The organism is Pseudidiomarina donghaiensis, from assembly GCF_900116895.1.
In the GTDB taxonomy this organism is placed as follows: Bacteria; Pseudomonadota; Gammaproteobacteria; order Enterobacterales; family Alteromonadaceae; genus Pseudidiomarina; species Pseudidiomarina donghaiensis.
Genome location: NZ_FPCF01000002.1, coordinates 113,236 through 228,578 on the forward strand (window position 1 = coordinate 113,236; position 115,343 = coordinate 228,578).

109 protein-coding genes (2 of these 109 only partly in view) are annotated in these 115,343 nt (G+C 48.1%); 61 read left to right on the forward strand and 48 right to left on the reverse strand.

Translation table 11 applies throughout. From position 1 onward, the window contains the following. The 6 genes from flhA to BM334_RS06525 form a co-directional block, all read left to right on the forward strand. Nucleotides 1-1,333 carry the 3' portion of a flagellar biosynthesis protein FlhA gene (gene flhA / locus BM334_RS06500; RefSeq protein WP_092839690.1) on the forward strand. Its footprint begins 752 nt before the window's first position, so the window shows 1,333 of its 2,085 coding nt (coding positions 753-2,085); its start codon lies beyond the left edge, outside the window; the stop codon is at nt 1,331-1,333. Beyond that, on the forward strand, nt 1,330-3,426 hold the full coding sequence (flhF, locus tag BM334_RS06505) for a flagellar biosynthesis GTPase FlhF (RefSeq protein WP_092839693.1): 2,097 nt from the start codon (nt 1,330-1,332) through the stop codon (nt 3,424-3,426). Before flhA ends, flhF begins: the two co-directional genes overlap by 4 nt. A 7-nt stretch (nt 3,427-3,433) precedes the next feature. Then, nucleotides 3,434-3,925: a hypothetical protein gene (locus tag BM334_RS06510; RefSeq protein WP_092839696.1), complete on the forward strand. Its 492-nt coding sequence runs from the start codon at nt 3,434-3,436 to the stop codon at nt 3,923-3,925. A gap of 5 nt (nt 3,926-3,930) precedes the next feature. After that, entirely contained in the window at nt 3,931-4,629 is a 699-nt protein-coding gene (locus BM334_RS06515; protein WP_092839699.1) for an RNA polymerase sigma factor FliA, read from the forward strand. A 49-nt stretch (nt 4,630-4,678) separates the two neighbouring features. After that, entirely contained in the window at nt 4,679-5,158 is a 480-nt protein-coding gene (locus BM334_RS06520; protein WP_092839702.1) for a DUF4199 domain-containing protein, read from the forward strand. A 91-nt stretch (nt 5,159-5,249) separates the two neighbouring features. Further along, entirely contained in the window at nt 5,250-5,879 is a 630-nt protein-coding gene (locus BM334_RS06525; protein ID WP_092839705.1) for a YiaD family glycine zipper/OmpA-like lipoprotein, read from the forward strand. Between the two features lie 135 nt (nt 5,880-6,014). On the opposite strand, the gene BM334_RS06530 is transcribed toward BM334_RS06525, so the two are convergent. The 6 genes from BM334_RS06530 to rpmH are packed head-to-tail and all read right to left on the reverse strand — an operon-like array spanning nt 6,015 to nt 11,006. After that, nucleotides 6,015-7,163, reverse strand: coding sequence for a dicarboxylate/amino acid:cation symporter (locus BM334_RS06530; RefSeq protein ID WP_092839708.1), 1,149 nt, complete (start codon nt 7,161-7,163; stop codon nt 6,015-6,017). 30 nt (nt 7,164-7,193) lie between these two features. After that, on the reverse strand, nt 7,194-8,567 hold the full coding sequence (gene mnmE / locus BM334_RS06535) for a tRNA uridine-5-carboxymethylaminomethyl(34) synthesis GTPase MnmE (RefSeq protein ID WP_092839711.1): 1,374 nt from the start codon (nt 8,565-8,567) through the stop codon (nt 7,194-7,196). Nucleotides 8,568-8,582: 15 nt separating this feature from the next. After that, nucleotides 8,583-10,253 carry a membrane protein insertase YidC gene (gene yidC, locus BM334_RS06540; protein WP_092839714.1) on the reverse strand — a complete coding sequence of 557 codons (1,671 nt, stop codon included), beginning with the start codon at nt 10,251-10,253 and terminating at the stop codon, nt 8,583-8,585. After that, nucleotides 10,250-10,540 carry a membrane protein insertion efficiency factor YidD gene (gene yidD / locus BM334_RS06545; RefSeq protein ID WP_092839717.1) on the reverse strand — a complete coding sequence of 97 codons (291 nt, stop codon included), beginning with the start codon at nt 10,538-10,540 and terminating at the stop codon, nt 10,250-10,252. The genes yidC and yidD overlap by 4 nt, the downstream gene beginning before the upstream one ends. Then, nucleotides 10,477-10,869 carry a ribonuclease P protein component gene (gene rnpA / locus BM334_RS06550; protein WP_092839720.1) on the reverse strand — a complete coding sequence of 131 codons (393 nt, stop codon included), beginning with the start codon at nt 10,867-10,869 and terminating at the stop codon, nt 10,477-10,479. The genes yidD and rnpA overlap by 64 nt, the downstream gene beginning before the upstream one ends. A 2-nt stretch (nt 10,870-10,871) precedes the next feature. Continuing rightward, on the reverse strand, nt 10,872-11,006 hold the full coding sequence (gene rpmH / locus BM334_RS06555; RefSeq protein ID WP_055439485.1) for a 50S ribosomal protein L34: 135 nt from the start codon (nt 11,004-11,006) through the stop codon (nt 10,872-10,874). A gap of 289 nt (nt 11,007-11,295) precedes the next feature. Here rpmH and dnaA point away from each other — a divergent pair, with 289 nt between their 5' ends. The 4 genes from dnaA to gyrB are packed head-to-tail and all read left to right on the forward strand — an operon-like array spanning nt 11,296 to nt 17,396. Next, nucleotides 11,296-12,711 (forward strand): chromosomal replication initiator protein DnaA, encoded by a 1,416-nt coding sequence (gene dnaA / locus BM334_RS06560; protein WP_218155336.1) that lies wholly within the window; start codon nt 11,296-11,298, stop codon nt 12,709-12,711. A gap of 48 nt (nt 12,712-12,759) precedes the next feature. Continuing rightward, nucleotides 12,760-13,860, forward strand: coding sequence for a DNA polymerase III subunit beta (gene dnaN / locus BM334_RS06565; protein WP_092839726.1), 1,101 nt, complete (start codon nt 12,760-12,762; stop codon nt 13,858-13,860). Nucleotides 13,861-13,881: 21 nt separating this feature from the next. After that, on the forward strand, nt 13,882-14,964 hold the full coding sequence (recF, locus tag BM334_RS06570; RefSeq protein ID WP_092839729.1) for a DNA replication/repair protein RecF: 1,083 nt from the start codon (nt 13,882-13,884) through the stop codon (nt 14,962-14,964). Between the two features lie 11 nt (nt 14,965-14,975). Continuing rightward, nucleotides 14,976-17,396 carry a DNA topoisomerase (ATP-hydrolyzing) subunit B gene (gyrB, locus tag BM334_RS06575; RefSeq protein WP_092839732.1) on the forward strand — a complete coding sequence of 807 codons (2,421 nt, stop codon included), beginning with the start codon at nt 14,976-14,978 and terminating at the stop codon, nt 17,394-17,396. Nucleotides 17,397-17,507: 111 nt separating this feature from the next. Here the strand turns inward: gyrB and glyS are convergent, their stop codons facing one another. Together glyS and glyQ are read right to left on the reverse strand one after the other, a co-directional pair. After that, nucleotides 17,508-19,577 (reverse strand): glycine--tRNA ligase subunit beta, encoded by a 2,070-nt coding sequence (gene glyS / locus BM334_RS06580; protein ID WP_092839735.1) that lies wholly within the window; start codon nt 19,575-19,577, stop codon nt 17,508-17,510. Nucleotides 19,578-19,579: 2 nt separating this feature from the next. Beyond that, entirely contained in the window at nt 19,580-20,503 is a 924-nt protein-coding gene (glyQ, locus tag BM334_RS06585; protein ID WP_092839738.1) for a glycine--tRNA ligase subunit alpha, read from the reverse strand. Nucleotides 20,504-20,585: 82 nt separating this feature from the next. Between glyQ and BM334_RS06590 the strand changes: the two genes are divergently transcribed. From BM334_RS06590 to tusA, 3 genes are read left to right on the forward strand one after another with little or no spacing between them, the layout of a single operon-like run. Further along, nucleotides 20,586-21,179 (forward strand): DNA-3-methyladenine glycosylase I, encoded by a 594-nt coding sequence (locus tag BM334_RS06590; protein WP_055439478.1) that lies wholly within the window; start codon nt 20,586-20,588, stop codon nt 21,177-21,179. 11 nt (nt 21,180-21,190) lie between these two features. Then, nucleotides 21,191-21,670 carry a GNAT family N-acetyltransferase gene (locus tag BM334_RS06595; protein WP_092839741.1) on the forward strand — a complete coding sequence of 160 codons (480 nt, stop codon included), beginning with the start codon at nt 21,191-21,193 and terminating at the stop codon, nt 21,668-21,670. 39 nt (nt 21,671-21,709) lie between these two features. Further along, on the forward strand, nt 21,710-21,943 hold the full coding sequence (gene tusA / locus BM334_RS06600; RefSeq protein WP_092839744.1) for a sulfurtransferase TusA: 234 nt from the start codon (nt 21,710-21,712) through the stop codon (nt 21,941-21,943). A 144-nt stretch (nt 21,944-22,087) separates the two neighbouring features. Here tusA and fadA read toward each other — a convergent pair whose 3' ends face one another. Both fadA and fadB read right to left on the reverse strand, forming a co-directional pair. Then, nucleotides 22,088-23,251: an acetyl-CoA C-acyltransferase FadA gene (fadA, locus tag BM334_RS06605; protein WP_092839747.1), complete on the reverse strand. Its 1,164-nt coding sequence runs from the start codon at nt 23,249-23,251 to the stop codon at nt 22,088-22,090. 29 nt (nt 23,252-23,280) lie between these two features. After that, entirely contained in the window at nt 23,281-25,422 is a 2,142-nt protein-coding gene (fadB, locus tag BM334_RS06610) for a fatty acid oxidation complex subunit alpha FadB (protein ID WP_092839750.1), read from the reverse strand. Nucleotides 25,423-25,548: 126 nt separating this feature from the next. Here fadB and BM334_RS06615 point away from each other — a divergent pair, with 126 nt between their 5' ends. Genes BM334_RS06615 through BM334_RS06625 form a run of 3 tightly spaced genes read left to right on the forward strand, consistent with a single transcriptional unit; the run spans nt 25,549 to nt 29,616 of the window. Next, nucleotides 25,549-27,528 (forward strand): transglycosylase SLT domain-containing protein, encoded by a 1,980-nt coding sequence (locus BM334_RS06615; RefSeq protein ID WP_092839753.1) that lies wholly within the window; start codon nt 25,549-25,551, stop codon nt 27,526-27,528. Between the two features lie 16 nt (nt 27,529-27,544). Beyond that, complete coding sequence (locus tag BM334_RS06620; RefSeq protein ID WP_092839756.1) at nt 27,545-28,165, forward strand: YigZ family protein; 621 nt, start codon at nt 27,545-27,547, stop codon at nt 28,163-28,165. Further along, nucleotides 28,165-29,616, forward strand: coding sequence for a TrkH family potassium uptake protein (locus tag BM334_RS06625; RefSeq protein ID WP_092839759.1), 1,452 nt, complete (start codon nt 28,165-28,167; stop codon nt 29,614-29,616). Before BM334_RS06620 ends, BM334_RS06625 begins: the two co-directional genes overlap by 1 nt. Before the next feature lie 26 nt (nt 29,617-29,642). On the opposite strand, the gene trkA is transcribed toward BM334_RS06625, so the two are convergent. From trkA to def, 4 genes are read right to left on the reverse strand one after another with little or no spacing between them, the layout of a single operon-like run. Beyond that, a complete protein-coding gene (gene trkA / locus BM334_RS06630) occupies nt 29,643-31,019 on the reverse strand; it encodes a Trk system potassium transporter TrkA (protein WP_092839762.1) in 1,377 nt (458 codons plus the stop codon). Then, nucleotides 31,016-32,332: a 16S rRNA (cytosine(967)-C(5))-methyltransferase RsmB gene (gene rsmB / locus BM334_RS06635; RefSeq protein ID WP_241970936.1), complete on the reverse strand. Its 1,317-nt coding sequence runs from the start codon at nt 32,330-32,332 to the stop codon at nt 31,016-31,018. Before rsmB ends, trkA begins: the two co-directional genes overlap by 4 nt. Beyond that, nucleotides 32,329-33,297, reverse strand: a complete 969-nt coding sequence (gene fmt / locus BM334_RS06640; protein ID WP_092839768.1) for a methionyl-tRNA formyltransferase — start codon at nt 33,295-33,297, stop codon at nt 32,329-32,331. Before fmt ends, rsmB begins: the two co-directional genes overlap by 4 nt. Nucleotides 33,298-33,316: 19 nt before the next feature. Continuing rightward, complete coding sequence (gene def, locus BM334_RS06645; RefSeq protein ID WP_092839771.1) at nt 33,317-33,820, reverse strand: peptide deformylase; 504 nt, start codon at nt 33,818-33,820, stop codon at nt 33,317-33,319. Nucleotides 33,821-33,901: 81 nt separating this feature from the next. Between def and BM334_RS06650 the strand changes: the two genes are divergently transcribed. Genes BM334_RS06650 through hemF form a run of 6 tightly spaced genes read left to right on the forward strand, consistent with a single transcriptional unit; the run spans nt 33,902 to nt 38,474 of the window. Continuing rightward, a complete protein-coding gene (locus BM334_RS06650; protein WP_092839774.1) occupies nt 33,902-34,987 on the forward strand; it encodes a LysM peptidoglycan-binding domain-containing protein in 1,086 nt (361 codons plus the stop codon). Between the two features lie 31 nt (nt 34,988-35,018). Further along, complete coding sequence (gene dprA, locus BM334_RS06655; RefSeq protein WP_092839777.1) at nt 35,019-36,074, forward strand: DNA-processing protein DprA; 1,056 nt, start codon at nt 35,019-35,021, stop codon at nt 36,072-36,074. A gap of 2 nt (nt 36,075-36,076) precedes the next feature. Further along, nucleotides 36,077-36,550 (forward strand): DUF494 family protein, encoded by a 474-nt coding sequence (locus BM334_RS06660; protein ID WP_055439464.1) that lies wholly within the window; start codon nt 36,077-36,079, stop codon nt 36,548-36,550. Beyond that, on the forward strand, nt 36,551-36,946 hold the full coding sequence (locus BM334_RS06665) for a DNA topoisomerase family protein (protein ID WP_092839779.1): 396 nt from the start codon (nt 36,551-36,553) through the stop codon (nt 36,944-36,946). A gap of 41 nt (nt 36,947-36,987) precedes the next feature. Continuing rightward, nucleotides 36,988-37,554, forward strand: a complete 567-nt coding sequence (gene tsaC / locus BM334_RS06670) for an L-threonylcarbamoyladenylate synthase type 1 TsaC (protein WP_092839782.1) — start codon at nt 36,988-36,990, stop codon at nt 37,552-37,554. A gap of 2 nt (nt 37,555-37,556) precedes the next feature. Continuing rightward, nucleotides 37,557-38,474 (forward strand): oxygen-dependent coproporphyrinogen oxidase, encoded by a 918-nt coding sequence (gene hemF, locus BM334_RS06675; protein WP_092839784.1) that lies wholly within the window; start codon nt 37,557-37,559, stop codon nt 38,472-38,474. On the opposite strand, the gene BM334_RS06680 is transcribed toward hemF, so the two are convergent. Continuing rightward, entirely contained in the window at nt 38,471-38,887 is a 417-nt protein-coding gene (locus tag BM334_RS06680; protein ID WP_092839787.1) for a group II truncated hemoglobin, read from the reverse strand. The two genes, hemF and BM334_RS06680, sit on opposite strands and share 4 nt — an antisense overlap. Between BM334_RS06680 and aroE the strand changes: the two genes are divergently transcribed. After that, entirely contained in the window at nt 38,886-39,725 is an 840-nt protein-coding gene (gene aroE, locus BM334_RS06685) for a shikimate dehydrogenase (RefSeq protein WP_092839790.1), read from the forward strand. The two genes, BM334_RS06680 and aroE, sit on opposite strands and share 2 nt — an antisense overlap. An 11-nt stretch (nt 39,726-39,736) precedes the next feature. Here the strand turns inward: aroE and BM334_RS06690 are convergent, their stop codons facing one another. Then, nucleotides 39,737-40,015, reverse strand: coding sequence for a hypothetical protein (locus tag BM334_RS06690; protein ID WP_126801842.1), 279 nt, complete (start codon nt 40,013-40,015; stop codon nt 39,737-39,739). Between the two features lie 541 nt (nt 40,016-40,556). Between BM334_RS06690 and polA the strand changes: the two genes are divergently transcribed. Further along, a complete protein-coding gene (gene polA / locus BM334_RS06695; protein ID WP_092840043.1) occupies nt 40,557-43,346 on the forward strand; it encodes a DNA polymerase I in 2,790 nt (929 codons plus the stop codon). Between the two features lie 147 nt (nt 43,347-43,493). On the opposite strand, the gene BM334_RS06700 is transcribed toward polA, so the two are convergent. Further along, nucleotides 43,494-44,402: a DMT family transporter gene (locus BM334_RS06700; RefSeq protein WP_092839797.1), complete on the reverse strand. Its 909-nt coding sequence runs from the start codon at nt 44,400-44,402 to the stop codon at nt 43,494-43,496. Next, a complete protein-coding gene (gene yihA, locus BM334_RS06705) occupies nt 44,389-45,027 on the reverse strand; it encodes a ribosome biogenesis GTP-binding protein YihA/YsxC (protein WP_092840046.1) in 639 nt (212 codons plus the stop codon). The genes BM334_RS06700 and yihA overlap by 14 nt, the downstream gene beginning before the upstream one ends. Before the next feature lie 114 nt (nt 45,028-45,141). On the opposite strand from yihA, the gene BM334_RS06710 reads away from it, so the two are divergent. The 3 genes from BM334_RS06710 (at nt 45,142) to BM334_RS06720 (ending at nt 47,239) form a co-directional block, all read left to right on the forward strand. After that, nucleotides 45,142-45,768 carry a c-type cytochrome gene (locus tag BM334_RS06710; protein WP_092839801.1) on the forward strand — a complete coding sequence of 209 codons (627 nt, stop codon included), beginning with the start codon at nt 45,142-45,144 and terminating at the stop codon, nt 45,766-45,768. Between the two features lie 501 nt (nt 45,769-46,269). Beyond that, entirely contained in the window at nt 46,270-46,785 is a 516-nt protein-coding gene (gene yihI, locus BM334_RS06715) for a Der GTPase-activating protein YihI (RefSeq protein WP_092839804.1), read from the forward strand. Continuing rightward, nucleotides 46,775-47,239: a DUF2489 domain-containing protein gene (locus tag BM334_RS06720; RefSeq protein WP_092839807.1), complete on the forward strand. Its 465-nt coding sequence runs from the start codon at nt 46,775-46,777 to the stop codon at nt 47,237-47,239. Before yihI ends, BM334_RS06720 begins: the two co-directional genes overlap by 11 nt. Nucleotide 47,240: 1 nt before the next feature. On the opposite strand, the gene BM334_RS06725 is transcribed toward BM334_RS06720, so the two are convergent. Further along, nucleotides 47,241-48,515 carry a metal-dependent hydrolase family protein gene (locus tag BM334_RS06725; RefSeq protein WP_092839810.1) on the reverse strand — a complete coding sequence of 425 codons (1,275 nt, stop codon included), beginning with the start codon at nt 48,513-48,515 and terminating at the stop codon, nt 47,241-47,243. 176 nt (nt 48,516-48,691) lie between these two features. Between BM334_RS06725 and cysE the strand changes: the two genes are divergently transcribed. Then, on the forward strand, nt 48,692-49,516 hold the full coding sequence (gene cysE / locus BM334_RS06730; RefSeq protein WP_092839813.1) for a serine O-acetyltransferase: 825 nt from the start codon (nt 48,692-48,694) through the stop codon (nt 49,514-49,516). A gap of 53 nt (nt 49,517-49,569) precedes the next feature. Here the strand turns inward: cysE and BM334_RS06735 are convergent, their stop codons facing one another. Next, entirely contained in the window at nt 49,570-49,776 is a 207-nt protein-coding gene (locus BM334_RS06735) for a cold-shock protein (RefSeq protein WP_055439451.1), read from the reverse strand. A gap of 203 nt (nt 49,777-49,979) precedes the next feature. After that, nucleotides 49,980-50,528, reverse strand: coding sequence for a hydrolase (locus BM334_RS06740; RefSeq protein ID WP_092839816.1), 549 nt, complete (start codon nt 50,526-50,528; stop codon nt 49,980-49,982). 167 nt (nt 50,529-50,695) lie between these two features. Between BM334_RS06740 and BM334_RS06745 the strand changes: the two genes are divergently transcribed. From BM334_RS06745 to BM334_RS06760, 4 genes are all read left to right on the forward strand, one after another. Further along, nucleotides 50,696-51,706 (forward strand): GGDEF domain-containing protein, encoded by a 1,011-nt coding sequence (locus tag BM334_RS06745; RefSeq protein WP_157981876.1) that lies wholly within the window; start codon nt 50,696-50,698, stop codon nt 51,704-51,706. A gap of 2 nt (nt 51,707-51,708) precedes the next feature. Then, the gene (locus BM334_RS06750; protein ID WP_092839822.1) at nt 51,709-52,722 is read left to right on the forward strand and encodes a GGDEF domain-containing protein; all 1,014 of its coding nucleotides are present in this window, start codon (nt 51,709-51,711) and stop codon (nt 52,720-52,722) included. A gap of 107 nt (nt 52,723-52,829) precedes the next feature. Further along, a complete protein-coding gene (gene purE / locus BM334_RS06755) occupies nt 52,830-53,324 on the forward strand; it encodes a 5-(carboxyamino)imidazole ribonucleotide mutase (protein WP_092839825.1) in 495 nt (164 codons plus the stop codon). Beyond that, nucleotides 53,321-54,409: a 5-(carboxyamino)imidazole ribonucleotide synthase gene (locus BM334_RS06760; RefSeq protein ID WP_092839828.1), complete on the forward strand. Its 1,089-nt coding sequence runs from the start codon at nt 53,321-53,323 to the stop codon at nt 54,407-54,409. Before purE ends, BM334_RS06760 begins: the two co-directional genes overlap by 4 nt. On the opposite strand, the gene BM334_RS06765 is transcribed toward BM334_RS06760, so the two are convergent. Together BM334_RS06765 and BM334_RS06770 are read right to left on the reverse strand one after the other, a co-directional pair. Then, nucleotides 54,406-55,059, reverse strand: coding sequence for an alpha/beta hydrolase (locus BM334_RS06765; RefSeq protein WP_092839831.1), 654 nt, complete (start codon nt 55,057-55,059; stop codon nt 54,406-54,408). The genes BM334_RS06760 and BM334_RS06765 overlap by 4 nt on opposite strands. A gap of 13 nt (nt 55,060-55,072) precedes the next feature. Further along, nucleotides 55,073-55,678, reverse strand: coding sequence for a DUF502 domain-containing protein (locus tag BM334_RS06770; RefSeq protein ID WP_092839834.1), 606 nt, complete (start codon nt 55,676-55,678; stop codon nt 55,073-55,075). Between the two features lie 54 nt (nt 55,679-55,732). On the opposite strand from BM334_RS06770, the gene BM334_RS06775 reads away from it, so the two are divergent. Beyond that, nucleotides 55,733-56,293, forward strand: a complete 561-nt coding sequence (locus BM334_RS06775; protein ID WP_092839837.1) for a glutathione S-transferase family protein — start codon at nt 55,733-55,735, stop codon at nt 56,291-56,293. A 28-nt stretch (nt 56,294-56,321) separates the two neighbouring features. Further along, a complete protein-coding gene (locus tag BM334_RS06780; protein WP_092839840.1) occupies nt 56,322-58,457 on the forward strand; it encodes a prolyl oligopeptidase family serine peptidase in 2,136 nt (711 codons plus the stop codon). Between the two features lie 71 nt (nt 58,458-58,528). Here the strand turns inward: BM334_RS06780 and BM334_RS06785 are convergent, their stop codons facing one another. Further along, complete coding sequence (locus BM334_RS06785; protein WP_092839842.1) at nt 58,529-60,565, reverse strand: tetratricopeptide repeat-containing diguanylate cyclase; 2,037 nt, start codon at nt 60,563-60,565, stop codon at nt 58,529-58,531. 241 nt (nt 60,566-60,806) lie between these two features. Between BM334_RS06785 and BM334_RS06790 the strand changes: the two genes are divergently transcribed. After that, nucleotides 60,807-62,942: a S9 family peptidase gene (locus tag BM334_RS06790; protein WP_092839845.1), complete on the forward strand. Its 2,136-nt coding sequence runs from the start codon at nt 60,807-60,809 to the stop codon at nt 62,940-62,942. Between the two features lie 104 nt (nt 62,943-63,046). On the opposite strand, the gene BM334_RS06795 is transcribed toward BM334_RS06790, so the two are convergent. Beyond that, nucleotides 63,047-63,766, reverse strand: coding sequence for a YebC/PmpR family DNA-binding transcriptional regulator (locus BM334_RS06795; RefSeq protein ID WP_092839848.1), 720 nt, complete (start codon nt 63,764-63,766; stop codon nt 63,047-63,049). A gap of 55 nt (nt 63,767-63,821) precedes the next feature. Next, entirely contained in the window at nt 63,822-65,789 is a 1,968-nt protein-coding gene (locus tag BM334_RS06800) for a TonB-dependent copper receptor (protein WP_157981877.1), read from the reverse strand. A gap of 148 nt (nt 65,790-65,937) precedes the next feature. On the opposite strand from BM334_RS06800, the gene BM334_RS06805 reads away from it, so the two are divergent. Genes BM334_RS06805 through BM334_RS06825 form a run of 5 tightly spaced genes read left to right on the forward strand, consistent with a single transcriptional unit; the run spans nt 65,938 to nt 69,912 of the window. Further along, nucleotides 65,938-66,969: a sensor histidine kinase gene (locus tag BM334_RS06805; protein WP_092839854.1), complete on the forward strand. Its 1,032-nt coding sequence runs from the start codon at nt 65,938-65,940 to the stop codon at nt 66,967-66,969. Continuing rightward, entirely contained in the window at nt 66,962-67,489 is a 528-nt protein-coding gene (locus BM334_RS06810; RefSeq protein WP_092839857.1) for a response regulator transcription factor, read from the forward strand. The genes BM334_RS06805 and BM334_RS06810 overlap by 8 nt, the downstream gene beginning before the upstream one ends. A 17-nt stretch (nt 67,490-67,506) precedes the next feature. Next, nucleotides 67,507-68,049 (forward strand): Tll0287-like domain-containing protein, encoded by a 543-nt coding sequence (locus tag BM334_RS06815; RefSeq protein ID WP_092839860.1) that lies wholly within the window; start codon nt 67,507-67,509, stop codon nt 68,047-68,049. A gap of 46 nt (nt 68,050-68,095) precedes the next feature. Beyond that, nucleotides 68,096-68,968 carry an MBL fold metallo-hydrolase gene (locus tag BM334_RS06820; RefSeq protein WP_177215046.1) on the forward strand — a complete coding sequence of 291 codons (873 nt, stop codon included), beginning with the start codon at nt 68,096-68,098 and terminating at the stop codon, nt 68,966-68,968. 11 nt (nt 68,969-68,979) lie between these two features. Continuing rightward, entirely contained in the window at nt 68,980-69,912 is a 933-nt protein-coding gene (locus tag BM334_RS06825; protein WP_092840055.1) for a YeiH family protein, read from the forward strand. Here the strand turns inward: BM334_RS06825 and BM334_RS06830 are convergent. Beyond that, nucleotides 69,893-70,642 (reverse strand): sulfite exporter TauE/SafE family protein, encoded by a 750-nt coding sequence (locus BM334_RS06830; protein ID WP_177215049.1) that lies wholly within the window; start codon nt 70,640-70,642, stop codon nt 69,893-69,895. The two genes, BM334_RS06825 and BM334_RS06830, sit on opposite strands and share 20 nt — an antisense overlap. Before the next feature lie 103 nt (nt 70,643-70,745). Between BM334_RS06830 and BM334_RS06835 the strand changes: the two genes are divergently transcribed. The 8 genes from BM334_RS06835 (at nt 70,746) to BM334_RS06870 (ending at nt 76,151) form a co-directional block, all read left to right on the forward strand. Continuing rightward, nucleotides 70,746-71,642: an MBL fold metallo-hydrolase gene (locus BM334_RS06835; RefSeq protein ID WP_092839863.1), complete on the forward strand. Its 897-nt coding sequence runs from the start codon at nt 70,746-70,748 to the stop codon at nt 71,640-71,642. A gap of 21 nt (nt 71,643-71,663) precedes the next feature. Further along, nucleotides 71,664-72,296, forward strand: coding sequence for a peroxiredoxin (locus BM334_RS06840; RefSeq protein WP_092839866.1), 633 nt, complete (start codon nt 71,664-71,666; stop codon nt 72,294-72,296). Nucleotides 72,297-72,310: 14 nt separating this feature from the next. Beyond that, nucleotides 72,311-72,910 carry a 4'-phosphopantetheinyl transferase family protein gene (locus BM334_RS06845; protein WP_092839869.1) on the forward strand — a complete coding sequence of 200 codons (600 nt, stop codon included), beginning with the start codon at nt 72,311-72,313 and terminating at the stop codon, nt 72,908-72,910. Nucleotides 72,911-73,000: 90 nt separating this feature from the next. Continuing rightward, the gene (locus BM334_RS06850; RefSeq protein ID WP_092839872.1) at nt 73,001-73,975 is read left to right on the forward strand and encodes a CsgG/HfaB family protein; all 975 of its coding nucleotides are present in this window, start codon (nt 73,001-73,003) and stop codon (nt 73,973-73,975) included. Further along, nucleotides 73,972-74,298: a hypothetical protein gene (locus BM334_RS06855; protein ID WP_092839876.1), complete on the forward strand. Its 327-nt coding sequence runs from the start codon at nt 73,972-73,974 to the stop codon at nt 74,296-74,298. The genes BM334_RS06850 and BM334_RS06855 overlap by 4 nt, the downstream gene beginning before the upstream one ends. Then, nucleotides 74,295-74,669, forward strand: coding sequence for a DUF4810 domain-containing protein (locus BM334_RS06860; RefSeq protein ID WP_092839879.1), 375 nt, complete (start codon nt 74,295-74,297; stop codon nt 74,667-74,669). Before BM334_RS06855 ends, BM334_RS06860 begins: the two co-directional genes overlap by 4 nt. Then, the gene (locus BM334_RS06865) at nt 74,666-75,358 is read left to right on the forward strand and encodes a DUF799 domain-containing protein (protein ID WP_092839883.1); all 693 of its coding nucleotides are present in this window, start codon (nt 74,666-74,668) and stop codon (nt 75,356-75,358) included. Before BM334_RS06860 ends, BM334_RS06865 begins: the two co-directional genes overlap by 4 nt. A gap of 103 nt (nt 75,359-75,461) precedes the next feature. Then, on the forward strand, nt 75,462-76,151 hold the full coding sequence (locus tag BM334_RS06870) for a dUTPase (RefSeq protein WP_092839886.1): 690 nt from the start codon (nt 75,462-75,464) through the stop codon (nt 76,149-76,151). Nucleotides 76,152-76,166: 15 nt separating this feature from the next. Here the strand turns inward: BM334_RS06870 and BM334_RS06875 are convergent, their stop codons facing one another. Further along, nucleotides 76,167-77,069: an META domain-containing protein gene (locus BM334_RS06875; RefSeq protein WP_092839889.1), complete on the reverse strand. Its 903-nt coding sequence runs from the start codon at nt 77,067-77,069 to the stop codon at nt 76,167-76,169. A 64-nt stretch (nt 77,070-77,133) separates the two neighbouring features. Then, nucleotides 77,134-77,937: a GNAT family N-acetyltransferase gene (locus BM334_RS06880; RefSeq protein ID WP_198677363.1), complete on the reverse strand. Its 804-nt coding sequence runs from the start codon at nt 77,935-77,937 to the stop codon at nt 77,134-77,136. 111 nt (nt 77,938-78,048) lie between these two features. Between BM334_RS06880 and BM334_RS06885 the strand changes: the two genes are divergently transcribed. Continuing rightward, complete coding sequence (locus BM334_RS06885; RefSeq protein WP_092839892.1) at nt 78,049-79,920, forward strand: NAD-binding protein; 1,872 nt, start codon at nt 78,049-78,051, stop codon at nt 79,918-79,920. Here the strand turns inward: BM334_RS06885 and BM334_RS06890 are convergent. From BM334_RS06890 to BM334_RS06900, 3 genes are all read right to left on the reverse strand, one after another. Next, complete coding sequence (locus BM334_RS06890) at nt 79,917-80,561, reverse strand: glutathione peroxidase (protein ID WP_198677364.1); 645 nt, start codon at nt 80,559-80,561, stop codon at nt 79,917-79,919. The genes BM334_RS06885 and BM334_RS06890 overlap by 4 nt on opposite strands. A gap of 84 nt (nt 80,562-80,645) precedes the next feature. Continuing rightward, on the reverse strand, nt 80,646-81,686 hold the full coding sequence (locus BM334_RS06895) for a bifunctional glycosyltransferase family 2/GtrA family protein (RefSeq protein ID WP_092839895.1): 1,041 nt from the start codon (nt 81,684-81,686) through the stop codon (nt 80,646-80,648). Nucleotides 81,687-81,691: 5 nt separating this feature from the next. Further along, nucleotides 81,692-82,828 carry a DSD1 family PLP-dependent enzyme gene (locus BM334_RS06900; RefSeq protein WP_092839898.1) on the reverse strand — a complete coding sequence of 379 codons (1,137 nt, stop codon included), beginning with the start codon at nt 82,826-82,828 and terminating at the stop codon, nt 81,692-81,694. 83 nt (nt 82,829-82,911) lie between these two features. On the opposite strand from BM334_RS06900, the gene BM334_RS06905 reads away from it, so the two are divergent. Continuing rightward, nucleotides 82,912-83,577 (forward strand): cupin domain-containing protein, encoded by a 666-nt coding sequence (locus tag BM334_RS06905; protein WP_092839902.1) that lies wholly within the window; start codon nt 82,912-82,914, stop codon nt 83,575-83,577. 45 nt (nt 83,578-83,622) lie between these two features. On the opposite strand, the gene katG is transcribed toward BM334_RS06905, so the two are convergent. Next, nucleotides 83,623-85,776, reverse strand: coding sequence for a catalase/peroxidase HPI (gene katG, locus BM334_RS06910; RefSeq protein ID WP_092839906.1), 2,154 nt, complete (start codon nt 85,774-85,776; stop codon nt 83,623-83,625). A gap of 125 nt (nt 85,777-85,901) precedes the next feature. Between katG and BM334_RS06915 the strand changes: the two genes are divergently transcribed. Then, nucleotides 85,902-86,996, forward strand: coding sequence for a threonine aldolase family protein (locus BM334_RS06915; RefSeq protein ID WP_241970937.1), 1,095 nt, complete (start codon nt 85,902-85,904; stop codon nt 86,994-86,996). Nucleotides 86,997-87,018: 22 nt separating this feature from the next. On the opposite strand, the gene BM334_RS06920 is transcribed toward BM334_RS06915, so the two are convergent. Continuing rightward, entirely contained in the window at nt 87,019-88,860 is a 1,842-nt protein-coding gene (locus BM334_RS06920) for an Lnb N-terminal periplasmic domain-containing protein (RefSeq protein WP_092839913.1), read from the reverse strand. A gap of 16 nt (nt 88,861-88,876) precedes the next feature. Beyond that, nucleotides 88,877-89,317, reverse strand: coding sequence for a DUF3015 family protein (locus BM334_RS06925; protein WP_092839917.1), 441 nt, complete (start codon nt 89,315-89,317; stop codon nt 88,877-88,879). Between the two features lie 195 nt (nt 89,318-89,512). Here BM334_RS06925 and BM334_RS06930 point away from each other — a divergent pair, with 195 nt between their 5' ends. Next, on the forward strand, nt 89,513-91,105 hold the full coding sequence (locus BM334_RS06930; RefSeq protein WP_092839920.1) for an ABC-F family ATPase: 1,593 nt from the start codon (nt 89,513-89,515) through the stop codon (nt 91,103-91,105). Between the two features lie 35 nt (nt 91,106-91,140). Here BM334_RS06930 and BM334_RS06935 read toward each other — a convergent pair whose 3' ends face one another. Further along, on the reverse strand, nt 91,141-93,570 hold the full coding sequence (locus tag BM334_RS06935; RefSeq protein ID WP_241970938.1) for a S9 family peptidase: 2,430 nt from the start codon (nt 93,568-93,570) through the stop codon (nt 91,141-91,143). Between the two features lie 233 nt (nt 93,571-93,803). Here BM334_RS06935 and BM334_RS06940 point away from each other — a divergent pair, with 233 nt between their 5' ends. Beyond that, the gene (locus tag BM334_RS06940; RefSeq protein WP_092839923.1) at nt 93,804-94,475 is read left to right on the forward strand and encodes a hypothetical protein; all 672 of its coding nucleotides are present in this window, start codon (nt 93,804-93,806) and stop codon (nt 94,473-94,475) included. A 4-nt stretch (nt 94,476-94,479) separates the two neighbouring features. Here the strand turns inward: BM334_RS06940 and BM334_RS06945 are convergent, their stop codons facing one another. Beyond that, the gene (locus BM334_RS06945; protein WP_092839927.1) at nt 94,480-95,355 is read right to left on the reverse strand and encodes a LysR family transcriptional regulator; all 876 of its coding nucleotides are present in this window, start codon (nt 95,353-95,355) and stop codon (nt 94,480-94,482) included. 117 nt (nt 95,356-95,472) lie between these two features. On the opposite strand from BM334_RS06945, the gene BM334_RS06950 reads away from it, so the two are divergent. Then, nucleotides 95,473-96,408, forward strand: coding sequence for a sodium-dependent bicarbonate transport family permease (locus tag BM334_RS06950; RefSeq protein ID WP_092839930.1), 936 nt, complete (start codon nt 95,473-95,475; stop codon nt 96,406-96,408). A 106-nt stretch (nt 96,409-96,514) separates the two neighbouring features. Further along, nucleotides 96,515-97,564 (forward strand): isopenicillin N synthase family dioxygenase, encoded by a 1,050-nt coding sequence (locus BM334_RS06955; protein WP_092839933.1) that lies wholly within the window; start codon nt 96,515-96,517, stop codon nt 97,562-97,564. Nucleotides 97,565-97,604: 40 nt separating this feature from the next. Here the strand turns inward: BM334_RS06955 and BM334_RS06960 are convergent, their stop codons facing one another. The 6 genes from BM334_RS06960 to BM334_RS06980 form a co-directional block, all read right to left on the reverse strand. Continuing rightward, a complete protein-coding gene (locus BM334_RS06960; RefSeq protein ID WP_092839936.1) occupies nt 97,605-98,342 on the reverse strand; it encodes an endonuclease/exonuclease/phosphatase family protein in 738 nt (245 codons plus the stop codon). A gap of 329 nt (nt 98,343-98,671) precedes the next feature. After that, nucleotides 98,672-99,070 carry a HipA domain-containing protein gene (locus BM334_RS12950; RefSeq protein WP_338052156.1) on the reverse strand — a complete coding sequence of 133 codons (399 nt, stop codon included), beginning with the start codon at nt 99,068-99,070 and terminating at the stop codon, nt 98,672-98,674. Continuing rightward, entirely contained in the window at nt 98,985-99,524 is a 540-nt protein-coding gene (locus BM334_RS12955) for a HipA N-terminal domain-containing protein (protein WP_338052157.1), read from the reverse strand. The genes BM334_RS12950 and BM334_RS12955 overlap by 86 nt, the downstream gene beginning before the upstream one ends. Before the next feature lie 3 nt (nt 99,525-99,527). Next, nucleotides 99,528-99,782, reverse strand: a complete 255-nt coding sequence (locus BM334_RS06970; protein WP_092839940.1) for a helix-turn-helix domain-containing protein — start codon at nt 99,780-99,782, stop codon at nt 99,528-99,530. Between the two features lie 668 nt (nt 99,783-100,450). Further along, complete coding sequence (locus BM334_RS06975) at nt 100,451-100,954, reverse strand: hypothetical protein (RefSeq protein ID WP_241970939.1); 504 nt, start codon at nt 100,952-100,954, stop codon at nt 100,451-100,453. 64 nt (nt 100,955-101,018) lie between these two features. Next, nucleotides 101,019-101,792 (reverse strand): type IV toxin-antitoxin system AbiEi family antitoxin, encoded by a 774-nt coding sequence (locus BM334_RS06980; protein WP_092839943.1) that lies wholly within the window; start codon nt 101,790-101,792, stop codon nt 101,019-101,021. Nucleotides 101,793-102,095: 303 nt separating this feature from the next. On the opposite strand from BM334_RS06980, the gene BM334_RS06985 reads away from it, so the two are divergent. Further along, a complete protein-coding gene (locus tag BM334_RS06985) occupies nt 102,096-103,481 on the forward strand; it encodes a diguanylate cyclase (protein ID WP_092839946.1) in 1,386 nt (461 codons plus the stop codon). Between the two features lie 364 nt (nt 103,482-103,845). Here BM334_RS06985 and BM334_RS06990 read toward each other — a convergent pair whose 3' ends face one another. After that, complete coding sequence (locus BM334_RS06990) at nt 103,846-104,970, reverse strand: type 1 glutamine amidotransferase domain-containing protein (protein WP_092839949.1); 1,125 nt, start codon at nt 104,968-104,970, stop codon at nt 103,846-103,848. A 136-nt stretch (nt 104,971-105,106) separates the two neighbouring features. Here BM334_RS06990 and BM334_RS06995 point away from each other — a divergent pair, with 136 nt between their 5' ends. From BM334_RS06995 to BM334_RS07015, 5 genes are all read left to right on the forward strand, one after another. After that, nucleotides 105,107-106,492: a S41 family peptidase gene (locus BM334_RS06995; RefSeq protein ID WP_092839952.1), complete on the forward strand. Its 1,386-nt coding sequence runs from the start codon at nt 105,107-105,109 to the stop codon at nt 106,490-106,492. Then, complete coding sequence (locus BM334_RS07000; protein ID WP_092839955.1) at nt 106,489-107,178, forward strand: response regulator transcription factor; 690 nt, start codon at nt 106,489-106,491, stop codon at nt 107,176-107,178. Before BM334_RS06995 ends, BM334_RS07000 begins: the two co-directional genes overlap by 4 nt. Nucleotides 107,179-107,188: 10 nt before the next feature. Continuing rightward, nucleotides 107,189-108,433 (forward strand): sensor histidine kinase, encoded by a 1,245-nt coding sequence (locus BM334_RS07005; RefSeq protein ID WP_198677365.1) that lies wholly within the window; start codon nt 107,189-107,191, stop codon nt 108,431-108,433. Between the two features lie 127 nt (nt 108,434-108,560). Next, nucleotides 108,561-108,869, forward strand: coding sequence for a hypothetical protein (locus BM334_RS07010; RefSeq protein WP_092839960.1), 309 nt, complete (start codon nt 108,561-108,563; stop codon nt 108,867-108,869). Further along, nucleotides 108,859-110,178: a type II toxin-antitoxin system HipA family toxin gene (locus tag BM334_RS07015; RefSeq protein ID WP_092839963.1), complete on the forward strand. Its 1,320-nt coding sequence runs from the start codon at nt 108,859-108,861 to the stop codon at nt 110,176-110,178. Before BM334_RS07010 ends, BM334_RS07015 begins: the two co-directional genes overlap by 11 nt. 184 nt (nt 110,179-110,362) lie before the next feature. Here the strand turns inward: BM334_RS07015 and BM334_RS07020 are convergent, their stop codons facing one another. The 4 genes from BM334_RS07020 to BM334_RS07035 all read right to left on the reverse strand — a co-directional run. Then, on the reverse strand, nt 110,363-111,370 hold the full coding sequence (locus BM334_RS07020; protein WP_092839966.1) for an alpha/beta hydrolase family protein: 1,008 nt from the start codon (nt 111,368-111,370) through the stop codon (nt 110,363-110,365). After that, on the reverse strand, nt 111,370-112,251 hold the full coding sequence (locus tag BM334_RS07025) for a S1 family peptidase (RefSeq protein ID WP_092839970.1): 882 nt from the start codon (nt 112,249-112,251) through the stop codon (nt 111,370-111,372). Before BM334_RS07025 ends, BM334_RS07020 begins: the two co-directional genes overlap by 1 nt. Then, entirely contained in the window at nt 112,248-114,113 is a 1,866-nt protein-coding gene (locus BM334_RS07030; RefSeq protein ID WP_157981879.1) for an amidohydrolase family protein, read from the reverse strand. Before BM334_RS07030 ends, BM334_RS07025 begins: the two co-directional genes overlap by 4 nt. A 92-nt stretch (nt 114,114-114,205) precedes the next feature. After that, on the reverse strand, nt 114,206-115,343 hold the 3' portion of the coding sequence (locus BM334_RS07035) for a winged helix-turn-helix domain-containing protein (RefSeq protein WP_092839978.1). 374 nt of this gene lie beyond the right edge of the window; only the last 1,138 of its 1,512 coding nucleotides appear in the window; its start codon lies beyond the right edge, outside the window; it ends in the stop codon at nt 114,206-114,208.

A 115,343-nucleotide genomic window follows, 5' to 3' on the forward strand; every position in this document is an offset into this window, starting at 1 on the left:
GCAGATTCCAGCGCTAATCATTTCAACCGCCGCTGGTGTGACCGTCTCGCGCGTGAACACCGAGCAAGATGTTGGTCAGCAACTTATTAAACAGCTATTCGTAAGCCCGAAAGTGCTCATGCTCGCGGCCGGGGTTATTGGTTTGCTTGGTTTAGTGCCGGGCATGCCTAACTTTATCTTTTTGCTCTTTACCGCCATGTTGGGTGGCTTTGCGTGGTATTTGCACAAGCAACAAACCGCGCAAAAAGCGGCTGCTGCGCAGTCTGAGCAAGCTGCACCGGCGCCTTCGTTTAGTGCCCCAGAGGCCAGTTGGAATGACGTACAGCTGGTGGATACCTTAGGCATGGAAGTGGGCCATCGCTTGATTGCCTTGGTCGACGACAATCAGCAGGGCGAGTTGCTTGGCCGCATTAAGAGTGTGCGTAAGAAGTTTGCGCAAGAAGTGGGATTCTTGCCACCGGTAGTGCATATTCGTGACAACTTAGAACTGAAACCTAATACCTATACAATTACATTAAAAGGCGGCGAAATTGGTCGTGCAGAAATTTACCCCGAGCGTTGGATGGCGATTAATCCTGGCCAAGTAACGGGAGACGTAGAGGGTATTGACACGACAGACCCAGCCTTTGGGCTTCCGGCTAAGTGGATAAATCAAGATCAGCGCGAGCATGCGCAAATTTACGGGTATACGGTTGTAGATGCCAGTACCGTGGTTGCGACGCACCTCAATCATTTGTTGCAACGTTACGCGTCAGACTTGCTAGGTCGTCAAGAAGTGCAACAGTTGGTTGATAAATTAGCGGAAGAAAACAAGGCCTTAGTTGAAGATGTCGTGCCGAAATGTGTTACCGTGACGACGTTGCAGCGAGTTCTGCAGAACCTGCTTGAAGAAGACGTGTCAATTCGCGATCTACGCACTATTTTTGATACCCTAGCAGAATTTGAAGGCCAGCAAGCTGATGCACATGAGCTAACCGCGCGTGTGCGCTTGGCGTTGGGTCGCAATATTACTCAGAAGTGGTTCGGTGGCGAGCGAGAATTACAGGTTATTGGCCTTGATGTGTCACTCGAAAACATGTTGTCACAAGCGATGCAACAAAACAGTTCATTAGAGCCGGGCTTAGCCATGACGTTAAGCGAGCAAACCCAAAAGGCGTTGCACCATGCCGAAACCATGGGGCTGCCGCCAGTATTAGTGGTGCCCCATCAATTACGGCCGCTGTTGTCGCACTTCTTGCGACGCCAGCTACGTGATTTAGTGGTATTATCACAAGCTGAAATTCCAGATGATAGAACCATTAAAGTTGTGAGTGTTATTGGAGGGTCACAATGACCATAAGGCGCTTTCGAGCAGCCAGTCATAAAGATGCGATGCGCAAAGTGCGTGATGCACTAGGCGATGACGCCGTGATTGTGTCTTCGCGTAAAACGTCGCAAGGCGCTGAGATTTTTGCAATTGGCGAGGCCGAACTCGCGCTGTTGCATGAAACCGAAGACGCGCCCACCTCCCCTGATTTTTCAGGTTTAGCACAACAACTATTGAGTGACGTGCAAGATATGCGCGCTATGTTGCATCAGCAGCAGGGCGAGAAAGTACCTGACGACAATCGTAAGCGCTTGTACCGCCAACTTCGTGCTGGTGGGTATAGCGACCCATTAAGTCGCCAGTTGGTGGCTATGTTGCCGTCGCAGCTTAATCATTCAAATAAAACCTACCCGGAAGCACTGAAGTGGTTGCAACAGCAGTTAGTGGCTCGGGTGTCACATCAGTCGAACATGCAAGCCAACGACTGGGAGCTACTGCAGCACCAAGGCGTGATGGCGCTCGTTGGGCCAACAGGAGTGGGCAAAACCACCACAACCGCGAAATTAGCGGCAAACTATGTCATGCAGCATGGTAACGACAGCTTGTTGCTGGTCACCACAGACAGTTATCGAATTGGCGCCCAACAGCAGCTTGCCATTTATGCAGAGTTGCTCGATGTAGAAATGCATGCGCTTGCCGATGGCGATACGCTGGATGCGTTAGCGCAAAAAATGCAGGGTAAACGGTTAGTCTTGGTTGATACGGTTGGTATGAGCCAACGCGATCAGCGCCTAGCGCAGAAAATTGCGGCATTGAACAGCGAGCAACATGCACATACAACACGTATTGTGTTGTTGCTCAATGCTGCGGCCCAGCAAGAAACATTAGACGAAGTAGCGCGCATTTATCAGCGCATTGCTGGGGAAAGTGAGTTAACCATTAGTGATGCTATTCTCACTAAACTAGACGAAACCGCACGTTTGGGTGGGGTGTTGGACACGTTGATTCGTCACAAGCTGACGGTGCAGGCGGTATCCTCTGGGCAGCGCGTGCCGGAAGATATTCAGGTGCCTGACATTGAACAATTGGTGGCAGACTCGTTAGCCGCCGAAGTGAGTGACTCCATGCTTGCCGCCAGCGAATGGGAGCAGTCAAGTGAGAAGCTTGAGCCTTCACACGTATTCACGCACGGGCATTTAATTCAATCGAGCATGCAGGCGCTACGCAACCATGTCCCGCATTTTAGCGAGCTGGTACAGGCGCTCAAACAAAAAGAACTGCCTGAAAGCTGGCAGAACACAGCGTTTCCAGACGAGTTGAACATGATTCGTTGGGCGGCGCCACAGCCTTTGCAAGGCTGGAGCCATTTAACCCCGCATTTGGGGCTTAATAAACATGGCTTACCGTTACTGCCACCGGTAATACACGATAACGACGACTCAGTATTACCAGATATGGCGTTGGCGCCGGTACAGTTATTTGATTATTTACCAGAAACGGCGTTATTGGATATTTTTTCAGAACACCAAACCGGTTGGCTAGCCACCTTGAATGTGAACCACAAAGTACACAGCCAAGGGCACACCGTGGTAGTTAGCGAGCTGGTCAAAAAACACGGTATTCCATTAAGTAAACATACCATTGTGTATCGCGGAGAGCGACGTCGACTTGAGCTTACGGTGGCGGCAGCCGAGTCTGAGCAAAGTCAGCAGTTGTACCAAGTGGTGTATGGCGAGTTGCATGGTGGGCCGAGCAAAAACCCCGTACAGCGTCGATATTGGATGGTAGACGGGCACTGCACCGCAGAACAAGTTGTCGAGCGGGCGCGAAGCATGATGCAGCTTGAGGAGTACGCGCGATTAACGCGTTTTGCATGGCGCGCAATAGATAAGCAAAAACTGACATCATCAACCCAATTAGCCGTTGCCGGAGCGCTTGCGGCAGTTGCCATGCATGTGGAGTACCACAGCGCGGCGCAATTTGCTGGATTGCGTGGCGAGCTACTTAGTTTAAGCGGCAAACGTGGGCGGGTTCAGGGTGATAAGCTAGTACCAGCAATTTTACACGTTATTCAAGCCTATGAGTCGTTAGTGGCTGCAGGCCGAGAAGTAGAGGCATAAGTTAAGCATGAGCGATCAGGCAGCGAGTTTGCGACAATGGGCGGCTAAGCGCAACGAAGGCGAGCCGGCCAATGAGATCATTTCGCAACCAGCGTCCGCGGAAACGCCACAAAAAAATGTTGAGCAAGTGGTGGTGTTGGGCTTGCCAAAACTAGACCAAGAGCAAGCAGCGAAAGCTGCAAATGTATTTCATCGCTGGGCAGAACATGGTAAGAAATGGGTCGGAGATGCCGAGCGTTGGCGGGTTATTCCGGTAAGCCGAGAATACCCAGATTTAGCTAAGTTAGTGGGCACTTACCCACGCTGGGCGGTTTGGGTTGATGATGACCTTGATAGTTTTATGCGTGTGTATCGCGCATTAAAGACCATTCAATCGGTGGGGGGGCCTAAGCGAGTCATTGCGCTGCATCCCCCCATGGCGCGTCAAGGTTTATTAGCGAATATTCAGTACGTAGCACGGCATTATTTTAACATTGAAGTTTTGGTATTTTCGGGCTGAAAACTATGTATACAGCTGAAGGTAAGTTCAACAAAAACAGCATTATCGAACAGTATTATCCACTGGTTCGACGCCAGGCTTTTAACCTCAAGGTGAAGCTGCCTGCGGGTGTTGACGTGGATGATTTAATTCAGGCTGGCGTTGAAGGGTTACTTAGCTGTGTTGACCGATTTGATCCAGACTCGGGTGTTGCTTTTTCTACCTATGCCCACCAACGTATTCGCGGCGCCATGATTGACGAACTGCGCAGTCGCGACTGGCTTCCGCGCAGCGTCCGTCGCAGTGGACGTGAGCTTGAGCAAACCATTCGGCGCTTAGAGCAACAACTTGGGCGTGTGCCTGAAGAGCGCGAAATAGCGACTGAGTTGGGCATGGAGCTCAACGAATATCATCAACTATTGCTGGATACGAATATCGGCCTAGTGTTGTCGTACGACGAAGTGGTTAGTGACACGCCTCATGCCGAAACAAATGGCGATGAAGAAGCAGAGCCAGAGGCGCAAATTGGCGCTGCGGAGCTCAAATTATTACTTGTTCAAGCCATTGACTCCCTTCCTGAGCGTGAAAAATTAGTCATGACGCTCTATTATCAAGAAGAGCTTAACCTCAAAGAGATCGGTGCCGTACTCGATGTAACCGAGTCGCGGGTGTCGCAGCTGCATAGCCAGGCCATCAAGCGTATTCGCGCACGAGTTGCCGCTTAACCGCAATCAACGTTCAACGGACGTTTTTAACAGAACTAGAAGGTGCGTGATGAATAATTATAAATTGGAAATTCGCTGGGGTGTCATTTTTAGTCTGGCCATGTTGGTTTGGCTGCTCATAGAACGTCTTGCTGGTTTGCATAGTTCATTGATTCACCTACATATGGTGTGGACGAATGTATTCGCGATAGTTGCCATTACTATTTATGTGTTGGCGCTGCGCCAAAAACGAGATCGCGAGCTGCAAGGACAAATGACTTGGAAGCAGGGCTTCATGTGTGGCGTGGGAATGACCATCGTGGTCGCTATTTTAAGCCCATTAACGCAGTGGCTTGCGCATAGCTTTGTGTCCCCCCATTTTTTCACCAACATGGTGGAGTATGCAGTGAGCAGTAGCAACATGACTGAAGCACAGGCACTGAGTTACTTTAACTTGCAAAGCTATATGATTCAGTCGGTTATTGGTGCGGTGGTGATGGGCGTTATCACATCGGCTGTGGTGGCTTTGTTTGTGCGGACGAAAAAATAGTTAAGCGTTAAATTGGTGCAAACAGCGGCGCATGTTTTCTTTACTGTGCTAAGGTTAAAAGACTATTAGGCAGGACAAGGAATTTACTGGTATGAAAAAATTAGTCTTAGCAGTTGCTGTTTCATCGTTAGTTGCAACCGGTTGTGCCAATATGACCAACGCGCAAAAAGGCGCGACTATTGGCGCTATTGCTGGCGCCGTTATCGGTAAAGGCACCGGCGACCATGACAAGAGTCGTTATGTTTGGGGCGCGGTAGCTGGCGCCATTGCTGGTGGTGCCATTGGTAACTATATGGATAAGCAGGAACAAGAGTTCCGTGATTCATTAGCTGGTAGTGGCGTAGAAGTGATTCGCGAAGGCGACAACATTCGCTTGCAGCTGCCCAGCAACGTGACTTTTGCAACCGACAGTTCAAGCATTGCCCAAGGCTTTTATCCAGTGCTTTCAGATGTGGGCCGTGTATTAAACCGCTATGAAAAAACCACCATGTTGGTGGAAGGCCATACGGATAGCGTTGGAGACGCGAACTACAATATGCAGTTGTCAGAACGCCGTGCTTTATCAGTACGTAACTACTTAGTTGGTGAGGGTGTCGACCAGCGCCGCGTAACTACTGTCGGTTACGGCGAAACTCAACCCATTGCAGACAATGGCACAGCAGGCGGGCGCCAAGAAAACCGCCGTGTTGAATTGCGCATTGTACCGAACGAGGCTCAGTAACCTGGGTTTGGTTTGAAAAAATAGCACGTTACTGAATAAAAAAGCCGCCGAGTTCGCAATGAATCGGCGGCTTTTTAGTATGTACTTTTAGTAAGCGCTTTTAGTAAGCACTTTTCGCATGTGCTAAAAGAGTAGCTATTTAGGTTTTGATGCTTCATTCACCAGTAACGCAATGGCACCGTCGCCAGTAACATTACACGCAGTACCAAAGCTATCTTGCGCCATGTACAGAGCTATCATCAAGGCAATAGCGGTTTCACCAAAGCCCAGCATTGAGCCCAGCAAACCTACCGCTGACATCACCGCGCCACCTGGCACACCCGGTGCCGCCAACATCACCACACCTAACATGAGAATAAATGGCAGGATAGTGAAAAATGATGGTATCGCTAGCGAGCTATGTAAGAACATAACCGCAATAGTGCAGCTAACAATGGTGATGGTTGAGCCGGCCAAATGAACGGTTGCACACAAAGGCACAGCGAAGTTCGCCACGTCATCGTTGACATCGTTTTCTTTAACACTGCGTAGGGTTACCGGAATAGTCGCGGCGCTCGACATGGTGCCAAGTGCTGTGAAATAGGCGGGTAGCATATTCTTAATCAGCTTTACTGGGCTTACGCCGGCTTTCACGCCCGCAATGCTGAACATGCTAATGATATAAATCCAGTGCAGCGCAACGGCTAACAGCAGAATGATACCGAAGGTTTGCAAGGTGCTAAAGACGGTGCCAGCGGCGGCCATTTGCGCAAAAACACCGGCGATGTAAAACGGCAACAATGGAATAATTACCTTGCCCAACAGTAGCTCAATGATGTCGCGACCCTGATCACTGAATTGCTTAAGTTGCTCTGCGCGAGTACTGGCAATACCAAGGCCGAAAATAAACGCCAAAACCAGCGCCGTCATCACGCCAAATACTGGTGGCATGTCAATGGTTAGGAACGGCTGTAAAGTGCTCTCTTGGGCGTTTGCGGCAGTTTTTGTGGCAGCAGTGAGCATTGGCACCACCAAACTTGCGACAACGTACGCCAAAATGCCGGCAATAATAGTAGATAGGTACGCAATGCCGAGTGTGCGCGACAGCAATTTGCCTGAGTTCTGCGGTAAGCCAGCAATACCGCTGGTAATGAAGAATAGAATTAGCAGCGGAATGGTGAAAAATAATAACTGGCCGAAAATGGCTTTGAAAGTGATCAGTAGCTGGCTAACCCAGTCTGGTAGATACAAGCCAATTAGGGTACCGGCAACAATGCCAAGTACTAGTTTGATAATTAAACCCATGGAAGTTCTCTCGTTGTTGTTGTGGTGAGGCTATTTGCCGATACAAAAACTACTAAAAATTTTGCCTAGCAAGTCGTCAGAAGTGAACTCGCCGGTAATTTCATTGAGGTGTTGTTGGGTAATACGCAGCTCTTCAGCGAGTAACTCGCCGGCCAGATTCATTTCAAGCTGTTCTTGGCCAATACTTAAGCGCTCACGGGCACGTTCAAGTGCATCAAGGTGACGCCGCCGCGCCATAAAGCTGCCTTCGCTGGTCGCGGTATAACCCACACTATGTTTTAAATGTTCACGTAATAGTTCAATGCCATGGCCGGTTTTGGCGCTTAGGTGGAGCACTGGAATGCCGCCAATGTCTTCAATAGCCACCGGCTCAGCATTGAGGTCGACCTTGTTACGAATAACGGTAAATGGCAGGTCATCGGGTAGTTGCTCGAAGAATTCTGGCCAAATATCGGCGGGGTGAACGGCATCGGTTTCGGTTGCATCGACCATAAACAATACGCGATCGGCGCCGCGAATTTCGTCCCAAGCGCGCTGAATACCAATGCGCTCAACTTCGTCGGGACTCTCTCGCAAGCCCGCTGTGTCGATAATGTGCAGTGGCATACCATCAATTTGAATGTGCTCGCGAAGTACATCGCGTGTGGTGCCGGCAATGGCGGTAACGATTGCCGATTCGCGGCCAGCCAACGCATTCAATAGGGACGATTTGCCGGCGTTAGGTCGCCCAGCAATGACCACTTTCATACCTTCACGCAGCAGGGTGCCTTGTTTGGCTTGTACCATCACTTGGTGTAGGCGATCGATAATAGCTTCTAAATCGCCGGCAACTTTGCCATCGCTAAGAAAATCAATTTCTTCGTCGGGAAAATCAATAGCGGCCTCAACGTACATACGTAAGTGGATGACTTGGTCCACTAGTTGATCGATTTCGTACGAAAAACCGCCCTGTAGGCTTTGCAGCGCTGCTTTGGCGGCTTGCTCAGAGGTGGTGTCAATTAAATCGGCAATGGCTTCAGCTTGAGTTAAATCTAGTTTGTCGTTTAAAAACGCGCGTTCGCTAAATTCGCCAGGCCGTGCAGGGCGTACATCTGGAAAATCCAGAATAGCCTTGATGATCATATCAATAAGTACAGGGCCGCCGTGACCTTGTAACTCAAGAACGTCTTCGCCAGTGAAAGAGTTTGGGCCCTGAAAGAAAAGCGCAATGCCCTCATCGAGCACTGCGCCTTTTAGGTCTTTAAATGGTAGGTATTCGGCTTTGCGCGGTGCCGGGCAGTAGCCCAACATACGCTCAGCGACAGTTTTTGCCGCTGGCCCGCTAACCCTGACGATACCGACACCGCCACGCCCCGGAGGGGTGGCTTGTGCGACGATGGTGTCGTTGGTTAGCTCAAATTCCATTGGTTACTACCTAAGTTATTTCTTTTTGCGGCGTTCCATCATGCCTTTTTTCTCAAGGCCACGATAAATCCACTGCATTTGGCCAATGGTAATTAAGTTACTGCTTAGCCAGTAAAGTACCAGACCCGAAGGGAACCACAGGAAGAACACGGTAAAGATAACCGGCATGTACTGTAGTAACTTCTGTTGCATTGGGTCTGTTGCAGGAGTTGGTTGCAACTTCTGCATCACAAACATCGACACACCCATAAGAATTGGCAGGATGTAGTATGGGTCTTTGGCCGACAAATCGTTAATCCACAGGAATAACGGTGCGTGACGCAACTCGACACTTTCTAGCAGTACCCAGTACAAAGCTAAGAAGATTGGTAATTGCAGAAGCATAGGTAAACAGCCGCCTAACGGGTTTACTTTTTCTTCTTTGTACATCTTCATCATGGCTTGCGACATTTTCTGACGGTCGTCGCCGTAGCGCTCGCGCAAAGCAGTCATCTTCGGCTGTATCATGCGCATTTTTGCCATCGATACATACTGCTTTTTAGTCAGCGGGTACAAGAATGTCTTGATGATAATTGTGACGGCGATTATCGAAAGGCCCCAGTTAATTAATAGGCTTTGTACCAACTGAAGCAATTTGAAAATTGGTTGTGCTAGCCACCACAAGAAGCCGTAATCAACGGTTAGGTTTAGGTCTTCGGCAACTAATGCCATAGCGTCTTGGTCTTTCGGGCCAACAAACAATGTCGAGCGAAGTTCAGCAGAGGCACCAGGGGCTACCGTAGCGGTAGGGTACATCATGCCCATAATGGCTTGGTCACCGCCAATAACGCGAGAAAACAACTGCTTGGTACCTTCGCCGCGCGGAATCCAAGCGGCCACAAAGTAATGCTCAAGCATTGCAACCCAACCGGTTTCGGTTGCTCGGTTTAAACGTTGGTCGCGCATGTCATCAAATGCGTATTTCTCGTAACGGTCTTCATCCCATGAATACGCACCACCTTTGTAGGTTGGCATCATCATGTTGCCTGAACCTTCAGTCATGACTTGCTTAAGCTGCGCGTAAAGTTGCATTTGTTTGTGCGTTGTTGCAGCGTTTTGAATGGTATAAACCACATCAACAGCGTAAGAGCCTTTATTGAATACGAAGGTTTTGGTAATTTTGCTACCGTCTTCTTGCGTAAAGTGCAGAGGCACTTCTAAAGTGTCGCCTTTTAACTCATAGCTGCTTTGTTCTACGTGGAACATTGGGCGGCCTTCAGCAGAGTCGGTGCCGTGTGCACCAACCAAGCCAGACTGAGCAATGTAGAGTTTATTTGGATCTGAATGAAGCAACTCAAAACGCTCTGGGCTATCTTGGGTTTGTGCGAACTGCAGCAATTGCGCGTTGACGACATCACCGCCGTGGGTGTCAATAACAACGTCTAGCACGTCAGTTTTAACACGAACTCGCTGGCTAGCGCTTGCTACGGCCGTACTAGGCATTCCAGCATCTGAGGCTTCTGGTACGGCACTGTCTGATGACGCGGGCATAGAGCTAGCGCTAGGAACACCTGTGTCATTAGTCGATGATTGTGTTTGTGCAGGTTTTTGTGTGCCCGCTGGCGCGGTATCAATTAGCCAATTTTGGTAGAGAAAAAAGCTAACTACCAAAAAAGCTATGAACAAGATAGAACGTGGCGAATTCATAAGTCCTTCGTCTCTGCTTTACTTTGAATCTTTGTTTCCGCTTCACATGGCTCGGTGCCTGGAACCGGGTCGAAGCCGCCGGGATGCCCCGGATGGCATTTCAGAATACGCTTACTGGCTAACCAGAAGCCTCGCATCATACCATGCTTTTGGATTGCTTCGATGGCGTATTGCGAGCAGGTCGGCGTAAATCTGCATCGAGGCCCTATCAGCGGACTAATAATTAGCTGGTAGAGGCGGATGAAGCCGATAGGTATTGCGCGCAACGCTTGCTTAAAGTTCGCCATAAGTAATCCAAACGTTGTTGGAGTTCTTCTTGTGAAAGATCAACAACGCCGTTTTTTCCAATCACGATAATATCGAATGCCGGTATTTTATGCTGTTTTAACCGAAAATTCTCGCGAATCTTGCGTTTTATGCGATTTCGATCAACTGCGCGTTTGGCACGCTTTTTAGATAGCGTAATGCCAATGCGTGCATGGTCGAGATTATTTGGGGTAGCGAGCATGGTGAGTTCAGCTGTGACAGCTTTCACCGGGGGATTATCGAAGACTTTTTGAAAGTGCGCGGGAGTTAAAAGACGTAACTCCCGCCCGTAAGAGAGGTTCTGCTTCAATATTATGCAGACAGAACTTTACGGCCTTTGGCACGACGGCGAGCCAACACTTGACGACCGTTTTTCGTTGCCATACGAGCACGGAAACCGTGAGTGCGCTTGCGCTTCAATACGCTTGGTTGAAATGTTCTTTTCATGACGTTACTTCCGTATTCGGGTTACCTAAAAATTTAGAGCGCGAATTCTAACGGTTAAAAGGATCAAAGTCAACGGAAAAAGCTATCCACAAACAACGAATAAGAACAGTTATTATTGTGGATAAAAGCGCTTAACTCGTTGGGTAAATTTGCCTTAAAAGCTAGCGATCCTAGGTCTCTTTTAGTACAATCAAATGAGTCCTGCAGGTACATATTATAAAGGATCGGTTACGATCGGCTCAATACTGCACATAACTAAAACAACATGCGACAAGAACGGGAGACAGGTGTGAATAAATCGCTTTGGCAATTATGCGCTGATAGACTGCAAAGCGAATTGACCGCTCAAAATTTCAATACTTGGATCCGCCCGTTGCAATCGGAAGTCGATAACGACGTTCTTACGCTATACGCCCCAAATGCTTACGTTGTGGACTGGATCAAAGACAAGTACCTCAACACCATCAATGATTATCTTACTGAGCTTGCAAAAGAACGTGGCGAGAAAAATCCGCGCGTTTCATTTCGTGTAGGCGGCGTTGAAAAGAAAGCTGTCGCTACTAATACAAGTTCAGATTCTACGCGTGAGGCCAGCAGTTCAGGTACGTCAGCAGATAAACCTGTTAGCCAGCGCAGCAAACGTGCAACCCCTTGGACGCAAACCGACGCACCGGCACCGGCGTTCGAGTCAAACATAGACGAAGAGTATACCTTTGATAACTTTGTTGAAGGGAAGTCAAACCAGCTCGCTTTAGCGGCTGCCCATCAAGTGGCTGAAAACCCAGGCGGTGTGTACAACCCGTTATTTGTTTATGGTGGTACCGGTTTAGGTAAAACGCATTTGTTACATGCCGTGGGCAACGCAATTCGTGCGCACAAAAAAGACGCCAAGGTATTTTATATGCGTGCCGAACGTTTTGTGCAAGACATGGTAAATGCACTTAAAAACGGCACCATTGATGAAATGAAGCGCTACTATCGCTCGGTTGATGCGTTATTAATTGATGATATTCACTTCTTTTCGAACAAAAAGGGCACGCAAGAAGAATTCTTCCATACTTTCAATGCCTTACTTGAGGGTAACCAGCAAATCATTCTTACCAGCGATTTGTATCCGAAAGAAATCGAAGGCCTTGAAGATCGATTGCGCTCGCGTTTCGGTTGGGGCTTGACGATAGCTATTGAGCCGCCAGAGCTAGAAACCCGCGTGGCAATTTTAATTCGCAAAGCGCAAGAGCGCGGTATAACGCTTCCGCATGAGGTTGCGTTTTTTATTGCGAAGCGGTTACGTTCGAATGTGCGCGAGCTTGAAGGGGCATTGAACCGCTTGGTGGCGAACGTGAATTTAACCGGACGCCAAATTACGATTGATTTTGTACGCGAAGCGTTGCGCGACTTAATTGCGGCGCAAGAAAAGCTTGTTACTATTGATAATATTCAGAAAACGGTGGCTGAGTATTACAACATTAAAATGTCTGACATGCTTTCCAAACGCCGCACTCGCTCAGTTGCTCGCCCGCGCCAAGTGGCAATGGCTTTGGCAAAAGAACTAACGAATCATAGCTTGCCGGAAATTGGCGATGCTTTTGGTGGCCGTGACCACACAACCGTATTACACGCTTGTCGTACAATTGCCAAGCTAAAAGATGAACAGAACGATTTAAAAGAAGATTACCGAAACTTAATCCGCACGCTTTCGGCATAAGATGTATAACAGAAAGTGGCAGGGACATAACAACAGGGGAATGTGGGCATGAAATTTTCCATCAATCGTGATGCTTTTTTGAAGCCACTTCAGGTTGTCAGTGGCGCTGTTGAGCGTCGTCATACTATTCCAATTTTGTCGAACGTTTTAATTCAGGTAGAAACCGACTCGGTACGGCTAACGGGTACTGACCTAGAGGTTGAGCTGGTGTCGTCGTGTGTTATTGAGAACGGCGAGCGAGGCTCAGTAACCGTACCCGCGAAAAAGTTGGTCGATATTGTTCGTAGTTTGCCAGACGGTGCAGTGGTGGAGTTTAGTGCTTCGGCAGACAAAGCGCTGATACGTTCTGGGCGCAGCAAATTTACTTTAGCAACCCTGCCGGCTCAAGACTTTCCGAACATTGATGATTGGGATAGTGACATTCAGTTGGTGACCAGCCAGTCGGTGTTGAAAGACCTGATGGAACGCACGCATTTCTCTATGGCGAATCAAGACGTACGCTATTACTTGAACGGCATGTTATTTGAAACGGATGCGAATATTTTGCGTACTGTGGCAACTGACGGTCATCGATTAGCAATGAGTAGTTGCGATATCGGTCAGCCTAACTTGGCGGCTCGACAGGTTATTGTGCCTCGCAAGGGTGTTATGGAATTACTGCGCTTACTTGATGATGCCGATAACGAAGTGCGTGTGCTCATTGGTAATAATCACATTCGCGTTGAAACCAACGGTATTGGTTTCACAAGTAAATTGGTTGACGGGCGCTTTCCGGATTATCGTCGTGTGCTACCTAGCGGCGGTGATAAAATTGTTGTGGCGGAACGCGATGTTCTTAAACAGGCATGCTCGCGCGCGTCAATTTTGTCGAATGAAAAGTATCGCGGTGTACGTGTTAACTTAAGTTCTGGGGAATTGTGTTTAACCGCCAATAACCCGGAGCAAGAAACGGCTGAAGAAGTGTTAGAGTGTGAATATCAGGGTGAGCCATTAGAAATCGGCTTTAACGTGAGCTACCTGATTGACGTGTTAAACACCATTCAAGGCGATAAAGTAAAACTAACCTTGTCGAGCTCAGACGCGAGTGGCTTAATTGAAGATAACGATGATGCTTCGTCGTTGTATGTTGTTATGCCAATGCGCCTGTAGTTGTGGCGTTATTAGCGTAGTATGTACATTGAGTCGTTAGCCTTAACCACGTTTCGCAATTTCTCAACAGCGAAGCTTGCGCCTGGCAAAACTATTAATATTATCTCTGGGCAAAATGGCAGCGGCAAAACAAGTTTAATTGAGGCGATTTATTGTTTGGGTTTTGGTCGATCGTTTCGGCCTGGTACATTTCGCCAGTTAATACAAAACGAACAACAACGTTTTACAGTGTTTGCGCGAGTAACCGAACAAAATGGTAGCCAACATCAAGTAGGTTACCAGCGCGACATGAACGGCGATGTTCAGTTGCGTATAGACCAAACTAAAGAAAAACGTTTTTCAGCGCTTGCGCGCTTAGTTCCGGTACAGTTGATGACGCCTGAAAGTATCGACCTTGTGTTAGGTGGACCAAAGGTCAGGCGACAATTTATTGATTGGGGTGTGTTCCACGTGGAACATTCCTTTTATGGTGATTGGGTAAACTTTTCAAAAATACTCAAACATCGTAATAGCTTGCTCAAGATGAAACGATTTCATCAGGAGCATCAGTACTGGGACGAGCAATTCGCAAACTACGGTAAGCGAGTGGAACAGCACCGAGTAAGATACTTGGAAGAGTTTATACCTGTTCTGCGAGAGCGATTAAAAGCGTTTTTGCCAATGTACTCGTTTGACTTTGCTTTAAGGTCAGGCTGGGAAAAAGGCACTGAGCTAAGCGATGCGTTAGTGAAGCATCGCGATCAAGATTTGCGCTATGGTCATTCAACGGTAGGCCCTCATAAAGCCGAGTTAAAGATTGTAGCGAATGGGGAAGATGTTCGAAATCTTCTTTCGAGAGGACAGCTGAAGTTATTGGTGGCCGCATTAAAATTAGTGCAGGGCGAATACCTTCAGCAGAAAACCGGCGTACAATGTATCTTCTTAGTTGACGATATAACGGCAGAGTTGGACTCTGTTAGCCAAGAAAAATTTTGCGGCGCATTAGTCGCATCGAATTCACAGGTGTTTGTATCGGCTATTGACGGTAGCGAGGTTCACTCATTACTCAATACAGACGATACAAAGATGTTCCACGTGGAACATGGAACCGTCAAGGAACAATAGAGAAGCTGATTATGGCAGAAAATAATTACGATTCGTCCAGTATTAAAGTCCTTAAAGGGCTTGATGCAGTGCGCAAACGCCCAGGCATGTACATCGGTGACACCGATGATGGCACTGGTTTACACCACATGGTATTTGAAGTTGTCGATAACTCAATCGACGAAGCGTTAGCGGGTCACTGTAAAGACATCTTGGTGACGATTCATTCCGACGGCTCTGTTTCAGTACGCGATGATGGACGTGGTATTCCAGTTGATATTCACGAAGAAGAGGGTGTGTCGGCAGCTCAGGTTATTATGACCGTACTGCACGCTGGCGGTAAGTTCGATGATAACTCGTATAAGGTATCTGGTGGCTTGCATGGTGTTGGTGTGTCAGTTGTTAACGCCTTGTCGGATAAGCTATTACTTACTATCCAGCGTCAAGGTCACCTTTACCAACAAACGTATAACCTAGGTGACCCGGTAGCTCCTATGGAGCAGATTGGGGATACTGAAAAAACCGGTACCGAAATTCGTTTTTGGCCAAGCCCAACTATCTTCAGCGATATTGAATTTCACTACGATATTTTAGCCAAGCGTTTGCGCGAACTGTCGTTTTTGAACTCGGGTGTTTCAATTATTTTGAAAGACGAGCGTAACGAACGACAAGATCATTTCAAATACGAAGGTGGTATTTCAGCATTTGTTGCGTATTTGAATAAATCGAAAAATCCTATTCATCAAAACGTTTTCCATTTTACCAGCGAACGTGATGACGGAATTTCTGTAGAAGTGTCAATGCAATGGAATGACTCATTCCAAGAGGGCATTTATTGCTTTACCAACAACATTCCACAGCGCGATGGTGGTACGCACTTAGCCGGCTTCCGTGCTGCGTTAACGCGTACGCTGAATACTTACATGGAAAAAGAAGGCTTGAACAAAAAGTTCAAGACCAACGCAACTGGCGATGACGCGCGTGAAGGCTTAACCGCTGTTGTTTCTGTAAAAGTACCTGACCCTAAATTCTCTTCACAAACAAAAGACAAACTTGTTTCTTCAGAAGTAAAAACAGCTGTTGAACAAGCAATGAATGAAAAGCTCAGCGACTATTTATTAGAGCAGCCAGGCGACGCCAAGATTATTGTTGGTAAAATTATCGATGCAGCGCGTGCCCGTGAAGCGGCACGTAAAGCGCGTGAAATGACCCGCCGAAAAGGCGCGTTAGACTTAGCCGGATTACCAGGTAAGCTTGCTGACTGCCAAGAGAAAGACCCGGCATTGTCTGAACTTTATATAGTGGAGGGTGACTCCGCGGGTGGTTCTGCGAAGCAGGGCCGTAACCGCAAATTCCAAGCTATTTTGCCACTAAAAGGTAAGATTCTAAACGTTGAAAAAGCACGTTTTGACAAAATGCTGTCTTCGCAAGAAGTTGCAACCCTTATTACGGCCCTTGGCTGTGGTATTGGTCGGGACGAATATGACCCAGACAAAACGCGTTACCACCGTATTATTATCATGACCGATGCCGACGTCGACGGCTCGCACATTCGTACGTTGCTGTTGACCTTCTTCTATCGTCAAATGCCAGAACTGATTGAACGCGGTTACATGTATATTGCTCAACCACCACTTTATAAAGTGAAAAAAGGTAAGCAAGAAACTTATATTAAAGACGACCCAGGTTTGATTCAGTACCTAACCAGCTTAGCTTTGGACAATGCTTCATTGCACGTGACCAAAGACGCACCAGGCATTACTGGTGAGCACCTGGAGTCACTCGTGAATGATTACCAGTTGGTGCAAAATGCGATTAAAACGCGCTTGTCACGCCGTATGCCGTTAGATTTCTTACAACGCTTGGTTTACGCACCACGTTTGACCGAAGATAAGCTTAAAAATCAATCAGCTATGAATGACTGGGCGGGCAGCTTAGAAGGCGACTTAACTTCACGTGAAGTAAATTCCGCGACCTATAAAGTTACCGTACAGCATGACGAAGAACGCGGCCTTTATTTACCTGTGGTGACTGTACGTCGTCACGGTATTGATACGCCATACCCGTTAAGCTTCGAGTTTTTGATGTCACGCGACTACGATCAGTTGGTGTCCATTGGTGAGAAGATTAATGGTTTGATTGAAGCGGGTGGCTTTGTACGTCGCGGTGACAAAGAGAAGCCGGTTGATGACTTCGTCGAGGCGGTTGAGTGGTTAATTAGCGAGTCGAAGCGTGGTATTTACATTCAGCGTTACAAAGGTTTGGGTGAAATGAACCCTGACCAGCTGTGGGAAACAACCATGGATCCTGAAACTCGCCGTATGCTGCGTGTAACCATTGAAGATGCGATTGCGGCAGACCAATTGTTTACGACATTGATGGGCGATGATGTAGAGCCACGACGTGCGTTTATTGAAACCAATGCGTTGAAAGTTGCAAACCTAGACGTGTAAACAGCGCTGAGGGAGCAATAAAAAAGGGAGCCTTTGCAGGCTCCCTTTTTCACTTTTGGAAACAAAGAAACAAGGTCAGTTATCAGTTAACCTGCATCTTATGTGTTTAGTTTAATTTAAAATCGAAATATCCGCAATTTGCAAAAACAACTCGCGAAGTTGATTCAATAAAGCTAAACGATTTTGACGAACCGCGTCGTCATCGGCGTTCACCATCACGTTCTCAAAGAATACGTCGACCGGCTGCTGCAGAGCTGCTAAGGCTTTCAATGCGTCCGCATAGTTGCCTTGCTGTAGCGCAGCCGAAGAGGCATCACGTGCCGCTATAATGGCTTTAGCGAGATCTTTCTCTGGGGCTTCAGACAACAACGAATCGGTAACAACCTGTGGTAATTGCCCTTCAACCTTGGCGAGAATATTACTTACGCGTTTATTTGCTGCCGCTAATGCTTCGGCCTCTGGAAGTTCGCGGAAGGCCGTGACAGCATGTACACGTTGATCAAAATCAACCGGCGAGGTCGGTCGACGGGCTAATACGGCCTGAATAACATCGACCGCAATGCCTTGTTCTTGATACCACGCGCGGAATCGACCTAATAAGAAGTCAACCACGTCAGCTTTAACGTTATCTGCGGTAAGCACAGCACCGAAACTATCCATCGACACAGCTACCAGTTTCTCTAAATCTAAGCTGCGGTAATTGCCTTCTACAATAATACGCAATAAACCAATAGCAGCGCGCCGCAAGGCAAAGGGGTCGCGGTCACCTTTTGGCACTTGGCCGATGCCAAAAATACCGACCAGACTATCTAGTTTGTCTGCAATGGCCACTGCAGCGCCAGCTTTAGTTGCTGGAAGGGCATCGCCTGAGAACCGCGGTAAGTAATGCTCAAAAATTGCTTCTGCAACGCCTTTGGCTTCGCCATCGTGGCGCGCATAATGCATGCCCATGACGCCTTGCGTTTCAGGGAACTCCAGCACCATTTGCGACGACAAATCGGCTTTACACAATAATCCAGCGCGCGCCGCTACCGTGGCATCAGTTTCAAGCTGCTTGGCAATTTCAGCGGCAACTTGAGCAATGCGCGCTGATTTGTCCTTGATTGAGCCGAGCTGTTTTTGGAATAGAATATTGCCTAGACCATCTACGCGAGCTGCCAGCGTTGTCTTTTTGTCGGTTTCAAAAAAGAACTGTGCATCGGCCAGGCGAGGGCGAACAACTTTTTCATTACCTGAAATTATTTGTGCTGGGTCTTTTGACTCAATATTGGTTATAAAAATAAATGCTGGCAACAAATTGCCCTTGCCATCTTCTAACGGGAAGTAACGCTGATCGTCTTTCATGGTGACAATCAGTGGCTCTTTAGGCACCGCTAAGAATTTCTTGTCGAAGCTCGCTGAGAGGGCAATCGGCCATTCAACTAATGCGGTTACTTCGTCAATAAGGTCATTGTCTTCAATAACTTGACCGTTGAGTTCGTTGGCCAACGTCGCGATGCCTTCGACAATGCGTTGACGACGTTTGTCAAAATCGCCAATCACCCAAATTTCTTCTAACGTTGTTTCGTAGTCATCTGCATGCGCCAGTGTCGCACCTTGTGGTGCGTGAAAACGATGCCCCTGAATGTAGTTACCCGCCTGTACATCGAGCACGGTGCCGGCAATAACTGCGTCGCCAAACATCATGGTGACGGTTTTGACGGGGCGAATAAACTGCGCGGTGCCATTACCCCAGCGCATTGGCTTCGGTATTGGCAGCTTTTTCAAGGCTTGGTTAACTAAGTCAGGCAACACTTCGGCTAATGGCTGGCCCTTAACTTCGGCTTTGTATAGCAGCCATTCGCCCTTGTCGGTTACTAAGCGTTCTGCGTCGGCTACGGTAATGCCATTACCGCGAGCCCAACCTTCGGCTGCTTTAGTCGCATTGCCGTTGTCATCAAAGGCAACATTGACAGCAGGGCCGCGTTTTTCTACAACTTTATCTTTTTGCTGAGCACTGAGTTCTTTTACCTGCACGGCTAAGCGGCGCGGTGACGCAAAAGATTTGACCGCAGCGAATGAAAACTCATTGTCATTCAACAAGCTGCTAAGGGCTTCGGTAAACGCTTCGCTAAGACCTTTTAGAGCTTTTGGCGGAAGTTCTTCAGTGCCAATTTCAACCAGTAACGTATTCTGTTGCACGGTTAAGCTCCTTGCTTGTTGGTTGTCGATGACTGCGCGAGCGGGAAGCCTAGTGCTTCTCGTGCGGCAAAATAGGCCTCTGCGCAGCCTTTGGCCATGGTACGGACGCGCAGAATATACCGTTGACGCTCTGTTACTGAAATTGCGTGGCGTGCGTCGAGCAAGTTAAAGGCATGAGATGCGCGCATGACTTGCTCGTACGCAGGTAACGGTAGATTGTTTGCGAGTAAGTGCTCACATTCTTTCTCGCAAGAGTCAAAACGGGCAAATAAAACGTCAACGTCCGCATGTTCAAAGTTATAAGTCGATTGCTCGACTTCGTTTTGATGAAATACATCACCGTATAAAATCTTGCCGCGCGGGCCGTCGGTCCACACCAAGTCGTAAATGCTATCAACGCCTTGAATGTACATCGCTAAGCGCTCGAGGCCGTACGTAATCTCGCCGGCTACCGGCTTACATTCTAAGCCGCCAACTTGTTGAAAGTAGGTGAACTGTGTCACTTCCATCCCATTTAGCCACACTTCCCAACCTAGCCCCCAAGCGCCCAAAGTTGGTGACTCCCAGTTGTCCTCAACGAAGCGAATGTCATGGACCAATGGGTCGAAACCGAGCATTTCAAGCGAGCCGAGATAAAGCTCTTGAATGTTTGACGGTGAAGGCTTTAACAGTACTTGAAACTGATAATAGTGCTGCAAGCGGTTAGGGTTTTCACCATAGCGGCCGTCGGTTGGCCGGCGACATGGTTGCACATAGGCAAAGCTAGCTGGTTCTGGGCCAACCGAGCGCAAAAAGGTCATGGGGTGAAAGGTACCCGCACCTACTTCCATGTCGAGAGGTTGAACAACGGCGCAGCCTTGCTGTGCCCAATAATCCTGCAGAGCAAGTATTAGCCCTTGAAACGTTTTTACATCGTAACTAGCCATGCGTTATCTCGTGCTGATTTTTAATCCAAAGTGGCGTAAATTATACCCTGTGTTGGCGCGCGGATACAGGATACCTTGTTAAATGAGCGAAACAATTCAACGCTGTACCTGGTGCGGCACCGCAGAAGACTATGTTGCGTACCACGACAATGTGTGGGGACGCCCCGTTGCCGATAGCCAAGAGCTATTTGCCAAGTTGTGCCTAGACGGGCAGCAAGCTGGCCTTAGCTGGATAACTATACTGCGTAAGCAGGCTAATTATGAAGCTGCTTTTTGCAATTTTGACCCTGAAAAAATTGTACAACTACCACCATCGTACCAAGCCGAATTAATGCACAACGCTGGAATTATTCGTAATCGACTGAAAATTGAATCGATATTTAAAAACGCGCGCGCCTACTTGCGCTTGCGTGAGCAAGGTATCGACTTTAACCAGTTTCTTTGGCAATTTAGCGATGGAAAGCCGCGAATCTTCGCCCGCAAGGGCGGCGACATACCCACATCAGACAGCGTTTCTGATAACATGGCGAAAGCCTTGAAAAAAGCCGGTTTTAATTTTGTCGGCACGACAATTTGCTATGCATTTATGCAGGCTGTCGGTATGGTCAATGATCATGTTGTTGACTGCCATTGTTACCAAAGCGTTTGCACTGAAATGCGTCAATTTTCCTTATAGATGAGTTTGATATGTTAGAAATAGTACTTGCCGATTATAGCAACCCGAAACATCGTCAAGCAGTGATCGATATGCTCGATGACTACGCGCAAGACCCAATGGGCGGTGGTGAAGCATTACCTGAAGCAACGAAAGCCACGCTGATTGACGAAATGGCAAAGCGAGACTATGTTTTTTCGCTGCTCGCATTTAATGACGAACAACCCGTTGGGCTTGCCAACTGTGTCGAAGGTTTTTCAACGTTCGCCGCGAAACCTGTGATGAATATTCACGATATTGCGGTGATCAAAGACTTTCGCGGGCAGGGTATTGCGAAACGCCTACTTGAAGAAGTAAGCACCTTGGCGCAATTTCGCGGCTGCTGCAAGTTAACGCTGGAAGTGTTACAAGGCAATGAGCCGGCCAAAATCGCCTATGAGAAGTTTGGCTTTAAGCCATATCAGCTTGATGCCGAAATGGGCAAAGCCGAATTTTGGCAGAAATATCTGTAGCACGACCGTTAATCGTTAACGGTTATTCGAGGTGAGTGAATGAGTGAAACCACCAACGAGTTAGATACACTCGGACTGCGTTGCCCAGAACCAGTCATGATGCTGCGTGTGGCAATGCGAAAATTAGCGGTGGGTGATGAGTTGACGGTGATTGCAGACGACCCAGCAACAACACGCGATATTCCGAGTTTTTGTCGGTTTATGGATCATGAGCTAGTCAGCGCACAGGTCACGGATTTGCCGTATCGCTACGTCATTCGCAAAGGCTCTTAAGAGCAAAAGCGTTATTCGTTATTCGTCCGTTCACTTCGTTCACTGTTCGTCCGTAAGCTCCGCTTACTATTCGAATCACGAACAGTGCGAAGCACGGACCAACAGCTCGCTTCAGCGAGCGCACGAACAACGCTTTTCGCTTTATTAAACGCGTTCGAAGACGGTGGCGATACCTTGGCCTAAACCAATACACATTGTTGCCACACCAAGCGTCGCGTCTTTGTTTTCCATTAAGTTAATCAACGTGGTTGAAATACGCGCGCCTGAGCAACCTAATGGATGGCCTAAGGCAATAGCACCGCCGTTCAAGTTAACTTTTTCGTCCATGACGTCCAACAGACCTAAACCTTTAAGTACCGGCAATGACTGGGCAGCGAACGCTTCGTTTAGCTCCCACAAATCGATGTCGTTAACGCTCAAGCCAGCGCGTTTCAAAGCTTTTTGGGTTGCTGGTACTGGGCCATAACCCATAATTGATGGATCACAACCCGCAACGGCCATCGCACGAATACGCACACGTGGAGTTAAGCCGAGCTCTTTGGCTTTGTCTGCAGACATGACCAAACAGGCTGCTGCGCCGTCAGACAATGCTGATGAGGTACCAGCTGTTACAGTACCGTTAGCCGGGTCAAACACTGGGCGTAAGGCACCAAGGCCCTCAACCGTGGTTTCTGGACGAATCACTTCGTCGTGCTTAACCATGTGCAAAATGCCGTCGGCATCGTGGCCTTCTATAGGCAAGATTTCTTTGGCAAAGCGGCCTTCAAGTGTGGCGGCATGTGCGCGCTGATGCGAGCGTGCTCCGAAAGCGTCTTGCGCGGCGCGGTCAATACCAAATTTACGTGCTAATAACTCTGCCGTCATACCCATGCTACCAGCCGCTCGCGCCACAGACTTGTTCATGCCTGGATGGAAGTCGATACCGTGAGTCATAGGTACGTGGCCCATGTGCTCAACACCGCCGGCAATCATGATATCACCGTCGCCGTGCATAATTGCGCGAGCAGCATCGTGAATGGCTTGCATTGACGAACCACACAAGCGGTTTACGGTAACCGCCGATACCTGATGCGGAATACCAGCAATTAACGCGGCGTTGCGCGCAATGTTAAAGCCTTGCTCTAAGGTTTGCTGAACACAGCCCCAGTAGATGTCTTCCAGTTCGTTGACATCAACTTGCGGGTTACGCTCAAGCAAGCCTTTCATGAGGTGTGCCGAGAGATCTTCGGCGCGCACGTTGCGGAACACGCCATTTTTAGAACGCCCCATAGGGGTACGAATACAATCGACAATCACTACGTCTTTCATAAATTCCTCCGTTAGCGCTGCGCTATTGATTAACCGGCCAGGTACGATTTGCCTGACTTAGCCATCTCACGCAGACCATCGGTAACTTGGTACATTTCACCGAGGTGCGCATATTTGTCTGCAAGTGCAATAAAGTTCTCTAAACCAACCGTTTCTAAATAACGGAATGGACCGCCACGGAATGGCGGGAAGCCTAGGCCGTAAAGCAGCGCCATATCGCACTCGGCCGCACTCGCCACAATACCTTCTTCAAGGCAACGAACACACTCGTTCACCATTGGCACCATGCAGCGCGCAATAATTTCGTCGGCCTCAAGTTGCTTATCTGAAATGCCAAGCATGTCATAAACTTCAGGGGCTTTTTCTTTCGCTGGGCGACCTTTTTTGTCAACGCCATAGTTGTAAAAGCCCTTGCCATTTTTCTGGCCGAAACGCTCAGCCGCCGCTAATTTGGCAATTGCACTGCTGGTATCGCGCGGCATACGGCTTGGGAAGCCATCAGCCATTACCACAGTGCAGTGATCTGCGGTATCAATACCAACCACGTCGCTCAAATAGGCAGGGCCCATCGGCCACCCGAACTGACGCTCCATAACTTTATCAATACCAGCAAAGTCGACACCTTCGTCGACCATGCCAGCAAAACCGGCAAGGTATGGGAACAACACACGGTTGACTAAGAACCCTGGACAGTCATTTACCACAATCGCTGTTTTACCCATGCGTGTGGCATAGGCGACAACCGCTGCAACGGTTTCTTCTGAGGTTTTTTCGCCACGAATAACTTCAACCAATGGCATTTTGTGCACTGGATTAAAGAAGTGCATGCCACAGAAGCGCGATGGGTCTTTTAAGTTCTTCGCCAAGCGGTCAATTGAAATGGTTGAGGTGTTTGACACGATAATAGTATCGGCATCAACAACGTCTTCCATTTGTGCCAATACTTTGCCTTTTACATCTGGGTTTTCAACCACAGCTTCAACCACAATATCAACGCCTTTTACGCCGTCATCAAGCAACGTCGGTGTAATTGACGATAATACTTGGGCCATTTTTTTATGGTCCATGCGGCCGCGTTCAAGCAACTTACCAAGAATTTTTCTGGCTTCTTTCATGCCTAAATCAAGGGCATCTTGACGAATGTCTTTCATGACCACCGGCACGCCTTTGTAGGCAGACTGGTAAGCAATGCCGCCGCCCATAATGCCGGCGCCTAGTACTGCGGCACGTTTGATTTCTTTGGTCGCTAGTTTGCCAGCTTTTTTCGCTTTGCCTTTCACTAGCTGATCAGCCATGAAAATACCAACTTGGGCACGGCAGGCGTCGGTTTGAGTTAAACCAACGAAGGCTGCGTTTTCCGCATTCAATGCTTCTTCGCGGCCAAAGCGCGCACCGTCTTCTACCGCTTTAATGGCGGCATGTGGTGCAGGGTAGTGTTTACCTGCTTGTGCAGCTGCCATCGCTTTGGCGGTGACAAAGGTCATGGTTGATTCGGTTTCATTGGCTTTTAGTGGCTCAAGTTTTGGTTGGCGCTTGGCTTTCCAGTCTAGCTCACCATTAGCTGCCGCTTTGACGATTGATAAGGCTGCGTCACGCAGTTTTTCTGGAGCAACCACGGAGTCAACTAAGCCAATTTTCAGGGCGTCATCTGGCTTGTTATTTTTGCCTGTGGTGATGAGCTCCAATGCGTTGTCTGGGCCAATAATACGCGGCAAGCGCATGGTGCCGCCGAAGCCAGGAATTAAACCAAGTTTTACTTCCGGCAAGCCAATAACAGCTGTGGTATCAACCACTCGGTAGTCACAGGCTAAAGTGGCTTCACAGCCGCCGCCGAGGGCAAAGCCGGCCACAGCAGCTACCGTGGGTACCGGTAGGTCTTCTAACTGGTCAAAAACACGCGAAGCTTTGGCCACCCAAGTCTTTGTTTGCTCAACATTAGCAAATAAAGTCAGGAATTCTGTGATATCTGCGCCTACAATGAATGTAGGTTTAGAACTGGTGACAATAACACCGCGTAAATCGGCTGTGTTGGCAAGCTTAGTTAATGCTTGGCTGAATTCTTCCAAGGTTTTCTGGTCAAATTTGTTGACTGAGCCTGCGGCTGCAAATTGAAGTTCGGCAATGCCGTCTTCAACAAATTCAACCCGAATGCTATCACCCTGATAAATCATGTTCGGTCTCCTTGAGCGGTTACTGATAATCAGATTGCTTTCGGTTAAAGTGGTTCTTATAGTCGCCCTAGAGTGTGGCCTGAATGGGCCAAATTTTCAATAATTTTTTAAACGTGCGTTTGAATTATGCTGAAGTTAGTTCAAAGTTTGCAAATTGGCTTAATTACCTGGTTGGGGTTGGTAGGGGTTAATGCGGCCGCAAATGCGCCCGTAACTGCGCTCGCAACACAGCAACTAGACCCACAACAGCAGCTTCGTGAGCGCTTTATAGCTACTGAGCAGCTGCTGCAAAGGCGTGAGCTTAAAGAATATAAGCTAATGCGGCCAACTGTTGATGGCTATATATTGGCTGCTTATTTAGACGCCCAATACTGGCAACGTTACGCGAAGTTAAGTGATGCGCCACAGGTGCGCGCTTTTATTCGCGAGCACCAACAATCGCCGCTAGGTTGGCAAACGCGCCAGGCGTGGTTAGATAAGCTTATGGAAGAGCATCATTATGAAGCGTTTATGCATGACTACCAGCTGCCGGCAACGACAGCACATCAATGTTTCTACTTGTATTCTCAATTGGCAACCGGTACGGGAGATACCACGCCAGTTCTGCAACAAGTTGATGCGATTTGGTTAACGGGCGAGTCGTTGCCGGATGCGTGTGACGCAGTTCTAGAAGCGTGGACAAATGCAGGGCGGCGAACCGACGCCATGGTGTGGCAACGTATTGCACTGGCTGCGGATGGCGGTAAACACACACTCATTCCTTACCTACAAAAAATGCTGCCGCAAGATATGCAACCGTTAGCTGAACACTTTCGCGCCGTGCGGCGAAATCCAAAGGCTGTCACCAACAAAAGCAAGTTATCAGGGCAATACCCGCAGCAAGAGACCGAAATAGTTGCGTACGGTTTGCGGCGGCTTATTTGGCAGGAACCTGATATGGCGCTGGCGTTTATTGAATCTCTGCCAACGCACATTACGTTTACAGCGGACCAATATCGCGAAATACGGCAGACCTTTGCCACGGCACTTAGTCTAAAAGGGCACGATCATGCAAGCCGTTGGTTGGCCCGAATTGAGCCCACAGAACATACCGACTCAACTTTACATTGGCAATTGGCCGAGTGGCTGCGCCGAGGGGCTTGGTCACAAATAGTTGGTTTGGTACCGCGCTTACCAGATAGTCAGCGCGAAACGGACCAATGGCAGTATTGGTTTGCACGGGCTTTGAATGAGCTTGGCCACACTCATGTGGCACAACAAGTGTGGGCGCGAGTTGCGCAGCAGCGTAGCTATTATGGCTTTTTGGCCGCCGCCAAGTTGAATCAACCGCTAAGTTTAGCGCGCGAAGCGCTTGAAATGATGCCGGAAGATATCAGCGCAGTACGGCAATTGCCGGGGGTGCAGCGTGCCAAAGAGCTACGCCAACTTGATCGTCAATTAGAAGCACGGCGTGAGTGGAATGCACTGCTTGACCATACCACCGAGCATCAGCAACGCGCGTTAGCGATTATTGCTAGCGAATGGGAATGGCATGACCAAGCTATTTACACACTCGGCCGCATTGGTGCATTTGATGCAATTAGTCAACGGTTTCCCGCTGCGTTTTTAGACGAACATTTGCGTTTTGCTAATGCCGCAAACATAGACGTGAATTGGGCTTTGGCGGTATCGCGCCGGGAAAGTGCTTTTCGCAATGATGCGCGCTCGCATGCCGGTGCTTATGGGTTAATGCAGTTATTACCGAGCACAGCAAAGCTAATTGCTCGCAAAGACGTTACTCGCCTAGAGCTTTTTAACCCGAGTTATAACATCAGCTTAGGCACGCGCTACCTGTCGGACTTGCAGCGTCGTTTGGGTAATAACTGGCTATTAGCGACCGCCGCGTATAATGCAGGTATTTATCGGGTTTACGACTGGTTACCGGCGCAGCCGGTTGAAGCAGACCGCTGGATAGAGATGATTCCCTACCATGAAACTCGCAACTACGTTAAGAATGTTTTGGCTTATCAGCAAATTTATCGTACCTTGCGAGACAACGACAGTTCGCCCGATGTGTTTAAACAGCTCGAACCAATGACAATTGGTGTTATTTCATCGCCCCCCTAGCTGTAGCGAGAGTAAAATGGCCGGTTATTTTGTGCCCGTCAAGCACACCGTCAATGAAATAATTATAAAGAACAGCCGATTTATAGCATCGGCACAGGCCGCAGACAGTATGCAGGCGCATCAACAGCATGTGCTTCAGTGTCAGCATGAATGGCCCGGCGCTAGTCATTACTGCACGGCTGCAATTGTGGCCGCACCGAATAATAGTCAGGCCTATGCCATGAGCGACGATGGTGAACCCTCGGGCACCGCAGGCAAGCCAATGTTTCATGTTTTGCAAAGCAGTGGATTGGGTGAAGTGTCGGTTGTGGTAACACGCTATTTTGGTGGGGTAAAGCTTGGCACTGGTGGTTTACAACGTGCTTATAGCCAAGCTGTAGCTGAAGTGCTTAAGCTCTTGCCAACACAAGAAAAAATATTACGCAAACTGGCGCATATCAACTACGATTACGCTGACCAGAACACCATTGAACATTTTATTAAGCGCTATGATAGTAAAATACTTGAACAAGATTTTACTGAGCAAGTCTCAATGCGCTTGGCCGTAGTTGCAGAGTCTGCACTTAGTCTGCAAAATGACTTAAAAAATGCTACGCAAGGGCGCGTAGCTCTAACCATCATAAACGGGGAAAACTAGTGCGCTTTCGCGGCATCCTTCGCATACTCGGGCTATTAATTTGTTTGTTTAGCGCCACATTAATACCGCCTGGTATTGTCGCGTTAATCTACGAAGACGGCGGTGGCGTCGCATTTTTGCTGTCGTTTATTGTCAGTATTGTTGTCGGGTTTATCGTGTGGTACCCCAATCGTAACGAGCGCTCTGACTTAAAAGTTCGCGATGGCTTTTTGCTCACCGTATTGTTTTGGACGGTATTGGGTTCGGTGGGTATTTTGCCGCTGTGGTTTACCGCCGAGGTGCCGCTATCGATAACCGACGCAGCGTTTGAGTCTTTTTCCGGTTTAACGACAACCGGTGCCACAATACTTACCGGTATTGAGCATTTGCCACATAGTATTTTGTTCTACCGCCAACAGCTGCAATGGCTAGGTGGTATGGGTATTATCGTGTTGGCTGTGGCTATTCTACCTATGCTGGGCATTGGCGGTATGCAATTATATCGTGCAGAAATTCCGGGGCCATTGAAAGACGCCAAAATGACCCCGCGCATCGCCGATACAGCGAAACACCTTTGGTATATCTACGTGGCGTTGACCCTAGTATGCGCGGTGGCCTATAAGCTGGCTGGCATGGGTTGGTTTGATGCTATTGGGCATGCGTTTTCAACGATTGCGGTGGGTGGTTTTAGTACCTACGACGCTAGCATGGGGTATTTTGATAGCAGCACTATTAATACTATTTGCGTGGTGTTTTTGATCTTATCCTCGATGAATTTCGCGGTGCATTATGCAGCCATTACAGGGCGTTCTTTATGGGGCTACTTTAAAGACCCAGAAGTAAGAGGCTTTGTGTTTATTCAAGCGGTACTCATCATTATTGTATTCATGACGGTACTGGTTCATAAGGTTTTTGATAATACTGAGTTAGCCTTCAATCAAGCCATGTTCCAAGCTGTATCCATTAGCACCACGGCTGGATTCGCCACGACAGACTTCTCGTCTTGGCCATTGTTCTTGCCAATACTACTTATTTTCGCCAGCTTCATTGGAGGTTGTGCGAGCTCGACCGCCGGCGGTTTGAAAGTGGTGCGGGTGCTACTCCTATTTCGTCAAGGAGTGCGCGAGTTAAACCGTTTGGTTCACCCCCAAGGTATGTACTCGGTGAAGTTAGGAAAGCGAATAGTGCCGCCGCGAGTTGTTGAAGCTGTGTGGGGGTTTTTCGCTGCTTACGCCTTGGTGTTTGTGGTCATTATGCTGGGCCTGTTAGCAACTGGTCTTGACGACATTACGGCGTTTTCGGCAACTGCTGCATGTTTAAACAACTTAGGGCCAGGGCTGGGGGAGGTGGCAGCCAATTATGCCGGTATTCCAGATGCTGCAAAATGGCTATTAGTTGTCGCCATGCTGTTTGGCCGACTGGAAGTGTTCACTATTTTAGTGCTGCTTACGCCGACCTTCTGGCGCAGTTAGAAGAGAGCTTCAACGCCACCAAGCGCCTAGAAGAACAGGGCGCTTGGTTGGAATAAACGTTCCACCTCACGAATATATTTCTTGTCTACTAAGAATAAAATCACGTGGTCATCGGCTTGTAAAACGGTGTCATCGTGGGCAATCAATACTTCGTTTCCGCGCACAATCGCACCGATAGTAGTGCCCGGCGGTAATTTAATTTCGTCAATGGTTTTACCAATCACTTTAGACGTTTTTTCATCACCGTGGGCAATGGCTTCAATAGCCTCTGCAGCGCCCTTGCGAAGTGAGTAAGCGTTTACTATATCGCCTTTTCGAATCAACGACAGCAAAGCCGAAACGGTGGCGCGCTGAGGCGACACCGCAATATCAATGACGTTATCTTGCACTAAATCTACATAGGCTTGACGTTGTATAAGTACCATGGTTTTCTTGGCGCCAAGACGTTTAGCCAGCATCGATGACATTATATTAGCTTCATCGTCGTTGGTTACCGCGATGAATACGTCCATATCCTCGATATGCTCTTCGGTGAGCAAGCGTTCGTCGGAAGCATCGCCCTGCAAAATAGTGGTGTTTTGCAGTTGCTCATTGAGCATTTCGGCACGATCACGATCGCGTTCAATAAGCTTAACGCGATGATTTTCTTCCAGTAACGCTGCAAGCCCGGCACCAATATTGCCACCACCAGCAATCATAATACGGCGATATTGGTTTTCCAGCTTCTGCATTTCTTCCATGACTATGCGCACATAGCGTGTGTCGGCAATAAAAAATATTTCATCACCAGCTTCAATGATGGTGGTGCCCATGGGTTTTATGGCTTGGCCTTGGCGAAATATGGCGGCCACGCGAGTTTCCACGTTAGGCATGTGGCTTTTCAAGGTTGAAATAGCATGGCCAACAAGTTTGCCACCGTAGTATGCGCGTACCGCAACAAGGCTAGCTCTGCCGCCAGCAAATTCCATCACTTGCAGTGCGCCAGGGTAATCAACAAGTCGTTTTATGTATTGCGTTACTTGTTGTTCTGGTGAGATTAAATGGTCAACAGGAATGTCGTCTTTATGAAAAAGCTTTTCTTTGTAGTCGCTATATTCTTGTGAGCGAATGCGAGCAATACGTTTCGGTGTGCGGTACAGTGTATACGCAATTTGACAAGCGAGCATGTTGGTTTCGTCGCTTGGTGTTACTGCAATCAACATGTCGGCGTCTTCACATCCGGCTTGGCGCAGCACCCGTGGGTGTGAAGCTACCCCTTCAATGGTGCGAATATCGTGTAATTCAGATAGCGCCTCTAGACGGGCTTTGCTGGTGTCTACTACGGTAATATCATTATCTTCACCGACCAGGTTTTCAGCTAAAGTGCCGCCAACTTGTCCACCACCTAGAATCACAATTTTCATGTGCGCTTTTCCAGTTTTGCGAAATAAAAACCATCCCCGTTATGTTCATTTCCGGGTAACCATTGCCACTCTACGCTGCCTTGAGGGCCTGTTGCAACCGCTATAGCGTCGCCATGGCGTTGCTTAAACGCTTCAATCTGCTGGCTATTTTCTTCAGGCAGTATAGAACAAGTCGCGTAAACTAGAGTGCCGCCGGGCTTTAGTGTTGGCCATAAGGCGTCAAGAATTCGTGCCTGCAATTCTGCAAGTTCACGAATATCGTCGTTACGGCGCAACCATTTTATGTCGGGATGGCGCCGAATGACGCCCGTTGCCGAGCACGGGGCATCCAATAAAATACGGTCAAATAATATTTCATCCCACCAGTCATTTGGTGTTGTCGCATCGGCGGTTTTCACCTGGGCGTTTAGCCGCAAACGCGCCAAGTTTTCGTGCACACGCTCTAGGCGTTTGGCATCCGCATCTATCGCTAAAACATTGGCGCTGGGTTGCTGTTCTAGAATGTGGGCCGTTTTGCCGCCAGGTGCGGCGCAGCAGTCAAGAATGTTCTCTTTTTCTTGTGCGTCAACTAACCACGCCGCGTGTTGTGCGGCAATATCTTGTACCGACACCCAACCATCGCTGAAATACGGCAAGGTGTAGACATCTACGGGCTCAGCAAGACAAATCGCTGTGGCCAGTGGCGCGTCTTCAATGACTGCAATATCAGCAGCTTTAAGCAGCTGTATATAGTCAGAACGACTGGTCTTTTGGGCGTTAATTCGCAGCCACATAGGCGCCTGCTCATTATTGGCAGTAAAAATACGTGCCGCTTGGTTCGGGTATGCTTTTTCAATGCGCTCTGCCAGCCAGCGCGGATGGCCATGGGCCAGGGCTGGTTTCTGCTCTAACTGTTTCAGTAGTTGTGGCAATTGGCGTTGAATAGTACGCAGCACGCCGTTGACTAAACCTTTCTGTTTGGCGCGTTTGAGCACTAATGCTGCGTCCACCGTTGCCGATACCGCCGCGTGTTCAGCAGAGCCCATGTAGGCCAGCTGATAAGCACCGACCAAGAGCAGAGAGTGCAACGGCTTTAATTCGCCTTTTAGTGGCTTTGCTAATTGCGAACCCACCATGAAATTCAGTTGTGGCAGGTAACGCAGGACGCCGTAAGCGAGTGCCTGCGCCATACCGCGGTCACGCGCCGTTAGTTGGCTACTTAGCGCTGGCAGGGCTTGGCTTAATGAGCGACCTTGTTCAACCACTTGAAAGATAGCTTGGGCGGCAACAGCTCTGCTTGCGGCCCCTGGGCGAAGCGATTGTTGACTCATCATGCTGTCTCTGCGGCTGGGCTTGCCAACACGCTGCCTGGGCGTAGCCAATCGGCGCGGCCATTCAGGAAGTCGGCCGCAGCCATGGGCTTTTTGCCTGGTGGTTGTAACTGTAACAGGCGCAACGCATGTTGTGCTGTTTGTACCACAATGCCGCTTTTATCTGCCTGAATAATGGTGCCAGCTTGGTATTGGCCACCCGGCACGACATCAGCCTGCCATATTTTCACGACATCGCCGGCTGCTGTTTTTAGCCAGCAAATAGGCCACGGATTAAAGGCACGAACCCAGCGCTCGAGCACCTCAGCAGACTGATTCCAGTCTAGCTGGGCTTCTTCTTTGCTAAGTTTTTTCGCATAGGTGGCAAGGGTATTGTCTTGCACGACAGCTTTGGCTTGATAGTTTTCTATATCAGAAAGCGTTGCGACTAAAGCTTGTGGCCCTAGCGCGGCGAGCTTGGTGTAAAGCGATGCAGACGTATCTGTTGCTTCTATAGCCAACCGAGCTTCTTTTAGTACGGGCCCTGTATCTAGGCCAGCTTCCATTTGCATCACGGCAACACCGGTTTCGCTATCACCAGCCCAAAGCGCGCGTTGAATGGGCGCGGCACCACGCCAGCGCGGCAATAAAGACCCGTGAACATTAATGCAGCCTAAACGAGGAATATCTAACACGGCTTGCGGCAGTAATAAGCCATAGGCCACCACAACCATCACGTCGACCGCGAAGTCAGCTAGCTGCGCCTTGGCCTCGTCACTTTTAAAGTTGACGGGTTGCATCACTGGCAAACTGTGGTTTTCGGCTAATAATTTAACAGGGCTAGCTTGCAGTTTTTTGCCGCGGCCGGCAGGACGATCGGGTTGCGTGTACACGGCAACAACGTCGAACGCTGAGTTGTTCAACAGGGCTTGCAAGTGATTAGCCGCAAACTCGGGCGTGCCGGCAAAAACAACGCGTAACTTATTCATGCTAATTGTTGGCTATCCTTTAAGCTTGAAGGCGCGCTTCTTTTTCGAGTTTTTTACGAATGCGATCACGTTTAAGCGGCGACAAGTAGTCGACGAAAAGTTTACCATTGAGGTGATCAATTTCGTGCTGAATACAGATGGCGAGCAAGCCTTCAGCGGTTAAGCTAAACGACTCACCATGGCGATCAAGGGCTTGCACAGTGACTTTACCGGCGCGTTCTACTTTTGCGTAAACGCCCGGAAACGACAAGCAGCCCTCTTCATTGGTGAAATGGCCTTCTTGTGCTGTAATCTCTGGGTTAATAAACACTAGTGGCTCGTTCTGATCTTCGCTGCAGTCAGCAATGAACAGACGCTTGTGAATATCGACCTGAGTGGCCGCCAAGCCAACGCCATTGGAGTCGTACATGGTTTCGAACATATTATCGATGTCGGCACGCAGGGCATCGTCAACCGTATTAATTGGTTGTGCGACCGTGCGTAATCGTTCGTCGGGATATTTTAAAATTGTTAATTTACTCATAACCTTTCATTCGCTAGTTTCATCTTGCGTGATTTTAACGTAATTTGAGGATGAACACACGGTTTTACAACGGAGCACGACATGACTAAATGGCAACTACCGGCGATTGCATTAATCGGTTTTCTGCTGGTTTCACCTCTGCATGTTGTTATGGCGCAGTCTGAAACACAACAAACCAAAGGCGATATTCTGCAACTTCGTGAAGGCGCACCCCAAGAATATGTGGTGAAAAAAGGCGACACGCTGTGGGGTATCTCAGAATTATACCTCAATGACCCTTGGTACTGGCCTGAGCTGTGGCGAATTAATGAAGGCGTTGCGAATCCACATTTAATTTACCCAGGAGACCGTTTATTGCTAGTTTGGGTAGATGGCAAGCCGCAGCTGACACGTAAAGCACACAAAACTTTGTTGCCTGAAGGGCAAGTGAAGAGCAAAGACAACCCAATTCCGACCTTCTCGCGCGATATGTTAGCGCCATTGTTAACCGAACATCGCGTAATCACCGCTGAAGCGTTAAAAAATACACCACAAATTTTGGGTGACAACCGCGGTGCCCCGCGGGTGAACGGTATGTTGCCGGTATTTATTAAAGGCGATGTGGAAAAGACCACCTATAGCGCTTTTACGCCGGTTGAGCCCATTGACGGTGGTGAATTGCTTCGTTACGTCGGCGATGTCACGGTGACGTACAATGCTGGCGAGCTTGCAGAAGGTGAGCTCAGTCGAATACAACGAGAAATTCGTCGCGGAGACTACTTGTTAACTTCACAGCCGTTAAATATTCCAGACGTGATTGTGCCTGAATCAGGTGGCCAGCTTGACGGTCAGATTATTGCCTCATTGAATAATCGCAAAGAACAGGGGCCATATGACGTGGTGGTGCTTAATCGTGGGCGTCAACACGGCGTTGAAGTTGGTCAGATGTATCAAGCTATACGCCCAGGTTCAACGCTATTTGTTGATGGCGAAGAAATAACCTTAGTGAACTACTACAAGCCGGCAGACCATATCTCACGGTTGTGGCGCAACACGTTGCAGCTACCTGTGTCTGCAACATCGCAAATGCTTGTGCTTGAGGTTCAGGAACAAACCAGCTTTGCCATTGTGGTTCGCTCACGCGAATGGATGAGCATTGGTGATTACTTTATTCCACTCAAACTCTAATTTTTCATAACTCACAAGAGAGGTTATCGGCATGGAAGCTGAAACCGCGAAGGCGCTACTCGCTATGGCGAGTGCGCCGAGCACCCATCGCAAATATTTACGCAGCCTAAGCTCCATTGAGCAAATTTTTATTCGAGCACCGTTGCCGGAAGTAAACATTGCGCCGGCCTACGTTGAACGGCTACAGCGCTGGGCTACGCAACCCAATTGCCATGTTATTCACTTACGTGACGAACGCTACCCAGAGCCGTTAAAACATATCAGTGACCCACCGTTGGTGCTATTCGCGCATGGCGATCTTCGCTGTTTGCAGGCCCGTATGGTCGCGATTATTGGCAGCCGCAATGCCTCGCCGGTGGGGCAACACACCGCCAATTACTTCGCTCGCGGGCTGGCGCGTTCAGGGCTTGTGGTGAGTAGCGGCTTGGCCAAAGGCATTGACGCCGAGGCGCATCGGGCAGCGTTGGCAGAGGGGAAAACATTAGCCGTATTGGGCACTGGGCCGGATATTTATTACCCAGCACATAATCGGCAATTGCAGCAGCAAATTATGCAAAGTGGTTTGGTGATTACCGAGTTTGCGCCGGGTATGCCACCAAAGAAAGATCATTTTCCCCGTCGTAACCGTATTCTTAGCGGCTTAGCCGAACTGGTGGTTGTTATTGAAGCCAAGTATCAAAGCGGAACCTTAGTCACTGCAGCCTTGGCGCGAGAACAACAAAAAACGGTGATGGCAGTGCCTGGCTCGATATGGAACGTGGCGCATAGTGGCTGCCATAAGTTGCTTAAAGAGGGCGCCGCACTGGCCACGACCGTAGACGATATACTGCAAGAATTGAATTTGCCGCCGCTGCACCCATCTTTAACAGAGGCAAATGGCGCCCAAAGGGTGCAAATAAATAGCTCGCGAAGCTTGGCAAACCGTAAATTGTTGGCTAATGTGGGTTTAGAGGTTACTTCAATAGACACTATTGTGGCACGCAGCGGACTACCGGTTGCTACCGTCACTGAACAGTTGGTGTTACTTGAGTTAGAAGGGCATGTAACCTCGGTTACAGGTGGTTATATAAAAATGGGGAGGCGCTAACGATGTTTGATATCCTCATGTACTTGTTCGAAAACTTTATTCATTCGGACATGGAGGTTGTGGTAAACCATGACGAGCTTACCGATGAACTGACGCGTGCAGGCTTTCACCGTCAGGAAATTCACAAAGCTTTAGCATGGCTAGAGCGCTTGGCTGACTTGCAAGATAGCCAAACGTTGCCATACGTGAATAAGTCGCCGAACAGCAGTACACGGGTCTTTACGGCCGAAGAAGTTGCACGTCTGGATTGTGCCAGTCGTGGGTTCTTAATGTACCTTGAAAACCTTGGTGTGCTAGACTTCGCCACACGAGAAATGGTAATTGACCGTGTTATGGAGCTAGACACTCAGCAGTTTACGCTGGACGATTTGAAATGGGTGGTGCTCATGGTGCTATTTAACGTACCAGGGCACGAAGACGCCTATGATCAAATGGAAGGCTTGCTGTTTGAAGAACCCGAGGGTTTATTGCATTAAATGACCGATAACTTCTTAGAGCCGCAGTCGCTGGGTGTGCCTTGCCCCCGGTGTGAGCGCGATCTGCAACTCAAAAAGGGCCGCTTTGGGCTTTATGTTGGCTGCAGTGGTTACCCCGACTGCGACTATATGACCGCCGCTGATTTTGACCCTGGCACCGATGCCGCCTGCCCTGCGTGTCAGCAAGGCAAGTTAGTGCAAAAAACAAGTCGCTTTGGCAATTCTTTTTATGCCTGCGACCAGTACCCCAAGTGCAAGTTCTCCGTTAATCTACCCCCAGTTCAAGAACAGTGCCCCAAATGCCAGTTTCCATTACTGCTGAAGAAAAAAACATCTGCCGGAGAGCGTTGGATTTGTGCTGATGATTCCTGCGACTACAAATCTTCGATAAAATAAGAGCTATTCACATAGCAATGACCAAGTAAGAGAATTGTCGAATGACCGAACAAAACGACACCTGGTTTGCCGCCAAGCAAGCTTTTCAGAATGGTGAATTGTTGGCATACCCAACCGAAGCCGTTTTTGGGCTAGGCTGCGATCCGCGTAACGAGTTGGCAGTGTCAAAACTGCTAGATGCAAAGCAGCGCCCGCAAGAAAAGGGTTTGATTTTATTGGCGGCTGACTACAGCCAGTTGGTTGCCTTTGTGGATGATGCCAAAATACCGCAAGACAAGCGTTTTTCGGTGTTTTCTCATTGGCCTGGGCCAGTCACCTTGTTGCTCCCGGCCGCGCCACATGAACCTGAGTGGTTGCGGGGCGCACATAATCAAATTGCTGTGCGAGTAACCGCACACGAACCGGCTCGTCAGCTCTGTCGCGCCTTAGGTAGCGCCATCGTGTCAACTAGCGCCAATATCAGTGGTCAACCGGCTTTGTGCGAAGCTGCGGCTGTTCGTGATACCTTCGGAGACAAGGTTGCTTGGGTGATGGACGCGCCGACTGGTGGCGCGAGTAAACCTTCGCGAATTATTGACCCACTCACACAACAAGTTATTCGGGATTAATCATGCATGACTCTATGCTGGCGCAAGTTAACGCGTACTTGAAAAGCCTGCAAGACCGTATTTGCACGGCATTAGAACAAGCCGACGGGCTTGGTCAATTTGTTGAAGACTCGTGGCAGCGCCCCGGTGGCGGTGGTGGCCGCTCACGCGTGATGCGCGAGGGGGCTGTGCTCGAACAAGGAGGCGTGGGCTATTCCCATGTGTTTGGCGAGCAAATGCCCGCTTCAGCAACGGCGCATCGGCCCGAGCTAGCCGGGCGGAATTTTAATGCTTGCGGGGTGTCGCTGGTCATGCACCCGCGTAATCCGTACGTGCCGACTAGCCATGCGAATGTGCGATTTTTTATTGCCGAAAAAGAAGACGCTGAACCAGTATGGTGGTTTGGTGGAGGCTTTGACTTAACGCCGTTTTACCCGTTTGACGACGACATTAAACATTGGCATCAAGTGGCCTATGACGCTTTGCAGCCATTTGGTGAAGAGCTGTACCCCAAGTTTAAACAATGGTGCGATGAGTACTTTTGGTTGAAGCATCGCGACGAAACCCGTGGTGTTGGGGGGCTGTTTTTCGATGACTTAAATCAACGCGGCTTTGAAGAAAGTTTTGCGATTATGCGGGCGGTAGGCGACGCTTATGTTGAGGCTTACTTGCCAATCATTGCGCGCCGTAAAGATACACCGTACGGCGAACGTGAGCGTGACTTTCAGTTGTATCGTCGTGGTCGTTATGTTGAATTTAACCTGGTTTGGGACCGTGGCACTTTATTTGGCTTACAAACCGGCGGCCGAACCGAGTCTATTCTCATGTCAATGCCGCCGCTGGCGCGTTGGGAATATGGCTTTGAACCAGAACCCGGTAGCGCAGAAGCTAAACTTTATAGCGACTATTTGCGCCCCCGAGACTGGCTACAAGAGCTTTAATGGGTGTTGATCATGTGGTGCGCTAAGTTGGTAAACTGAGCGCGCAACTGAATCTTTAACGGGTCGTCGTGAACCTGCTCATCAAGTACTTGATACATGCACAGCAGCCATTGATCGCGCATACGTTCATCAATTGTAAAGGGCATATGGCGAGCGCGTAGGCGAGGGTGGCCGTATTTCTCCTCAAACAAGGCGGGGCCGCCCAACCAGCCACTGAGAAATTCAAAAAACTTCTCGCGAATGGTATCAAGCGGTTGCGGATGCATCGCCAACAATTCTTTTGCGCGAGGGTCGCGCTCCATGACATCATAAAAGCCGTTAGCGATAGCACGCACGGCGCTTTCGCCGCCAAGTTGTTGGTAGAATGTTTGCGGCTCGGTGGCACGCTTGCTACTTTTGAGGAAATTAAACATGGCGTTTTTTACAGTATTTGGGAATCCGGTTGCACATAGTTTGTCACCGCAAATTCATGATGCGTTTGCCGCACAGCATGGTTTGGGCATACGTTATTTGCCCAGTTTAACATCGGCTGGCCAGTTTCGTCGCGCAGTCAGCGACTTCTTTTACTGTGGCGGTGCCGGCGCAAACGTTACTGTACCTTTCAAAGAGTCTGCTTATGAGCTAGTCACCCATCTTACTACACGGGCGGCAAAGGCGCGGGCGGTGAATACGCTCATTCCTTTGGGCTTTGGCCAACTGCTTGGTGACAATACTGACGGTATTGGCTTAATCACTGACTTACGCGTGAATTGTCACCAACAACTCAACCAACGGGCGGTCGTGCTGTTGGGCGCTGGAGGCGCCGCGCGTGGAGCGCTGCATGCGTTGTTGGAGCAGCCGGTGGCGTCAATCACGGTTGTAAATCGCACCATTGCGCGGGCTGAAGAACTTGCACAAGACAGCCAAGACAGCCGTGTCACGGCATGCGCGTTTGATGCATTAGCGATAACCTCAGGTGCTTTAGTGATCAATGCAACCAGTATTTCCTTAACAGATAAGTCAGGCACAGCGTCACTACCAATAGCAACGGCTGAACTCGCTAAGGCAACCTGTGCTTACGACATGATGTATGGTGCGGAACCGACGGTATTCATGCAGCAAGCGCGAAGCGCAGGTGTTACTAATGTGTTTGATGGATTAGGAATGTTAGTTGAGCAGGCGGCTGTTGCATTTAAGATTTGGCATGACGTACAGCAGCTAAACACGCCACAGGTCATTGCAAGTCTGCGAGAGAAACTAAAGTGTAAGTAGCTTAGCTGGCGCTAGTCGCGAAGAACAATATTCGGGCTTAAATCAACATCACCCTCATGGTTGACCGTGGCAAACTCACTGCCGCGGCGCACAACCGCTAACGGGCCGTCTTCTGTGTTGCGAATAAAGGCAAGATCAAAACCGAATTTTTGTAATTGGTACACGCCAAATTTCTGGTCCATGGATAACCGTTCCCACCATTCAGTTTGGTTTAAAGCGATGCGACGACGCTCGAAATCTTCGAGTTGGCGCAGCTCTTCTTTGGTTAGGTTCATTGTTTCTATTTCCATAACACCACATTTTGGTTGGCTGGATAGTGTTGCTCACTATGTATATACATTACCTAGTAAACATTAGTTCACATTGCTTTTGCAAGAACTATGACAAGCATTATATAGAAAAACTTAATGAATGTTGATTCCTTTTGCGCATATAGTCGTCAGATAACGCGCAAAAATTGTTCTAAAAAATTTCAATTTGCTACTGGCAATCAGCCAACAATGTGTTAGTCTTTCTGTTCGATTCAAATTGAATCAAAAAGCTCACGCAAAAACATGTTCCTCATAATGGCGAGGGCAAAAATCAGTTTCCACAGCTGATACAAAATAAGAATAAAACGCAGTTAGGGCTTCAGGATTTCTTCGAACCCCTTGTTTTTCAAGTCATTCAGACAAAATAGCACGCCAGAGATCAACGATCTTTAACTGGCAGGCTCCGTCGTTTTCAACAGACTTATCCACAATGTATCCACATATTGCCAAGCCTCGTCAGTAGCGAACACAAGCTAGCTATGGCATGCTAGCGCAATCGCAAATACCTGAGATTTACAGCATGTCGCAAACATCTTCAAAAGCACCATTGTCGGTTCCAGAAAATCCATTTGTTTTGGTAGACGGCTCGTCTTACTTATTCCGTGCATTTTACGCGCCGCCGCATTTGACCAATTCGGCCGGAGAACCCACTGGCGCAATTTATGGCGTGGTGAACATGCTGCGCAGCTTGTTGAAAAAGTATAAGCCGTCGCACATGGCGGTGGTGTTTGATGCAAAAGGAACAACCTTTCGTAACGATATATACGCCGAGTATAAAGCCCATCGCCCACCAATGCCTGATGACTTACGCAGCCAAATAGCGCCGCTACACAAAATTGTGCAGGCGTTAGGGTTGCCGTTGTTGTGCATTGATAACGTAGAGGCCGATGATGTGATTGGTACGCTTGCGCAGCAAGCAAGTGAGGAAGGGCGCTTCACGCTAATAAGTACCGGCGATAAGGACATGGCGCAGCTAGTTAATGACCATGTCATGTTAATTAATACCATGACCGACACTTTGTTGGACTACGACGGTGTGGTTGAAAAATATGGTGTGAAACCCGAGCAGATGATTGATTTGCTGTCGTTAATGGGTGATAGCTCGGACAATATTCCCGGCCTGCCGAAAGTGGGCGAAAAAACCGCCTTAGCCATGTTGCAAGGTATGGGCTCAATTGATGCGATGTTGGCCAACCCTGAGGCGATTAAAGATCTTGGTTTTCGTGGTGCGAAAACCATGCCTGAGAAGCTCGAAGAACATAAAGAAACGTTACTTATGTCACGTGAGCTGGCAACCATTAAGTTAGACGTGCCGCTCGACTTTAAGCCGGACGAGCTGACTATTCAGCCCGCTGACACAAATCAACTTGTTGAATTGTATAAACAATGTGAGTTTCGTCGATGGTTAGCAGAGGTGCTTGAAGACGGCGCTGCCAGCGACCAAGCATTGGGCCATGAACAGCCAACGCAAGCAGCACCAGAAACCGCCGTAAGTCACGACGGTTATGAAGTTGTCACAACCCAAGAGCAGCTTGATAAGTGGGTTAAAGCTCTTGAACAAGCCGAGCAGTTTGCGTTTGATACAGAAACCACCAGCTTGAACTATATGGAAGCAGAGTTAGTTGGGCTGTCGTTTGCGATTGAACCTGGCCACGCCTGCTATATTCCGGTAGCGCATGACTACCCTGGCGCACCAGATCAATTAGACCGAGCCGATGTGTTAGCTCAGCTCAAGCCGCTATTGACCGGCAGCAAGCCAAAACTCATTGGTCAAAACCTCAAGTACGACAGCCATATTTTGCGTCGTTACGACATTTCTTTAGGTGCTATTGCCAATGACACCATGCTGGCTTCGTATGTGTATAACAGCACAGGCTCACGGCATGACATGGACAGCTTGAGTTTGCAGTACCTGGGTCATAAGCCCATTGCATTTGAAGACATTGCCGGCAAGGGCGCGAAACAAATTACCTTTAACCAAATTGCGTTAGAGCAGGCGGCCCCTTATGCAGCCGAAGACGCTGACGTGACGTTGCAGCTGCATCAGAAGTTGTGGCAAACGGTTAGTGCTGAGAAGTCGTTACTGCACGTGCTTGAAACCATTGAGCTGCCATTGGTGCCCGTGTTAGTCAATATGGAGCAGCATGGCGTGCAAATAGACGCGCAATTGTTGGCGCGTCAAAGTCATGAAATAGCGATGGAGCTACAAAGTTTAGAACAGCAGGCCTATGACATTGCTGGCGAAGAATTTAATCTTAGTTCGACCAAGCAGCTGCAGCAGATTTTGTTTGAAAAACTACAGCTACCGGTGCGCAAAAAGACACCCAAGGGCGCCCCGTCAACCGCCGAAGAAGTATTGCAAGAATTGGCGCTTGACTACCCATTGCCAAACGTCATTATGAGCCACCGAGGGTTGAGCAAGCTCAAGTCGACCTATACCGACAAGTTACCTAAAATGGTGAACCCACGCACCCAGCGTATTCATACGTCGTATCATCAAGCGGTAACGGCCACCGGCCGGTTATCTTCAAGCGACCCGAACTTGCAAAATATTCCGATTCGCACTGAAGCTGGCCGACGTGTGCGAAAAGCATTCACGGCGCCGGATGGCTACAAAATTATGGCCATTGACTATAGCCAAATTGAATTGCGAATTATGGCGCACCTATCGGGCGACAAGGCGCTTGTGGATGCCTTTTCAAAGGGCCGAGATATTCACAAGGCCACCGCCGCTGAAGTGTTTGGCGTACCGTTAGAGCAAGTGACCAGTGAACAACGCCGTCGTGCGAAAGCGGTGAATTTTGGTCTTATTTATGGCATGTCAGCGTTTGGCCTAGCTCGGCAACTCGATATTCCGCGCCAAGAAGCACAAGACTATATGGACAAATACTTTGACCGCTTCCCCGGTGTGTTGAAATATATGGAAGAAACGCGGCAACAAGCCAAGCGCGATGGCTATGTTGAGACCATTTATGGCCGCCGTTTACAGTTGCCAGAAATTAAATCGCAAAATGGCATGCGCCGCAAAGCGGCAGAGCGTGCAGCAATTAACGCGCCTATGCAAGGTACCGCCGCTGATATAATTAAGCGAGCGATGATCGCGGTGCACCGTTATTTGCGTGAGCAAGTGCCTGCTGATGATGTTTGGATGATCATGCAAGTGCACGATGAATTAGTTTTTGAGGTTCGCGAAGACAAGGTGGCGGACTATCAAACTAAGCTAGTTGAAATTATGGAAAACGCCGCTGAACTTAAGGTTCCACTGATTGCCGAAGCGGGTGTGGGGGACAACTGGGACGAGGCTCATTAAAAAAATTGAATTTTTCAAAAATTTTTTTGAACTAATTTTTGAACCGCCAGTCTGAACATGTGAAAGGCGCATTAAATGAACTCGGTTCGTTTGTCATTACCTTTCTGAGATGTTCTCTCCCTGGATTGTAAGAACTTTTGCCCGGCTTTATGCCGGGCTTTTTCTTTTCTGCGCACGCCGATTTGCAATAAATACACCCGTTAAAATGGCCGCCATGCCAATGGCGTGCTCAATGAGAAACGGCTCACCGTCAATCACACCAAGTATTAGTGCCACGATTGGAATTAAGTAGGTAACCGAGCTAGTAAACGTGGTATCCGTCATTTTTACGACAGTATTAAAAATAATCAGCGCCATTGCGGTGCCAATAACACCCAGTATAAGAATGGCTGTCAGCGAGAAATATGTGCCAGATTGTGCGGCGGTAATTTGCTCTATAAAGGGTGTTGCAAAGAGTAAATAAAGCAACGCTGGTGGCGCCACTAAGAACAAGCTAACCCCAGTAATCGTCAATGCGCCGAGGTCGGGAATATGATGCTTGATAAGATTAAGATTAATACCGTAACAAATTGTCGCCAAGATAATGAGTAACGCATAGGCGTTAAATTGGAATTCGCCGCTGCCATTAGCGGTAATTAATATGACCGTACCGGCTAAGCCAATAAGTACACCAAGCCATTGTTGCAACGCCACTATTTGCTTAAAAACCAACACGCCAATAAGCAACGTAGCGAGCGGCGTAAAGGTATTCAGAACGCCGGTGACGCCACTAGGTAACTGCGTTTGCGCAAAGGCAAACAAAAACGCGGGAATAAAGCTACCCACTAAGCCAACCGAAATAAGCTTCGGCCAGTGATGGCGTTGCACCGTTTTAAAACGTTGCATTAAAAAGGGGAGCAAGACGAAGCCTGCGGAAGCAATGCGAATGGCTGCGAGTTGATCAGGGCGAAAGGCGATAAGGCCTTTTTTAATCAGGATAAATGAGCTGCCCCAAATCATTGCGAGCAGCAACAATAGTAACCAGGCTTTTAGAGGCGGTGTCTCATTCTGCTGCATCGGCGTTAACCGTTGCATCTGCTGACGTGTTCAGCCAGTTGGAGAGTATGACCTCAACTTGTGGCAGGCCGATTTTATTGAGCGAGGAAAACATTTCTACCTGCACCCCGTCGCCAAACACTAATGCGGCTTCACGAGCCTGTAGCAGCGTGCTTTTACGCTGGCTCGGCTTGAGTTTGTCGGCTTTGGTAAGCAACACCAGCACAGGAATGCCGCAGTCAGTTGCCCAATGCAGTAAATCCTGATCGGTGTCACGGTATGGGTGACGAATATCCATCAATAATACCAGGCCACGCAATGACTGACGTTTCTGTAGGTATTCGCTAAGCGCCAGGTTCCATTTTTCTTTTACCGCCAGTGGTACTTTGGCGTAACCGTAGCCTGGCAAATCGATTAAGCGTTTCCCTTCAGTAACCTCAAACACATTGATAAGTTGCGTGCGGCCAGGCGTTTTACTGGTGCGTGCTAATGCTTTTTGGCGCGTAATAGTATTTAATGCGCTTGATTTACCTGCATTGGAGCGACCAGCGAACGCAATTTCGACGCCGGCATCGTCAGGCAACTGTCGAATATTCGCAGCGCTCGTGATAAATTTTGTGGGTTGAAAGTTCAACGTGGTGTTCATAGACGTGTTTAAGACCTCAATTGAAACCACATAGTATCATGATTAGACGTTTAATCCTTACAACTTTTGTGTAAAATAGCGTCTGTTACAACATCCAGAGCAGAGATATCGATCATGAAAAAAATCGCAATGTTCGTCGGCCTGTACCTTGGCTTAACAGGTGTCGCTATGGCAGCAACCGGTGACGCTGAAGCAGGACAACAAAAAGCAGCGGTATGTAGCGCTTGTCACGGGCCCGATGGTAATGCGCCATCAGACATGTATCCGAAAATTGCCGGCCAGCATGAGGGCTACCTGTTCAAACAGTTAAAAGATTATAAGCTTGCTGCTGAAACTGGCGGCGAGCAAGGCCGTGTTAACGCCATCATGCAAGGTCAAGTCATGATGCTGAGTGAGCAAGACATGGCGGACTTGGCGGCGTATTACGCTTCACAAGAAATGGAAGGCGGTAGCGCCCCTGAAGACGTGATTGCTGCAGGCAAGAAGCTTTTTGTTGCCGGCGATGAGTCTCGCGGCATTGCGGCTTGTGCGGCTTGTCATGGTCCGCGTGGCGACGGTATGGCATTGGCCAACTTCCCAGATATTTCTGGTCAACACGCTGCTTATACCAAAGCCCAGTTAGAATTGTTCCGCAGTGGTGAGCGTGCAAACGACATGAATAACATGATGCGCGACGTGGCTAGCAAGCTAACTGACAAAGATATCGAGATTCTTTCGCAGTATATTCAAGGCTTGTACTAAGCAGAAAAAGGCAGCTTTCGCTGCCTTTTTTGTTTTTTTGTTGCAAAAAAACAGTCACAAAATCGCTCTGTTTACGCGGACTTGAGAGAAAAGTAATAAGAAACTAGTTTTTTAGAACATAATAATCATTGATAATTTGCTACGAATAAGTACATTGAATGCCATTGGATTTTAGCGAAGCCACGTAGAATAAGGCTTAGCTAAGTTACGAATTAAAATCCAGGGAATAAAAACACGGCCAGGAGGCCGCCTTTTAACCAAGCACAATAATAAGAACAGAGCTTGAGTTAATGCGCTTTAACTAATAACAATAATAATAAAAAAGCTCACGGACGTTATAATTAAAAACATGGAAGATAATGACAACCGTTCTCGAAATCGCACGTGCGCTGTGTGAAAGATTGAGAATAAATCAGGCGATGGAAACATCGCCTTTTTTATTGTCTGCAAGATCAGGTAAACTATGCGCTAGTTTCAAATTCACCTGTTCTGGAAGCACACATGACTCGCGTCAAAAAGACTCGCAAAACTGGCCCACTTGCTGCGGCCAAAAAAACTCAACCTGAATGGGAAAAGCAAAGTCGTGCCAAAGCACCGGCTAAAGCCACTCATAAAAACAAGGGCCGTAAACCGGGAAGCCGTTTTAATGTTAGCGATGGCCAGCGGCAATCGTCACGTGTTGCCAGTGGGCAAGCAACGGATGACCCAAGGTTTGGTAGCAAAAAGCCTATTCAACTTATTCGCCCCGACCAATTAGCGGAAGCTACAAAACCTGCTTTTGACCGCAAGGCCGCTTTGGCTGAACTCAATGCCATCGAAAACGATGACCGCCTACAGGCGTTGCTTGATCGTGCTGATGAAGGTGATGAACTTTCTGCCACCGAAGCACGTTATGTTGAAGAGCGCACAGAGCGCTTCGCGCAGCTTGCTGAGCAATTAGGCATTGAAATTGATGACAGTGATGATGTTGATGACCTAGAATTTGACGACGAATTTGAGGATGACGATGACAGATAGCAGCTTGCCATTGTGGGCTTGGATTGCAGCAGTAGTCGGTATTGTAATTATTTGCGCGCTGGCATTTTACGCAGGGCGCTTGCTGGGGCAGTTAAAGCAGCAAAATCAACGCCGTGACTACGCCTTAGCAAAACGCAACGAAAACCTGCATGAAAGCATTGTGACCATTGCCAAAGCGATGGATCAAGGCCAATGCCCGTTGTCTGAGGGAGCGTTACGCTTAGTCGTTCTGCTTGACCTGCGGGTTGAGTCAAATGAGGCAAAATACGCTACGCGTTATCCAGCTTTGCACGACATGTATGAGCGCATTAAACACATGCCAACGCATGAAGCGCGTAAGCAATATCCAAAACAAGAAATACGTAAAATGGATAGCGAACGGGAAGGGTATGAACAAGAGCTGGAAGACGTCATTTTGCAAGACGTCCGCCAGCTTTTGAAAGACTTCGGCTAAGTTATTGCTTATAAACTTGGCCGTCTTTAATAACCAAGTTAACGCCGCTGAGCAATTCAATATTGTTTAGCGGATTACCTTCAACCGCAACCACATCCGCACGCTTGCCGACTTCAATCGTGCCAATATCGTCTACACCAAGTAGTTTAGCCGCTTCCGCAGTTGCGCTGCGGATGGCCGTTAATGGCGGCATACCAGCTTCAACCATATAGATAAATTCACGATAGTTTTCACCGTGGTCAAACACGCCTGCGTCGGTACCAAAGGCTATTTTTACGCCGGCTTTATACGCCTCAGCGAACGTCGACTGAATTTTGGGCCCAATAGCGGCCGCTTTAGGACGAACGATATCTGGGAAGAAACCGTCAATTTTTGCGCGATCAGCCACCGAGCGACCAGCAGTGATGGTTGGCACGAAGTACACATTATTCTTTTTCATCGCAGCCATGACTTCGGCATCCATGTAGGTACCATGCTCAATAGAATTTACCCCCGCTGCTATTGCGCGCAGCATCCCTTCTTTGCCATGTGCATGAACCGTCACCTTCATGCCGTAGTCTTTAGCGGTTTGTACCACTGACTCAAGCTCGTCAGTCATGAACTGCGGATTCTGACCGCTTTTAGCAACACTTAAAACGCCCCCAGTCACCGTCAATTTAATAAGGTCGGCACCGTCTTGGTAGCGAGCGCGAACAGCTTCACGCGCTTCGTAGGGACCATTTAATACGCCGTCAGCCGGTGTTGGGCTTTCATAAAGGCCTTTGTAGGCACCGTTGGTTGGGTCGGCGTGGCCACCGGTTGTCGCCAATGATTTGCCTGCGGTATAAATACGTGGGCCGATAACTTTTCCAGCGCTCACAGCGTTACGAAGTGCAATACTTGCGTTATAAGAGTCGCCTAAGTCACGAACCGTGGTGAACCCAGCCATGAGGGTTTTATTAGCATAATTCACAGCATCTAAAGTGACGTCAGCAGCGCTGTGGGTAAATTTATGCATATAGCTGCCAGGGCCTAGTTGCGACGTTAAATGGGTGTGCATGTCGATAAAACCGGGCATGACCGTACCTTGTCGGCGATCGATCACTAAGTCGCCTTCTGTGGGGGCTTTGAAGCCTTTTTCAATGGCGGTGATTTTACCTTCATCAATAACAACGGTCATATCGGTTTTTGGGTTTGCTTGGGTGCCATCAATAAGTGTGCCGGCATATACCAGGGTATCAGCTTGGCAGACACTGGTAAGTCCAAGAGCCACGGTCAAGGTAAGTAAGCGTCGCATGGTGAATTCCTTCCTGAGCTATTTGTTATAGTTTATTTAGCTTACACCATAGCGATCGGATCACTATATGGTCAACGTATATGGGAACCATTGGGCGCTTTTTCTCGCTTTACTAACGCAGAATAGCGATAAATTGATATACTAACCGTCTAAATCATCCAAAGGTTTCTGCTTTCATGTTTAATCGTATTCGAGAAGATATCAAAAGTGTTTTTGCGCGAGATCCAGCTGCGCGCAACGCTTTTGAAGTATTGACTACTTACCCAGGGCTACACGCTATTTGGTGGCATCGTGTAGCACATCGCTTGTGGCAATGGCGTTTGCTTTGGCTAGCGCGGTTTGTATCCACCCTATCGCGGTGGTTTACTGGTATTGAAATTCATCCAGGAGCGCGCATTGGCCGGCGTTTTTTCATTGATCATGGCATGGGTGTTGTTATTGGTGAAACCGCAGAAATTGGTGATGATGTCACAATTTATCATGGTGTCACGCTTGGCGGCACAAGTTGGAGCCAAGGCAAGCGTCATCCAACGCTTAAAAACGGTGTGGTTATTGGCGCCGGTGCGAAAGTGCTTGGGCCTATTGAAGTGGGAGAGAACGCCCGTATTGGCTCTAATGCCGTGGTGGTCAAAAATGTTCCGGCTGAAGTAACTGTTGTTGGTATTCCAGCTCGCGTGGCCAGCACAACGAAAAGCAGCAGCGAAGTACAAAAACGCCGCGAACAAATTGCTAAGCAGTATGGCTTTGATGCTTACGCTATTTCTGCCGATAACCCCGATCCGGTCGCAACCGCCATTGGCCGTATGCTAGACCATGTGCATGTGTTGGACCAAAAAGTTGCTGATTTATGCTGTGCGGTCAATAAACTGGGAGGTAGTGTTTGCGAGGAAATTCCAGAAGTACAACTGGACGACATGGATTTTGTGACCGAAGAGCAGAAGGCTGCGGAACTACGTCAAAAAGCAGGTGAAAAGGCCAGTCAAAAAGAAAGCCAGGAATAAAAAAGGCCGCTCATTGAGCGGCCTTTCGGAATTCTTCACTAGAAGAAACGTAATTACATAGGAACTACGTTAGAAGCCTGTGGGCCTTTAGGACCTTGCTCGATAGTGAACTGAACAGTTTGGCCTTCAGCTAAGGTTTTGAAACCGTCTGATTGGATAGCTGAGAAATGTACGAATACGTCAGCGCCTTGCTCTTGCTCGATGAAACCGAAACCTTTAGCTTCGTTAAAGAATTTTACTTTACCAGTTACTGTAGACATGCTGTGATTCCTCGTATTGCATGTGAAAATCTAGGGTATTGCTAATAAAAATTACGTGTAGTACTTGGGGACTTACAAAACGAGGTACAGCAATAGACTTCGTAACAGGCCACAATTAGACAGCCGAATTTTTTCTAGCGACCGCCAGTATACGCTGATCTTAATTACTGTCAATTAAAGAATTATTACCGCCCACCGCAATTCTAACCGCGAATCCAGTTCTTGGTAATGTGGCGGAACTGATCTGTTCCTGAGCGATGCAGCCATTCATAAGCCGCCATCTCTGAAGAAATAATCACCACACCTTCTTGGCGCATACGTTGTAAGGCTGTTTGTTTATCACTGTCGCGGCGAGAACCTACAGCGTCTTCCACCACAAAAACCTGATAGTCGTCAGCGATTAAGTCTAACGCTGTTTGTAAAATGCAAACGTGGGTTTCCATGCCCATCAGAACCACCTGTGGCCGCGATATATCATTGATCGCGTTGACAAAGTTTGGCTCCTGCATGGCGCTAAAGTGCATTTTCTCTATTACCTGGGCATTTTCGATAACCCCCGATAAGGCATCAACACTAATCCCCAAACCTTTTGGATACTGCTCCGTGACTAGAACAGGAACATCTAACTCATTGGCAATTTCCCCAAGCCAGCGCATGCGCGCAATGAGTTGGTCACGTTGGTGAATAACCGGTGCTAACTTTTCTTGGGCATCGACGATTATGAGAACGCTTTGATCAACTTGCATTAGCATGGATTTGCTTCCTATTTAATCAGATTTGTTAAGTTTGAACGCCGGAGTTTATGCATCGATTATGCCGTAAACATATTGCTATTCCTAATGCTACGCTATAGTTTGAGGACTGTAAGTTAAACTTTGGTCCTTATTCTAAGGCTCGCTGTGTCAGAAGGATGCTGGCCATGACCGATAAATCGGCCGATACGCTACTACAAAATTTCCGCAATAAGGTCACTCGCAATATGGTTTGGGCGGGTGCGGTGACGCTGTTAGCGCTAACAGTTACACAGCTGTGGCTGGCCCATTATCTGCAGGCTGCAGTAATGTTCACCTCGGGCATCGTTTTCGCCGCTATAGCTTATACCTTTCGTGCACAACGTATTCCAAACTATTGGCGGCTACTTTTTATGGTGCTGCTCACAGCTATCTGTGCCATGTCCATAAAACAAAATGGTGTTATTGGCGTTTACTGGGCCTACCCTTTGTTAGTCTCAAGTTTCTTTATGTTTCGCGATGGCTACGCCATTGCCTTAGCGACGACGATTACCGTAGCCACGAGCGCAGCGGCAATTGCTTTTATGGAACTTGATGATGCGTGGCGTATCACTGCATCGTTGACTGTAATTTTAGTTTTAGGCAGCGTGTTTGTGGTAATGCTGGGCCGTATGCAGCGCTTATTGCATCAGCTGGTTATTACCGACACCTTGACGGGGCTGCAGAATCGCCAACGGTTAACCGGGGTACTCAATGAGCTGCTTGCCAGTTTTAAGCGTTACAATCGTTCCGCTAGCTTGCTCATGCTTGACTTAGACCATTTTAAACTGCTTAACGACAAACACGGGCACTTATTTGGTGACCAAATGCTAAAACAGCTCGCAAACCGGCTAAAACAACGATTACGGGTTAACGATCAGCTTTTTCGGGTTGGGGGCGAAGAGTTTTTGGTGGTGTTGCCAGAAACTGATTTGGCGGAAGCTAAAAAGGTTGCGCAAAAACTGCTTTCGACAGTTTCGGACGAACCATTTGAAGGTAAAGATGCACAAGTGCATTTAACAGTGAGTATTGGCGTTGCGCAGCTGCGATTAGAGCAGTCTTGGGCGGAATGGATAAACAGCGCCGATACTGCTTTACTTGAGGCAAAACGCAAAGGCCGCAATCAAGTATGTGTGGCTGAAGGTTACACGGAAATTTAACTATGAACACAGCATCAGTGGCCTCTTCCCTAGGCAACCTTAATTTATGGCAGCAATTTCGGCTAGTCGCTATGCGCACAATATACTTTGGCGTTGGGCTTGTGGTGTTGGTATTGGCGGGCATTCTAGTGGCGCAGTCGCGATGGCTTGAAGCTGGTGCGTTAACTTGTGTCGCGTTAGCCTTCATTCTTACCGGGGTCATTTATCGCAATGAGCTTGCGCCTCAATGGATAAATTTTTTATTTATTTGCGCACTTGGAATATTAGTGAGTGTGTCGATGACATCAACCGGAATGATGGGGGTTTATTGGATGTACCCCGTTCTGGCTATGGTCTTCTTTATGTTTGATAAGACCATCTTTGTGCTAGTGATCATGTTGATTTACGCTCTTTTCGCAGCCGTCATGTATAAATTTTTGCCGTTTGAGTACGCTTGGCGTATTGGGTTATCCATGTTGGTACTTATTGGCGTGGGGGGCGTGTTTTTAATGATGATGAGCTACATGCAACGTAACATCACGAAGCTGTATGCTACTGACCCGCTGACTGGTTTTTACCGTCGAGACTATGTCACTGACATGCTGCAGCAATCGCTGCAGCGCGCGGAACGAACTATGCAACCGGTAAGTGCAATGATGCTAGATTTAGACTCATTTCGGAGTGTGAACGATAAGTTTGGTTATATGTTTGGTGATGAAGTATTGAAAGAAACCGCGAAACGAATATTGCGTTACTGTCGTCACCATGACGTGGCATTGCGCAGCGGCGGGGCCGAGTTTTTAATCATTTTTCCGAATACAGACATTAAGCAAGCTTCCATATTAGCAGGTGACGTGCTTGATGGTTTGCGTCATGAGCCGTTTGCAATCAAAAGCATGATGACAACAGTGACAGCAAGTGCCGGAGTGGCGCAATGGCGCAAGGGGCAAAGTTGGGCGGATTGGTTAGAGCGAGTGGATACTGCGAAAGATAAAGCAAAAAGCGAAGGTCGAAATCGATTGAGAATTGCTCAATAAATTTGCACCAAAGGCCTGTCGCCGTTACAATTCGCTGCTTTAAAAATACCTAGTCACTCATGTAATTACTCATGCAGTCATTCATGTAGTCACTCATGGAGCAAACAATGGCACCTGTTCTTATCCTCATGGGGTCGCAGTCCGATTGGCCCGTTATGCAACAAGCAGCACAAATGCTCAAAGACCTCGGCGTTGAATGGCGCGCAGAAGTCGTGTCGGCTCATCGTACCCCCGATTTATTGAAAACAACCATGGAACAGGCCGAACGTGACGGCGTGCCTGTGGTGATTGCTGGTGCGGGTGGCGCAGCACACTTACCGGGTATGTTGGCGGCATTTACGGCAATACCAGTATTGGGCGTGCCGGTTCCGAGTAAGCAGCTAAAAGGGCTAGATAGTTTATTGTCAATTGTACAAATGCCCAAGGGCGTTGCAGTAGGAACACTGGCAGTAGGCCAAGCTGGTGCAGCCAATGCGGGATTATTGGCGGCACAAATTATAGGTTCGTTTGATGCTGCTGTTCGTGAACGTGTACAAGCATTTCGCGCCGAACAACGTGAAAAAGTAATGAATGGCCCTAAGTTGGAGTTACCCGACGCATGAAAATTCTGTTTGTCGGTGATGGCCAACTCGGGCAAATGTTAGGTGCTAGCGGTATTGGGCACGGGCACGAATGTCTGTTATTTAGCACGCGAACCAATACAGTAAAACCATTAAGTGCGCAGCTCGATTTAGCAATGAGCCTAGCCGAAGCTATTGCTTGGGCAGACGTTGTGAGTTGGGAGCATGAAGATATTCCTGCAGATATATTAGCCGCAGCACACGACAAATTTTTGATGGACCCAGCTCGCATTAAAAGCCTGACGGACCGTCGTGCTGAGAAGAAACTGTTTGATGATTGTCGCGTGGCAACGTCACCGTGGCAAACTTACCGAGACGCGGACGAGCTGCTAAAAATATTACACCAAGCAGAGCAACCGTTAGTACTTAAAGCCGCACGCGGTGGGTATGACGGTAAAGGCCAATGGCGTTTTAGATTGGCAGACAACCCAGTAGAACTTGCACAGCAAGCGGGGCGAGCGCCGGGTATTGCTGAGCATATGATTCCGTTTGAACGCGAAGTGTCGCTAGTTGGAGCGCGCAGTAAAGATGGCAGTATTTGCTGCTATCCGCTGATTACCAACGTGCATGAACGCGGCATCTTGAGTTATAGCTTGGGCGCAATTGACCCTGTTGAGGATGAGTTACAACAACAAGCCGAAGAAGCATTTCGTCGTTTAACCGATTCGTTAAATTACGTTGGCGTGTTGGCAATTGAGTTTTTTGTCGTGACTGATGGCAAGCAAAGCCGTTTATTGGTTAATGAAATAGCACCCCGGGTTCATAATTCAGGGCATTGGACGATGACCGGCGCGAACTGTAGCCAGTTTGATTTGCACATTCGAGCGCTTACCGGGATGCCATTACCATTATTACGGTTGGAGCCTACGTTAATGCTCAATGTTATCGGCGCCGACCAAATTCCGGTAGGCTTGTGGCATCACCCAGATACCCAATGCCACTGGTATAACAAGGATCCACGGCCTGGTCGCAAAGTCGGCCATGTAAACATTCGCACGGCCAACCGCGATACGGCGATAAAATGGGTAGCGCAGTGGGCGGAAAAACTACAGGTTCTGGCTGACTAAGCCAGAACCTCTTGCAGCCATGCGTTGATGGCTTGCACTTGCTCAGCACAAACTTGGTGCTGCATGTTAAATGTCTGGTAATTAACCGCGTAGCCTTGTTGTTTTAACCAAGCATAAGCCTGTGCGCCGAGGGCCTCAGGAACAACTGGGTCTTGTGTGCCGTGTTGGACCAAAATAGGCAATGATTTATTGGCTTGGTTTGGCGTAATCGAGTCTTTCGTCGCTAAATAAGTGGATAAAGCCAATAACCCCCGTAATGGCTTGGCGTAGGTCAACGCCGCTTCATATGCAACAGCGCCACCTTGTGAAAACCCTGCCAAAACAATATTTTCAGGCGCAATGCCACGACCAATTTCGCGTTCAATAAGCTGATGAACAGCGTTTGCCGAAGCGCGCAGTTGAGTTTCGTCCACTTCCCGATCAATGGACATATTTAAAATGTCGTACCAAGCGGGCATACGCATACCACCGTTAATGGTCACGGGAATTTGTGGTGCGTGTGGAAACACAAAACGCACGGCAACCTGCGGTGTTAAGTGCGGTACCAGTGGGGCAAAGTCATTGCCATCGGCGCCTAGGCCATGCAGCCAAATAATTGCGTGTGTCGCGGTTTGGTTGGGTTCAATTTCTACACAGGGTAAATACGACATTGGTTCTCCAGTTTTAATCGTCTTGATGCGCTCGGTTTTTACCTAAGCCGCCACTAATGGTCATTTGCATGGCGTCGGCAGGCGACATATCGAGGGTTTCAACGCTGCTACGGGGTACAATAATCATATAGCCACCGACGTTGTAGCTCATTGGCAAAAATACCGCAATGTGGTCGTCGTCAAGTAGTGCTGATAAGCGGTCATCTTTTTGCCCCGGCTTTTTCGTGACAATGCCAATAAGTTTCACGTCTGCGCCGGGCAAGGTAACGCGCACGACCGACTCATCAGAAAAGCTTTTGCCCGACATAAGGTCAAAAACATCAGTTATAGTGCCGTACAAACTACGCAGTAACGGCATTTTTTCCATGATATTGCCCGGTAACTGCCAAAGCTTGTTGATAAAACGCCAGCGGGCACTGAAGCCAACGACCATGGCAATGACAATAAAGCTTAAAAACGCAAGCCCGGGGAAATAATACTTATCGCCCAAAATGGACTCCCAAATTGGGCGAAGCCAAGTTTCAATAGTCACTAAAAACCAGTGAACCAAAGCAATGGTCACCACGATTGGCAGTAGAATCGTTAAGCCTTTCAGTAGATACTGTATGATGCGTTTCATGGTAATAGTCTCAAGCAGAAAGTATGCATAGCTTAACGTTTTTTGGGGTGGATTATGAAATTATTTGGTAGTTACACGTCACCATACGTGCGTCATTGTCGAATTGTTTTGGCTCAGTTGCGTCAAGATTTTCAGTTTATTCCAACCGACTACACGCAAAGTGCGCAGCAGTCTCCAGCCAAGCGAGTGCCATTTTTGCAAGATGGTGAGGTGATGCTGTACGATTCAGCTTCAATTATTCGTTACGTACGTGAACAAGCGCAGCCGACAAGCGAGCAGAGCGTCGAAGACTTTGATCTGTTTTGTATGGTCAACACGGCATTAGATGCCACAGTAAACGTATTTTTGCTTGAGCGAGACGGTATAACCGGCGAACACAGTCAATACATTGTTCGCCAACACGAGCGCGTAGCGGCTATTTTAAGCGAACTTAATCAGCGCCAATGGCCACTTGAAGGGCCTTATACCGATGGCCAATTACGACTTGCATGTTTTTTAAGTTGGGCACAGTTTCGTGAACGCATTCATGTTGCTGACTATGCTCAATTACAACAGTTTTTGCGTGCGTTAAACAGCCAGCCTTGGTTTGCGAATACGCACCCAGCATTAAGTTAAAAATAACCATTAACGGGAGTTAACCAGCATGAAATATATTGTCGCGGCGGCAGGCGTTGCTTTGTTAAGCGCTTGTTCACCACAAAAAGACACCCATACGGAGACAGCGGTGGACGCTAAAATAACCTACCCAATGACGGTACGCGGAAATGTGACTGATGAGTACTTTGGTCACGTTGTTGCTGACCCGTATCGTTGGCTTGAAGATGACCGTTCAGCAGAAACTGAAGCCTGGGTAAAAGCACAAAATGAAGTGACCTTTGAATACTTAGAACAGATTCCATATCGGGACCAAATTAAAAAGCGTCTAACCGAACTGTGGAACTACGAAAAAGTAGGCGCGCCATTTAAAGAAGGCAACTACACGTACTTTTATAAAAACGATGGCCTGCAGAACCAGTACGTGGTTTATCGTACTGACGCAGAGGGCAATACCGAGGTGTTTTTAGACCCGAATACCTTTAGTGAAGACGGTACCACCTCGCTGGCGACATTGAGCTTCTCGAAAGACGGTTTACTGGCTGCTTATGCTATTTCTGAAGGCGGTAGTGACTGGCGTAAAATTATTGTCATTGACGTTGAAACCAAAGAACAACTTGAGCCAACCCTGGTTGACGTTAAATTCAGCGGTATTTCGTGGTACGGCAATGAAGGCTTTTATTACTCAAGCTACGACAAGCCTGAGGGCAGTGAGTTGTCGGCCAAAACCGATCAACACAAGCTCTATTACCACAAGTTAGGCACTGCACAAGCTGACGATCCAGTTGTGTTTGGCGGTACAGAAGCCGAAAAACATCGTTACGTGGGTGGTCAAGTCACCGAAGACGACCGTTATTTAGTGATTACCGCAGCGGTTTCTACGTCGGGCAACAAGCTGTTTTTGAAAGACCTCAGCAAGCCTGACAGTGAACTAGTAACCGTGCTTGATCACACCGACTCTGACACCTATGTCATTGATAACCAGGGTAGCAAATTGTTCTTGGTGACCGACTTAAATGCCCCGAATAAACGTGTGGTAACGGTGGACGCAGGTAATCCGCAGTCGGACCATTGGCAGGACCTTATTCCAGAAACCGAACATGTGTTAAGCCCAGCCACTGGCGCTGGTTATATTTTTGCAGAATACATGGTTGACGCCATTGCTCAGGTTAAGCAATACACCTATGACGGCGAGTTGGTTCGTGATGTTGAACTACCTGGTGTAGGCAGCATTGGTGGCTTTAGCGGTAAGAAAGACGAAGACGTCCTGTACTACACCTTTACCAACTACAGCACGCCGGGCACTATCTATGCGTTTAATGCCGATGCTGGTGAGTCGTCAGTGTATGCTGAGTCAAAAGCCGAATTTGACAGCTCTGCCTATGAGTCAAAGCAAGTTTTCTATAGCTCAAAAGACGGCACCAAAGTGCCAATGATCATTACCTATAAAAAAGGTATTGAACTTGATGGCACCAACCCGACTATTTTGTACGGTTACGGTGGCTTTAATGTCAGCTTAACGCCGTCATTCAGCATGACCAATGCCATGTGGCTTGAGCTAGGTGGCGTTTATGCGGTAGCGAATCTGCGCGGTGGTGGTGAATATGGCAAGAAGTGGCACGACGCCGGTACGCAAATGAAGAAGCAAAACGTATTTGATGACTTCATTGCTGCGGCAGAATACCTGATTGCGGAAAACTATACGTCTAGTGAGAAGCTTGCTGTACGTGGCGGTTCTAACGGCGGCCTACTTGTGGGTGCGGTAATGACACAGCGCCCAGATTTAATGCAAGTTGCGCTACCAGCAGTGGGCGTACTGGATATGCTGCGCTACCATACCTTTACTGCTGGCGCTGGTTGGGCATATGACTACGGTACCGCAGAAGACAGCGAAGCCATGTTTGAATACTTGTATGGCTACTCACCGGTGCATAACGTGAAGCAAGGTACACATTATCCGGCCACATTGGTCACCACGGGTGATCACGATGACCGTGTTGTTCCTGCGCATTCATTTAAGTTTGCCGCCGAGTTGCAAGCCAAAGATGCAGGCGCTAACCCGCAGCTTATTCGCATTGAAACCAATGCGGGTCACGGTGCGGGTACTCCGGTTTCGAAAACCATTGAGCAATACGCGGATATCTACGGTTTCACCTTGTGGAATATGGGTATTAAGACTATTTAGTACTGCTCTACGAACCCCAACGAAAAGCCCCGAAATAATTCGGGGCTTTTTATTAGATATTTAATTAGTTATTAAGATTCGGAACCCTGTTCAGGGCCATGAATGACCTCAACGGTAATAACGCCTTGGTCAATTGCTCCAGGCAGGTCAGTTTCGAGCAACTTCTGTGCTTCGTTAAATGGCTTGTTCAATGCCATTACTCCCCAAGCTTGGTTACGGCCATGTACTTTACCGGCGTAAAGCACCATGTCAGCAAGCTGTAGAGTTTCTTCCCAGTCCATTTGAGTTTCATTAAGATCAGCAAACGGATAGCTAATAAAACCGGCTGTCGCGCTGACCCAAATTTCTTGGTTGCCGGCTTTAATCGGCGTGGAGCCAATAACATCAAGCATACGTTTGGCCATAATTGGCATTTTGCTCGCTTCTGTATTGCTCAGATAAATTAAAAATTCTTCACCACCCCAACGAACGACCATATCGGTTTCGCGTGATACTTGTAGCAGGCGTTTAGAAACTTCGATAAGTACTTCGTCTCCGGCTGCATGACCCAAGTTGTCATTAATCCGTTTAAAATGGTCCACATCCATCAGCAACATGGCGTCGTGCGACACCTCGTGCGGTGCCCGAAGCATATTCTGCAACGCTCGGCGGTTGAGTAAGCCGGTTAGTGGATCGCGCACCGACTGTTCTGCAAGTTTACTGTTAGCCACTTTAAGCTCTCGGTTGCTGCGCCGTGCAGCACGATAAGCAAAAGCGACAAAGACCATGGCAAAAATCGCCACGATAACCAATAGCAATAAGATGGTACGTTTTTGACTCTCGTTTTCAATCAGCTGCTGGTTAAGCTCATTTTTTTGTGAAAGGAGCTCAATTTGCATCGCTTTGTCTTTGCTGTCATATAAATTCTGCAGCTCTGCGATACTTTTTTGTTGCTCATTTTGGTAGGCTTTTTCGCGCAATTCGCGTTGCTCAATGAGAACGTTCACGGCCTCATTTTGTTGGCCAATGTGCACCAGTGCCTCGGCGTATTCACCAAGCAAACCTTCAAGCTCGGCAGGCGACCAAGTTTCACGAGCGGGTTCGACAACCTGGCGCATTTCGCGCAGGCCTTTTTCAACATCGCCTAAAAACACATTGACATAGCCTAGATTAAATAAAATAACTTCAGGGTCGAATTCATCAGTGTTTAGTTGAGCCAAATTGTAGGCGCGCTCTAAAACTTGGCGTGCGGCCACATAGTCGCCCATGCGAATATCAATATCACCAATGTTGTTTAGCACGCTAATGTAGGTATTCAAGCGCTCGGGATCATCTTGAATACGTGCAATAACTTGTTGATATAAACCAAGCGCGGTATCGTAATTTTTGCGAGACGTTTCAAGGCTTGCTCGCTCAAATAAAATATCTACTTCATATACGTCAAGTAAATTGTTGCTGTCTGCAAGCTGCAGAGCTTCGTCTAGCTGCTGCAATGCAAGGTCATAGTTTTTCTGCTGGCTATAAAGCGTCGCAATACGCGTTTTTGTAGTGATTAGACGTGTTAGGGTGCGGCTATCGTTACTTTTTGCCACCGCATCAGCGGCATAAATGAGGTGCTCTAATGCACGATCAAACTGACTGCGTTGCTGGTAAACATAAGAAGCTAAGTTGTTTACAAAATACAGAACGCGTGGCGAAGTCGCTTGTTCTAACGGTACTAAAGCATCGTTTAAGTTGGCAAGGGCCTCGGACACTTTGCCTTGCATAACTAGTAAGAGAATTTCAGTGGCTGCAACATCAGCTATAGCGTCGGGCATACGACTTACCCGAGCAATTTCCTTCACTTCTTCTATTTGTTTGAAAGCCGTTTCAATATCCCCAAGATAGCCATGTGCAAGGGCGATATAATTGAGGGTGCGCACACGCGTCATTAACGGTGTCTCGGGAGTTAATGAGGCTTCGATTGCAAGTAATTCTTGCATTGAGTTTTCACTATCGGCTTGATTTAGAACTTCGTCAAGCTGGCTTTCAATAGCGGCATCTACCGGAGGAATAGAACTTTCTTGTGCAGTAGCGGTGGTCAATACCACGCTCAACAGCAACACAAAAAGTAGATTAAGTTTAGGCATCAGCCCCCCGACATAAAAACTTCAATTCAGTATGAACTTTGACATATCTGGTCGGACTTGTAATGCCATATGCGATGAATTGCTAGATATGAGCGTTTGCAAGAATTGATGTTAACCAGATGTATTTTGGCTTGATAATAACCCAATTATTAGGCAAATGTAACAACTTGTAACACTGAAAACTTGCACAACGTCAGTGGCATCGTATAGTTAGATTTCCACTATTTTCGGAACAATAACAATGGCCTTAAAAAATCGTCTTTATGTGAGTGGTTTAACACTCACTGCATTACTGCTTATTGGTTGTAACCCGCAGCCAGCGGCAGAATCGCCAGTTCAAGCTCCGGTTGCAGAGCAACGCCCGTATACTGTTGAGTCGCCACAAGGCAACCGCCAAGACCCCTATTATTGGTTGCGGGATGATACGCGCACAGACCCAGACGTTATTGCCTATCTAGAAGCTGAAAACGCCTATTATGATGCGTATCGGGAAAAATACGCTGATTTGACGCAAACCTTAGAGCAAGAAATTATTGGGCGCATTAAACAGGACGATAGCTCGGTGCCATACCAAAAAGGCGATTATTTATACGCCACCAAGTACGAGGCAGGGAAAGAGTACCCAATATACGTACGTACCGACGCCCAAGGCAATGAGCAGGTAATGCTCGATGTGAACCTGCTGGCCGAAGGGCAAAAATATATGGCCGTTAGCAACTGGTCGGTGAGCCCTAATCAGCAATTGCTCGCCTACATGGTTGATAACACAGGCCGTCGGCAATATGAGTTGCGCATTCGCGATTTAACTACCGGCGAAGACTACGCACAGACGCTGTCTGGTTTGTCTGCTGCCATTGCGTGGGCCAAAGACAACAAAACATTGTTTGTGATTGAAAATGACCCGCAAACCTTATTGTCGACACGTGTTCTTAAATATCGCTTAGGCGAACCGGCTGAAAGTGCGGAGTTGGTGTACGAAGAAACGGACAATACGTTTTATATGTACGTTAATAACACGACTGACGGCGAGTACGTACAGATTCATCTTGATCAGACCGTTTCAACCGAAGTACGTGTGTTAGACGCCGACACCCCAGATGGCGACTTTCAGGTGCTTGCCCCACGCGAGCGCGATTTTCAGTACAGCGCTGACCACATTAACGGTCGCTGGATTATCCGTAGTGATTTGAATGCGCCGAATTTCCAGATCATGCAAGTCGCTCATGAAGACATCGGTGATAAAAGCAAATGGCAACCGCTTGTTCAGCACAAAGACGATGTGTTTATTCAAGACTTCGCGGTGTTCTCAAACTACCTTGCCATCAATGAGCGCAGCGAAGGCTTGCGCCGCATTCGTATTGTGCCGTGGAACACTGAAGATCAAGCACAGTTTATTGCTTCAGACGAAGCGGCTTATGTCACAGGTTTTGAGCGCAACGTGCAGCAAGACACCGATATTTTGCGTTATACCTATAGCTCATTGACCACACCTTCTACGGTTTACGCTTACAACATGGCAACGGGCAAGCAAGAGGTGTTAAAACAAATCGAAGTACCAAACTACGATGGCAGCTTGTATGAAACCGCACGTACTTGGGCGACGGCTGATGACGGCACGAAAATTCCAGTGTCGTTATTGTATAAAAAAGGCTTTAAGCAAGACGGTAGCGCGCCGCTTTACCAATATGCCTATGGTTCTTATGGTTCAAGTTCTGATCCTTACTTCCGTTCAACCATTTTCAGCTTGGTCGATCGCGGCTTTGTGTATGCCATTGCCCACATTCGTGGTGGCCAAGAAATGGGCCGCGCATGGTATGAAAATGGCAAAATGTTGAATAAAATTAATACCTTCACCGACTTTATCGATGTGACTGAACACTTGGTTGCGGAACAATATGCTCACCCAGACAAGGTGTTTGCCATGGGTGGCAGCGCCGGCGGCCTACTTATGGGCGCTGTGGCCAATATGGCCCCGGCGCAATACCGCGGCATGATGGCCCATGTGCCATTTGTTGATGTGGTAACCACCATGCTTGATGAAAGCATTCCCCTAACCACCAATGAATTTGACGAATGGGGCAATCCAAAGCACCAGCCGTACTATGACTACATGTTGTCGTATTCACCGTATGATCAGGTGAAAAAACAGGATTACCCCGCCATTTTGGTGACCACCGGCTTACACGACTCGCAGGTTCAGTATTTTGAACCAGCAAAATGGGTCGCGAAGTTACGTACTCATAAAAGCGATGCGAACCCATTAATGTTCAAAACCAATATGGCGGCGGGGCATGGTGGCAGTAGTGGTCGGTTCTCGCGCATGAAGGAAATTGCCGAAGAGTACGCTTTCATCCTGAACTTACTGCAAGAGCGCTAACAGCTATTAGATATTAGCGAAACAAAAATGGCGGAATCTGTTAGCAGATTCCGCCATTTTCTAATATCCAATAGCTAATAACTAATATCGCCTTGGCTTTCAGGTTACCATTGGGCGCTGTGATAGACGTTTTGCACGTCATCGCAGTCGTTCAACATATCCAACAGTTTCTCCATTTGCGCAATGTCTTCTTCACTTTCAAGTTGCGTAGTTAACTGCGGCAAGTACTGCACCTCGTCAACTTCAAACTCAATGCCTTCCATCGCTTCTTGCAGTGCCTGCTTCGCTTTGTGGGCTTCAGTATGTGGGGCGAACACGGTAATAAAGCCTTCGTCGGCTTCAATGTCAGTCACGTCCACATCGGCCATCATCAGTGTTTCAAGTACTGCGTCTTCGTCGTCACCGGCAAAGCGTAAAATGGCGCAGTGATCAAACATGTGTGACACGCTGCCCGGAGCTCCAAGCTTGCACTTGGTTTTGGTGAAGCAATTGCGCACTTCACCAATGGTGCGGTTCGGGTTGTCGGTTAGCGCGTCTACCATGACCATGCAGTTGCCTGGGCCAAAGCCTTCGTACATGGCGGGTGAGTAGTCTTCACCGGCACCGCCTTTAGCTTTATCAATGGCTTTTTCAATAACGTGCGCAGGAACTTGGTCCTTTTTAGCGTTATCGATCAAGCTACGAAGCTGCAAGTTTGCATCGGGGTCTACGCCGCCTTGTTTGGCGACCACGTAAATTTGGCGACCGTATTTGCTATACACTTTACTTTTTGCTGCAGCGGTTTTCGCTATCGACTCTTTTCGGTTTTGATACGCGCGACCCATAAAATTGCTCTCGCTTTGTTCTAATGAAAGATAAGGGTGGCAATTTTATACCCAGTTACAGTTGATAATCCAGTTTTAACCAATAAGTACGGCCAGGTTCATTGACTTGGGTTATTTGTTCGTAGCCGGAAACGGCAGCACCAGCAGTACTTAAGTGCTCGGCAAAGGCCTTGTCCAGCATATTATCGACCCCAAAACTTAGTCGCCAGTGCTGGCCAAACTTGCGGTGAGCGTTCACTGCTAGGGTGCCAAAGCCCGCGGTTTCTTTAAAATCACTGCCGGCGATATTGCCCTGGCCAATCGCAACGCGGTGTTGATTTGCAACAAGGCGCCACAAACCTGCAACAGTCCAGTCTTGCACGGTATACTCAGCGCCAAGCTTGAGTTCCAATGGTGGCTGCTGGGCAAGTGGGCGGTGGTCAGACAAATTGCTACCGTGGGTATAAGCAAGGCTAGCGTCAAGCAACCATAAGTCATTAGGACGATAGTTAACCAAAACCTCTCCGCCAAAGCTCTCAGTATTCACTGAGCGTACGGTGTTTGGCTGCATATGCGGCGCGTCTTCAATAAGAATATAGTCGTCAACGCGGTTATAGAATGCGCTCACCACCACTTCGGTTGCCGCAACACGATAGTGATAGCCGAGATCTAGTTGGTGGGTTAGTTCCGGCGCAATATAAAACGCGCTCGCTGAAGTTGCCGACTGATTGTTGTTGCCAATTAGCTCCCAAAAGTCAGGAAAGCGCTCGGCGCGACCTACGCCTGCGTACCACTGGTGGGGGCCAAAACTGGTTTCGCTGCGCAAAAATCCACTGGTTAAGACATTGCTGCGCAGCGCACCGCTCGTAACGCTCAGCGGGCGTAAGTCGTTAGCTTCCCACCAATCTATGCGAACTCCGCCAAGCACATTGGTGTTGTTGGTTAGTGCATAACTAGCTTCAGAGAACAAACCGGTTTGTTGAACAATGGCGTCATCAATACGGGGTTTCTGTTGGTAAGGCATCATCGGCTGGTTCATGCTGACCCGTTCACGATGGCTGTGGTACTGATGGTCAACTCCAGCCTGTAGTTTTACCCACAAATCAGTGTCAAACGTCGCCACCATGCGGCCGCCCCGACTATAACGGTCAGGATTGCGCGCACTCGGATTCGGCATTCTCATGGTTGGCGTAAATTCGCGAAGGCTGTAGTTATCCATAACGTGGTCAACGTAGCCAAAATAAACTTGGCTATCAAGCTCAGCAAGCCAGTTTGTTAGATAACTCTCACGCCAACGTAAGCTGGCGCTGGTGCGGTCAAACACGGCACCATCCATCATGCGATCAGCATAGGCAGCTTCAGCGCCACTTTGACCGAGTGTCAGCAGTACTACGGTGTCTTGGTCGGGTGTCCAACCAAACTGCGTATCAACGCCCCAACGTTGGTAGGCGCTATTAATGGGGGTGTCGTTACCGTCTTGGTAGTCGTTACTTTCGCTGTAACTGGCGTTAATGCGCCAAAACCCATTGTCGTTGCCGACTAGGTAATCGGCATTTCCGTCCATGCGGCCAAACGAGCCAATAACGGTACTGATTTGGCCAGGACTCGCCTCGGGATCAAATTGGTAGCTTTTACGCTCAAACAATACGGTGCCAGCCGCTGGCCCATAAAGCACCGTTTGCGGGCCTTTAATGACACGGATTTGGTCATAGTTTTGCGGATTAATATAAGCGGTGGGTGGATCCATTCGGCCACTACATCCACCGAGTACCATTTGGTCATCACTGCTGATGGTTAGGCGTGAGCCTGCCGCGCCACGAAATACGGGGTCACCGCTGGTGCCGCCTTTTCGAATCAAATTAAAACCAGGAATAGCTTTCAAATAATCGGCACCGTCTTGCGCCGGCAGTGGCTGTTGCGGTGCTTTGGGGTCTTTGACTAGTTCAATGGTATTGAGCGGCCGTGCGCCTGTCACCACAATGCGTTCTAGTGGCGGGGTATCGGCTTGGCTTAAAGCAAGTGCAATAGATAATGACAACAACATGGTTCGTACTCCAATACAGCGTGTAAGGGCAACAGATGCGGGCATTATCAACACATTGATTTAAAAAGTGATGTGGCAAAATGTCGCAGGTGGAAATCTCGACAAACTGATGCATACTTAAGAGGTACTTAAGAAGGAGCTAAACCACGTGACCATACGGGATATTTTGGCAGCGACCATACTGTTGCTTGTAACGCTTATTGCCAATAGTTTTATTTGGCTGAACGGAGCTGCAACGAACCCCTATGCCGTATTAATACTGGTGCCCATGGCTGCGGCAATGCTGATGTTGCCATTTCGGTTAGCTTGGTTGGTTATGGTGGTTGGCGTATTAGGGCAGTTGCTGCAGCTACAAGCGCCGCTACCTACTCATCATCAAATGGATACCCATTATAGGGCAATGGTTTATGGTCAAGTTTTCGCCGCTTTGCTGCTTGGTGTCACGCTGCATATTTTGCGCATACGTATAGTGCGACAACAACAAGCTATTCGCGCCTTGCATCAACGCCAGCACCGCGATGAACAATTGGTGACCATTGGTACCGCCGCAGCACAGTTTAGCCACGAAGTGGCAACGCCTATTCAAACCATACAATTTATGCTTGAAGATGCGCGGCAACGTTACCCGAACGATGAAGACTTGCAGCGTGCCGAGCAGCAAATACGACGTATTCACAATTTGTTGTTGGACTGGCGACAAGTTGCCGAGGATGTGCGGGTTAATCGAGTGCTCGAAATTCAAGTGAATGAGTTGGTCCAGCAAGTGCGCGATGCGTTGCTGATTGCCCGCCCTGACATTCGCGTCGATTGGCACGACAATGAATACCCTGGCTGGGTGGTTCATGCTGACAGGACACTTATTCCGGCATTATTAAGCTTACTTCATAATGCCGCTGATGCCGCGCCATTAGATAGCAAAATAGATGTGAGTACGACTCGCGTTGACGACTATTGGCAGATGACAATTTGTAACGAGGGCACCCCATTAGATGCACTTAAAGCGCGCGGTTTAGGTAAAGAGTTATTGCCCAGTAGCCGTGGCGTAGGAGCAGGGGCCATGCTGAGTTACGCGACCTTTGAACGTTTTAATGGCGACGTCAGTTGGCGTGCAGAACAGGCCTCCACGATAACTGAAGTGCGTTTGCCGGTTACCAAAGTGGTGGAGCCTGAACATGACTGATACGGTATTAATTATTGATGACGACATTCAGTTGTTGCAGGCTTTGCGCAGCCGACTAGAGCGAGCCGGTTTTAGGGTGGTGACTGTCGCAACATTAGATGAACTAAACAGCACACAATTTCCTGAAATTAAACATATTTTGTTAGATCTTAAGTTTGGTGAAACTAACGGTCTAGAGTTGATAAAGCCGTTAAATCAACGGTTTAAGCCTGATAATTTAGTGGTTTTAACGGGTTACGCCAGCATCGCTACCTCGGTGGCCGCCATTAAAGCGGGCGCCACTGACTATTTGGCTAAGCCTATACAAACACAAGTGCTGCTCAATAGCTTGGCAGCTGATGTACATCAAGAAACCGAACTGAGCGAGCAGCCATTATCACCTGCCCAACTTGAATGGGAACACATTCAGCGGGTGATGCATGAACACCATGGAAATATTTCGGCGACGGCTCGCGCCTTAGGTATGCACCGTCGCACCTTGCAACGCAAGCTAAGTAAGCACTCACCAATAAAAGAGTGAGCGCAAAGGAGAGTGACATGAAACGACTTATTCCTATTGTATTTTTACTATGTACTCCGGTTCTGGCCGATGAGCAGCAGCGCATCGAGCAATCGCGACATTTAGCAATGGAACTGCAGCAGCAGTTAAGTTCTGAACTTATGGCAGCCATGCAAGCAGAAGGCCCAGTGCATGCAATTGCCGTATGTAATGAACGAGCACCAGTCATTGCCGAAGGGCTAAGTAAAAGCAATAACGCAGTGGTTGGGCGTACCGCATTGCGAGTTCGCAACCCGGACAATGCCCCCATGGGTGAGCACAAAGCAGTGATGGACTATTTTAAAGCACGTTTGGCAAAAGATCCAAATACAGTGCCGGAAGTATTATTTACAGCAAGCAATGGCGAGCAGCATTACATGCGCGCTATTCCAATGCCGCCGCAATGTGCGGCGTGCCACGGCAGTAACATTAAGCCTGAGGTTAGCCGTGCGATTGCCCAAAAATATCCGAATGATCAAGCCACAGGCTTTGAAGTGGGTGATTTACGCGGTTCATTTTTAATTCGTTGGATTGCCGAATAAGATAGCTAGTAAGATGCAAATACAAGACGTAAACAAGGGGATTGTTATGGCTACCGATGCCGTTCAAGTAAAAGCATTTCTTGATGACGATAGCGAAACTTTCAGCTATGTGGTGTACCACGAAACCGAACGTCAAGCCGTGGTTATTGACCCAGTGCTTGATTTTGATTACAAATCGGGGCGCACTCACACCAATGGTGCGCAGCGCTTGGTCGACTTTGTGAAAGCCGAGAACTTATCAGTTACGTGGGTGTTAGAAACCCACGCCCATGCGGACCACTTGTCGGCTGCGCCGTTTGTAAAAGAGCAGGTGGGCGGCAAAATTGGCATTGGCGAGCACATTAAAGACGTACAGCAGATTTTTAAAGACGTATTTAACTTAGAAAAAGAATTTTTGCCAAATGGCCACCAATTTGATCATTTGTTTACTGATGGCGAGACTTTTCAGGTTGGTTCCATGCACTTTGCTGTCATGCATACGCCGGGCCATACGCCAGCTGACTTGTGTTACATCGTTAATGGCAACAAGGTGTTTGTCGGCGACACCTTGTTTATGCCTGATGTCGGCACCGCCCGATGTGACTTTCCTGGTGGCAGTGCGACGACGTTGTACCGGTCAATTAAAAAGATCTTGGCACTACCTGAAGCGACAGAAATTTATATTTGTCACGACTACCCGCCCGAGGGCCGCGAACACGAGTGTAAAACCACGGTGGCGGCGCAGCGTAAACATAGCAAGCATGTGCATGACGGGGTAAGCGAAGCTGAATTTGTTAAAATGCGTGAAGAACGCGATGCGACCCTTGACATGCCGCGCTTAATTTTACCATCAATACAAGTTAACATTCGCGCAGGCAACATGCCGCCAGCCGACGCTGACGGTAAGGTTTATTTGAAGCTGCCCATTAATCAACTGTGAAGATGGCACACATGACATCTGCTTTGTTTTGGCTAGGTGCGCTAGCAGTGTTAACACCTTGGATAAGCGCACCCATTGCGCTCGTTCTTGGCTTTCTTATGGCCAGCTTTAACTGGGTGCCCGCGGCCGTAAACACCAATGCGTGGACCAAAAAACTATTAGCCGTTGCTATTGTCGCCCTAGGTTTTGGTGTGCAGCTAGATGTTGCATGGCAAGTCACCGGCAACTATTTGGGGCTCATGGTGGTTAGCATTGCGGTCACCCTCATTGCGGCGCTGTTAATAGGTAAAGCGTTTAAGGTTGACACCTCAACCAGTCATTTAATTGGCTCCGGCACGGCAATTTGCGGCGGTAGCGCCATTGCAGCGGTAGGGCCTGCTATTCGCGCCCGCAGTGACCAAATGGCCTTGGCATTGGCGAGCGTATTTACTTTAAATGCCATTGCACTATTGGTGTTTCCAGTCATTGGCCGCGCTTTGGGGCTCAGCGACGAACTATTTGGCGCTTGGGCAGCAATTGCTATTCATGACACGTCTTCAGTGGTCGGTGCTGCGCAAGCTTATAGCGACGAAGCCTTACAAACGGCAACCACCTTAAAACTCGCTCGCGCTTTGTGGATTATTCCGGTGGCCTTGCTATCTGCACTGGTGTATCAGCGCTTTTCTGGCGACAGCACAAAAACCAAGTTAACCGTACCTTGGTTTATTGGCGGTTATATTGCAGCCATGATCATTGCCACTTATTTGCCGCAATTTGCTGAACTATATAACGCCGCGTTTTCGGCGGGTAAAAAGCTGCTCGTACTAAGTTTGTATTTGGTTGGTGCTAGCATAACCATTAGCCGCTTGCGTGCAGCAGGGCCACGACCGCTGCTGCTTGCTGTGGTGCTTTGGGTGTTCATTGCGCTGCTGTCGCTTGGGTGGCTTACAATACTGACTGACTAAGCACCACCACCGCCATAATCATTAAGAATACGGCAAAGGCCTTTTGCAGCTTCTCGCGCGGCAAGCGCGCGCTTATCCAAGCGCCGGCAAAGCTGCCCACTATACCTGCCACGGTAATCATGCCAATGACACCCCAATCAAAGGTCAAACCTTGTTCGGTCAGCACGCTGTAATACTTGGCAAAACCAACAAATGATTTCAGTGCAATAATCATTAAGCTGGTGCCAATAGCCAAAATCATTGGTAAGCCACCTAGCAAAACTAGAGCCGGCACAATTAAGAAGCCGCCACCGACGCCCACAAAACCGGTAATAGCGCCAACCACAAGGCCATCAATAATTACCCGGAATACTTTAACCTCACTGGCTGCCTTGGTCGTTTGACGACCACGCCACATCATCACCGCAGCAATGGCCATTAACACCACAAACACCAATAATTGAATTCGGGTGTCTACCGTTGCGCCAAGCCATGCGCCACCATAGGCGCCAACCATGCCGGGGACACCAAACAGCCACACATGGCGCCATGACACTATTTTTTTGCGCGCGCTTAATAAGCCACCAAACAGGCTAATGAAAGCAACGATTAATAACGACGAAGCAATGGCTATGTTGGCGGGCATTTTTGCTAAGTACAGTAGTACAGGCACGGTCAAAATCGAACCGCCTGAACCAAATATCCCGAGACTTACACCGATAAGTACCGCACCAATTAATGCTTGAATCATGACCGATGTCCTTTGAAAAAACCGATGACCCTAATCGCTGACTTTACCTTGCGTTTGTTTATCTTACCACTTACTTTAGTAATATACGAAATAAGGAGGCTTTATGAAAAACATCGTTCGCTTTAGCCCATCAAACGGCGCTAATTCACCCGACGTTTGGGGTATTTATGAAGCTGATACAGGTTCTATTCAATATGTCGTGGCTGACCCTGCGACCAAGCAAGCGGCACTGATAGATGTGGTGCAAAATTTTGACCCTCGGTCGGCGCGCACAAGCTTCAGCAGTGCTGATCAAGTGCTTGAATTAGTGCAGCAGAATAATTTAAAGGTTCAGTGGGTACTTGATACTCATCCACACGCTGATCATATGATGGCCTCTGCATATTTAAAGGAAAAAACCGGTGCACCAAATGCTATCGGCAAGAAAGTTCAGGACATCGCAGAGTTGTGGAGCACCTTCTATAATTTACCTAATACCTTCGCACCAGCGGAAGATTTTGACTATCTGTTTAGTGAGGGAGATACCTTTAAAATTGGTGAGCTTGATGTGCAAGTCTGGTTATCGCCGGGGCACACTTTAGGCTCAATTACTTATGTTGTTGGTGATGCTGCTTTTGTGCACGATACTTTTATGTATCCAGACAGTGGCACCTCGCGTGCTGATTTCCCAGGTGGTAGTGCAAAAGATTTATGGGAAAGTTTGCAACGAATCTTGAGCTTACCCGATGAAACACGGCTGTTTGTGGGGCATGATTACGGTAAAGACGGTCGTGACCCGCAGTGGGAAGCCACAGTAAAACAGCATAAGTTAGAAAATATTCATCTTGCAGGAAAAGTTAGCGAAGCGCAGTATCGTCAACAACGTGATGAGCGCGATGCGACGTTGGCGCTACCGGACCGCATGTTACACGCGCTGCAAGTGAACTTACGCGCTGGAAAATTGCCTGAACTAGAGGCTGATGGCGCATCGTACTTCAAAATACCAGCAAACAAGTTTTAATTAACACAAGAGGAATAAAACATGGGATTACGTATTGGCGATATCGCACCAAATTTCAAAATTGACACCACCAAAGGTGAAATTGACTTTCATGATTGGTCAAAAGGTTCATGGGTGTTCTTCTTTAGCCATCCAGCCGACTATACCCCAGTGTGTACTACCGAAATGGGTCGTACTTCTCAGTTAGCTGGTGAGTTTGAAAAGCGTAACGTGAAGCCACTTGGTCTTTCTACGGATACCGTTGAGGAACACTTAGGTTGGATTAACGACGTCAACGAAACTCAGAACACGAATTTGCAATTCCCAATTGTTGCTGACAAAGACAAAAAGGTTGCGCAGTTGTATGACATGATTCATGCCGGCGAAAGCGAAACTGCAGCTGTACGCTCAGTATTTATTATTGACCCGAATCATAAAATTCGTTTAACCATGACTTATCCAATGGCAGTTGGCCGCAACTTCACTGAAATTCTGCGCGTGATCGACGCACTGCAAACTGGTGATCAATACGGCGTGGCTTGCCCCGCAGACTGGCAGGTAGGCGGCGACGTGATTATTCCACCGAGCGTGTCGATGGAAGACGCTGAGAAAAAATTCCCACAAGGGTTCAAGACGGTTAAACCTTATTTGCGTTACACTAGCGTAAACAAATAACTAGCTAACCATGAATGATTGCGACCGCTTACTCGACAGACTTTGACACCTTGTTGCCCGCGCTTGAGGCGTGGGTAACGCAAGCCGAACGTGAAGCGGCGCAAATTTACCGTCAACTGCCACGCCAGCAGCAATACCTTGCTGGGCGTGGCTTATTGCGTTGGCTGGTTTGCCAAACTTGGCATTGCGCCGCTGGCGCCGTGGCAATTACTCGTCAAGAAAACGGTGCGCCGCTTTTAACTGTGGGCGGACAAGTTTGGCAGTGCTCCATAAGTCATACTAAAGGTGCTGTGTTAGTCGCGGCTAGCCCAGAATTTGTGATGGGCGTTGACGTTGAGCTTATTAAGCCTCGAAAACGCTTAGCCGAGTTAGTGAAGCAATATCAGCATGGCTTTTTTGCCGATGTTGACGCTACAAACTGGCCACAGTTCTATCAGCGCTGGACCCTAGCTGAAGCCGTCACTAAAGCTGAGCAAGGCTTGCTCCTTAATACCCTCAAACGACCAGTAGTTGATTATGGCGAACAGTCTGTTCATCACACTGAGCAACAATTCATATTGTGCTGCTATAGTTCACAATGCAGTAACCTCATCTTAAATAAAGCTGATTTTTAAACGTAAAACAGTTGGAATTTTCGCTTCAAGTCATTGAAAAAAAGTTAAAGCCGTTATACTTTTGTCCGATCTCAACAAGGATAAAAAGCGATGAAAGTACAATTCATAATAAGCGCAATCGCGTCAGCATTGGTTATGGCCGGTTGTGCCAGTCAGTCTCCTCAACCTCAAGTAAGTCAGCCACCAGTTAACAAGCAGCAGCAATTAGAGGCACAACAGCAAGTTATTGCCGAGCAGCCGGTCGAATTAGCGCTCAAACGCAAAATTGCAGTTGGCCGCTTAAGCAATGAAACTAATTACGGACGCAGTTTATTGCGAGAGGCGACGCAAGGTCGTGAAGATCAGAAAATATCTGACATGTTCACCCAAGCTATTGCGAATACGAACAAATTCCAGATTTTTGAACGTCCTGACATAGCTGCGTTGCAAGCCGAACAAAATTTAACGGCACAAACCGCCGAAATAGTCGGCGTTGACACATTGGTCGTTGGTTCATTAACTGAGTTTGGCCGCTCTAACGTGGGTGAACGCGGGTTCTTTTCAACCAGTGCAAAGCAAGAAGCGACAGCAACGGTAGACTTGCGGTTAGTTGATACGAAGACAGGTCAAATTATCGCATCGGTTTCTGGCACTGGCAGTTCATCGCTTGAGCAGTCGCGTACCATGGGGTTTGGTTCGGTGGCCGGCTATGACGGTAGCTTAAATGACCAAGCTATTGGTGCAGCGGTTAATGCTGCAGTGGAAAAAATGACAGCCATGTTGTTACAGAAGCCATGGTCAGCAGACATTTTAGCCGTTGAAGAAGGCCAGGTTTTCATTAGCGGGGGTGAAAGCCAAGGGGTGAAGCCCGGCATGACCTTTGCGGTGATGACGAAAGGCAAACGTATTAAGTCTAAAACAACTGGCTCGTACATTAGCTTGCCCGGCGAGAAAGTAGCCGAGCTAAAAATAACCTCTTTGTTCGGTAACTCAGAGCTTGACCAAGGTGCCATGGGTACCATTACTTCCGGCAGTATTGAAGGCCATGCTGTTGATGCCTTAGAAGTTCAGGAGTTGAAACAATGAAACGCAACTTTTTAATCATGGTAGCTGTTTTGGTCACGCTGGTCAGCCTGAGCGGCTGTGCGAAGCACCCAACAAAAATGACCACCATTGTGAATGACGCGCCAACGGTAAGTTTTAACGTGTCCGACAGCACTGGGTTAAGTTTGTGGGTGGATGGTGTTTCTTATGGCCCACTTGAACAGTATCAATACCCCAACAAGTCGGTTGAATTGATCAGTGGCGAGCATCGCATTGAAATACGCCGCGGCAATGACACTATCTATTCAGAACAACATTATTTTAGCGAACAAACGCACCGTACTCTGGAGATCAATAACCCATGAAGTTGAAATTAATTGGCTGCGTTTGCGCAGCGGCGTTGCTAGCAGGCTGTGCGACCAACAATCATTTATATCAATGGGGAAATTACGAAGACACCTTGTTTGCATATTTTCATGAGCCAGAAGTCAAAGAAGAAATGCTCACTGCATACATGGTCTTTTTAGAAAAATCGCAAACCAAAAATACCAAGAAAGTTGCGCCAGGATTATTTGCTGAGGCCGGTACTTTTATGTTGGAAAAGGGTGATACCAAGGCAGCAATTCGCTTTTATGAACTAGAGCTTAGTGTGTGGCCAGAAAGTGAGCCGTTGATGAATATGTTAATTCGTAACCTCAATGCCCGTGAGCAAGCAGTACAGGAGCAAGCAAAGTGAAGAAGTTAATCATTCAAAGCTTGTTCGTGGTGGTTGCGCTAACTGGTTGTGTGGCAAAGCCCGATTTGAGTTACCTTGAGCCGTTGCATGAACGTAAATTACGTTCTTTGTTGATTGCTCCAGTGAAAAACGAAACCATTGATGTTATGGCGCCAACCTCAGTGCTCGCGACGTTGCCATTTTCACTGGCCGAAAAAGGGTATTACACGTTTCCGGTAAACACTGTGAAAGTGTTGCTCGAAGGTGAAGGTTATTACGAACCGGCAGAAGTGCATGCTGCACCACCAGAAAGCTTAGCTGCGCTATTTGGTGCAGATGCTATTTTGTATGTCACCATACATGAGTGGACTTCAGAATATGTATTGTTGGCAACAACAACGATCGTTGATTTTGAGTACAAAATTGTTGATAGCTCTGGGCAGCTGTTATGGCAAGCGCGCAAAGAGCTGGCTTATTCACCGCAACAACAAAACAGCACCGGAAACCCATTAGCTGACCTGGTTGCCATGGCAATTACAGCAGCAATTGAACGTGCGGCGCCAAATTACTTGCCTTTAACGCGAACGGCCAATGGTCAAGTGTTTAATGGCATAGGAACCGGCTTGCCACCAGGGCCTTACAGCCCAGCTTACGACAAATACTATAAGCAAGTAGCTACTGATGCGAAACAAACTCCAACGACAAATTAAACACCTGTTGGTGAGTTAGAAAATAAAAAGCGCGCTCATTCAAAGCGCGCTTTTTTAATGGTAATCTGCCTTTCAACAACGACACGAACACGGTGAGAAACCTATGAGCCCAGAACAAGCCCGTCAATTAGTTGACATGCAAATTGCGTTTAACCAAGTCATTGACCCTTCGTACCCAGAAAATCCGCAAGTAAAACGGGATGATATTAAAGCCATTTTGGTTGAGCTTGGTGAATACTTTGAGCACACCGCCTACAAGTGGTGGAAAAAGCAGACGCCAGATTGGGCGCAAGCCAATATGGAGCTGATTGATATTTTGCATTTCGCCATTTCAGACGCCATTGAAAATGCCTACAACGCCAAGCATCAAGCGCCGGCTGAAGCGGTTGCGCAATTAATTTTGCACGCTGCTAAAGCAAACGAGTCGATGGCTGATGGAAAAGAGTTGATTGCGGCACTTGCAGCTGACGGTTCGGCACAAAAACCGCTGCAATGTGGTCAACAGTTCTTCGTCAAATTAATGGCTGCTTTGGTGGATGCCTACGGCGATGCGAACACCGTGTACTTAACTTATGTTGGCAAAAATGCGCTGAATAACTTGCGCCAACAACGAGGCTACAAGCAAGGTACTTACATAAAAATGTGGCAAGGCCGCGAAGATAACGAGGTTATGATAGCGCTGCTAGGTGAGCACGAAGGCCAAGTTATTGCAGCTGAGCACCCCTTAACCTATGCGCAAACTTTGTTAATGAGTTACTACGACGAGCACATAGGTGGAACGACTGGCTCTTAGTTGAGCTGCGTTTAGCTACGGAAGTTGGAATACCAATTGTTTATTAGCACCTTGGAGTATCAACTGATTGGTTTCGACACCGAAGCTACGAACCTGCGAAAGCTGCTGTAAATAAGTATCTTCAATGGCCATTTCTGCGGGGCTGCACATCATTTTGGTGGCAGCCATGCGCTCAAACGCTAAGCCTTCTCCGGTAAGTCGATAAGCACCAAAAAACTGATTACAGCCGGCAAAGCCGTGAACTTTTCCGTCATTCATAAAGGTCAGGGTTGGGGCTTTTGATAAGTTGCTACCTTGTAATTGCCACGTGGCGCCGGCCAACAACTGCCGAGGCTCACCGGCACACCCCGTAAGTTCCTGCTGGTTGTGGGTCAGCTTAGCGACATAAGGGTAGGGCATGCCCGACATACTGTCGACACAAACCTTTTGCTCTAACGCCAATACCGAGTCGTTGTCCAATTGTACCAGCCAACGGTTGTCTTCAACGGTGTCGGTTACGTTAACTTGGGTGAAGTCCCGATCACCGGCCGGGCGACGCAGTGAGGCGTTAGGCCCTTTGCGTTGCAATAACCAAAAGGGTTCATTACCGCGGGCGCTGAATTGCTGTGGTAAAGAGCCGGCAGCAATGCATAGAGGGTAAACATTGTCATCGATAACAAGTTGGCCCTCGTTGCCCTTCGTCCAAAATTGAGCATTGTGATCTGGGTTGAAGTAACGCGCCCCTGAAGCTGTGGGTTCAGAGGAGAACAAGAGCGTTTCGTTGTTAATAATTAAGGTTAACCGTTTGGCGGTAAACTCGGCCGTAATGGGCTGCACACCGCAGTTATATAGAACAGTTTTATTCTGATCACTTGGGCTACAGGCAGCAACAAGAGTGCTGATGACAACAGCGCCAGTTAACAAACGTCGTGACAACATGAACGGTTCCTTGGCTTACAACAAACAACATATACCAGCTATGACTCTTTTGCGGCCGCAGAATTCAATTTTTTATGGTGGTATTCATCACTAAACTCATGATGACATCGCGTTGGGGGTCATCGCCAAGTTGAAATTTATGTTCCCCAACCGGTTGAAAGTTGTATTTTTGGTAAAACGCAATGGCGCGCGGATTGTGCTCCCAAACGCCCAACCAAGCAACGTCATGATGTTGTTGTTCAATACGCTGCAGAGCGGTTCGCATTAAGTCATGCGCGACGCCGCGGCCATGCCACTGAGCAAGTACGTATAGACGTTGAATTTCGGCTGGGTTGTCGGCGACAACACATGCCGGCGCCGCGCCAAAACGCAACTGCACAAAACCTATCAACTGTCCCTCATGAGTTGCCAGCATTGTTAGGCGCTGTGGGTCATTAATTTCGTTTAATTGTATAGCCTGGCTAAAATGGCTTGCGCAGTATTCTTGCATATTCTCAGGGCTATTATCCGCGCCAAAAGCCTCTACAAACGTTTGTTGGGCCAGTTCGGCAAGGTGCTCAGCGTCGTCCTCGGTGGCTGTGCGAACGTGCGCAACCGATGACTTACGTAAAGCCTGTGCGTCAGCAGAGCGAAGGTAATTGTCGTTGGTGCTCTCTTCGTGTGACATTAGCACTAAGGTTAGGTAAATCTTAGTGGGCAGCGACATAATGACACCAAGCGCACTAAGTGCCGCCCCCAAAATGAACCCTTGGTGGCCAATGTCGTCGCTGGCAAAGGTGGTCGCCAAAACAATATGCCCAACAATAAGCAGCGTAACGCCGGTAATCATCACCGACTTTAAAAGTTTGACCTGTGTATGTTCGTTCATGTAATTGCCTACAAAGATTTAGGTAACGTTCTGTTGAGCATGTAATTATGCTATACAAAGCAATACAAAATACCAATAGTCATTGCCTTTCTTATTTAAAGAGTGATTGTTATGGGCCAAGCGGAACACAAATTAACCGTAAATACACTGCGTTTGACGTTATATGCAAGCGCAGCTTTTGCGGTGTTGTTTGGTATAGGTATGTATGGCTTTGCGGCACATGGCAATAACTTACTGCAAGGCGTATATGGCACTTTAAAGCTACTCTTGGTAGACGCCCCCGACTTTGTCTTTGAAGGAAACAACTGGGCGCTGATGGTCGCCGCGTTTACCTTGCCCTTGTTTCCGGCGGCAGCATTGCTGAGTTTATTAGGTGCCGCTGCAGGTGTGCAATGGCAATTACTTCGTGTTGTGGTGCGGCCGCGGCGTCATGTGTTTTTAGGGGCGGGCAAAATGGCTGCCAGTGTGGCTAAAAACCTAGCGACTAAGGGCCAGCACTCCATACTTGCGGTTGAGCAAAATATTGAAGGGCAATACGCCCAAACTATTGCCGGCTATGCCGGTGCATTGGTTTTGCAACATGACGTGAACAACAGCCTGTTGCTGCGTAAATTGCGCTTGCAGCATGCTGAAACTATTTATGTTTTTACCGGTGACGATCAGCGCAACCTGGCTGTTGCCCGCAAAGTTATAGAGCAACTGAGTCATTTTAAAAAGCCGCCGCGTTTGGTGATTAATATTGAGGCCCATGAGGTGCTGAATGTGGTTACCGAAGAAGCGTTATTTCGAAACTATCAGCGCCGCGCAGAATTACTGTGGTTTTCAGCGCCCCAGCAAAAAGCGCGTGAGTTAAGTAAGCGCTACCCCATGCGCTTGGCTTCAACCTTGCAACAGCCCGAGCCCATTCATGTTGCGGTACTAGGGCAAGGCGCTGATTCTGAAGCGCTGGTATTACAGTTAGCAAAACAGAATGCACTATTAACAGCGCAGCGCCTGTATGTCACTTGGTTTGGCCGCTCAGAGCATCATTACAACCAGTTTTTGTTGAATCACCCGGTATTGGGCGCGACTCAAGCTAAGCCCGAGTTTGGTGGGGTAACGCCAAATGTCCAGTTGCATTTCGTCAATACCGGCAGCAATGGTGTGTCGGTGGAAATTGTTCGATCGGCAATTCACCAGCAGCAGGGGCTGCCGCTTCATGTTGCCTATATGATGGAGCCGGATGATTATTGTGGTATTACCGAAACCGTGCGCTTATGCCAAGTGACCAAGGCACTCAACGTGTCTACCCGCATGGTGACATGTATTGCTGGGAGTGTTTTTGAGTCGCTAACCAAAGTACAGAACTCGGTTGCCCATTATGGGCCGGCGTTAACACAGGTGTGCTGGTTTCATGCGTTGAACGACTTGTTTGATAGCAGTGAAAAATATCCTGGCGAATTATCCGATATTTTTGGTTTGCTAGTGCACAGTGCCTATAAAGCCATATTCACGAAACCGCCATTGCAAGCGCGGCACGAGCATTTACAGCCAGAATTTGAGCAACGCCTACACCAGGTTGAACAGGCAGCCCGTGACGAGTGGCTGATGCATTTACCGGAAGCCTTCCGCGCATCAAGTCGCCAAAGTGGTGACCATATATTCATAAAACTACGTGAACTCGGGTTTCACTTGCGCCGTCGAGTGCCTGACGACGCCCCCGGCATTGCTGAAAGCGTGTTAGCGAACCTAAACAAGGCTATAGAGCACCATATTGATGCCTTGCTGCGCCTAGAGCACACGCGTTTTGCCAATGAGCGTTTGGTTGATGGTTGGTTGTTTCACGCCAGCAACGACAAGTCATTGAAGCTCAATAACACGCTGATTCCGTTTGACGCATTGGCACCTGAAGAAGTGCTTAAAGACGAGGTGATTATACGGGTGATGCCGGTGTTACTGCGCCACCCGTATGTACAGCAGTATTTTGTGCTGAGCGAAATCTAGTTTTGCTTTAAATAGCTATCAATGGTGTTGGTAATTTGCGCATCTAACGGCTCAACTTTGCTGGCAAAACTTGAAATTTTCTGGCCATCAGCGCTCACCACGTACTTGTGAAAGTTCCATTGCGGGCTGGCTTGTGCGCCGGCACTTAAGCTTTTAAATACCGCGTTTGCGTCACTACCAAGCACCGGTGTGGTTGCCATCATAGGGAATGTCACCCCAAAGTTAACAAAGCATACATCGGCCGTTTTCTCTTCATCGCTGTGCTCTTGTTTAAAGCTGTCTGAAGGAAACCCTAAAATGACAAAGTTTTGATCTTTGTATTGTTGGTAGAGTGCTTCAAGCCCTTCAAATTGACCGGTGTAGCCGCACTGGCTCGCCGTGTTCACCACCATTACTACCTTACCTTTAGTGAGCTCGCACAAGTCGTGAGTGTCTTTCGAGTGGAGGGCGCGCATACGCTCGTCAAACACGGCTAAACAGCCTTGCTGAGTATCCGTGAAGCTGTCGCTAGCGTTCGCGGCCGGAATAATGTGCTTGGCAGATTGGCCTGGAACAGCAAAGTATAAAGTGAATGCGCCTATAACCAACGCAAGCACCAAGGTAATACGGCGCATCATGGTTTTCTTAACGGTTTGTGGCATGGCTGCTTTCCTTTATTGGCACGTTTATTTAGAAATAGAGAGTGAGACGAATAATTATAGTCAACCTCACACCAAAACGATCACTTAACGAAACACAAGTTTCTTCTGTAAACCGTAACTGAGCAAGAATACGACAATTTCGGCAATGGGCTTCCCAATAAACGGTGAAATACCAACCCAAGTTAGCCCTTTGGTTAGCCCGTAATTACAAAGCACGAGTGTGGCTGCAAGCGCGGTGTATTTGGTCGCATCGGTTAGCAACGATCCCCCTTGCTTAAATACCCATTGGCGGTTGAGGGTGAAATTGAAAACCCCAGAAACTAAGCGAGCTAACGCCAAGGCTAGTAAAATTTCGCCGGTAAATCCGTATACCAAGGCAAATAAGCCGTAATCAAGCGCTGCAGACGCAATACCAACCCCCGAAAACTTCAAAAAGTTCTTATAAATAATAATGGAGTCTTGTAGCGGCTTAAAATGACTTGAGGTATTGCCCGGCTCATAAACGGTGGTGATGGTTGTAGACTGAAATCTTAGGTCGCGACGCTTCGCGACAATGAGCATATCGAGTTCAAACTCATAGCGATTGGACGGCAACTGCACAAGCTCATCAAATACTGCGCTAGGAATACCCCGCAACCCGGTTTGGGTGTCAGGAATTTTAATGCGTAAACCAAGCGCAAAGGTATAGCGCGCAAACGTGTTCCCAAGCCATGAGCGAAACGGAATATGTTTCGCTTTAAAGTCGCGACAACCAAGCCAAAGAGCCTGTGGGTGCTTTGCAAAAGCTTTGGCTACTTTAATAATGTCGTCGGGTAAATGCTGGCCGTCGGCATCAGCGGTTACGGCCCCGCTACAATTCGGCAAATTTTCTTGTACCCAACGCAAGCCAGTTTTCAAGGCTGCACCCTTACCGAGATTGTTCGGGTGGCTAAGTACAATAAGGTTTGGGTGGGTCGTTATGGTGCCAAAAATAGCTGACGACTCACTGCCGTCATTGACAATGACGAGTTTGGAGAAAGCCGAGCTATGTTGCTGCAACGCATTAACCACGGTGACCAAGCGTTGGTCTGGGTTGTAGGCTGGAATAATCAGTGCAGGTAAGACGTTTTCTGGGTGCTGGGGCATGCAGGTTACCATCCTAAAATACGCGGCCAAACCGCTTTGCTACCGTCTGCTTTTAGCACGGTATATGATTGGTGCATGGCCGCTGTGGCGCAGGCATGATTGGGTAATATTCGCAGTTGCGTACCGACAGGAAACTGCGACACAGTTAAGTGATCAGGCAACTCAATAACCCCATGTTCTTGGTTCACTTGTGTGACATGGCAACCACTTAATGGCTGGCCCATGTCGTCACAAACCAAGCCGTAGCCATAGTCACAGTGCTGTTTCGCGGTGCCGCGATCACGTGACAATGCCATCCAGCCGGCATCAACGAGTAGCCAGTTTTTTGCAGCGTTATGACCAATCACCGCGGTTACCACGTGCATGGCAATATCATTCAACTGACACACCCCAAGGTTGTACATGACAAGGTCAAAGGTGGTGTAAACGCCAGCGCGAACTTCGGTAATACCGTCAAGGTCTTCAGCAAAATGAGCGGTGGGCGTTGAACCAACGCTCAGCACAGGGCAGGTCAGCCCTTGCGCCTTGAGTTGTTGTGCTGCAATTTTTACGGCATGGCATTCTTGCTCAGCAGCTTGGCGAATTTCATCGCTATTATGAGCGTTGTAAGAGCCACCGGAGTGGGTCATTAAACCGGTCAGCGCTACTTGGTTGTCATGCAGCAATTGTGCAATAGCAAGAATTTGCGGGTCTTGCGGCGCTAAACCACCTCGGTGATCATCGCAGTCTATTTCAATAAACACCGAAAACGGCACATTGTGGTGTTTTTGGTAGTCAATAACCGCCTGGGCTTGGGCTTCGGTGTCCAGCAAGATGTGCAGTTTCACGCCGCTATGAATAAGCTCTGCAACCCGAGCAAGCTTAGCGGGAACAATGCCAACGGCATACAGCAAATCGGTGCAGCCCGCTTGTGCAAAGGCTTCGGCTTCCGCCAATGTTGACACCGTTGCTGGTGCGTGAAAATTTGGCAGTATGTATTTCGCGGCATCTACCGAGCGCAAGGTTTTTAAATGCGGCCGCAATTGGCAACCCAGTTGATTTATTCGAGTGGCTAAACGGCCCACATTGCGTGCAAAGCGCACTTCATCAATCAATAAAAATGGTGTTTGTTCATCGTTTAGCCACTGGCTCGATGTTGGCATAGCAGTTATCTTCTTGGTTGATCAAATAGATGGCATTCAGAGTATTATTGATTACGTAAATAAGCAAAAAGGAATGTGGTTCCATGCTGCATATGGATTTTTCCGAAAAGGTTGTGGTACGCGCCGCAAGCAAAGATTGGCAAGCAAGCCCAGCGGTAGGCGTTGAGCGTAAGTTGTTAGAGCGCGAAGAAGCTGAGCGGGGTCGTGCAACAAGTATTGTGCGTTATGCAGCGGGTGCCAAATTTAACACCCACGAGCACCCGCTCGGTGAGGAAATACTGGTGCTTGAAGGTGTGTTTTCCGATGAAAACGGTGATTACCCAGCTGGCACTTACATTCGTAACCCGCCGGGTTCTAGCCATGCGCCCTTTAGTCGCGACGGCTGTGTGCTGTTTGTGAAGCTACACCAGTTTGCCACCGTAGACCGTCAGGTTGTGCGTATTGATACCAAGACCACGCCTTGGCTACAGGGGCAAGGGGGCTTGCAGGTTATGCCGTTGCATAGCTTTGAAACGGAACATTGCGCTTTGGTGAAGTGGCCAGCTGGCGAGGTATTTAAACCGCATCGCCACTTTGGCGGCGAAGAAATATTAGTGCTTAGCGGTGAATTTATTGACGAGCATGGACGCTACCCACCAGGCACTTGGCTGCGTAGTCCGCATGCCAGTAAACACACGCCTTATGTTGAGCAAGAAACCATAATTTACGTGAAGACCGGGCATTTGCCGGTGATTTACGATTCGCTATAAAAAAGCCCGGCGTAAAAAGCCGGGCTCTTGTTTGCTATCCGCTGACTAAATGTCAAACCGATCGGCGTTCATCACCTTCGTCCATGCTTTCACAAAATCATTCACAAACTTCTGTTGTGAATCGTCTTGTGCGTATAGCTCTGCGTAGGCACGTAGCACCGAGTTTGAACCAAACACCAAATCCACGCGGCTGGCAGTGTACTTGGTGTCGCCAGTTTTACGATCTTGAATGGCGTAGCTGTTACGGCCAGTTGGTTTCCAACTGTAATTCATGTCGGTTAAGGTCACGAAAAAGTCGTTGCTTAAGCGGCCAACGTTGTCGGTAAACACACCATGTTTGCTGCCGCTAAAGTTCGTGCCTAACACCCGCATGCCACCAATGAGCACGGTCATTTCTGGTGCGGTTAAGCCCAATAACTGGGCGCGGTCTAGTAACAACTCCTCCGGCGCCACGTTGTAATCTTTTTTCAACCAGTTACGGAAGCCGTCATGAATCGGCTCTAACGGCTCAAAAGACTCAATATCTGTTTGCTCGGCGGTGGCGTCGCCACGACCGGGCTCAAAAGGTACCTCAACACTAAAGCCTGCCTGTTTGGCTGCTTGCTCAACACCGTAGTTGCCGGCTAACACAATTACATCAGCAATGCTGGCGCCGGCGGCTTGGGCTATCGGCTCTAGGGCCTTTAATACTTTCGCTAAGCGTTCAGGCTCGTTACCTTCCCAGTCTTTTTGCGGTGCCAGCCGAATACGTGCACCGTTAGCGCCGCCGCGCAAGTCAGAGCCACGGAACGTGCGCGCACTGTCCCAAGCAGTAGCAACGAGTTCACTAATAGACAAGCCAGTGTCGGCAATTTTCGCTTTTACTGCAGCCACATCGTAATCTTTGCTACCGGCCGGAATAGGGTCTTGCCAGAGCAAGTCTTCCTGCGGTACGTCAGGGCCAATGTAACGTGCACGAGGGCCCATATCGCGGTGGGTTAGCTTGAACCAAGCGCGCGCGAATACTTCAGAAAAATACTCAGGGTCATTGTAAAAACGCTCTGAAATTTTCCGATATTCAGGGTCCATTTTTAGCGCCATATCGGCGTCGGTCATAATCGGGTTGCGGCGAATGCTTGGGTCTTCAACATCAACCGGCATGTCTTCTTCTTTGATGTTAATCGGTTCCCATTGCCATGCACCGGCTGGGCTTTTTTTCAGTTCCCAATCATAAGTAAATAGCAAGTAGAAGTAGCCGTTATCCCATTGCGTTGGGTGCGTTGTCCAAGCTCCTTCAATACCACTGGTTACGGCGTCACGGCCAATACCGCGAGTTTTATGGTTCACCCAACCTAAGCCTTGTTCGTCAACGTCTGCCGCTTCTGGGTCTGGCCCTAAATTTTCCGCACGGCCGTTACCGTGACACTTACCGACCGTGTGCCCACCGGCAGTAAGCGCGGCAGTTTCTTCATCGTTCATAGCCATGCGCGCAAAGGTGGTGCGCATGTCTTTTGCGGTGGCTAGCGGGTCGGGGTTGCCATCCACGCCTTCAGGGTTAACGTAAATCAAACCCATTTGCACTGCAGCAAGCGGGTTTTCTAGGCTGTCACTTGATTTGTCAGCGTAGCGTGTTTTGCCCAACCACTCGGTTTCTGAACCCCAGTAGATGTCTTTTTCTGGGTGCCAAATATCTTCACGGCCGAAGGCAAAACCATAAGCAGGTAAGCCCATAGACTCGTAGGCCATGGTGCCGGCATAAATGATGAGGTCAGCCCAGCTTATTTTATTGCCGTATTTTTTCTTAATCGGCCATAACAAACGGCGGGCTTTATCTAGGTTGGCATTATCTGGCCACGAATTAAGCGGGGCAAAACGTTGGTTACCCGTGCCGCCGCCACCGCGGCCATCAGCAATACGATATGAACCTGCAGCGTGCCACGCCATGCGGATCATTAAACCGCCATAGTGCCCCCAATCGGCTGGCCACCACTCTTGGCTGTCGGTCATTAAGTTTTTCAGGTCTTGCTTTAGGGCTTCAACGTCTAACTTGTTCAGTTCTTCAGCGTAATTAAAGTCGGGCCCAAGCGGGTTTGTTTTGCTGTCGTGCTGGTGCAAAATATCTAAATTCAGCGCGTTAGGCCACCAGTCCATGTTTGATTTGCCCATGGCGGTATTGCCGCCATGCATAACTGGGCATTTTCCTGCTTTTGAATCACTCATTGATAAGCTCCTTCAAGCTTTATGTTACTGATTTGATGTATTAACCTTAGACCCTATTGTTAGTTTAGTAAAAGCTAATTAAACGACCGTGTTAATAGTTTTTTCCGATACAAATGAGCGTGATCATGGAAAATATACGTAAGGCTTATACTGCGGCAGCTCGAACCGCACAGTGGTCTATTTTACGCCACCCAAGTAGAAGCATGTCTGAAACCTTGCGAACACTAGCTGATCGCGCCGAGGGGCTAGTGGAGTCGGATGTTTATGGGCGCGGTGAATTAATCGAAGCGTTTGAACAAAAGTTGGCAAAAACTCTCGGTAAACCTGCAGCATTGTTTCTTCCTAGTGGCACCTTAGCGCAGCCGTTGGCGCTTAAATTGCATTGTTTGCAGCGCAGGAAAAACGCCGTCGCATTGCACCCCACGTCACATTTGGTGCTTCACGAACATGACGGGTATCAGCAGTTGTGGGGGCTTGAAGGGCACCTTGTCGGAAAGCCAAACACCCCTATTCACTTAGATGACTTGCAACAGATATCGCCAGCAAGTTTAGCGGCGCTAGTGCTTGAGCTGCCTATGCGCGAAATAGGCGGGCAATTGCCGCAATGGGACGACTTACAGGCCCAGGTTACTTGGGCACGACAACATGACATTGCTGTGCATTTTGACGGCGCTCGGCTTTGGCACTGTCCAGCGGCTTACCAGCGTTCACTAGCTGAAATTTGCGACTTGGCGGACTCTGTTTACGTAAGTTTATACAAAGATATTGGCGGCATTGCTGGTGCCATTTTAGCGGGGCCTGAAGACTTTATCGCTGAAGCGCGCATTTGGGCGAGGCGCGCCGGTGGCAATTTGATTTCCGTTTATCCATACCTTTTGGCAGCCGAGCAGGGTATGCAAGAAAACCTAGCGGCAATAGATAAAGCCGTTGTTTATGCGCAAAAGCTTGGGGAGTTACTCGGACAGATTGATGGTGTGAAGGTAAATCCAGAGCAGCCCCAATCGGCAATGTTTCATCTGCATATTCAGGGTGAAATGGAAGTCATTAGCGCTGCTATTGTTAATTTTGCTGAAACACAGGGTATCATTGTTTTACCGCTGCCTCGTGCAACAGAAAACGGCAATTGTATTTTTGAAATTAGTGTCGGGCGCAATGCTATGCAGCGCCCCGAAGCATTCTGGGCGCAACAGCTAGCTAAGCTAATGAGCCAGATTAAGTAAAACAATAGTGCTGCGGCCGTGACTAGAAATACCAAGACCAACCAAGCTGGGCAACATGCTCATTTTGTTTGGAAAACATCACACGAAGGTCGCTATGGTTTGTGTGAAATAAAGACGCTGCACAGGTCGTTTGTAGCGATTGTTTGTTTAACGAACTGGTGACACTCACGGGCTGTTGTATCTCGCAATAGCCTTTTTGTTGGCCAAAATCGAACTCGATACCTGCGCGCATATTCAGCGTAACATTATGCTTGTCGGTGTTGAGTTCTGGGGTGTGAATTCGGCCTTGGAACATGGCGTACGGCGTAAAATAGCCCACTTGATATGCCTTGCCAATACCGGCCTCAACGAAACTTGCGAGCTTAGGTTGTGATGCGCGCAAACGGCGTCGCTCGGCTCCGGCTCGAATCATCCAAGACATACCGCCATCATGAGCAAGCCCAGTGCTACTCACGTTTAGCGCCTCTATATTAAGCAGCCAAATCCTTTCGACCTCAAGCTTTTGGTCAATAGCAACTAACTCTACCTCGCCCATTGAAAGCGCCGAGTTCGGGAGCTTCCCCGCTGAAGGTTGCAAGCGATCGTAAAAGCTTGGGCGCAAAGTAAGCGAATAGGCGGAGCCTTGCCGCTGGTAATGGCGATAACTTAAGCGGACTAAATTTGCCGGCTGACTAAGGTGAGGTGGCTCACTATTTACGCTTACGCTTAACGTATTGCCAGGTTCAAAAGCAAGTAGCGCACGAAGTACTTTTGCTTTGCGTTGCTTTGCGGTTGGGTCATCGGGTTGCTGACGTTCTAAGAAGGTAAAATAAGAGCTTAACGTGATCAAAACACGTTTTTGCTGTGCTTTCGTTAGGGTCTCATAGCTAGCGGGCGTTTGCTTAGGTGAGGTAGCCAAAGCTCTAACAGCCGTTTGTTCAAGCACACTAAGTTGATGAAATTGTGATTGAAAACTTGATTGAGCGCTTTGTTTGGCAGAAATACTTAGAACCAATTGCTCGTCAGACTGATGTACTCGCTTCACGATATCGGTTGGTAATACGGTCCATTCATTATGGTCGACTAGATTGTTGTTACTGACCACCTCAATCGCGCGGGCGACATAATAGGCGCAATTTTTACTGGTAAAAAAATACTGATAGTCGGTACGAGAGAGCTCCCATAAGTGAGCTGCGAGCAGCTGTGCTTGCTGGGCGGAAAAAGCTAGCTGGTAGTCCCATAAATTTCGTAATTCAACCTCGCCATATGAAAGGTTATGACGATAAAAGGGTTGAGCGGAATATCGAGCTTGATAACCACCAAATAAACCTTTGGCAATATAAGTCACTGGATCGTCGTCATCGGGAACAACAGCCCCGAAATTAAGGCTTGTATCTAGTAAGTTGCCGGTACCGGGACTGTTGGAATCAATTCGCAAAAACAGGTGGCCGTGAAAAGACGCTGGATTTTTTAAATAGCCATCAGCGAAAACTAACGTAATTGACTGCACTGAGTCAGTGCCTAACCACTCTTGAAACTCGCTACATTGCTGATAATTATATGGTTCGACTAACTTCGCCTCAACGAGCGCTTGGTGGCGAGCTGGGAACAAACAGATATTTTGCGGTTGTTGAGCGAATGCAGTCATTGTTGCATTCAACTCAGCAAGAGCATCTGTGCGACCAGTACTTGCGAAAAAGAAACTGTCATTCTTAATTTCGCTAACACCGTCACTATTATACTGTAGTAGCTTCAGCCACAGCCGTTGTTGCGCAAACTCGCGGTGTGAAGCCGCAATTTCACCAGCTGCTGCTGCACCTAAAGTCAAGCCTTGAAGACAGATAAAAAGACCCGCTAACAGAGCGGGTCTAATAGCTTTCAACATGAACTGCCCCAGCAGCTTAGCTAGCGAAAGCGATAGCGCGTAGGTATAAAGCTTCAGCTTTCTTGACTACAGGCAGGTCAGCTTCAATTTGCAAAGAGCGACGTAATTCAGCAACTGCCTCGTCACGATTAGCAGGAGCAAGCATGTCTAACATGGCATTCAAATGCTCGCCTTCACCAATAGCTAAATCAGTTTCAATTTGCTCATAGTTTTCATTGATGTACATGGCAGTAGCAACACTAGCACCTTTACAAGTATCTTCAGAAACCGTTGCCGATGTAACAGCCGTTGTACCCAAATCCCAAATAATGTTCGAGATTGCGGCAGCTGCGCCGTTATCGGGGAAAATCATGGCGCCAATACCGCACTGTTGCCATGGATTAACTTCGGCTTCAGCCTGTGGAGAAACAGAAAGAAGAACTGCAGCAGAAGCTAGTGCTAATGATAATTTTTTCATGAATTAGATTCCCTAATTATTAGTCTTTGATAAAACGGTAAAACTCGGCTTGGCTTCCCGCGAAGGCATCGAGTAACATCAATATAACATGTTAAATAAATGAAAATAAATTAAAAAATTGGGTCGTAATAGCCTTTGTAATTTGTCGCCAAACAGCGTAGATTACGCGCCTATTTTTTGTTCGGGTGTACACACGTGATTTCTGCTGCAAATATCACCATGCAATTTGGTGCAAAACCTCTTTTTGAAAACATTTCTGTAAAATTTGGCGAAGGTAACCGCTACGGCCTGATTGGCGCAAACGGGTGCGGCAAATCAACCTTCATGCGCATTCTTAGCGGTGAGCAAGAGCCGTCTGCAGGCAATGTTTCTATTGAACCTAATATGCGCGTGGGAAAACTGCGCCAAGACCAGTTTGCCTATGAGCAACATAGTGTGGTGGATACGGTGGTCATGGGCCACGAAGAGTTATGGCAAGTGAAAGCCGAGCGCGACCGTATTTATAGCATGGCCGAAATGAGTGAAGAAGACGGCATGCGTGTGGCTGATTTAGAAGTTGCCTTTGCCGAAATGGACGGGTATACCGCTGAGTCGCGCGCGGGCGAGCTGTTATTAGGCGTTGGCATTCCGTTAGAAGCGCATTTTGGCTTGATGAGTGAAATAGCTCCGGGCTTAAAGTTGCGTGTGTTGTTGGCTCAGGTGTTATTTTCAGACCCTGATATTATGTTGCTCGACGAACCGACCAACAACTTGGACATTAACACCATTCGTTGGCTAGAAAACGTGCTTAACGAGCGCCAAGCGACCATGATTATCATTTCGCACGACCGTCATTTTTTGAATAGTGTGTGTACCCACATGGCTGACATTGATTACGGCGAATTACGGGTGTACCCAGGCAACTATGACCAATATATGTTTGCCGCCACGCAAGCGCGTGAGCAGTTATTGAACGAAAATGCCAAGAAGAAAGAAAAAATAGCGGAACTCCAGCAATTTGTGAGCCGTTTCTCCGCTAACGCCTCAAAAGCCAAACAAGCGACCTCACGCGCTAAACAAATTGAGAAAATTCAATTGGCCGAAGTGAAAGCTTCTAGCCGCGTCAGCCCATTTATTCGTTTTGAGCAAGAAAAGAAGCTGTACCGCTTGGCGCTTGAAATGGAGGGCGTGAATAAGTCGTTTGACGATTTGTACGTACTAAAAAACGTCAGCGCCATGATTGAAGTTGGCGAAAAAGTAGCGATTTTGGGTGCCAACGGTATCGGCAAAACAACCTTGCTTAAATGCTTAGTGGGCCAGCATACAGCTGACAGCGGCCTGATCAAGTGGTCAGAAAACGTCAACATTGGTTATTACGCACAAGACCATGCTGACTGGTTCAAAGAAAAGCTCACCGTATTTGACTGGATGAGCCAGTGGAAGCAGCCACACCATGACGAGCAAGCGGTGCGCGGCATACTTGGGCGTATGCTGTTTTCGCAAGACGATATTAAAAAGCCGGTGACCATTTTGTCAGGTGGCGAAAAAGGCCGCATGATTTTCGGCAAGTTGATCATGCAGCGGCCAAATATTCTCATCATGGATGAACCAACCAACCACTTGGACATGGAATCTATAGAAGCACTGAACCTTGCGCTTGAACACTACGACGGTACGCTGTTGTTTGTTAGCCACGACCGTGAGTTTGTGTCGTCATTAGCCACCCGAATTATTGAGCTTACCGAACATGGTATGCGCGACTTCTCGGGTAGCTACGATGATTATTTGAAGCAACTGTCGCTAGCTTAATATGCAAGCGCCAATGTTTGGCGCTTGCGTTAGCCTTACTCTTGTTCTTTTAAGTAGGTATCAAGCCAGCGTGTTTGCTCCCACAACATATGTAGAATAGATTCACGGGCACGATAGCCATGCGACTCATGGGGCAGCATCACTAAGCGAGCGCTGCCGGCCAAGCCTTTCATGGCTTGGTACAGTCGTTCTGACTGCATCGGAAAGGTACCCGAGTTATTGTCGTTTGCGCCATGAATCATCAGCATGGGTTCGTTTATTTTGTGCGCATGAAAGAACGGTGACATCCGAATATATAAATCGGTGTCGTCCCATACTGTGCGCTCTTCGCGTTGAAAACCAAAGGGTGTTAGGCTGCGATTATAAGCGCCACTGCGAGCAATACCGGTGGTAAACAAGTCGCTATGGGCAAGCATATTTGCGGTCATAAATGCGCCATAGGAATGCCCCCCTAACGCAACTCGGTTTGGGTCAGTGATGCCGCGTTCGACACCTGCTGCAATCGCTGCTTTGCCGTTCATCACTAGCTGTTCAATAAACGTATCGTTGGGGCGTGCGTCACCTTCACCAACAATCGGCATGGTTGCACTATCTAGCACAGCATAGCCTTGCGTCGCCAAATATTGTGGACCCCAATAACTAATTCTGACGAATTCGTAGGGGGATCCTGAAATTTGAGCTGCCGCGGCTGAACTTTTATATTCACGTGGATATGCCCAAACCATAGTTGGTAACGGACCGTCACGGTCTTTATCATACCCTGCTGGCAGGTATAGTTCAGCCGACATAGCCAACCCATCTTCACGAGTGTAAGTGATTAACTCACGCGTAATACCCTTGGTGTGAGGCATTGGGTGTGGGGTATCGGTCAACGCCCGCAATGAATCATCATCAAGGTCGCGCACGAAGAAATCGGCTGGGTCGTCAACACTTTCGCGCTGCATCAAGAATGTTAATGCTTGTGGGTCGATTAACTCTCTGGCTTGCTCAAAATAGGGAGCCTGACTGCGCCATAAACGTTCAGTTTCACCGTTGTTTAGCGCGTATCGGTCAATAAATGGACGGTCGCCTTCGGCCGATGCGCCAGTGCCTGAAAGTAAGATATTGTTGTTGGCCAGATAGAGCAAAGTACGACCATTTTTCTGTATGGTAAATGGCTGGCCTGGGTCGTTGTAGCGATCTTCCCAGGAGCGTTCCCAAACCAACTGTGGCGAGCGTTTTCCTGTGCTATCGATAAGCCATAATTTTTCGTTGCGATCTGCCCACCAGCGCTCCCAAACTAAGATATTTTCGGCGTCAGCAGCCAACGCACGTGAATAGCGCTTGCTTAAGTCAAGTAGCTTCTGCGGAGCTTTATTGAACGGCGCAGCTTGCTGAAATAGGCGATCACGCACGTCAGCTTTCACTGCCGGGTCACCTTGGTCAGCTGCTTCTGCCCAGACTAAGGTTGCGTCTGCATCGTTACGCCAGCTAATAGAACGACGGCCTTGCGCAACGGCATCGAAGGCAATAGGTAGGTTGTCGGCCAATGGTTGCTCAGCAACCCTATGCACTAGTTTCCCTTGCGGTGTCCAGACCTCGGTAGTCAACGGGAAGCGATACCATGGAACGGCATAAGAATAGGGGCGTTTGATCTGACCAACTAATAGATAGTTGTCGTTAGGCGATGATGACACACTGCGATAAATAGCCGGGCTGCCAATATCTGTGGTTTTCCCTTTGAGATCGACAAAACTAATTTGGCTAGTGAAATAGTATTCAAATAATAATTCGTCTTGCTTGTTTTGTAATAAATCTTGGTAAGTGCGCCCCGGCGCCGAGCGCCCCATGCTTTCGGTTATGACCGGGCCCGTCGGCACGGTTTTTAATGCCGGTTGCTGCAGTTCGTCAGCTTTAAAGTAGGTATACAAGCCTTTGCTGTCATGGCGCCACTTTAGCTGTGGGCCCCAAACAGCATTCAGTGGTTGCTTGGTCCATAACTTTGCGCTTGATTTTTCGGCGTCAACAAGCCAAAGCTGAACTTGGTTATCGCGCATGTGAGCAAATGCTATATAACGTCCATTCGGTGACCAATTCGCGCCAATAATTTTTAAATGCTCGGGCAACCCCGCGACAGTGCGTTGCTCGCCAGTCTCAACAGTCACTAGTTTCAGTGAATTAATGTAGCGAGCTTGACTAACTGTATGGTTGGCTGGGTTTATCCGCCGGCCCGCAAGCTTAATTTCGTCAGCAGACACATCGCGAATATCAGGCAGAGAAGGGTACCCTAGTACCATTAATAATTTGCCATTTGGGCTTAAGCTAGCGCCGGGGGAAGGCGCGGCGTCAACGATATCAATAATTTCTTGGGCGGGTTGCTGGTAGTCAATTTTCACCGGGTTGGCGGTAACTGATTGGGTACCAACAAGCAAAGAGCTGAGCCCAAACATAAACGCAAGTGAACGTAACCGCTTCGATTGCTTCATATTAAGTGCCTTTTTACTTGAATTTACAAAGATAGCTTTAAACTAACACAAATTTATTTCCAGTAGCGTTTATAGCAAGCTATTAAGTCGCAGGAAGTGAGTCATTCAACGCCTATTGCAGCTTCTTAAGTAATGGTTAGCGAACAATCCCCGAGCAAAGCATTGGCGTATCGAAATTTTATAACTAAAATTCATGTGTAGAAATTGTTAACACTTAACGAAAGAAATTTGTTATGCGATATGTAAAGTCACTCTTGGTGTTTCTTGTATTGTTTGCATCATTCAATGTGCTAGCTGCTACCGGTGGACAGGTAACGATGATGGATGAAGGCGAACGAGTGCAACTGGAGTTTTTAGGTAAAGACCTGTTACGTATTAATGATAATAGCGGCCAAGGCTACATGATTATGCGCGACGCAAAATTGTACACCGTTATGCAAGAAGCCGGTCAAACCATGGTATTTGATTTGTCAGCAATGGCGGCAATAACAGGTGGCAATATGGAAGAGTCGAGTGTTTGGGGGGATGAAGTTCGTGAGGTACTCGAAATCTCCAACACGGGGAGCGAGGAAACGGTAGCAGGTATTGTCGGTGAAGTGTTCACTATGCGTTATGTCGATAGTCGTGGGACAACACAAAGCAGCACTATGGTTTTAACTAAAAATGAAACCGTTGTTGCCATGAGTCAATCCATGCATGAGATGACAAAGCTGCTTATTCAAGCCAGCAATACCAAGGTTGACAAGAGTATTACTGAAATGGAACAACATATTCTTGGCAAAGGCTACGGGGTATTGAAACTGGATGATGGTTTTGAACTTGTGAGCATTTCCAGTGAAGCACCAGCAGCCAGTCGATTCGAGTTACCGGCTAAGCCTATGCAAATACCAGGCATGGGGCGATAGCGCATCAGACTAACTGCCGAAAGCGCTCAATAATGGCCTGATTTTGATTATCGCGACGACTCACAATGTACCATTGTCCCGGCAATGGGAAACCAGCAACATTGAGCGTCGCAACAGGGTCATTTGCATGCGCAACAATGTGTTTTGACAGCACTGCAAGCCCGCTACCTGCGGCAACGCTCAATAATATGGCCTCATTACTTTCTATTTCGCTGCGATACCGCAAATGAATACCTTGGCTAGCCAGCCAAGAATCAAAAACCATGCGCGTTGCAGAACCGTTTTCACGCATGAGAAATGGCTCGTGTTGTAACTGCGAAAATTTGAGCTCAGTTTTGTTCACCGCCCAATGATCACTCGGTGCAATAAGTACTAATGGGTTTTCAATAAAAGCCTGGGCATCGGCATTTTCATCGGTGGGCGGATGACTAAACAAATACACATCGTCTTGACCTTGGAAATACCGCTGTAACGTGTTTGCTCGGTTACCAATATGTAAGGTGACACGAATACCTGGGTAGGTTCGGTTAAATTGAGCAACCAATTGCGGCACTATGTACTGAGCCGTATTCACTAGCGCAATATGCAGTTCGCCATGGGTGCCACTCTCTATTGCGGCTAGGGTATCGGCACAACTTTGAACGCGACGCAGAACATCACCTGCCGCTTGATAAACTTGTTCGCCGGCAGTGGTTGGTAGCATGTATCGACCTTCTTGATACAACAAACGACTACCAAATAGCTCTTCTAACCGTTTAACTTGGGCCGACACGGTTGGTTGCGTTAAGAACATACGTCGTGCTGCGGCGGAAATACTGCGGCTCTCAACAACTTCGATAAACACATCAAGCAAACGAAAGTTCAAATGACGAATATCCATAACCACCTTGTCGCGCTATGTATAGAATAATGCCTATACCATACTTTAAATATATTTATTTTTAAATATAGATAAATATCCGCATACTACCGCGCAGTTTAAAAAGTGGGGGTGACAATGCCAGATATAGTGATAGCGTTCTTTATGTTGGGTTTAATTGCCGGAGTGGTTAAATCTGATTTAAAAGTGCCAGGCCAAATTTATGAAATCTTGTCTATATTACTCATGCTGAGTATAGGCATTAAAGGTGGTTTGGCTTTACATAGCGATTACCAAAGCGTGGTTTGGTTACACCTGCTCGCTATTATGGCGCTTGGATTAGTTATTCCTCTCATTGTACTACCCATATTGTATAAAGTAGTTAAATTACCGCGTGTTGATGCCATTAGTATTGCTGCGCACTATGGCTCGGTAAGCGCCGGTACTTTTGCCGTAGCGTGGGCTTTAGCAACTAGTGCTGGTTTACCAATCTCAGCGGATACCACGCTCTACCTGGTTATTTTAGAGCTACCGGCAATTATTCTTATGCTGGCGCTTTACCATTGGCAGCTTGGACAAAAAGGCCAAAAAACCAATATGGCAGCAATTTGGCACGAGGCGTTTACTAGCCGAGGGGTAATCTTACTTATTGGCGGCGTTATTATTGCTTGGCTGTATGGACCAAAAGGGCTTAGCTCTATTTCAGGACTGGTTATCGATGGTTTTAAGGTGCTTCTGGCATTGTTTCTATTAGAAATGGGATTAACCACAGCTCGTATTTTTCGTCCACTTCCACTGGCACACTGGCGCCTTGTGTTATTTGCTGCAGTGGCACCAGCGTTATTGATGTGGCCGGGCTATTGGCTTGCAATGTGGTTAGATTTAGACGCCGGTAGCCAGTTAATTCTTGCCGCTTTATCGGGCAGTGCATCTTATATTGCAGCGCCCGCGGCCATTCGTGCTGCCGTTCCCGATGCAGATATTAGCAAAGCCATGTTAGCTTCGTTAGGGGTTACTTTCCCACTCAACGTCATGGTGTACGTGCCGGCAATGACCTCGTGGTTGAGCACTTAAATACCGCGGCAACCATAGCGAAAAAATATAACATAGACGGATTCGTTCGTTCATAAACTGTGCAAAGCGCCTTATATTGAGCGGTATTCGCTTATAGGAGGCGCTTATGAACGCTGCATCACTACCCATTATTTCCATGACGTCGCTAGAGTCGGCTGCGGGGCTGGCCGCCTTGCGACAAGCTGCAAGTGAGGTGGGCTTCTTTTACTTAATCGATCATGGCTTAAATGCAGACGTGCAGCAGCATTACTTGGCATTAACACGCGCTTTCTTTCAGTTGCCGACTACCGACAAACAAACAATTGACATGATTCATTCGCCACACTTTCGTGGTTACAACGCTCTAGGTACTGAAATGACCGCTGGCCGGCTAGATGCGCGTGAGCAGTTCGATTGGATGAATGAAGAGTTGGCGCTGGCCACCGACCAATTGCGCCACCCTTGGCAAAAACTCATTGGCCCAAACTTATGGCCCAGCGCTATGCCAATTCTCAAACCCGCTCTTACGCAGCTGCAACAGACCATGAGCGACATAACGATCAATTTATTGCAGAAGCTGTGCCGAGCTTTAGGCGTCAGTAGCAATGCACTTGATCATACTCTAGGCGAACAGCCTTACACTCACGCGAAATTGATTCGATACCCTGCGCAGCAACAACGAGAACAAGGGGTTGGAGCACATAAAGATCCAGGTTACCTCACGTTAGTACTGCAAGACGAACAAAGCGGACTGAAAGTAGAACGTGGCAATCAATGGGTTGATGTTGCGCCAATTCCAGGCGCCCTAGTGGTAAATATTGGCGAGTTATTGGAACTTGCCTCAAACGGCTTTTTGAAGGCGACGAATCATAAAGTCGAAAGCCCGACAGGTGGCATTGAACGCTATTCAATCGCCTTTTTTATGGCTGCGCAGCTGTCGGCGACAGTGCCTGTGCTGCCTCTGCCAAATAACTTAAAGGCAAAAGCTCTAGGGCCAACCACCGACCCTAATAATCCGCTGCTAACCGAAGTGGGCAACAACGTATTAAAAGGGCGTTTACGCTCGCACCCGCAGGTGACGCGCAAGCACTATTGTGACGAACAGTTACGGCATTTATTGGCAAAAAGCTTTGCTTATATGCCAACCCATGAAATTTGTGACGAGTGCCGTGCGTAGCGCAATTATGCGCTTCGTAAACTCGTTAGTCGGGGCGGGCCTATAACTTAAAACGCGCATAAAGGGGGTTGTGATCAGACACCTTACTCGTATCATTCGCGAACGCTTCCTGAAGGGAAAGGCCGCGGTAGAAAATAAAGTCGAGCGGGTGCTGTCGGTAGGTTTTAATATGATGTGGGTCAACCATAATGGCTTTTCGCAAACCCAAGCTGCGACAAAACTGCAGTAACCGCAAGCGGCGTTGACGGCTCCACACGTTAAAATCGCCCGCCACAATAAGTGGTCCTTTGTGCCCGAATATCTCTTCTTTAATGAATGCTATTTCTTGAGAAAACTGGTTTGCACGCACAAAGTTCATGGCATGAACATTGACCACTAATAACGCACCGCCTTCTGCTAATGAATGATATGACAGCATATAACTTTTGTGTGTTGCAAACATGCCTTCGCGCTTTTTGCTCAGTCGAGCGTGAGCCTCTGTAAAAGCATATTGGCTTGCGGTGAGCACGCCATAAACAGAGCGACGCGTTTGCATGTTTGGCGCAATAGCATAAGACCATTGTGGAAGAAGCCAGTTGTTTCGGGGCGTTAGTTTTGCCTCTTGAAGCAACAAAAATAGGCAGGGATAGCGAGCTAGAATATCAGCCAAAACACGCTGAAAACTGTGTGTCTCGGTAAGTTTCTGTGTATTCCAACACAACACACCAAACTCTTCACCATGATGAATAGGTTGCTTGTGTATGAACTGCTGAGGAACTACGATTTTGGGTTTAAGCACTAAGGCGCCTTTGTGATGATAGCAATATCCTTGCCAATATCTTCTGCACGACCTGTAATTTTGCGGAAGGGGTCGCGGTTGAGGCTTGTTGAACAAATGAAAGCGCAACCACTGAAATGATAAAACGCATTAAGAAAGATTTTCGCATCGTCGACGGGTCTTCAAAAAGTATAAGTGCTGATATTTTAGACTAATTTGAGGTTGGCGGAATGCTAAAAGTGTTTTGATTTGTTTCTATCCTGTGTGATGCCACCGCTTCCGGAGGGCAGTCATCGGCATGTCACTCCGGAGAGGATTCGAATCTCTCGGGAGCTATTTCCGCAGAACAACTACCGCGCAAGCCGCTGTGCATATCTGCGCATGCCATCGAAGATGGGATCAGCAATAAAACTGGGGAAGGTAGCGGGTAATTCACTGGCAACTTTTTGTATCACCTCTTCCGTTCGCGCAGCCATTTCATCCAATATTCCATTCATGGAATCTACACTGAAGCCGACTTCTTTCGCTGTCGCCAGAAAGTGCTCTCGACGAATCATACGACATTCGTACTTTCTTCCCCGACTACCTTTGAGAGACATGGCTAACTTGAGATCTTTCTCGTGTAAGCCCTTTTTACTAATGGCAGGAAAAGCCGACAAGATGTCATAGAGAGGTGTGAGGCGATACTGACTTCCTCGCCCAATAAAAATTGAAAAGTTCTTCGCATGGCCGTCGGTAGCGCCCAACAACCGAGATACGAAAGTCTCGCTCGTCCTTTAACATGCCTAGCGGGGTTTTAGATTGATATCCCCTCAGGATTTTGCCAACTTGCTTTTCAGTGAGTGGGCTGGCTTCAATATGTTTAATATTGGGCGCTAGAGAGTGGTGGGGAACCAGTTGAATGGCACCAACACAGTCACGTCCGATTTGTGCCAAGATATCAAATGGTTCGGTCGAGTTGGCCTGAAAACGTGCAACAATGCGTTCGCGAATTTCACGAGAGTCAGGAATAAGGTTGTCAAAATAATTATAAACTTTTGGCCCCTCGTACCGGGTTCTTTGAAGTGGTAATGACATGGATATGCTGCGTCGTCCGGGTGATACCAACCAGTTTTTGTCATAGGTGAACTGATTGGCTCCGCTTCGCGTTCGGGTATATTCGCCAACCTTAATGCCGTTCATATAAACATCAAGCTTGTCCATGGGTTACCATCCTTCATTCCATTGGGAGGCGTTTTCGTTTTGTAATTGGTTACGAGTCGTTATATCAATTTTTAGATTGAGAGCCGCCAGAATTTTGAAAACGGTTTCTAACTTACACGTCTTAGGGCTATTTTCGAAGTTCGAAACAGTAGCAACACGGATGCCGACAAGTTCAGCAATATTTGCCTGAGTGAGACCTTGTTTCTTCCGGTAGTCTTTTACTAACGTACTCAGTTGCTCGGGTCGGGTGATATTCATGATTTGATTGCTCCGAAATGTTTCGCTTCATAGCGAATCTGATCAAGATACGCTACGGCGTAATATTTCGCAATATACGCTAGAGCGAAAAATCTTTCAATATACGCTTAGGCGCAAAATCGATAGCTTTACGCTATAGCGTAATTTTCGTTTCTTCAAGCTGCGATCTTAAGGCGAGCGACTCGATCCATCCATGGCTCTCGCCCTGCGGGCATGCTCGCATGTCCAAAACGGCGGGCCTGCCGTTTTGGCGAACCTGTGGCCTCCGCCTCCGGAGGGCAGTCACGGGTTCGGTGGTAAATCGTTAAAGCTGGGCGTGGCAATGGTTTAAACGGTGTTTTTACTTTTTGTTTGGCGTCGAAACCGAAACTTTTGAGGTGGAAAAAATTCTACCTTTTAACTGGGATTTGGGTACGTAAAGTAGCCTATAATTTAATCAATGCAACATGAGGGGTATGGTGATGAAAACCACAAAAACTCATGGCAACAAACGAGAGCACTTTGTTCCAAATATCGAGAACTTCAAAACAAGCCTTCGGTACGAGGGTCTCAAGATGAAAGAGTCTACTGAAATGCAAACGATTGCATCTTTAAAAAGAAAGTATGCCAGATAAATACGGCGTATGGACACAGGCGGCTATTCAGTGGTTTTGGAAGAACACGACGCGTTATGAACTGAGAGCTTCCTTAAGTTTGTTATAAGCTATCCGATGCCTTTCCTCACTCATTTTTTCAAGGTTATTCAGTTTCCAACGAACAGCAGGCAACTGCTGAACATTGGCAAGTCCGAGTAATGACCAATCCGGTTTGCGTGACTTAAACGTCAAAAAAAACGCTCTCTCTTCGTCAGTAAATGTCGCATGCATGCGCGCTACAATTTCCTCACGCGCAGCCACAAGCTCGGCTAATGGGACATCATTGTCCACCATCGACTTAAATTCCCCCTCATAGAGGTCGGCAAAACTGACCACTGAAATTTCCGCGAACCCGAATTCATTTTCAACCGCTTCAGTAACACTCAAAGCGCTTGATTCGTAGACCGTTCCTCGAAGAACAGGTGACAGTTCTATCTTTATCTGAACCTTTGTACCGCGAACCTCTCGCTCCACCAATGAGCGGAGCGCGTCCTTTTTAACTTCAAATGAGCGCAAAACAGTCATGAGCAGCAACAAATGGTAGCACCTGCATAAGCAACTGAACCTGGCGATAATAAATGCTATTTCTATCCATGATAATTTACATCTCCTTGGGTACCGTAATTTGCCATTTGCTTTCTAGGCGACCATTTACCGCGATAGCTCTTTTACCTGAGCCCAGATCGTAGTCTGTTGGTACTAAATGTTTAAACCACGGTTGTTGATTGCGCTCTGCTAGCCAAAAGAATAACCGTTTCACTTTTACATTAAGGCAGTTCTTTAGCAGCGTATCTAACTTCCGGGGGGATAAGTTATGTAACCCCTGAAGCAGCGCATCAGCGTGCTCAAAACTTACATGCTTAGGCACCTCATTAAGTACTTCCAGATAAGCTTTTTCAGCACAAGAATACGTTATTTCCGGCAAACCTTTTGCCCATTCATAATGACGAAACATACTTTGATCAAGCAGTAATGACTCAGGCCACAGGCGCTTCGTGCCATGCCATGCAAAAGTAGCTCCCACATCTATCTTATTAACCCATGCTGGGAGCTTATCGGGAGAGTATAAGTTAATTATAGGATTACCACGTTTGTTTACGAAATGGCTTACGCCGTTTACCGCTAACGCACTCAAACCACCGACATGAACAGGAACTTTAGCCATTTGCTGCAGTGAAGCGACCACGCCTTGCCAATTCGGACGGGCTTCACCTCTGTGATAAACACCGGGATAGGCTACGACTAAGGCCCCTCTTCGAACGGAATTGTCGATGTAATGCAAACTTAACCCCTGCTCTTGTAGCCAACGTTTCGTTGCGACCATGCCAAGCGGAAGTTTTTGCTTTAGCGTTTTGCCAGCTTCGTGATTTAGCATGTGATGCTCTTTTAGGTTTACAATATTATCTATATACGTTAATTATTGACGTGAATCCCACATTAATCAAACTAATTTGGTTTGATAATAAAGCTAAACACGTCGATAAACAACGTATATTTGTTACTTTTCAAACTGATTGAGCTCAATAGCATCGCGCAGCCGACATAAATAGTAATCTTGTAGCTGTATGATTTTACGGGGTAGTTACAAAGCGGTGCCTGACTCTTACATATTGCAGGGTTATGGGTTTTAAGGTAAACCTATAAAACAATCGAATAAAAAGCGACAAAGGACTTATTTTTGAATTTACGCAAGCGCACAGTCGCAGGAATACTGTCATTATTTGCGTTCGGACTCCTTATTGTTATATATCTTACAAGTTCCGTTGTTACGCTCCTTGACGATAGATTCAGAAGCGAAAGAGTAGACGAGTTGCATAGTCAATTTTTGCTTGCTAAGTCTAATTTAGAATCGAATTTGTTCCGTGATGTATTTTTGGTCGATAGCCTTGCTACAGTTTTCAACATTGACCCTAAGAGTGCGGCAGAAAACTTCGACGAAATCGGTAGCAGATTGCTGCAAAAATCAAAGCATGTTCGCAGCATAGGCATGGGGCCAAACGATGTGCTGAATCATATTATTCCTCTTGAAGGCAACGAGAAGGCCATAGGCCTCGACTTCCGAACAGTTCCCGAACAATACAAAACTATAATTACCGCCCGGGAACAGGGGGATATATATCTTGCTGGGCCCGTCGATCTTGTGCAAGGTGGGCGAGGCCTTATTGCTCGAATCCCAGTCTTTAACGATTATCCGGTGAATTTAGACTACTGGGGCACGGTTAGCGTTGTTATTGATTATGAGAAACTGATTAATGACGCCGGATTGTTCAGAATTCAGAACTCCAAAGTTGCTATACGTGGCCTCAATGGTACTGGTAAATCCGGTCAAGTTTTTGAAGGGGACGAAGCATTATTTAATGTGGCCGATTACAGCGGGAAACTTTTAATTCCGAATGGCGAGTGGTGGATTGCGGTTGAATTTTTTCCGATACTGGAGAAAAATCAAACCCTATTTCTTGCATTGGTACGTTGGGGGAGCCTACTTGTCTATGTACTGCTATTTGGCCTAGTCACGTTACTCTGGGCATATTATCTCGCTGAACGACAACGAGCAAATGCTGATTCGCTGACCCATCTTGTCAACCGTAGGTTTACGTTGGACTATCTAAACCGAAGATTTACAGATAAAAATCCAAAAGACGACTTTTTTGTCGTTGCAATCGATCTCAATTATTTTAAAGAGATCAATGATAATCTGGGGCATTATGCTGGCGATGAGGTCCTTCGGTGTGTGGCGCAACGTATGCAAGCGGCTGTTCGCAGCACTGATTTAGTAGCTCGCATGGGAGGTGACGAATTCCTAGTAGTTTTAAACCGCATAAGAGACTCAAAAATAGCCGATACACTCGTAGCTAAGATTCGTCAAACTGTAGAGGGTAGCGAATTTGTGGTCGATGACCAACCTATCCATTTATCTATTAGTGTAGGTGTAGCCTGTAGCACCGAAGAGGTAAACTCAGTAGACGGTCTGTTAAAGCTTGCTGATGCGCGAATGTATGAAAACAAGGCCGCTATAAAAGAACATTGTAATGCCCCGAAACACGAAAGCACTGGTAAGGCCTGAGATTTCCCGACACATTTTATGGTACATCAAAAATCCGACCTGAAAATTCTGTCACAGATTTGCCACATATATGTCACAGGCTATTTTTCGGCAAGTATTAGCGAAATTGGGCAAAGGTCATCAGTGATCTGAAGGTGACTACAACTCATTAAAAGAAAAGTAATTGAATTTGAATAGGTAATGCTCTGAAAGTCATTGATGGCGCACCCGAGAGGATTCGAACCTCTGACCTCTGCCTCGCGATATAAAACTTTCTGAATTTCGAAAAATCTGAGTTTACAGGTGGAATGAATTCCACCTGTAAACACCGCTGATATGTATTTCAAGGATCGTACTTCGCAATTCGAGTTTAGGCAGACCGAAATCAAAAAAGCGCTTCAAGTTTTTCGAGATTCGCATGCCCTGCAAACTTAGCTTTAAACTCTTCGAAGATTTCGAGAGCGGGCTCACGCTGACCTTGCTCAAGCAAGTTAAGAATGAGTTGCGTGTCGTACTCCGGATGCGAGAAGTACTTGCGAATAGTTTGCATCAGCACAAGTTCGCGAGGCTTGTCCGGTTCATCGGCTATGCGGTAAGCGTAAAACCCGTACAGAGCCAGATAGTTCATGTCGTAGTTATCAACATTGCGGGCGAGCGCTAGATCGAGCGTTGCAGAACCCGTCTCGCGAGCAGCAGAAATAAGCGTCATTGTTGCTTCGTCATGGAACGGCTGGCGCGCTTGTAATGGTAAACCTAGAGCCAACACTGTCGCTTCAGCTGCTTTAGCAACCGAACTTGGATTTTGTGCAGTGATTAAATTTCCGTCGACCGCAACATAAGGCAGCATCGGTGCATTATTGACGAAGATAGCTCCGCGTTCCTTTAATTTATCTTCAAGCAAGAACGGGGAATGCTCGATATGCTCGGCTGAAAACGCATGTTCTTCCGTGTTGGTGAAGCTATTCATGCGCTTGCCATCGACAAACCAACTACCGTCGTTATTTTGCAAATTCACCAGCGCGGCTGGGCCGTGACAGACCGCAGCAATAGTCATATCGCTATCGACCGCTGAGCTGAGCAGTGTTTGCGTTGCGGCATCTGCAGGCAGATCAATCATGGCACCTGAACCACCAATAATAAAGACGGCATGGTAATCGCTAAGGTCTACGTCTGTCGGCGCTAGAGTATTCTCGAGTTGATTCAAAGCGAGCTCTTTGAATCGCTGAATATATGCTAAGTCGTCTTTGTTATTCTTCACCAACACCGCGCCACCTTTGGGGCTCATGATATCGATCCGAATACTATTGTCGTACAGCACCAAATAAGCCTGGGCGAGCTCTTCAAGATCATAACTGAGTTCCGGCGTCTGTTCAGTTCCGTTACTCGAAATCAGCATAAGTACGCGTTTGTCATTGGATTCTTTGCTGATGGTTTGTGCCATGGCACTACTGAGGCAACAACTGCCCAGTATCAATGCTATTCCAATTAAAAATAAGATTACATTTTTCATAGAAAGTCTCCTGATTAAGATTCTCGAGCATCTTAGTTAGGAAGCTGTCGTGAGAATGTGAAGAAAATTTGTTCAGCCTCGACAAAGTCTTCACATACGTTTGTGTAGCTTATGCACCAAGCTACAGGAGACGATCATGAACACATTTAAAGCGATACTATTTCTCACAATTTTTCTGCTTGGTGGCTGCGCACAATCCCATTTGGATATTTTCCCGGAGCTAGAAGACCCTAGCTTAATGGACCGAAAAATCTCGGTTTCACAACTTCATCAAGATATTGATGCATTCGTGGCTGGCGTTCAGGCAAGGCATCCTGATTTCGACAGCTATGCTAACCAGCAAGCGATACAGCAGAGTATGCTAAAACTTAAGCAACAAATCGATCAACCACTGACTCGTGTCGAGTTTTTTCGTTATGTCGGGAAACTGTCGCATTTGTTTAATGATGGCCACAGTTTTTTAATTTGGCCTTATCAAGAATATGCTGCAGCAGTCGACGCCGGAATCCAGCCATTTCCTTTTGCGGTAAAGGAGCAAGATGGTTCTTTGTATCTGGCTCGAGATTATAATTTAGTTGCTGATAATGAATCTAAAACGCTTGTATCTGGAAGCCGGATTATATCGATAAATGGCGTGTCAGCTGAACAAATCATAGCGCAAGGTCAGCACTTCGTCGGCGGTGAAACGCAACACCTTCGAGAAGCTTTTGTGGCAGCACGCTTTCCCTATATTCTATGGGCAGTGTTCGGCATGATTGGTGATTTCGAATTGGTGGTGCAACACGAAACCCAAGTAAACTCGGTTGACGTGAACAGAGATCAACAGTGGCAGTCGCAAACCGGGCAAGTTGCTAACACCGATTTAGAATTGCAAATCCGAGAACCTAATCTGGCCTATTTGCGCGTGGGTTCATTCGATGTCGATCCAGAGCAATTCGCTGATGACATTGCTGATCACTTTTCGACTATCAAGCAGCAAAACATTCAGCATCTGATCATCGATATTCGCGATAACACCGGCGGTAACACCGATACCGCGACTGAGCTTGCAAGCTACCTTGCCGAGGCACCCTTCAAGCTAGTGTCGCACGTTACCGAACGACTCAACGAGGACAATCGCGGCTGGTTCGGCTATAAAGGGAGTGCAGGTGACATGATTCGCACGCCATGGACTGATGAAGTGAGTCCCAAAAGCGAAGCAAGGCGCTTTACCGGCAATGTCTATGTACTGATTGGGCCGGTAACCTATTCAGCAGCCATTGTTTTCGCAACGACAGTGCAGGACAACGAAATGGCTACACTCGTTGGTGAGCCAACTGGCGGCTATGCTAATCAAACCGCACAAGGGAATTTATTTAACCTGCCGCACTCGCAGCTGCGCGCGTATGTGGCCACCCGACTGTTGGTGCGCCCGAATGGCGCGACAGAGGTTACGCCTGTTGTTCCTGATGTAATGGTACAGCCCGACATGGCAAGCGGCAGCGATACAGCGCTGACAAAAATAAAGGAGCTGATGCAATGACCACATTAACGGTCTTGCTAGTCGAAGATACCTTGGCTATAGCAACAGAGGTTTGTGACTACCTTGAAGAGCAAGGCGTGCAAGTCGATTTTGCGGCGACCGGACGGCATGGATTGCAATTAGCGCAAGAGCAAAATTACGATGTGGTGATTTTGGATGTGATGTTGCCCGACATGACGGGAATTCAGGTCTGCGAGAGTATCAAGCTGACCTGCGACCCAATACCGCCGGTACTGTTGCTCACTGCGCGTGACAGTATTTCCGATAAGTCTGTCGGCTTCGCGGCGGGAGCAGATGACTATTTAACCAAGCCGTTTGATTTGCAAGAGCTCTACCTGCGCTGTCAGGCGCTTGCGCGTCGGCAACAATTACACCAAGCGCAAACGGTGAAAATAGGCGAACTCGAAGTCAATGAGCGGCAGCAGTGGGCGCAACGTGAGGGGCAATTACTCAAGTTGAGCAGCACGGATTTTGCGATTTTGCTGTTGTTGGTCCGAGCCTATCCAAATGCGATAAGTAGGCAGCAAGTTATTAGCAAAGTTTGGGGCGATGACATGCCCGATAGTGATGTGTTGCGTTCGCATATTTATACTTTGCGGCAGGCGCTGGATAAACCCTTCGCCACGCCGATGCTCGCTACCCTACATGGGGTGGGCTTTCGGTTGCAAACCAGTGAGAGTGAATAGCAAAGTGAATGTGACCGGAAAAAGCACGAGTATCAATCGTACTTTACAGACCGCAGTCGTAAGCTTCGCGCTTATACTTGCAGTCTGTTTGGTGGGCTTGCTTATCGCCTACGCCTATGTGGTTGAGGACAATGTGTTTAACCGCCTAGTGAACAGCGAAGCAGGCTATCTTGAGCAAGTTTATGAAGAGCAAGGGCGAGTTGCCCAACCGCGCTTTCCGTTTATGACGGTTTACGCAAGTTGGCAAGAGCTGCCGGTCAGCGTGCAAGAGCTGCACGTACGCTCACTCGAACGCGTTGAGTTTCCGACCGAAACTGGTGGAACGCTGCATGTGCAAGCACTGCAACTCGACGGCAACGAATGGATTCTTGCCGCCGATGTAACCGGTTTTGAAGTGTCGCGAGATTATTTACCACGCTTGGTGCCCTGGATCGGCTTGATCTTTGTTATCGTGCTCGGAGCGGCTTGGCTATTAAGTTTTTACTTGGGGCGTAGCATAACCCAACCACTCGCGCGCTTGTCCAATAGCTTTAAACAGTCAAGCGATACCGCCGCGCCATTAGAGCTGCCTCCGCATTTACCATCTAACGAAATTGGTTATCTCGCAGAGGTGGTAAAAAGCAGCGTTGATAAACTGCAGGCTGCACTGCAACGTGAAGCGGATTTTACCCGCGATATTAGTCATGAGCTGCGCACGCCAATCACCGTTTTGAGGTTTCTGGTTGAGCGTCTTGATGACACGAAAGGGCTGAGTGAGCAGCAGGGCAAGCAACTCACGGAAATGGTTGCGCGTATTGAAGAAACCACCACAGTGCTGCTCGCACTAGCACGCGAAGAATCGGTACAAACTGAATCATTAGGCCTGTTGGCTGAGCTGGAAGCCTGCATAGTGAGCCACCGAAAATTATCGGGTCTCAAAGATTTTGAGCTGACGATTAATGTACCTGATAGCTATCGTATTCATGCCAACCAGAATTTGCTGCAGTTAATACTGACCAACCTGATTAATAACGCATTAGAGCATGCGAGCGAACCGATGCTGCATATTGAGCTGAAGGATCACGCATTGCATTGGACCAATCCAGTAGGCAATCAAACGCCAGAAAATGTCATTGAAACCAGCGTAAAAGGGCCTGCTAGTCAAGGTCTTGGGCAAGGACTACATTTAGTGAAGCGAATCTGTCAGCTCAGGCAATGGCGGCTTGAGACAGTGGTTGAGCCGCCAATTTTTCGGGTAATAGTTCAATTTAAATGACTAAAATAGAGATTCAAGCATAAAAATACGCTTTAATGTACTTCATACAATGTAAGTTTGCTATATTAAACTAAATGGTCGATATTTATAGCATAGTTCATTAAAAGCAACTTTATTTGGTGAGTACATGAAAAGTCACATCACAGATTTAAAACAGCAGACGCTTAGGCTTTTGCAGGAGCTCGAGCGAATCGAGGCAGCCGAGCTTGAAAATAAAGAGTTATTTCGGCTGTCTGAATTAAAGGACCGTGTGACTCTGTATGTGAAAGAAAACGATATTACCATCGACACCTTTTGCGACTTAGCGATGATAAGCAAGACAACACTTTACGCAGCGTTTAATTCGCCTAGCTCAACGAAGTGCTCAACCATTGAGTCAATTATCGCTGTATTTGGCAACTATACATTGTATGTAGGCCGCTCCGATGCACGTTAATCGTATCGCGACTGTTTTCGTCAATGGTGTGAAGGCGGGCGTACTCACCGAATATCGTGCATCGCAGGACTTATCTGCTCGTGAGTCTTATACGTTTGAGTATGCAGCAGACTACCTAGTAGATGGCGCACCAATTGGGCATCATCTTCCGCTCGCAAAGGCCCAGTATGAGTTTGATTCCTTACCGCCTTTCTTTACCAATTTACTCTCAGAAGGTTGGCTAAGAACCCACCAAGCACAGAAGGCACGACTTGATAAAAGCGATGAATTTGGGTTGTTGTGCGCCAATGGCGAAGAACTCATTGGTGCCGTATCAGTAGTCGCGGGTGAGGTTGAAACGTTACCAAGGCAGCGATTTGTTCAACTGCCAATACCGAAGCCAAGCACATTGAAAGACAAAGGCATCACCATTGTTGGCACGTCACGCTCATTCAATGACTACGCTGTTGACCACGCCAACGGACATTCCATATCAGGTGTGCAGCGAAAGCTGATGATGAAACTTGAGGGACAACAATTGGTGCCAACGACGCGTGGCGGACAATACATTGTCAAACCCGCCCCCGAAGGTGTTCCGCATTGCCCTGAAAACGAGTTTTTTGTCATGAGCTTAGCCAATAAGATCGGCCTTAAGACTGCTGAATGTGGCCTTGTCCCTTTTGAAGACGGGGAACTCGCTTATGTGACGAAGCGTTTCGATATTCTCAGCAAAGATGAGCGTTACTTTGTCGAGGATGGCGCGTCTTTATGCTTGGTGCACCCAAAGCATAAGGACAGCGATGCGTTAAGTTATGAAACCGTTTTAAAAAGGCTAAGTGAGACCTCAGGAAACAGCAAAGCGGTGACGCTCAACCTATTCTTACAAGTCGTTTTTTCATACCTTGTTGCGAACAATGATTTGCACTTAAAGAACTTTTCTTTGATGCGCAAACCTTCCGGACAAGACGCAACGATGGTTAATTTAACGCCCATCTATGACGTACTCAGCCTCGCACCCTATCCCAATTTTGATCGCGCTTGCTTTATGTCGATTGGTGTTCTCGCAACCGAAGAAGGTGATGAGGGTTATTTCAGTGACGCCTACGAGCAGTTTGGCTTTTATACCCAAAGCGACTTCGTGCAGTTTGGTGTGAATATAGGCTTACCGCAAGCACTCGTGGAGAAACAACTAAAACAGCTCATGGGTAAGCTATTAAAGGTGATCGAAAGTGGTTTTCGAACGCCGCTACCGGACCAAATGTACGCAACGATAACGGACCGTATTCGTGAACGCTGTCGCGCGGTGGAGCTACCCTACGACGAAGCGTAGGGTAGTGAGCGTCCAAAGCGCCCAATCATGGCTTTTGCGGCAAGCGCGAAATGCCCCAAAAGAACACCCCTAAACCGCATCCCATGAGGAATAAAAACAGTCCTATTCCGACTGGCGAACCCCAAGGTAAAATTACACTTAGTTCATACATTAATTTGCTCCTTTAGCAGCGATGGCTGCATGATTATTTAAGATGCTGCTTGAACCAACTATCGATTTCAGCAACAACCGTCTCACGTTCTCCACGAATCATGTGGTCTTCACCGCTGAACACCTTGAGATTATGCGACCTAACATGTGTGTACAAGCGATCTGAAAGTGTGCGCGCTGACTGCACGGAAACGCGTTCGTCGTCTTCACCATGCAATTGCAACACACCGACGTGAGCAGGTAGTTTTTCCGGCCAAAGACTCACGGATCGGGTGTATAGCTGCTCTGCTTGTTGCGTGGCGTAATTGGGGATGAGGGCGCGATAGACGCGTTCCATTTCTGGGCGAAAGTCTTTCATCTCGACTAAATCCACAAGGCCACCAATTACCGCCACTGCGCGGTAGCTGGTAGCAGTATCTTCTGGTGCATCGCGTAAGGCCATAAAGGTGTTCATCGCGCCTCGCGACACGCCTAACATAAAGCGCTGCGAGCTATCGGTTTCAGGCATTGCTGCAACTAACTCGCTGAGTGCGAGTACATCTTGCACGTCGCGGCCGCCAAATTCATCTTGACCTTCAGAACGACGGCTACCGCCCCGGTATTGCGTTGCGGCAACCACGTACCCTTGCTTTGACAAAGGAATGATAAAGTCCAATAGCTGCGCTAAGGTTACCGAACCAAAACCCTGATTACCGCCGCGGTTGTAGAGCACCATCGGTAGCGGTTCTGTCACCTGCTTAGGTTTGACAATAAACGCTTGCACCATATTGCCGTCGATACTTGGGTAAATGCCGACGGTGCAATCCACACTAGCCACAGCATCGTTAAAACGTTCTTCGTCGTAACGCCATGAGATGATCCACGTTTTGAACCAACCATTGCGCTCACGCATCAAGTCGATCCAAGCATCGTAGGTGGGGAACGCTTTAAAGCAGCTCCCACCAGCGTAAAACTTCGCTTCTTGGTTGGCCGCAAGTGTTGCACTGGGCGCCATCATGCTTAGCGCTACCAGCAGCATCGTTAAAACAATTCGTTTAAACATTAGTCTTCCTCAATAGGGGTATAGTTGATCTGGGCGCACACGCTGTCGATATCCTCGATCCCAGGTTGAACAAAACGCTCAGCTGAACTCATCTGTAAGCGTTGCGTAGGAGATGCCGCGAACATGGCTTCGAGCCACGGCAAGTGAGCAGAAACACGGGTATAGACTTCGTTGACGCCATATTCGCCGATGTCTTTGAACCAAGAGTCCGCGCGCGAGCTAATGCCAAGCAGCCAGTAGGTGTTGCCACGTTGCATAAAGGCTGGCCCGCCACTATCGCCGTTGCCTGAAACACCCTCTAGTGGTAATGCTTTGTCGCCACGGTCAAAAATGAATGAGATCTCATTGCCACGGGCTTTTTCCACGCGGTTTTGTGCTTTGCGCAGCACGCCGGCGTTAGCTTTGTAATTGACCGTTGGCCCGGTCAGACCGTTACCCGTCGCGCCAGAGCCAATAAACCAAACGTCTTTACCAACCTCGTTACTTCCCGCATAGAGGCGGGCAGGGATTGGTGTTACCAGAGGCTTTGCTAGCGCAATTAGAGCGATATCGTTGTCGCCTCCGCGTTCATAATCTGGGTGGCTGTATCGCGCTTTCACCTCGACGAGCTGATCACCGATGCGAATCGCAGTCCCTGGCGTAACGCAAAACACCGTGTGCGCTGCGGTCACAACCCATTGTGGTTTCACCAGGGTGCCGTGCGCGCCGATCTTGTAGAGGGTCGCGAGGGGTGGAAAGTCGTCCTGCGTAGCCAAATAGTGAGCATCTTTTACGTCATGGCGAATCACAATTGGTTTCGCCAACGCATTGATTGCGAATAGACACAAGCCGATACCTACAAGGCTAAAAAGCCAAACGGATAAGCCGAGTTTGCTGTTCATAAGCTGTCATCCACATCATAAACAAGGGTACCGTTCTGGAAAACGTGGGTGGGCGTTAACAAGGCTTGGGGATCTTGTGATGGGTCACGTTGCAGCAAGTTAAACGTCGCCGTTTTGCCTTGTGCGATAACACCTTGCTGCTGTGCTATGTCGAAGGCCATGGCGTTGCCAAGGGTTAAAGCCTGAAAAATCTCTGCGGCACTAACGCCTGCGCGCTGCCATGCACGAATTTCTTCAGCGACAGCAACCGCATGTAAGGTTCCGGGATTTCCTGCATCAGTACCAAAACCGACCTGCAAGCCGGCATCAAGGGCGGCACGTAGATTGCTGTATTGCGCCTGCAATATGCGTTGTGAGAAGAGTGCTTCGAGCTGCTGAACGATGGCTTGCTCTTGTGCTGATAATGCGGCGCGCTCCTCTGGACTGGCGTCGACCAAAGGTACATAGCGGGTAAAAATTTGAAACATCTGATCCGTTGCAGAAAGGTTTTTCTGCAATTGGGCAAAGGAATTCAGTACATAGGCGTCGGCAAATTGCTGTTCGAATGCAGTAAACGTCAGTTGTTGTTTAAAAATCGAAAGATAATGCTCGTAGGCCGTCAGCGTCGGCATATAGGTGACATCACGTGCTAGGGCTAACTCCGTAAACTCGCGGTCGATAGCAGCGGTCATCACGCCATGGACCAGAATATCTGCTCCTGCGCGAATGGCTGCTTTGGCGTAGTCCAAGTCTTGTGCGTGCACGGCAATAATCTGACCGTGAGCTTTCGCCTCTGCGATGGCCTCGGCAAAGAGTTCCTGTAATTGCTGGGGACTAAGCCCTGCTTCGTTAGTAAACACAAACTTACTAATCTGTGCACCAAAACCGCGTTGCATTTTGACCGCAGCGGTTGCCTCTGCTGGCGTTGCGGCAGCCAAAAACGTGGGGCCATGGTCACCGTCAAGCGCGGCGACAGGAGCAACACTTATCAACTCACCGGCACTCAAGATGGTCGGGCAACCTGCTGTGCAGTCAAGCTGATTAAGAGATTGAAGGCGTTGCGTTGGGCCGCCCAAATCCGCAACTGTCGTGATGCCAAGGCGAAGGTAGTCGTGCAAGATATCCGGCAACTGTTCAGTCAGCCATGCTTGGTCCTGGTCATAGCTGTGTAGTTCTGTTGCACCAATAATATCCGGTCGGGTAAAGGCGCTGCCACTCTGCGATAAGTGCACGTGACCATCGATGAGGCCCGGAATCAGCCACGTACCCCGAGCATCTATCAGTTGTGCTCCGGTGGGAATTTCCTCATTGATTTCGGTAACTGCCGCGATGTGCTCATTTTTGACAGTGACCGTTGCGGTGCGCCAATCGCTAGTGCCAGGTTGCTTTACTCGAGCACCGTAAATGACTTTTACTGGGGCTTCGTCCTGCGCTTGTTGGCAAAACTCCGGATGAACAGCATAAAGTTTGACCTGTTGCGCTTGCTGCACTTCAACACACTGAACATCGTCACCGAGTTGTTGCTTACTAATGACAGCAAATTCGCCCTTGTCTTGGTGGTAAAGGCGATAGCGTATGGCGTCATTTGAGCCATCAGCTAGGGCGCTGACCACCCCACCTACTAGCACCCCGGCAAGCACCCCGGAAATCATATCTTCGGAATCACCATCGAGCTCATCGAATAGACCATAACTCGCGCCCGTTACCATCCCTTCAGGTACGCGTGAGTTTAAAGTTACCGGCTCTTGGTCCAACACCACTGCATGATAGCGCTGAATTGTTTCATCGAGATCTGAGCGGTCGACGCCCGAGCTAGAACATGCCGTAAGCGCGGTGACAAGACCACAATACATAAGTGATTTAGCGAGTGATTTTATTTTCATGTTTACATCCTCTGTTCGTTGTCGGAACAGCATGGCAAGACATGAAATAAAAGGCTTAGAATTCCTCTATAAGAACTCTATAATTTGTAACGCTATGATTTTGATAGCTTATTTTTGTAATCCGCAATGAGCTGCTTGACTATAACAAGGTTACGCTCAAGCACCATTTGCTCAGCAAGTTGTAATTGTTCCTGAGCTTTTTCCGTGTTTCCTTGCGCGAAGTAAAAGTCAAAATAGTCCAAATGCCCTTGCGCAATACCTAGTGGGCAATTCAAGAGCTGTTGATAGCGAAGTGACTCGGCCAACAGTGGCTCTGCATCGGAAAAACGTTGTTGCTGAATCAATACCTGACCTTGCATTGCCTTTGCATAAGCGTGATAAAGCCAGTCCTGTTGGGCCTCGGCTGCTTCTTGTGCGGCGCCGAGAAAATGACTCGCCGCGGGTAGGTTATTGCCCATAAGCGCGACACCTTTCAAATAAAGGAGGCGTCCACGAAGTGGCTGTGGGGGCAAAGCGTCAAGCGCCGTAAGTCCGGCTTCAATATGCGGCAGCGCGGATTCCGCTTGGCCCAAGTGCAAGTGAGTGCGCGCGAGCAAAAAACGTTGCATGGGTTCTTCAGGGTGCTCAAGCACCGCACTTTCGAGGTAGGGAATCGCCGTTTGCGTTTCGCCCTGTGCAAGCAGTGTCATGGCTCGATGCGTTAAAGTCGAGGTTAACAGCGAAGAAGCGCCGCGGTGGGGACGCGTCAATTCACCGAATAACTGCAGCATCAGTGCTTCGGTGTAATCGTTGATAACCTGTTCAATGGTTCCACCGTGCAGCACGCCATGGCGTTGCGTACCGTCGCTATGCCATACGGTAAAAAGCAACGAGTATTCACCGGGTACGCCATTCAGCTCGCTACTGATGATTTGTGTTGCCCCCGAGACGGCAAAATAGTCCGCTGGCTCGGCAACCGGCTTACGATCCATGATGTCTAAAACATCACTGGCTTGAAAAATGGTTCGGTTGCTTTCGTTCGGTAGTCGCTCGATAACTGTTTGCATGGCGCCAAAGCCAAGGCCTCGGTCATCGTTTGTCAGCGCCGCAGTATCCGTAGGCAAGACCATTAAAGCTTGGTGTTCGGTTGCTTTGAAGCGCGGCCCTTCTTGCAGCCTCGAAGGCTTCTCGCCGTTACCGACGAAAGAAAACCAACCGATAGCCACAGAACCCATTAATACGGCCACAAGA

Bases quoted from the DNA above. Each gene is read 5' to 3' on its own strand.
- yidD (WP_092839717.1), bottom strand. From the start codon at position 10,540: ATGGCGAACTTTAAGCAAGCGTTGCGCGCAATACCTATCGGCTTCATC.
- katG (WP_092839906.1), bottom strand. From the start codon at position 85,776: ATGAGTGATTCAAAAGCAGGAAAATGCCCAGTTATGCATGGCGGCAAT.
- BM334_RS06665 (WP_092839779.1), top strand. From the start codon at position 36,551: ATGACCGATAACTTCTTAGAGCCGCAGTCGCTGGGTGTGCCTTGCCCC.
- polA (WP_092840043.1), top strand. From the start codon at position 40,557: ATGTCGCAAACATCTTCAAAAGCACCATTGTCGGTTCCAGAAAATCCA.
- BM334_RS06970 (WP_092839940.1), bottom strand. From the start codon at position 99,782: ATGAATATCACCCGACCCGAGCAACTGAGTACGTTAGTAAAAGACTAC.
- BM334_RS06920 (WP_092839913.1), bottom strand. From the start codon at position 88,860: ATGTTGAAAGCTATTAGACCCGCTCTGTTAGCGGGTCTTTTTATCTGT.
- BM334_RS07000 (WP_092839955.1), top strand. From the start codon at position 106,489: ATGACCACATTAACGGTCTTGCTAGTCGAAGATACCTTGGCTATAGCA.
- BM334_RS06870 (WP_092839886.1), top strand. From the start codon at position 75,462: ATGAGCCCAGAACAAGCCCGTCAATTAGTTGACATGCAAATTGCGTTT.
- glyQ (WP_092839738.1), bottom strand. From the start codon at position 20,503: ATGGCTAGTTACGATGTAAAAACGTTTCAAGGGCTAATACTTGCTCTG.
- BM334_RS06895 (WP_092839895.1), bottom strand. From the start codon at position 81,686: ATGCCCCAGCACCCAGAAAACGTCTTACCTGCACTGATTATTCCAGCC.
- BM334_RS06995 (WP_092839952.1), top strand. From the start codon at position 105,107: ATGAACACATTTAAAGCGATACTATTTCTCACAATTTTTCTGCTTGGT.
- tsaC (WP_092839782.1), top strand. From the start codon at position 36,988: ATGACCGAACAAAACGACACCTGGTTTGCCGCCAAGCAAGCTTTTCAG.
- BM334_RS06800 (WP_157981877.1), bottom strand. From the start codon at position 65,789: ATGTTGTTGTCATTATCTATTGCACTTGCTTTAAGCCAAGCCGATACC.
- BM334_RS06620 (WP_092839756.1), top strand. From the start codon at position 27,545: ATGGCCGGTTATTTTGTGCCCGTCAAGCACACCGTCAATGAAATAATT.
- BM334_RS06525 (WP_092839705.1), top strand. From the start codon at position 5,250: ATGAAAAAATTAGTCTTAGCAGTTGCTGTTTCATCGTTAGTTGCAACC.
- dnaN (WP_092839726.1), top strand. From the start codon at position 12,760: ATGAAATTTTCCATCAATCGTGATGCTTTTTTGAAGCCACTTCAGGTT.
- BM334_RS06980 (WP_092839943.1), bottom strand. From the start codon at position 101,792: ATGCTAAATCACGAAGCTGGCAAAACGCTAAAGCAAAAACTTCCGCTT.
- purE (WP_092839825.1), top strand. From the start codon at position 52,830: ATGGCACCTGTTCTTATCCTCATGGGGTCGCAGTCCGATTGGCCCGTT.
- BM334_RS07015 (WP_092839963.1), top strand. From the start codon at position 108,859: ATGCACGTTAATCGTATCGCGACTGTTTTCGTCAATGGTGTGAAGGCG.
- BM334_RS06835 (WP_092839863.1), top strand. From the start codon at position 70,746: ATGAAAAACATCGTTCGCTTTAGCCCATCAAACGGCGCTAATTCACCC.
- yidC (WP_092839714.1), bottom strand. From the start codon at position 10,253: ATGAATTCGCCACGTTCTATCTTGTTCATAGCTTTTTTGGTAGTTAGC.
- BM334_RS12955 (WP_338052157.1), bottom strand. From the start codon at position 99,524: ATGGACAAGCTTGATGTTTATATGAACGGCATTAAGGTTGGCGAATAT.
- BM334_RS06530 (WP_092839708.1), bottom strand. From the start codon at position 7,163: ATGGGTTTAATTATCAAACTAGTACTTGGCATTGTTGCCGGTACCCTA.
- BM334_RS06820 (WP_177215046.1), top strand. From the start codon at position 68,096: ATGGCTACCGATGCCGTTCAAGTAAAAGCATTTCTTGATGACGATAGC.
- trkA (WP_092839762.1), bottom strand. From the start codon at position 31,019: ATGAAAATTGTGATTCTAGGTGGTGGACAAGTTGGCGGCACTTTAGCT.
- BM334_RS06520 (WP_092839702.1), top strand. From the start codon at position 4,679: ATGAATAATTATAAATTGGAAATTCGCTGGGGTGTCATTTTTAGTCTG.
- fmt (WP_092839768.1), bottom strand. From the start codon at position 33,297: ATGAATAAGTTACGCGTTGTTTTTGCCGGCACGCCCGAGTTTGCGGCT.
- BM334_RS06900 (WP_092839898.1), bottom strand. From the start codon at position 82,828: ATGCCAACATCGAGCCAGTGGCTAAACGATGAACAAACACCATTTTTA.
- BM334_RS06725 (WP_092839810.1), bottom strand. From the start codon at position 48,515: ATGCGACGCTTACTTACCTTGACCGTGGCTCTTGGACTTACCAGTGTC.
- BM334_RS07030 (WP_157981879.1), bottom strand. From the start codon at position 114,113: ATGAAAATAAAATCACTCGCTAAATCACTTATGTATTGTGGTCTTGTC.
- BM334_RS06515 (WP_092839699.1), top strand. From the start codon at position 3,931: ATGTATACAGCTGAAGGTAAGTTCAACAAAAACAGCATTATCGAACAG.
- BM334_RS06770 (WP_092839834.1), bottom strand. From the start codon at position 55,678: ATGAAACGCATCATACAGTATCTACTGAAAGGCTTAACGATTCTACTG.
- BM334_RS06935 (WP_241970938.1), bottom strand. From the start codon at position 93,570: ATGAAGCAATCGAAGCGGTTACGTTCACTTGCGTTTATGTTTGGGCTC.
- BM334_RS06720 (WP_092839807.1), top strand. From the start codon at position 46,775: ATGACAGATAGCAGCTTGCCATTGTGGGCTTGGATTGCAGCAGTAGTC.
- rpmH (WP_055439485.1), bottom strand. From the start codon at position 11,006: ATGAAAAGAACATTTCAACCAAGCGTATTGAAGCGCAAGCGCACTCAC.
- BM334_RS06680 (WP_092839787.1), bottom strand. From the start codon at position 38,887: ATGTTTAATTTCCTCAAAAGTAGCAAGCGTGCCACCGAGCCGCAAACA.
- BM334_RS06845 (WP_092839869.1), top strand. From the start codon at position 72,311: ATGATTGCGACCGCTTACTCGACAGACTTTGACACCTTGTTGCCCGCG.
- BM334_RS06700 (WP_092839797.1), bottom strand. From the start codon at position 44,402: ATGCAGCAGAATGAGACACCGCCTCTAAAAGCCTGGTTACTATTGTTG.
- fadA (WP_092839747.1), bottom strand. From the start codon at position 23,251: ATGAAAGACGTAGTGATTGTCGATTGTATTCGTACCCCTATGGGGCGT.
- cysE (WP_092839813.1), top strand. From the start codon at position 48,692: ATGTTTAATCGTATTCGAGAAGATATCAAAAGTGTTTTTGCGCGAGAT.
- BM334_RS06915 (WP_241970937.1), top strand. From the start codon at position 85,902: ATGGAAAATATACGTAAGGCTTATACTGCGGCAGCTCGAACCGCACAG.
- recF (WP_092839729.1), top strand. From the start codon at position 13,882: ATGTACATTGAGTCGTTAGCCTTAACCACGTTTCGCAATTTCTCAACA.
- BM334_RS06940 (WP_092839923.1), top strand. From the start codon at position 93,804: ATGCGATATGTAAAGTCACTCTTGGTGTTTCTTGTATTGTTTGCATCA.
- gyrB (WP_092839732.1), top strand. From the start codon at position 14,976: ATGGCAGAAAATAATTACGATTCGTCCAGTATTAAAGTCCTTAAAGGG.
- BM334_RS06780 (WP_092839840.1), top strand. From the start codon at position 56,322: ATGAAATATATTGTCGCGGCGGCAGGCGTTGCTTTGTTAAGCGCTTGT.
- BM334_RS06740 (WP_092839816.1), bottom strand. From the start codon at position 50,528: ATGCTAATGCAAGTTGATCAAAGCGTTCTCATAATCGTCGATGCCCAA.
- yihI (WP_092839804.1), top strand. From the start codon at position 46,270: ATGACTCGCGTCAAAAAGACTCGCAAAACTGGCCCACTTGCTGCGGCC.
- BM334_RS07020 (WP_092839966.1), bottom strand. From the start codon at position 111,370: ATGTTTAAACGAATTGTTTTAACGATGCTGCTGGTAGCGCTAAGCATG.
- BM334_RS06650 (WP_092839774.1), top strand. From the start codon at position 33,902: ATGACTAAATGGCAACTACCGGCGATTGCATTAATCGGTTTTCTGCTG.
- BM334_RS06880 (WP_198677363.1), bottom strand. From the start codon at position 77,937: ATGAACGAACATACACAGGTCAAACTTTTAAAGTCGGTGATGATTACC.
- BM334_RS06510 (WP_092839696.1), top strand. From the start codon at position 3,434: ATGAGCGATCAGGCAGCGAGTTTGCGACAATGGGCGGCTAAGCGCAAC.
- BM334_RS06955 (WP_092839933.1), top strand. From the start codon at position 96,515: ATGAACGCTGCATCACTACCCATTATTTCCATGACGTCGCTAGAGTCG.
- BM334_RS06925 (WP_092839917.1), bottom strand. From the start codon at position 89,317: ATGAAAAAATTATCATTAGCACTAGCTTCTGCTGCAGTTCTTCTTTCT.
- BM334_RS06775 (WP_092839837.1), top strand. From the start codon at position 55,733: ATGAAATTATTTGGTAGTTACACGTCACCATACGTGCGTCATTGTCGA.
- dprA (WP_092839777.1), top strand. From the start codon at position 35,019: ATGGAAGCTGAAACCGCGAAGGCGCTACTCGCTATGGCGAGTGCGCCG.
- BM334_RS06890 (WP_198677364.1), bottom strand. From the start codon at position 80,561: ATGCCACAAACCGTTAAGAAAACCATGATGCGCCGTATTACCTTGGTG.
- BM334_RS06990 (WP_092839949.1), bottom strand. From the start codon at position 104,970: ATGAAAAATGTAATCTTATTTTTAATTGGAATAGCATTGATACTGGGC.
- BM334_RS06690 (WP_126801842.1), bottom strand. From the start codon at position 40,015: ATGGAAATAGAAACAATGAACCTAACCAAAGAAGAGCTGCGCCAACTC.
- BM334_RS06860 (WP_092839879.1), top strand. From the start codon at position 74,295: ATGAAGTTGAAATTAATTGGCTGCGTTTGCGCAGCGGCGTTGCTAGCA.
- BM334_RS06760 (WP_092839828.1), top strand. From the start codon at position 53,321: ATGAAAATTCTGTTTGTCGGTGATGGCCAACTCGGGCAAATGTTAGGT.
- BM334_RS06660 (WP_055439464.1), top strand. From the start codon at position 36,077: ATGTTTGATATCCTCATGTACTTGTTCGAAAACTTTATTCATTCGGAC.
- BM334_RS06785 (WP_092839842.1), bottom strand. From the start codon at position 60,565: ATGCCTAAACTTAATCTACTTTTTGTGTTGCTGTTGAGCGTGGTATTG.
- BM334_RS06745 (WP_157981876.1), top strand. From the start codon at position 50,696: ATGACCGATAAATCGGCCGATACGCTACTACAAAATTTCCGCAATAAG.
- BM334_RS06790 (WP_092839845.1), top strand. From the start codon at position 60,807: ATGGCCTTAAAAAATCGTCTTTATGTGAGTGGTTTAACACTCACTGCA.
- BM334_RS06735 (WP_055439451.1), bottom strand. From the start codon at position 49,776: ATGTCTACAGTAACTGGTAAAGTAAAATTCTTTAACGAAGCTAAAGGT.
- BM334_RS06825 (WP_092840055.1), top strand. From the start codon at position 68,980: ATGACATCTGCTTTGTTTTGGCTAGGTGCGCTAGCAGTGTTAACACCT.
- rsmB (WP_241970936.1), bottom strand. From the start codon at position 32,332: ATGATGAGTCAACAATCGCTTCGCCCAGGGGCCGCAAGCAGAGCTGTT.
- BM334_RS06850 (WP_092839872.1), top strand. From the start codon at position 73,001: ATGAAAGTACAATTCATAATAAGCGCAATCGCGTCAGCATTGGTTATG.
- BM334_RS07010 (WP_092839960.1), top strand. From the start codon at position 108,561: ATGAAAAGTCACATCACAGATTTAAAACAGCAGACGCTTAGGCTTTTG.
- tusA (WP_092839744.1), top strand. From the start codon at position 21,710: ATGAGTGAAACCACCAACGAGTTAGATACACTCGGACTGCGTTGCCCA.
- BM334_RS06795 (WP_092839848.1), bottom strand. From the start codon at position 63,766: ATGGGTCGCGCGTATCAAAACCGAAAAGAGTCGATAGCGAAAACCGCT.
- BM334_RS06810 (WP_092839857.1), top strand. From the start codon at position 66,962: ATGACTGATACGGTATTAATTATTGATGACGACATTCAGTTGTTGCAG.
- BM334_RS07025 (WP_092839970.1), bottom strand. From the start codon at position 112,251: ATGAACAGCAAACTCGGCTTATCCGTTTGGCTTTTTAGCCTTGTAGGT.
- BM334_RS06815 (WP_092839860.1), top strand. From the start codon at position 67,507: ATGAAACGACTTATTCCTATTGTATTTTTACTATGTACTCCGGTTCTG.
- aroE (WP_092839790.1), top strand. From the start codon at position 38,886: ATGGCGTTTTTTACAGTATTTGGGAATCCGGTTGCACATAGTTTGTCA.
- BM334_RS06750 (WP_092839822.1), top strand. From the start codon at position 51,709: ATGAACACAGCATCAGTGGCCTCTTCCCTAGGCAACCTTAATTTATGG.
- BM334_RS06875 (WP_092839889.1), bottom strand. From the start codon at position 77,069: ATGTTGTCACGACGTTTGTTAACTGGCGCTGTTGTCATCAGCACTCTT.
- BM334_RS06855 (WP_092839876.1), top strand. From the start codon at position 73,972: ATGAAACGCAACTTTTTAATCATGGTAGCTGTTTTGGTCACGCTGGTC.
- flhF (WP_092839693.1), top strand. From the start codon at position 1,330: ATGACCATAAGGCGCTTTCGAGCAGCCAGTCATAAAGATGCGATGCGC.
- BM334_RS06840 (WP_092839866.1), top strand. From the start codon at position 71,664: ATGGGATTACGTATTGGCGATATCGCACCAAATTTCAAAATTGACACC.
- BM334_RS06950 (WP_092839930.1), top strand. From the start codon at position 95,473: ATGCCAGATATAGTGATAGCGTTCTTTATGTTGGGTTTAATTGCCGGA.
- BM334_RS06710 (WP_092839801.1), top strand. From the start codon at position 45,142: ATGAAAAAAATCGCAATGTTCGTCGGCCTGTACCTTGGCTTAACAGGT.
- hemF (WP_092839784.1), top strand. From the start codon at position 37,557: ATGCATGACTCTATGCTGGCGCAAGTTAACGCGTACTTGAAAAGCCTG.
- BM334_RS06885 (WP_092839892.1), top strand. From the start codon at position 78,049: ATGGGCCAAGCGGAACACAAATTAACCGTAAATACACTGCGTTTGACG.
- fadB (WP_092839750.1), bottom strand. From the start codon at position 25,422: ATGATTTATCAGGGTGATAGCATTCGGGTTGAATTTGTTGAAGACGGC.
- yihA (WP_092840046.1), bottom strand. From the start codon at position 45,027: ATGAACACCACGTTGAACTTTCAACCCACAAAATTTATCACGAGCGCT.
- BM334_RS06595 (WP_092839741.1), top strand. From the start codon at position 21,191: ATGTTAGAAATAGTACTTGCCGATTATAGCAACCCGAAACATCGTCAA.
- mnmE (WP_092839711.1), bottom strand. From the start codon at position 8,567: ATGGAATTTGAGCTAACCAACGACACCATCGTCGCACAAGCCACCCCT.
- BM334_RS06830 (WP_177215049.1), bottom strand. From the start codon at position 70,642: ATGATTCAAGCATTAATTGGTGCGGTACTTATCGGTGTAAGTCTCGGG.
- BM334_RS06905 (WP_092839902.1), top strand. From the start codon at position 82,912: ATGCTGCATATGGATTTTTCCGAAAAGGTTGTGGTACGCGCCGCAAGC.
- BM334_RS06765 (WP_092839831.1), bottom strand. From the start codon at position 55,059: ATGTCGTATTTACCCTGTGTAGAAATTGAACCCAACCAAACCGCGACA.
- def (WP_092839771.1), bottom strand. From the start codon at position 33,820: ATGAGTAAATTAACAATTTTAAAATATCCCGACGAACGATTACGCACG.
- BM334_RS06590 (WP_055439478.1), top strand. From the start codon at position 20,586: ATGAGCGAAACAATTCAACGCTGTACCTGGTGCGGCACCGCAGAAGAC.
- BM334_RS06615 (WP_092839753.1), top strand. From the start codon at position 25,549: ATGCTGAAGTTAGTTCAAAGTTTGCAAATTGGCTTAATTACCTGGTTG.
- BM334_RS06945 (WP_092839927.1), bottom strand. From the start codon at position 95,355: ATGGATATTCGTCATTTGAACTTTCGTTTGCTTGATGTGTTTATCGAA.